This is a genomic window from Tabrizicola sp. T74, from assembly GCF_057219935.1.
Map to the genome: position 1 here is coordinate 1 of NZ_JBXVVT010000004.1, position 113,430 is coordinate 113,430.

At 62.6% G+C, this 113,430-nt stretch carries 102 protein-coding genes, 2 tRNA genes and 2 pseudogenes (1 of these 106 only partly in view); 51 read left to right on the forward strand and 55 right to left on the reverse strand.

The features are described from left to right. On the forward strand, positions 1-283 hold a 283-nt coding region (locus tag AC2EAL_RS12095; RefSeq protein ID WP_484724482.1), incomplete at its 5' end, for a Hint domain-containing protein. Positions 284-609: 326 nt separating this feature from the next. Here AC2EAL_RS12095 and AC2EAL_RS12100 read toward each other — a convergent pair. Continuing rightward, positions 610-3,849: a sensor domain-containing protein gene (locus AC2EAL_RS12100; protein ID WP_484724483.1), complete on the reverse strand. Its 3,240-nt coding sequence runs from the start codon at positions 3,847-3,849 to the stop codon at positions 610-612. Positions 3,850-4,163: 314 nt separating this feature from the next. Next, complete coding sequence (locus AC2EAL_RS12105) at positions 4,164-4,523, reverse strand: DDE-type integrase/transposase/recombinase (protein ID WP_484724484.1); 360 nt, start codon at positions 4,521-4,523, stop codon at positions 4,164-4,166. A gap of 860 nt (positions 4,524-5,383) precedes the next feature. Here AC2EAL_RS12105 and AC2EAL_RS12110 point away from each other — a divergent pair. The 5 genes from AC2EAL_RS12110 (at position 5,384) to AC2EAL_RS12130 (ending at position 11,646) form a co-directional block, all read left to right on the forward strand. Next, on the forward strand, positions 5,384-7,030 hold the full coding sequence (locus AC2EAL_RS12110) for an efflux RND transporter periplasmic adaptor subunit (protein ID WP_484724485.1): 1,647 nt from the start codon (positions 5,384-5,386) through the stop codon (positions 7,028-7,030). A 13-nt stretch (positions 7,031-7,043) separates the two neighbouring features. Then, positions 7,044-10,187 carry an efflux RND transporter permease subunit gene (locus tag AC2EAL_RS12115; RefSeq protein ID WP_484724486.1) on the forward strand — a complete coding sequence of 1,048 codons (3,144 nt, stop codon included), beginning with the start codon at positions 7,044-7,046 and terminating at the stop codon, positions 10,185-10,187. A 17-nt stretch (positions 10,188-10,204) separates the two neighbouring features. Continuing rightward, the gene (locus AC2EAL_RS12120; protein WP_484724487.1) at positions 10,205-10,564 is read left to right on the forward strand and encodes a hypothetical protein; all 360 of its coding nucleotides are present in this window, start codon (positions 10,205-10,207) and stop codon (positions 10,562-10,564) included. A 241-nt stretch (positions 10,565-10,805) separates the two neighbouring features. Beyond that, positions 10,806-11,243 carry a hypothetical protein gene (locus AC2EAL_RS12125; protein WP_484724488.1) on the forward strand — a complete coding sequence of 146 codons (438 nt, stop codon included), beginning with the start codon at positions 10,806-10,808 and terminating at the stop codon, positions 11,241-11,243. Positions 11,244-11,490: 247 nt separating this feature from the next. Next, positions 11,491-11,646 (forward strand): hypothetical protein, encoded by a 156-nt coding sequence (locus tag AC2EAL_RS12130; protein WP_484724489.1) that lies wholly within the window; start codon positions 11,491-11,493, stop codon positions 11,644-11,646. A gap of 84 nt (positions 11,647-11,730) precedes the next feature. Here AC2EAL_RS12130 and AC2EAL_RS12135 read toward each other — a convergent pair whose 3' ends face one another. From AC2EAL_RS12135 to AC2EAL_RS12150, 4 genes are all read right to left on the reverse strand, one after another. Next, complete coding sequence (locus tag AC2EAL_RS12135) at positions 11,731-12,012, reverse strand: hypothetical protein (protein ID WP_484724490.1); 282 nt, start codon at positions 12,010-12,012, stop codon at positions 11,731-11,733. 540 nt (positions 12,013-12,552) lie between these two features. Continuing rightward, positions 12,553-17,856 (reverse strand): Hint domain-containing protein, encoded by a 5,304-nt coding sequence (locus tag AC2EAL_RS12140; RefSeq protein WP_484724491.1) that lies wholly within the window; start codon positions 17,854-17,856, stop codon positions 12,553-12,555. A gap of 812 nt (positions 17,857-18,668) precedes the next feature. Further along, a complete protein-coding gene (locus AC2EAL_RS12145; RefSeq protein ID WP_484724492.1) occupies positions 18,669-19,733 on the reverse strand; it encodes a S8 family serine peptidase in 1,065 nt (354 codons plus the stop codon). An 8-nt stretch (positions 19,734-19,741) separates the two neighbouring features. Beyond that, on the reverse strand, positions 19,742-20,026 hold the full coding sequence (locus tag AC2EAL_RS12150; protein ID WP_484724493.1) for a hypothetical protein: 285 nt from the start codon (positions 20,024-20,026) through the stop codon (positions 19,742-19,744). Positions 20,027-20,252: 226 nt separating this feature from the next. On the opposite strand from AC2EAL_RS12150, the gene AC2EAL_RS12155 reads away from it, so the two are divergent. Together AC2EAL_RS12155 and AC2EAL_RS12160 are read left to right on the forward strand one after the other, a co-directional pair. After that, a complete protein-coding gene (locus AC2EAL_RS12155; RefSeq protein ID WP_484724494.1) occupies positions 20,253-20,744 on the forward strand; it encodes an RNA polymerase sigma factor in 492 nt (163 codons plus the stop codon). Positions 20,745-20,789: 45 nt separating this feature from the next. Beyond that, positions 20,790-21,539: a zf-HC2 domain-containing protein gene (locus tag AC2EAL_RS12160; RefSeq protein ID WP_484724495.1), complete on the forward strand. Its 750-nt coding sequence runs from the start codon at positions 20,790-20,792 to the stop codon at positions 21,537-21,539. A gap of 115 nt (positions 21,540-21,654) precedes the next feature. Here AC2EAL_RS12160 and AC2EAL_RS12165 read toward each other — a convergent pair whose 3' ends face one another. Continuing rightward, positions 21,655-22,044: a hypothetical protein gene (locus AC2EAL_RS12165; protein WP_484724496.1), complete on the reverse strand. Its 390-nt coding sequence runs from the start codon at positions 22,042-22,044 to the stop codon at positions 21,655-21,657. 86 nt (positions 22,045-22,130) lie between these two features. Further along, the gene (locus AC2EAL_RS12170) at positions 22,131-22,841 is read right to left on the reverse strand and encodes a DUF6065 family protein (RefSeq protein ID WP_484724497.1); all 711 of its coding nucleotides are present in this window, start codon (positions 22,839-22,841) and stop codon (positions 22,131-22,133) included. A gap of 216 nt (positions 22,842-23,057) precedes the next feature. On the opposite strand from AC2EAL_RS12170, the gene AC2EAL_RS12175 reads away from it, so the two are divergent. The 6 genes from AC2EAL_RS12175 (at position 23,058) to AC2EAL_RS12200 (ending at position 28,353) form a co-directional block, all read left to right on the forward strand. Beyond that, positions 23,058-23,630, forward strand: a complete 573-nt coding sequence (locus tag AC2EAL_RS12175; protein WP_484724498.1) for a DUF4956 domain-containing protein — start codon at positions 23,058-23,060, stop codon at positions 23,628-23,630. Between the two features lie 8 nt (positions 23,631-23,638). Next, positions 23,639-24,568 carry an esterase-like activity of phytase family protein gene (locus AC2EAL_RS12180; RefSeq protein WP_484724499.1) on the forward strand — a complete coding sequence of 310 codons (930 nt, stop codon included), beginning with the start codon at positions 23,639-23,641 and terminating at the stop codon, positions 24,566-24,568. 33 nt (positions 24,569-24,601) lie between these two features. After that, a complete protein-coding gene (locus AC2EAL_RS12185) occupies positions 24,602-25,420 on the forward strand; it encodes a polyphosphate polymerase domain-containing protein (protein ID WP_484724500.1) in 819 nt (272 codons plus the stop codon). Positions 25,421-25,637: 217 nt separating this feature from the next. Beyond that, a complete protein-coding gene (locus AC2EAL_RS12190; protein WP_484724501.1) occupies positions 25,638-27,224 on the forward strand; it encodes a sensor histidine kinase in 1,587 nt (528 codons plus the stop codon). Positions 27,225-27,341: 117 nt separating this feature from the next. Further along, entirely contained in the window at positions 27,342-28,013 is a 672-nt protein-coding gene (locus AC2EAL_RS12195; RefSeq protein WP_484724502.1) for a response regulator transcription factor, read from the forward strand. Positions 28,014-28,098: 85 nt separating this feature from the next. Next, entirely contained in the window at positions 28,099-28,353 is a 255-nt protein-coding gene (locus AC2EAL_RS12200) for a type ISP restriction/modification enzyme (protein ID WP_484724969.1), read from the forward strand. 772 nt (positions 28,354-29,125) lie between these two features. Here the strand turns inward: AC2EAL_RS12200 and AC2EAL_RS12205 are convergent. The 8 genes and pseudogenes from AC2EAL_RS12205 to AC2EAL_RS12240 all read right to left on the reverse strand — a co-directional run bounded on the left by AC2EAL_RS12205 (position 29,126) and on the right by AC2EAL_RS12240 (position 37,241). Beyond that, on the reverse strand, positions 29,126-30,220 hold the full coding sequence (locus AC2EAL_RS12205; RefSeq protein ID WP_484724503.1) for a protein-glutamate methylesterase/protein-glutamine glutaminase: 1,095 nt from the start codon (positions 30,218-30,220) through the stop codon (positions 29,126-29,128). 3 nt (positions 30,221-30,223) lie between these two features. Beyond that, positions 30,224-31,090, reverse strand: coding sequence for a CheR family methyltransferase (locus AC2EAL_RS12210; protein WP_484724504.1), 867 nt, complete (start codon positions 31,088-31,090; stop codon positions 30,224-30,226). Between the two features lie 7 nt (positions 31,091-31,097). Beyond that, positions 31,098-31,634, reverse strand: coding sequence for a chemotaxis protein CheW (locus AC2EAL_RS12215; protein ID WP_484724505.1), 537 nt, complete (start codon positions 31,632-31,634; stop codon positions 31,098-31,100). A gap of 471 nt (positions 31,635-32,105) precedes the next feature. Further along, positions 32,106-34,007, reverse strand: a pseudogene (locus AC2EAL_RS12220) (methyl-accepting chemotaxis protein); the annotation flags it as partial. Between the two features lie 12 nt (positions 34,008-34,019). Continuing rightward, complete coding sequence (locus AC2EAL_RS12225) at positions 34,020-34,529, reverse strand: chemotaxis protein CheW (protein WP_484724506.1); 510 nt, start codon at positions 34,527-34,529, stop codon at positions 34,020-34,022. Between the two features lie 13 nt (positions 34,530-34,542). Beyond that, a complete protein-coding gene (locus AC2EAL_RS12230) occupies positions 34,543-36,600 on the reverse strand; it encodes a chemotaxis protein CheA (RefSeq protein ID WP_484724507.1) in 2,058 nt (685 codons plus the stop codon). Positions 36,601-36,602: 2 nt separating this feature from the next. Continuing rightward, positions 36,603-36,968, reverse strand: coding sequence for a response regulator (locus AC2EAL_RS12235; protein ID WP_484724508.1), 366 nt, complete (start codon positions 36,966-36,968; stop codon positions 36,603-36,605). Between the two features lie 9 nt (positions 36,969-36,977). After that, positions 36,978-37,241 carry a hypothetical protein gene (locus tag AC2EAL_RS12240; RefSeq protein WP_484724509.1) on the reverse strand — a complete coding sequence of 88 codons (264 nt, stop codon included), beginning with the start codon at positions 37,239-37,241 and terminating at the stop codon, positions 36,978-36,980. A 175-nt stretch (positions 37,242-37,416) separates the two neighbouring features. Here AC2EAL_RS12240 and AC2EAL_RS12245 point away from each other — a divergent pair, with 175 nt between their 5' ends. Beyond that, positions 37,417-39,057, forward strand: coding sequence for a hypothetical protein (locus tag AC2EAL_RS12245; protein WP_484724510.1), 1,641 nt, complete (start codon positions 37,417-37,419; stop codon positions 39,055-39,057). Between the two features lie 19 nt (positions 39,058-39,076). Here AC2EAL_RS12245 and AC2EAL_RS12250 read toward each other — a convergent pair. From AC2EAL_RS12250 to AC2EAL_RS12260, 3 genes and pseudogenes are all read right to left on the reverse strand, one after another. Then, positions 39,077-39,160: pseudogene (locus AC2EAL_RS12250) on the reverse strand (IS6 family transposase); the annotation flags it as partial. A 595-nt stretch (positions 39,161-39,755) separates the two neighbouring features. Then, the gene (locus tag AC2EAL_RS12255; protein WP_484724511.1) at positions 39,756-42,134 is read right to left on the reverse strand and encodes a methyl-accepting chemotaxis protein; all 2,379 of its coding nucleotides are present in this window, start codon (positions 42,132-42,134) and stop codon (positions 39,756-39,758) included. 112 nt (positions 42,135-42,246) lie between these two features. Then, positions 42,247-42,651 carry a recombinase family protein gene (locus AC2EAL_RS12260; RefSeq protein ID WP_484724512.1) on the reverse strand — a complete coding sequence of 135 codons (405 nt, stop codon included), beginning with the start codon at positions 42,649-42,651 and terminating at the stop codon, positions 42,247-42,249. A 251-nt stretch (positions 42,652-42,902) separates the two neighbouring features. Here AC2EAL_RS12260 and AC2EAL_RS12265 point away from each other — a divergent pair, with 251 nt between their 5' ends. Continuing rightward, positions 42,903-44,879, forward strand: a complete 1,977-nt coding sequence (locus AC2EAL_RS12265) for a potassium transporter Kup (RefSeq protein ID WP_484724513.1) — start codon at positions 42,903-42,905, stop codon at positions 44,877-44,879. Between the two features lie 36 nt (positions 44,880-44,915). Here the strand turns inward: AC2EAL_RS12265 and AC2EAL_RS12270 are convergent, their stop codons facing one another. Continuing rightward, on the reverse strand, positions 44,916-45,200 hold the full coding sequence (locus AC2EAL_RS12270) for a recombinase family protein (RefSeq protein WP_484724514.1): 285 nt from the start codon (positions 45,198-45,200) through the stop codon (positions 44,916-44,918). 200 nt (positions 45,201-45,400) lie between these two features. On the opposite strand from AC2EAL_RS12270, the gene AC2EAL_RS12275 reads away from it, so the two are divergent. After that, positions 45,401-45,844, forward strand: a complete 444-nt coding sequence (locus AC2EAL_RS12275) for a hypothetical protein (RefSeq protein WP_484724515.1) — start codon at positions 45,401-45,403, stop codon at positions 45,842-45,844. A gap of 474 nt (positions 45,845-46,318) precedes the next feature. On the opposite strand, the gene AC2EAL_RS12280 is transcribed toward AC2EAL_RS12275, so the two are convergent. From AC2EAL_RS12280 to AC2EAL_RS12300, 5 genes are all read right to left on the reverse strand, one after another. Beyond that, entirely contained in the window at positions 46,319-46,996 is a 678-nt protein-coding gene (locus AC2EAL_RS12280) for a recombinase family protein (protein ID WP_484724516.1), read from the reverse strand. Positions 46,997-47,084: 88 nt separating this feature from the next. After that, complete coding sequence (locus tag AC2EAL_RS12285) at positions 47,085-47,672, reverse strand: phage terminase small subunit P27 family (RefSeq protein ID WP_484724517.1); 588 nt, start codon at positions 47,670-47,672, stop codon at positions 47,085-47,087. After that, positions 47,669-47,896, reverse strand: coding sequence for a DUF7220 family protein (locus AC2EAL_RS12290; protein WP_484724518.1), 228 nt, complete (start codon positions 47,894-47,896; stop codon positions 47,669-47,671). Before AC2EAL_RS12290 ends, AC2EAL_RS12285 begins: the two co-directional genes overlap by 4 nt. Beyond that, on the reverse strand, positions 47,874-48,323 hold the full coding sequence (locus AC2EAL_RS12295) for a hypothetical protein (RefSeq protein WP_484724519.1): 450 nt from the start codon (positions 48,321-48,323) through the stop codon (positions 47,874-47,876). The genes AC2EAL_RS12290 and AC2EAL_RS12295 overlap by 23 nt, the downstream gene beginning before the upstream one ends. After that, on the reverse strand, positions 48,320-49,570 hold the full coding sequence (locus AC2EAL_RS12300) for a site-specific DNA-methyltransferase (protein ID WP_484724520.1): 1,251 nt from the start codon (positions 49,568-49,570) through the stop codon (positions 48,320-48,322). The genes AC2EAL_RS12295 and AC2EAL_RS12300 overlap by 4 nt, the downstream gene beginning before the upstream one ends. Before the next feature lie 698 nt (positions 49,571-50,268). On the opposite strand from AC2EAL_RS12300, the gene AC2EAL_RS12305 reads away from it, so the two are divergent. From AC2EAL_RS12305 to AC2EAL_RS12335, 7 genes are all read left to right on the forward strand, one after another. After that, a complete protein-coding gene (locus AC2EAL_RS12305; RefSeq protein WP_484724521.1) occupies positions 50,269-50,994 on the forward strand; it encodes a hypothetical protein in 726 nt (241 codons plus the stop codon). After that, positions 50,991-52,856, forward strand: coding sequence for a 7-cyano-7-deazaguanine synthase (locus tag AC2EAL_RS12310; RefSeq protein ID WP_484724522.1), 1,866 nt, complete (start codon positions 50,991-50,993; stop codon positions 52,854-52,856). The genes AC2EAL_RS12305 and AC2EAL_RS12310 overlap by 4 nt, the downstream gene beginning before the upstream one ends. Positions 52,857-53,065: 209 nt before the next feature. Next, positions 53,066-53,266, forward strand: a complete 201-nt coding sequence (locus tag AC2EAL_RS12315; RefSeq protein WP_484724523.1) for a helix-turn-helix transcriptional regulator — start codon at positions 53,066-53,068, stop codon at positions 53,264-53,266. Continuing rightward, positions 53,266-55,569 carry a phage/plasmid primase, P4 family gene (locus AC2EAL_RS12320; protein ID WP_484724524.1) on the forward strand — a complete coding sequence of 768 codons (2,304 nt, stop codon included), beginning with the start codon at positions 53,266-53,268 and terminating at the stop codon, positions 55,567-55,569. The genes AC2EAL_RS12315 and AC2EAL_RS12320 overlap by 1 nt, the downstream gene beginning before the upstream one ends. Positions 55,570-55,756: 187 nt before the next feature. Then, positions 55,757-56,212: a DUF2924 domain-containing protein gene (locus AC2EAL_RS12325; RefSeq protein WP_484724525.1), complete on the forward strand. Its 456-nt coding sequence runs from the start codon at positions 55,757-55,759 to the stop codon at positions 56,210-56,212. After that, positions 56,209-57,528, forward strand: a complete 1,320-nt coding sequence (locus AC2EAL_RS12330; protein ID WP_484724526.1) for a recombinase family protein — start codon at positions 56,209-56,211, stop codon at positions 57,526-57,528. Before AC2EAL_RS12325 ends, AC2EAL_RS12330 begins: the two co-directional genes overlap by 4 nt. Positions 57,529-57,715: 187 nt before the next feature. Continuing rightward, the gene (locus tag AC2EAL_RS12335; protein ID WP_484724527.1) at positions 57,716-58,108 is read left to right on the forward strand and encodes a hypothetical protein; all 393 of its coding nucleotides are present in this window, start codon (positions 57,716-57,718) and stop codon (positions 58,106-58,108) included. A 195-nt stretch (positions 58,109-58,303) separates the two neighbouring features. Here AC2EAL_RS12335 and AC2EAL_RS12340 read toward each other — a convergent pair whose 3' ends face one another. Genes AC2EAL_RS12340 through AC2EAL_RS12350 form a run of 3 tightly spaced genes read right to left on the reverse strand, consistent with a single transcriptional unit; the run spans position 58,304 to position 61,775 of the window. Next, complete coding sequence (locus tag AC2EAL_RS12340; RefSeq protein ID WP_484724528.1) at positions 58,304-59,803, reverse strand: ABC transporter transmembrane domain-containing protein; 1,500 nt, start codon at positions 59,801-59,803, stop codon at positions 58,304-58,306. A gap of 44 nt (positions 59,804-59,847) precedes the next feature. Next, complete coding sequence (locus tag AC2EAL_RS12345) at positions 59,848-60,906, reverse strand: P-loop NTPase family protein (protein ID WP_484724529.1); 1,059 nt, start codon at positions 60,904-60,906, stop codon at positions 59,848-59,850. A 23-nt stretch (positions 60,907-60,929) separates the two neighbouring features. After that, positions 60,930-61,775, reverse strand: coding sequence for an alpha/beta fold hydrolase (locus AC2EAL_RS12350; RefSeq protein ID WP_484724530.1), 846 nt, complete (start codon positions 61,773-61,775; stop codon positions 60,930-60,932). A gap of 1,376 nt (positions 61,776-63,151) precedes the next feature. On the opposite strand from AC2EAL_RS12350, the gene AC2EAL_RS12355 reads away from it, so the two are divergent. Continuing rightward, positions 63,152-63,601, forward strand: a complete 450-nt coding sequence (locus tag AC2EAL_RS12355; protein WP_484724531.1) for a hypothetical protein — start codon at positions 63,152-63,154, stop codon at positions 63,599-63,601. A 65-nt stretch (positions 63,602-63,666) separates the two neighbouring features. Here AC2EAL_RS12355 and AC2EAL_RS12360 read toward each other — a convergent pair whose 3' ends face one another. Together AC2EAL_RS12360 and AC2EAL_RS12365 are read right to left on the reverse strand one after the other, a co-directional pair. Next, positions 63,667-63,948 carry an H-NS histone family protein gene (locus AC2EAL_RS12360; RefSeq protein ID WP_484724970.1) on the reverse strand — a complete coding sequence of 94 codons (282 nt, stop codon included), beginning with the start codon at positions 63,946-63,948 and terminating at the stop codon, positions 63,667-63,669. 403 nt (positions 63,949-64,351) lie between these two features. After that, positions 64,352-64,441: transfer RNA gene (locus AC2EAL_RS12365), tRNA-Ser, on the reverse strand. A 283-nt stretch (positions 64,442-64,724) separates the two neighbouring features. On the opposite strand from AC2EAL_RS12365, the gene AC2EAL_RS12370 reads away from it, so the two are divergent. From AC2EAL_RS12370 to AC2EAL_RS12400, 7 genes are all read left to right on the forward strand, one after another. Beyond that, entirely contained in the window at positions 64,725-65,942 is a 1,218-nt protein-coding gene (locus AC2EAL_RS12370) for an SPOR domain-containing protein (protein WP_484724532.1), read from the forward strand. 16 nt (positions 65,943-65,958) lie between these two features. Continuing rightward, on the forward strand, positions 65,959-67,113 hold the full coding sequence (locus AC2EAL_RS12375) for a D-alanyl-D-alanine carboxypeptidase family protein (protein WP_484724533.1): 1,155 nt from the start codon (positions 65,959-65,961) through the stop codon (positions 67,111-67,113). Continuing rightward, a complete protein-coding gene (tmk, locus tag AC2EAL_RS12380) occupies positions 67,114-67,737 on the forward strand; it encodes a dTMP kinase (protein WP_484724534.1) in 624 nt (207 codons plus the stop codon). It begins immediately after the preceding gene. Positions 67,738-67,878: 141 nt separating this feature from the next. Next, positions 67,879-69,270 (forward strand): circularly permuted type 2 ATP-grasp protein, encoded by a 1,392-nt coding sequence (locus AC2EAL_RS12385; RefSeq protein WP_484724971.1) that lies wholly within the window; start codon positions 67,879-67,881, stop codon positions 69,268-69,270. A gap of 79 nt (positions 69,271-69,349) precedes the next feature. Continuing rightward, on the forward strand, positions 69,350-70,300 hold the full coding sequence (locus tag AC2EAL_RS12390; protein WP_484724535.1) for an alpha-E domain-containing protein: 951 nt from the start codon (positions 69,350-69,352) through the stop codon (positions 70,298-70,300). Beyond that, on the forward strand, positions 70,300-71,106 hold the full coding sequence (locus AC2EAL_RS12395; protein ID WP_484724536.1) for a transglutaminase family protein: 807 nt from the start codon (positions 70,300-70,302) through the stop codon (positions 71,104-71,106). The genes AC2EAL_RS12390 and AC2EAL_RS12395 overlap by 1 nt, the downstream gene beginning before the upstream one ends. Positions 71,107-71,133: 27 nt before the next feature. Next, positions 71,134-71,856: a proteasome-type protease gene (locus tag AC2EAL_RS12400; RefSeq protein ID WP_484724537.1), complete on the forward strand. Its 723-nt coding sequence runs from the start codon at positions 71,134-71,136 to the stop codon at positions 71,854-71,856. Between the two features lie 3 nt (positions 71,857-71,859). Here AC2EAL_RS12400 and AC2EAL_RS12405 read toward each other — a convergent pair whose 3' ends face one another. Continuing rightward, entirely contained in the window at positions 71,860-73,035 is a 1,176-nt protein-coding gene (locus AC2EAL_RS12405) for a BaiN/RdsA family NAD(P)/FAD-dependent oxidoreductase (protein ID WP_484724538.1), read from the reverse strand. 112 nt (positions 73,036-73,147) lie between these two features. On the opposite strand from AC2EAL_RS12405, the gene AC2EAL_RS12410 reads away from it, so the two are divergent. Next, positions 73,148-73,222 (forward strand) — tRNA-Gln (locus AC2EAL_RS12410). 798 nt (positions 73,223-74,020) lie between these two features. Here AC2EAL_RS12410 and AC2EAL_RS12415 read toward each other — a convergent pair. After that, a complete protein-coding gene (locus AC2EAL_RS12415) occupies positions 74,021-75,787 on the reverse strand; it encodes an ATP-binding protein (RefSeq protein WP_484724539.1) in 1,767 nt (588 codons plus the stop codon). A 772-nt stretch (positions 75,788-76,559) separates the two neighbouring features. Here AC2EAL_RS12415 and AC2EAL_RS12420 point away from each other — a divergent pair. Next, on the forward strand, positions 76,560-78,011 hold the full coding sequence (locus AC2EAL_RS12420) for a primase-helicase family protein (RefSeq protein ID WP_484724540.1): 1,452 nt from the start codon (positions 76,560-76,562) through the stop codon (positions 78,009-78,011). 5 nt (positions 78,012-78,016) lie between these two features. Beyond that, entirely contained in the window at positions 78,017-78,385 is a 369-nt protein-coding gene (locus tag AC2EAL_RS12425) for an HNH endonuclease (protein WP_484724541.1), read from the forward strand. A gap of 184 nt (positions 78,386-78,569) precedes the next feature. Here AC2EAL_RS12425 and AC2EAL_RS12430 read toward each other — a convergent pair whose 3' ends face one another. From AC2EAL_RS12430 to AC2EAL_RS12460, 7 genes are all read right to left on the reverse strand, one after another. Beyond that, positions 78,570-78,764: a hypothetical protein gene (locus tag AC2EAL_RS12430; protein ID WP_484724542.1), complete on the reverse strand. Its 195-nt coding sequence runs from the start codon at positions 78,762-78,764 to the stop codon at positions 78,570-78,572. Then, the gene (locus AC2EAL_RS12435; protein WP_484724543.1) at positions 78,752-79,612 is read right to left on the reverse strand and encodes a tyrosine-type recombinase/integrase; all 861 of its coding nucleotides are present in this window, start codon (positions 79,610-79,612) and stop codon (positions 78,752-78,754) included. Before AC2EAL_RS12435 ends, AC2EAL_RS12430 begins: the two co-directional genes overlap by 13 nt. 45 nt (positions 79,613-79,657) lie before the next feature. Then, complete coding sequence (locus AC2EAL_RS12440) at positions 79,658-79,969, reverse strand: DUF6538 domain-containing protein (protein ID WP_484724544.1); 312 nt, start codon at positions 79,967-79,969, stop codon at positions 79,658-79,660. Between the two features lie 69 nt (positions 79,970-80,038). After that, positions 80,039-80,245, reverse strand: a complete 207-nt coding sequence (locus AC2EAL_RS12445; RefSeq protein ID WP_484724545.1) for a hypothetical protein — start codon at positions 80,243-80,245, stop codon at positions 80,039-80,041. Further along, entirely contained in the window at positions 80,232-80,399 is a 168-nt protein-coding gene (locus tag AC2EAL_RS12450; protein WP_484724546.1) for a hypothetical protein, read from the reverse strand. The genes AC2EAL_RS12445 and AC2EAL_RS12450 overlap by 14 nt, the downstream gene beginning before the upstream one ends. A 65-nt stretch (positions 80,400-80,464) precedes the next feature. Continuing rightward, positions 80,465-81,121, reverse strand: coding sequence for a DUF3226 domain-containing protein (locus AC2EAL_RS12455; RefSeq protein ID WP_484724547.1), 657 nt, complete (start codon positions 81,119-81,121; stop codon positions 80,465-80,467). Further along, on the reverse strand, positions 81,122-82,201 hold the full coding sequence (locus tag AC2EAL_RS12460; protein WP_484724548.1) for an AAA family ATPase: 1,080 nt from the start codon (positions 82,199-82,201) through the stop codon (positions 81,122-81,124). A gap of 400 nt (positions 82,202-82,601) precedes the next feature. Between AC2EAL_RS12460 and AC2EAL_RS12465 the strand changes: the two genes are divergently transcribed. The 5 genes from AC2EAL_RS12465 to AC2EAL_RS12485 are packed head-to-tail and all read left to right on the forward strand — an operon-like array spanning position 82,602 to position 88,627. Continuing rightward, entirely contained in the window at positions 82,602-83,600 is a 999-nt protein-coding gene (locus tag AC2EAL_RS12465; protein WP_484724549.1) for an efflux RND transporter periplasmic adaptor subunit, read from the forward strand. Next, the gene (locus tag AC2EAL_RS12470) at positions 83,593-86,793 is read left to right on the forward strand and encodes an efflux RND transporter permease subunit (protein ID WP_484724550.1); all 3,201 of its coding nucleotides are present in this window, start codon (positions 83,593-83,595) and stop codon (positions 86,791-86,793) included. The genes AC2EAL_RS12465 and AC2EAL_RS12470 overlap by 8 nt, the downstream gene beginning before the upstream one ends. Before the next feature lie 18 nt (positions 86,794-86,811). Further along, positions 86,812-88,095, forward strand: a complete 1,284-nt coding sequence (locus AC2EAL_RS12475; protein ID WP_484724551.1) for an NAD(P)/FAD-dependent oxidoreductase — start codon at positions 86,812-86,814, stop codon at positions 88,093-88,095. 4 nt (positions 88,096-88,099) lie between these two features. Next, positions 88,100-88,303 carry a YgaP family membrane protein gene (locus tag AC2EAL_RS12480; RefSeq protein ID WP_484724552.1) on the forward strand — a complete coding sequence of 68 codons (204 nt, stop codon included), beginning with the start codon at positions 88,100-88,102 and terminating at the stop codon, positions 88,301-88,303. A 9-nt stretch (positions 88,304-88,312) separates the two neighbouring features. After that, positions 88,313-88,627: an ArsR/SmtB family transcription factor gene (locus AC2EAL_RS12485; protein ID WP_484724553.1), complete on the forward strand. Its 315-nt coding sequence runs from the start codon at positions 88,313-88,315 to the stop codon at positions 88,625-88,627. Positions 88,628-88,778: 151 nt separating this feature from the next. Here the strand turns inward: AC2EAL_RS12485 and kdsA are convergent, their stop codons facing one another. The 4 genes from kdsA to AC2EAL_RS12505 form a co-directional block, all read right to left on the reverse strand. Beyond that, positions 88,779-89,609, reverse strand: a complete 831-nt coding sequence (gene kdsA, locus AC2EAL_RS12490) for a 3-deoxy-8-phosphooctulonate synthase (protein ID WP_484724554.1) — start codon at positions 89,607-89,609, stop codon at positions 88,779-88,781. Positions 89,610-89,618: 9 nt separating this feature from the next. Further along, a complete protein-coding gene (locus AC2EAL_RS12495; protein WP_484724555.1) occupies positions 89,619-91,400 on the reverse strand; it encodes a KpsE/RkpR family capsule polysaccharide export protein in 1,782 nt (593 codons plus the stop codon). Next, positions 91,384-92,037 carry an ABC transporter ATP-binding protein gene (locus AC2EAL_RS12500; protein WP_484724556.1) on the reverse strand — a complete coding sequence of 218 codons (654 nt, stop codon included), beginning with the start codon at positions 92,035-92,037 and terminating at the stop codon, positions 91,384-91,386. Before AC2EAL_RS12500 ends, AC2EAL_RS12495 begins: the two co-directional genes overlap by 17 nt. A 129-nt stretch (positions 92,038-92,166) precedes the next feature. After that, positions 92,167-93,387: a Na+/H+ antiporter NhaA gene (locus AC2EAL_RS12505; RefSeq protein ID WP_484724557.1), complete on the reverse strand. Its 1,221-nt coding sequence runs from the start codon at positions 93,385-93,387 to the stop codon at positions 92,167-92,169. A gap of 161 nt (positions 93,388-93,548) precedes the next feature. Here AC2EAL_RS12505 and AC2EAL_RS12510 point away from each other — a divergent pair, with 161 nt between their 5' ends. The 4 genes from AC2EAL_RS12510 to rpsI all read left to right on the forward strand — a co-directional run bounded on the left by AC2EAL_RS12510 (position 93,549) and on the right by rpsI (position 96,124). Beyond that, on the forward strand, positions 93,549-94,133 hold the full coding sequence (locus AC2EAL_RS12510; RefSeq protein WP_484724558.1) for a uracil-DNA glycosylase family protein: 585 nt from the start codon (positions 93,549-93,551) through the stop codon (positions 94,131-94,133). Then, complete coding sequence (locus AC2EAL_RS12515; protein WP_484724559.1) at positions 94,126-94,914, forward strand: SseB family protein; 789 nt, start codon at positions 94,126-94,128, stop codon at positions 94,912-94,914. The genes AC2EAL_RS12510 and AC2EAL_RS12515 overlap by 8 nt, the downstream gene beginning before the upstream one ends. 260 nt (positions 94,915-95,174) lie before the next feature. Next, positions 95,175-95,639 carry a 50S ribosomal protein L13 gene (gene rplM, locus AC2EAL_RS12520; protein WP_374375806.1) on the forward strand — a complete coding sequence of 155 codons (465 nt, stop codon included), beginning with the start codon at positions 95,175-95,177 and terminating at the stop codon, positions 95,637-95,639. Between the two features lie 2 nt (positions 95,640-95,641). Next, a complete protein-coding gene (rpsI, locus tag AC2EAL_RS12525) occupies positions 95,642-96,124 on the forward strand; it encodes a 30S ribosomal protein S9 (RefSeq protein ID WP_294978559.1) in 483 nt (160 codons plus the stop codon). Between the two features lie 130 nt (positions 96,125-96,254). Here the strand turns inward: rpsI and AC2EAL_RS12530 are convergent, their stop codons facing one another. Next, positions 96,255-96,455, reverse strand: coding sequence for a DUF1127 domain-containing protein (locus AC2EAL_RS12530; protein ID WP_484724560.1), 201 nt, complete (start codon positions 96,453-96,455; stop codon positions 96,255-96,257). 91 nt (positions 96,456-96,546) lie between these two features. On the opposite strand from AC2EAL_RS12530, the gene AC2EAL_RS12535 reads away from it, so the two are divergent. The 5 genes from AC2EAL_RS12535 to AC2EAL_RS12555 all read left to right on the forward strand — a co-directional run bounded on the left by AC2EAL_RS12535 (position 96,547) and on the right by AC2EAL_RS12555 (position 101,257). After that, positions 96,547-97,950 carry an aminotransferase-like domain-containing protein gene (locus AC2EAL_RS12535; protein WP_484724561.1) on the forward strand — a complete coding sequence of 468 codons (1,404 nt, stop codon included), beginning with the start codon at positions 96,547-96,549 and terminating at the stop codon, positions 97,948-97,950. 122 nt (positions 97,951-98,072) lie between these two features. Further along, entirely contained in the window at positions 98,073-98,333 is a 261-nt protein-coding gene (locus tag AC2EAL_RS12540) for a hypothetical protein (RefSeq protein WP_484724562.1), read from the forward strand. Between the two features lie 157 nt (positions 98,334-98,490). Then, entirely contained in the window at positions 98,491-99,354 is an 864-nt protein-coding gene (locus tag AC2EAL_RS12545; protein WP_484724563.1) for an ABC transporter permease, read from the forward strand. After that, complete coding sequence (locus tag AC2EAL_RS12550; RefSeq protein WP_484724564.1) at positions 99,351-100,160, forward strand: ABC transporter permease; 810 nt, start codon at positions 99,351-99,353, stop codon at positions 100,158-100,160. The genes AC2EAL_RS12545 and AC2EAL_RS12550 overlap by 4 nt, the downstream gene beginning before the upstream one ends. A gap of 23 nt (positions 100,161-100,183) precedes the next feature. Then, complete coding sequence (locus AC2EAL_RS12555; RefSeq protein ID WP_484724972.1) at positions 100,184-101,257, forward strand: ABC transporter ATP-binding protein; 1,074 nt, start codon at positions 100,184-100,186, stop codon at positions 101,255-101,257. Positions 101,258-101,432: 175 nt separating this feature from the next. Here the strand turns inward: AC2EAL_RS12555 and AC2EAL_RS12560 are convergent, their stop codons facing one another. The 10 genes from AC2EAL_RS12560 to AC2EAL_RS12605 form a co-directional block, all read right to left on the reverse strand. Continuing rightward, entirely contained in the window at positions 101,433-102,005 is a 573-nt protein-coding gene (locus tag AC2EAL_RS12560; protein ID WP_484724565.1) for an SH3 domain-containing protein, read from the reverse strand. Between the two features lie 254 nt (positions 102,006-102,259). Then, positions 102,260-102,871: a TetR/AcrR family transcriptional regulator gene (locus AC2EAL_RS12565; RefSeq protein WP_484724566.1), complete on the reverse strand. Its 612-nt coding sequence runs from the start codon at positions 102,869-102,871 to the stop codon at positions 102,260-102,262. Further along, positions 102,868-103,734, reverse strand: a complete 867-nt coding sequence (gene ppk2 / locus AC2EAL_RS12570) for a polyphosphate kinase 2 (RefSeq protein WP_484724567.1) — start codon at positions 103,732-103,734, stop codon at positions 102,868-102,870. Before ppk2 ends, AC2EAL_RS12565 begins: the two co-directional genes overlap by 4 nt. A gap of 43 nt (positions 103,735-103,777) precedes the next feature. Then, complete coding sequence (locus AC2EAL_RS12575; RefSeq protein ID WP_484724568.1) at positions 103,778-104,695, reverse strand: alpha/beta fold hydrolase; 918 nt, start codon at positions 104,693-104,695, stop codon at positions 103,778-103,780. Beyond that, positions 104,685-105,602, reverse strand: coding sequence for a homoserine O-acetyltransferase MetA (gene metA, locus AC2EAL_RS12580; protein ID WP_484724569.1), 918 nt, complete (start codon positions 105,600-105,602; stop codon positions 104,685-104,687). Before metA ends, AC2EAL_RS12575 begins: the two co-directional genes overlap by 11 nt. A 62-nt stretch (positions 105,603-105,664) precedes the next feature. Next, positions 105,665-106,522 (reverse strand): ATPase, encoded by an 858-nt coding sequence (locus AC2EAL_RS12585; RefSeq protein ID WP_484724570.1) that lies wholly within the window; start codon positions 106,520-106,522, stop codon positions 105,665-105,667. A gap of 101 nt (positions 106,523-106,623) precedes the next feature. Further along, a complete protein-coding gene (locus tag AC2EAL_RS12590; protein ID WP_484724571.1) occupies positions 106,624-107,712 on the reverse strand; it encodes an OmpP1/FadL family transporter in 1,089 nt (362 codons plus the stop codon). 96 nt (positions 107,713-107,808) lie between these two features. Further along, positions 107,809-108,702 (reverse strand): DMT family transporter, encoded by an 894-nt coding sequence (locus AC2EAL_RS12595; protein ID WP_484724572.1) that lies wholly within the window; start codon positions 108,700-108,702, stop codon positions 107,809-107,811. A 50-nt stretch (positions 108,703-108,752) separates the two neighbouring features. Then, a complete protein-coding gene (locus AC2EAL_RS12600; RefSeq protein ID WP_484724573.1) occupies positions 108,753-109,025 on the reverse strand; it encodes a putative quinol monooxygenase in 273 nt (90 codons plus the stop codon). After that, the gene (locus AC2EAL_RS12605) at positions 109,022-110,011 is read right to left on the reverse strand and encodes a zinc-dependent alcohol dehydrogenase family protein (protein ID WP_484724574.1); all 990 of its coding nucleotides are present in this window, start codon (positions 110,009-110,011) and stop codon (positions 109,022-109,024) included. Before AC2EAL_RS12605 ends, AC2EAL_RS12600 begins: the two co-directional genes overlap by 4 nt. A gap of 149 nt (positions 110,012-110,160) precedes the next feature. Between AC2EAL_RS12605 and AC2EAL_RS12610 the strand changes: the two genes are divergently transcribed. Beyond that, positions 110,161-110,754, forward strand: coding sequence for a nitroreductase family protein (locus AC2EAL_RS12610; protein WP_484724575.1), 594 nt, complete (start codon positions 110,161-110,163; stop codon positions 110,752-110,754). A gap of 93 nt (positions 110,755-110,847) precedes the next feature. Here the strand turns inward: AC2EAL_RS12610 and guaA are convergent, their stop codons facing one another. Continuing rightward, complete coding sequence (gene guaA, locus AC2EAL_RS12615; RefSeq protein WP_484724576.1) at positions 110,848-112,422, reverse strand: glutamine-hydrolyzing GMP synthase; 1,575 nt, start codon at positions 112,420-112,422, stop codon at positions 110,848-110,850. 154 nt (positions 112,423-112,576) lie between these two features. Between guaA and AC2EAL_RS12620 the strand changes: the two genes are divergently transcribed. Then, positions 112,577-113,430 carry the 5' portion of a trimethylamine methyltransferase family protein gene (locus tag AC2EAL_RS12620; protein ID WP_484724577.1) on the forward strand. 688 nt of this gene lie beyond the right edge of the window, so only the first 854 of its 1,542 coding nucleotides appear in the window; it begins with the start codon at positions 112,577-112,579; the stop codon falls past the right edge of the window.

A 113,430-nucleotide genomic window follows, 5' to 3' on the forward strand; every position in this document is an offset into this window, starting at 1 on the left:
GGTGCTGGTCCCCGCGATCCAGATGCTGGGGCGCCGCGGCTTCACCCAAGGGCCGCAGCCGGTGACCTATGTCCACATCATGTTCGACCGCCACCAGATCGTGCGGACCCATGGCATGTGGTCCGAAAGCTTCCAGCCCGGCCCGCGGGTCCTGGACGGCATGCCCGACCCCCAGCGCGACGAGTTGCTCCGCCTCTTCCCCGAACTTGCCGCCCCGGATGCCTACCCGGCCGCACGGATGACCCTGAAGGGCTACGAGACGCGGATGCTGCTTGGATGTTGAGAATGCTACCTGGCGCTGCCCGACGAATGCGAACCAGGCTCGGTTACCTCACCCCGCGTTCGGGTCCGTCAGCGAGAAAGCCGCACAACGCGGCGAGAGCAGCGGCGCGGGACGGCTTCCAGGTGCCGAGTTTCTGGAGATGGCGCCCGGTCGGAACGCGGCCGCCGCCCGAGGCATTCACGGAGGCGAGCTTCTGCAACGTCAGCATGCGGCGGACCCACAACGCCAGGCGCAATGTTCCGCGGCAACCAAAGGTCATCTGGCAACACAGTGCCGTCCCGCTCCGCTCATTCCCTCATAGCGCCTGCGATCAAGCCCATACTCGTTCAAGCAAGCCTCAAACCACCGTCGCGCCGCGAAAGCACCCACTGTTTCAGTTCCGATATCGGAAGCGGTTCTGACCACAGGAATCCTTGCCCCACATCGAAGCCAAGAGACTTCATCGCGATGCGTTGCGCTTCGGTCTCGATGCCCTCGGCAAGCAAGGTCGCGCTCAGACCTTTGGCCATGGCTGCAGTGGCCTTTAGGATTGTATCCATGTTGCCGGTCCCCGACATATGGACCAGGGAGCGGTCGATCTTGATCGCAGAGATTTCGGCGCGAGAGATCCTGGCCAAGGATGAGTATCCGACGCCGAAATCATCAATTGCCACGCCGAACCCAGCCCGACAAAGCTTCTGAAGGGTCTGAATTGCCGGATCAGTATCGCCTTGGATAAAGATGTTTTCCAGAATTTCGATGGTCACTTGCCCCGGGTCAATCATGTATCCGGCGGCGACATTGAACAGGAGGTCGCAGAAATCGGGGTTCCGAAGCGCCGGACCGCTCACATTGACCGAAAGTTTCCCAAGATCAACGCCTTCCACCTGGCTTTGCCGATAGTCCTGGAAGGCATGCAACATGATCTGACCGTCCAAAGCATCGACCAGATTACATTTCTCTGCCATGGCCATGAATTGGCCCGGACCGATCATGCCGCGCTCCGGGTGGTGCCAGCGTGCCAGCGCTTCGACACCGGTAAGCTGGCCGTCCTCAAGGCTGATCTGTGGTTGGAAGCAAACCTGAAATTCCATGCCTCTGATGCCGGACTTCAGTTCGGTGGTCATCTGGTGAATGCTTTCAGCTGTCTCTCGCATGCTTTGTCTGAAAGCTGTTGTGACGCCCTTTCCACGACGCTTGGACTCATAGAGCGCGATGTCCGCATTGCTGAGGAAGATGTCGATGTTGCCGTGGGTTCGTTCACTCAACGAATACCCAATGCTAACCCCGAGAACGCAGCGCTCCTGGCGACCGTCATCAAGGGTCACCATCATGGGGGCATCGACCTCTGCGATCAGAGCATCGCCAAGCTCAGCGCAAAAAGCCTCCATGTCTCCGGATGGCAAGTAGCCGCAAATCATGAATTCGTCGCCACCAAAACGGGCTACGACGTGGTCCTGCAGTCGCGTTTCGACCTGCAGTTTCGCCTTAATGCTATTGGCGACTGTCTTCAGGACCTGGTCCCCCACCGGATGTCCCAATGTGTCGTTCACCGCCTTGAAGCCGTCGAGATCGAGCGCCAGAACAACCAGCCGATTGGCCTTGATGGGGTCCTTGAGCATCTCGCTGAGATGGGTCACGAAACGGCTCCGGGTCGTAAGGCCTGTCAGAGGGTCGTGCCACGCCTCACGACGCAGACGTCGTTCTGCGTTCTTGCTGATGGTTATGTCCTGGTGGGTCCCATACATCCAGAGCGGCTTTCCATCCGCAGTCCACGACCCGACGCGCCCCCGGTCAAGAACCCAGACCCAATGCCCGTCGCGATGCCGCATTCGAACGGAAGTGTCGTAGAAGTCGACTTCGCCCCGCCAGTGCTGCTCCAGCGCCCGATTTGAGATCTCCAGATCCTCAGGATGGGCGAACCTCAGCCAGGTCTCGATAGTCGTCGGCTGCAGTTCTTCAAGCTTGTAACCAACAATTTCGGCCCAACGTTCGTTGAAGATGGTCTCGCCGGTTTGGACGTTCCATTCCCAAGTGCCGACGTTGGTGCCGCGAATGATCTCTGACAAGCGCCGCTCGCGATCCTTCAATTCAGAGATGTCGATGCGCAACCCGACCCGGCCTCCGCTTGGGGTCTTCTGCTCGACCACGCGCACCCATTTGTCGTTGCCCAGCTTCTGTTCTTGAACGATGCCCGCGTCGAGGTGAGCCTGAAGCCGCTGCGCGACCCAGTCCTCCTCGCATCCTGCGGCTTCCGGATACTGGCCCTGTGCCAAACCGTAACGCAGGATGTCCTCGAACTGCGCGCCCGGTACGATCGCCTTCGCGCTGAGATCGTAGGTTTTCAGGTACCGTTCGTTGAAAACCACAAGCTGATCGTTCTTGTCGTAGAGTGCGAAAGCATCCGGAAGAACCTCAACGGCACTGCGAAGGCTTTCCTCGGCGCGGCGGGCATCTTGGACGGCCAGATCACGCAGAGCTTCGGCCGTCTTTCTTTCGGTGATGTCGATGGCAATCGCCATGAACCCCGACAGATTGCCCTGCGCATCAAGCAGAGGCTGGATATTCAGGTAGACCCAGTAGTCGCATCCGTCATTCGAGCGGTTCAGGATATCGCCGTTGAACTCGCGTTGCGCATCGAGCGCATCGTTGATGGCCCGGATGGTGTCGCGTGAGGTCTTGTCGCATTGGACGACCGAACTGACTGTCTGACCGCGTGCTTCAGCAAGACTGTAGCCCGACAATTCCTCGAAGGCGGGGTTCACCCATTCGATGCGTCGGTCGGCTCCGCACATGATCACCGCGGTCCGCGCCTGTTGGACCACGTTGCTTAGCCGGAGCAGGTGCTCGCGCTGTGCCCTCTCTTCGGTGATGTCGCGGAAGGTGCCGAAGACCCGCACAATCTTCCCGCCGATGATCTCCGCAGACGCCGTCGAGCGGACCCAGATGCGTCGGCCTTTCGCAGTCACGAATGGCAGTTCAAGGTCGAAACGCGTGCCTGCAGTCATCAGCGCAGATACTGCGGCGCGGAGCTCTGCTTGCGCCTCTTCGGGGTAGAAACTCAGCCCGTCCTCGACCTTTGGTGTATAGGTGCCGGGGTCGAGTTCATGGATACGGAAGGTAACCTGCGACCAGTACAGGAACTGCGTGTCGAGGTCGATTTCCCAGGTTCCGACGTCGCTCATGATTTCGAGTTCGGCTGACAGCGCCCGAAGTCGCCGATCGTCGGTCACATTACGTACGGTTGCGCAGATGACGTCGTCGGAGGTTAGGGCGAAGGGCGACCACTTGAGCCAGCAGTATCCGCCACTCTTCCGGGCGAAACGTGCAGAGAAGGGCCGAGCGCCGGTGCCCTGTCCCCAACTGCCCGTAGCGGCCGTTGCTTCGTCTGCATTGTCGGGGTGGATGTACGAAAGGAACGGCTGCCCGATCAGATCCTCACTGTCAAACCCCGTCGCCTCGCACAAGACCGAGTTGGCATGGACGAACAATCCGTCGCGCGAGAATCTGCAAATGGTGTCCATTCCCGGTGAATCGAGGAAAAGCATCGCGCCTGCAGAATCGATGCTGGGAACGTGTTGGAACATGTGTCGACCTCTGGATCGAATGGGGGAAACCCATTTCCGATGGCCGAGGAACGTAGGCTTATTCCGTTAACGACCTCTTCCCGTACAGAGGCACTATCGGTCAAATGCGAAGCAGGTTCGTCTATCCTTGGCCCCACCTCTTGATTGGGTAGCTATAGGGCTGCGCCACCCGGCGAGTGCGGCGGCGCAAGTCTGCTTGTGGCGTTACGACTTGGACGGGAGGCTCCATCGGAAAGCAGTTGTGGATCAAGGTGTGGACTGAGGCAGAACGTCTGCAGCGTTTGCATCCACCGGAACGGCAACTTTGCGCGGTCTCATCGTTGGAGCGGCTGATGCGAAGCCTCGGACCGATGGTTGGGACGGCGCCCCATCTTCCGGTCGTCACCGCAGTCCGGGCCCTTCAAGGCGGGGCAGTAGGACCGAAGGCGATCCGTGACGATAGTTTCCGGACGGCCGCGCCACTTCGTGGATTTCCAAAAGAGCTTAAGGGCTGCCTTGCGGTCGCGGGTCTTGGGGACGACGCTTTCCAGCACCTCGCCCCCTTGATCGACAGCGCGCAAGAGGTATTGAGACACCTCGTTGATCTTCACGTAGACCGCGTCCAGGAGCAATCTCCAGTGGCGATGAGCGCGCTTGTCCTCGACGCGCTTGTTCCTGATCTCTGCAGCAAACATCGGGCCGGGGCGTGTTCTACCAGAACGCACCGTCCCGTGGCTGATCTCGATATCAACGTATGCTGGAGACCCTCGACGTTTCGCAGCGACAGCGGAAAGGGGAGCGTTTGGACATCCGCGAAGACTGGCCACGTGCCCCGCTCGGCTCAGGCGAAGTTCCTCTGACAACACCATGTTGATCAGTGTCGCAGGATTTCCAGGCGGCTGGAGCCGCAGAGCAGGGTTGCCGATCCTCACGCCAGGTAAACCGGGCGTCCAAGGATGACCGGGCGGGAAGGAGGGCCGACATGCTTCCTACGCACAATGGCGGGCACCAGTAGCGCGTCCGCGTCCATCCATCCTCACGATCTTGTGACAACCTTGCGTCAGCCGGTCCGCTATGTGCTGCCGTAGAACGCGCACGGACGCCTGATGACCTTCGACCGTCTTGCCACGACCGGCGACCCACAGCACAGCCGTTTCCATCGGCTGGGCACAATGCTGCGTTGCGTCCTGCTAGTTCTGGCGCTTGGCCTGCTTACCTTGCTCGTTGCGCCGGGCGCGGCAGAGGCTCATGGCTTCCACGCGGCAGAGAATGCCGCAGATCTTGCTGATGAAGCCCCAGCGACCGGGGATTACCTAGGTGTCACGGCGCAGTGCGAAACCACGTGCTGTTCTCCCGCAACATGTGCGACAGCACTTGTGTCGCTGCACGACGCATCGCCTCGGTTCGATGCCGGAAACGAGCGCTTTTCGCTTCCGTCCGACGCCCGTGTCGACGGATCGCAGCAGACCGCGCTGAGGCGACCACCCAGAGCCTGACGGAAAGAGAGCGCCACGGGCCAGTGGCATCAATTCCGTCAGTCTGATCGAGGTGTGTCGTGACCAATCTTCGCGTGGGTGTGCTTGCCACCCTTTTCTGCATCCTGCTTCCGTTTGCCGCCCCGGCGCATGAGGGCCATTCGCATGGGGACGAGGAACCTCCCACCACGGTCATAACCGCACCCCGCGCGACCGGGCTTTCCCCCTTGTTTCAGCTGGTTGCTGTGGCGAACGGTCCCGCCCTTACGCTTTACATCGACCGGTTCGAGACGAATGAGCCTGTCATCGGGGCCGAGGTGTCAGTCGAAACGCCGGCGGGCCCGGTCGCGGCGAAAGCCGACGGCGAGGTGTATCTGCTGGACGCGCCCTGGGCGACCAAGCCGGGCGACTACGAGCTGCTCTTCACTGTCGTTGCGGGGGTGGACATCGACTTTGTCACCGCGACCCTGACGATCCCGGAAGCCCTGCCGGTTGCAGAGCCCGCGCCCCCCACGGCCGCCCTGTGGCAGCTTCTGGACCGCCCCTCGCGGGTCGAGGCGCTTAAGCTGGCGGCGCTGGCCGGGGCGGGGTTCCTGCTGGGCTTGGCGGTCATGGCGGTGGGGCGGCGACGCGCAGTTGTGGCGGGGATCGCGACGGTCGTCGTTGCACTGGCGTTGGGCACGACCGTTGCGATGGCTGACACTCCGGCATCCGGCGAGCCCGTCGTCCGCGATGTGGCACAGCGGCTTCCCGACGGGCGGATCTTTGCCCCGAAGGCCGCGCAACGCATTCTTGCGATCCGTACCCTGATGACGGTGGAAACCGAACATCGCCGCAGCATCGAGATGGCGGGCCGCGTGGTGCCCGACCCGAACGCCAGCGGTTTCGTCCAGACCGCGATCGGTGGCCGCCTTGCCCCACCACCTGACGGATTCCCCGCTATCGGCAGCAAAGTGGAGGCCGGTCAGCTGATGGCCCTGGTCGAGCCCTCGCTCGCGGCGGCCGACCTTTCCTCGATCCGGCAGGCCAAGGCCGAACTCGACCAGGAGATCGCGCTGGAAGAAGGCCAGCTTGCCCGTTACCGGCCCCTTGCCGAGGCAGGGACAATCTCGCAGGCGCAGCTCGAAGAGGTCGAGCTTACCTTGCAGGGCCTGCGCGACCAGCGCGCAGCACTCGACTCCCAGCCGATGAACGCCGAGCCGCTGGTGGCGCCTGTGGCAGGGATCGTGTCGAAAGCGAACGCGGCACCGGGGCTGACTGCGGAAACCAATACCGAAGTGTTCCACATCATCGACCCGGCGAAGCTTTGGGTCGAGGCCTCGCTCTTTGCCGACGCCGCCGTCGCCGGCACGGCCTCGGTTGCGGACGAGGGCAGCGATGCCATCCCGCTGACCCTGATCGGCAAGGGCTTTGCCGAAGACGGTCAGGCCCGCCCGGTGCACTACCGCGTTGACGATCCGTCCGGTCGCCTGATGGTGGGGGAGCGGGTGACGGTCTACGCCGAAACCGCGGATGTCACGACGGGGATCGGCGTGCCGCGCGAGGCGGTGATCCGCGGGGCGAATGGCGAAAGCATCGTCTTCGTCCACGTCGGCCCCGAGCTTTTCGAGCCTCGCGCCGTGCGGACCGAGCCCCTTGACGGCGGCAGCGTCCTTATCGTCGCGGGTCTGGCCGAAGGTGACCGGGTCGTTACGCAGGGTGCCGAACTTCTGAACCAGCTGCGCTGAGGGGAGGGCAGACATGTTCACCTTCCTTGTCACGCAGTCGCTGCGCAACCGTGTGCTGGTGCTGGCCATCGCATTCATCATGATGGGCTATGGCGCCTTCACCGCACTGCGCCTGCCGGTCGATGTATTTCCCGACCTGAACCGCCCGACCGTCACCATCATGACCGAGGCCGAAGGGCTTGCGCCGCCCGAGGTCGAAAAGCTGGTCAGCTACCCGATCGAAACCCAGATGAACGGGCTTCCGGGGGTGGAACGGGTCCGGTCCGTCTCTGGCGTCGGCCTGTCGATCATCTATGTCGAGTTCGACTGGGGCACCGACATCTACCGCAACCGCCAGCAGATCGCCGAAAAGCTGACCCTTGTCGCCGCGCAACTGCCCGAGGGCGTAGTGCCGCAAATGGGGCCGATCAGTTCCATCATGGGGCAGATCATGCTGGTCGCCGTGACCGCGCCCGAGGGCGTCTCGCCGATGGAAATGCGCGAGGCGGCCGACTTCATCGTGCGGCCGCGCCTCCTGACCATCCCCGGCGTGGCGCAAGTCATCCCCATCGGGGGCGAGGTGCGCCAGTTCCGCATCGCGCCTGACACCAACGCCATGCGCGCGCTTGGCGTGACGCTGGAAGAGGTCGAGGCCGCAATCACCGCCTTTGGCGGCAACACGGGCGGCGGCTTCACCGACCAATACGCGCGCGAGTTCTTGATCCGTAACATCGGCAGCACACTCAGCCTTGAAGACCTGAAAAAGGTCGTCGTGAAAAGCGACGGGCGTCAGTCGATCCTCCTGCACCAGGTGGCCGACGTCGGCTATGGCGCACGGCTGAAACGGGGCGAGGCGGGCTATATGGGCAAGTCCGCGGTGATCGTCTCGGTCGAAAAGCAACCCGATGTCGACACGGTGAAGCTGACCCGCGAAGTCGAAGCCGCGCTGGCCGAGATCACCGCAGCCCTGCCGAACGGCATCCGGGCCGACGACATCCTGTTCCGCCAGTCGGACTTTATCGAAACCTCGGTCAAGAACATGCAGAAGGTGCTGGTCGAGGCGATCGTGGTCGTCGCGATCGTCCTCTTCGCCTTCCTCTTGAACACCCGAACGACCTTCATTTCGCTGACCGCGATCCCGGTGTCGATCCTTGTCACGGCCATTGTCTTCCAGATGCTGGGCCTGTCGATCAACACCATGACGCTGGGGGGCCTTGCCATCGCCATTGGCGAACTGGTCGACGATGCGGTGGTCGATGTCGAAAACATCTTCCGAAGGCTGCGCGAGAACCGGCAGGCCGGGAACCCGCGCTCGACCTTCCAGGTGGTGGTCTCCGCCTCGCAAGAGGTCCGCTCGGGCATCGTCTATGCGACGATAATCATCGTGCTGGTCTTCGTCCCACTTTTCGCCCTGTCGGGGATTGAAGGCCGCCTTTTTGCGCCCCTTGGGCAGGCCTACATCATCTCGATCCTGGTCAGTCTGCTGGTCTCGATCACGCTGACGCCGGTGATGGCCTATTACCTGCTGCCGGGCCTGAAGCGCCTGGACGAACACGAAAGCTGGCTGATCCGTGTGTTGAAGCGCGGCAACCGGGCAGCGCTTGGCTTCGTCTTCCGTTGGCAGCGGAGCCTCATGGCGCTGTCCGTCGCGGCCGTTCTGGCTGCAGCGGGGGCGGCGCTTCTCCTCCCCCGCGCCTTCCTGCCGCCCTTCAACGAAGGCACCTTCACCATCTCGATGCTCTTCAACCCCGGCATCTCGCTGGCGGAATCCCACCGCGTCGGGCTGATCGCCGAGAAGCTGATCCTCGACGTGCCCGAGGTCAGCGCCGTGGGCCGCCGCACCGGGCGAGCCGAACTTGATGAACATGCCGAGGGCGTCCATTCCTCGGAAATCGAGGTTGACCTCGAACCCTCGGATCGCTCGAAGAACGAGATCGTGGCCGATATCCGCAGCCGCCTGTCGCTTTTGCCGGTGGCGGTGAACGTGGGCCAGCCGATCTCGCACCGGCTTGACCACATGCTGTCAGGCGTGCGTGCGCAACTGGCGCTGAAGGTCTATGGCCCCGACCTCGACACGTTGCGGACCGTGGCCGAAGGCCTGCGCGCCGAGATGGCGGGGATCGAAGGCATCGTCGATTTGCAGGTGGAAAAGCAGGTCCGTATTCCGCAACTGGAAATCCGCGTCGATTACGACCGGGCGGCGCTTTACGGCATCCAGCCCGCCGCGATCACCGAGGCGCTGGAGCGGCTGTCGAACGGCCGCGTCGTGTCCCGCCTGGTCGATGGTGCGCGATCTTATGACGTGGTCATGCGCCTGCCCGACGAAAGCCGCACCACCCAGGCGCTTGGCGATCTTCTGATCGAGACGCCGGCGGGCTGGGTGCCAGTGCGCGAACTGGCCGAGGTGACGGAGACCGACGGGCCGAACCAGATCCTGCGCGAAAACGGCAGTCGGCGGATCATCGTGCTAGCCAATACCGACGGACAGGTCGACATGGCCGCCGTCGTCGCGCAGATCCGCGCCATTCTGGCAAAGGCCGACCTGCCCACCGGATACACCGCCTCGCTGGAGGGCACCTTCCAGGCCCAGGAAGAGGCCAGCCGGACCATCGCGCTTCTGTCGCTGATTTCGCTCGGGATGGTCTTCGCGATCCTATACAGCCGCTACAAATCGGCGGTCTGCGCGCTGATCATCATGGGTTCGGTCCCACTGGCCCTGATCGGGTCGGTCGCGGCGCTGTGGATCGCGGGGCAGCCCCTTTCCGTCGCTTCTATGATCGGCTTCATCACCCTGACCGGCATCGCGGCGCGCAACGGCATCCTGAAGATCAGCCATTACATCAACCTTGCCCTGCACGAGGGCATGCCCTTCGGGCCCGACCTCATCATTCGCGGTTCGCTGGAACGGTTGACGCCGGTCCTTATGACCGCGCTTTCCGCCGGGGTCGCGCTCATCCCGCTGATGATCGGGGCCGATGCGCCGGGCAAGGAAATCCTCAGCCCGGTGGCGATCACCATCTTCGGCGGGCTGATCTCCTCGACCCTGCTTGACACCTTCCTCACCCCCGTCCTTTTCCTCCGCTACGGCCGCAAGTCGGTGGAGCGGTTGGTCGAGGCCGAGAAAGCAAGACTGTCGGAGCCACAGCTGGCATTCGGCACTCCCCTCCAGACCTTCTAATCCGAAAGGACAAACCCATGCTTCGCAGCCTTCTCGCCCTGCTTTTCCTTGCTGGCCCCGTCGCCGCCCATGAGCCTGGTATCGGCCCGAACGGCGGCATGCGCGTCGACGCCGCCCCCTACCGCGTCGAACTTGTCCCCGCGGGCACGATGGTGAATGTCCACGTCACTCTGGACGCCGATGACAGCGTCGTGGACACGTCCAGCATGACCGGCACCGCCATTCTGCTGATCGACGGCAAGCCCGTCCGCGTGCCGCTTGCCCCCGCAGCGCCGGGCGTACTGTCCGCCGACACGGGTGTGACCGTACCGGTGGATGTGAAGGGCGCGGTCCAGCTTACCGGGCCGGATGGAACCACGGTCCAGGCCAAGTTCTGAAGTCGGCCGGCACCGGCCGCTGCAAGTTTCGGCGGAACTGTTCTTAGAGGTCGTTGCGCGCCAAAGCTGACCTTGAAGCCTTCTCTCCTCAGCATACTTGCATGGGGCGGGGTGCTGTGTTTTCAACCCGAGCGAGCGCTTCACGGCGCTCAGCAGGGACGGAACTCTCAGACCCAAGGTAGGTTGTAGTGACTAGCCGGTTTTTCGTCGGCCCCGATGCTAGCAGCAGAGGCATTGCCCGATGCACAAGTTGAAGCATTTCGAAGACTTCGGTCTGGTAGTTGTTACGTATGATGAACCGTTTTCTGTAGCCGATCTGATGGAAGTGGGTGAGACCCTTGGTAGTCCGGGATCCGGCAAGGGCCGACACCGCGCACTCCTGATCGATCTACGCAAGGTTGCTGTCGCCGGAATTTCTGGAGAGGACAGCCGCAAGTTCATAGCGCTGCGAAAGATGCGCATGCCCGGCATTCCGGCGGAGCCCGCTGCCTTTCTGATCCAGAGCGGCCACGACTTCGGCAACATCCGGATGCATAACTTGTGGTCTGAAGCGATGGGGCTTCGCAAGGAAGAAGACACTCTGATCACCGTGGATCTGGAACAGGCCCTGTCGTGGCTAGCCGCAAAGACGGCCCAGCCCGGGCTGCTGGACGCGATGCTTCGCCAACTGCCTCGATAGCCAAGCTGCTGCATCTGCGCGTCCGGCGGGTCGGCTGACACCTGGATGACAGGAAGCGGCACTGCTTCCAGGTAAAGAGCTGAAGCTGCGGGTATAATTCGTCTTCCACTTGGCAATCGAGCCAACGAGCAGCCGGGACGCCTTAGTTATTCTCCATCTGGATAACTTGTTAACGCTTTTGGCTTCGAGTATAACTTTTGCCGTCAAGTTGGGCGCACGGTGCGCATCGGACGTAAAGGACGATGTCATGGACGAGGGAGAACAGGGGCAGTCGCTCGCCAAGCTGGTTGCCCAGTTAAGGATGCGCATCGCAGCTCTCGAGAAAGAGTTGGCGGTGTACGGAAGCAAGTATGGCTTCACCGACAACGCCCGATCGTTGCTTGCCCGACCGCAGGATGGGTGAGCATTATCTGCCCGACAGCGTGACCTCGGTTCAAGCCCTCGGTCGCAATGCTTGAAATACGCCTGCTACCTCTGCAGCGGCGATCTACGCTCCCCACGCGCCGCTTCCTTCCACGCCGCGCCCGTACCCGCGCGTCGCAAGCTCGGCCGCAATGGCACCGAGCGACCTATGTCCCTCCGCCCGGATGTCTGCGAGTATCGGCGCCAAATCTGCCGCATGGGCCTCGGCAATTGCCGAGACAGCCGTTCTGAGCGCCGCCCCACCTTTACCGGCTCGCCCCCGGCTCTCCGCCTTGCGCCCGCTTTCGACCTCGGTGAACCGCGCCAGAACCTCGACACCGTGGGTCACCGCGAAGTCCTCGATCACCTTCCTCTCCGCTTATGGCCATCCTGCCGTCTGGCGTGAGCTTGGAATGGTCCCGGGGCTTGCCCGATGGATTTGCGGCTTCCGGGATGATCCGGTGGGTGGTGATGGGGCGCCGGTGCCCGTGCTTGGCCAGCGACGCAACCCCCATTGAAAGAAACGGAAAAGTCCGGTCGCAGCCAGAACGGGAGAGCACTTTCGCTGGGGCAGGTGGCCAAGGGGACGGGCCCGACATCCAACCTTTCTGTCCTGTAAGTTACGGATATTTATGGAATGGATCTGGACTTGCGTGATCCTGGCGGGTCTTGATGACCTGCTCGTGCAGCGGTCCTGAACCTAGGCGGCGGGAACCGGATGTAGAACATCACCGCCAGGCGGATAATCGTGGGTCTGGTCTGGAAATAGCGGCAGGACGAAGGTCTGGTCTTCAGAAAAGGCAAGGTGGCCTTCCTCGTCGGCCAAAGCTCATTTCTTTCGACTTTCGGTTTCCGCGAGATTTGGGTCCCGTGCACTGCCATCGGCGTTAGTCGGGACAGTTGCCACTTAATGAAAAACCGTCGTCAGTGTCCCAACCTCTATTCGTGGCGGGTGCGGCCACCCTGAAAAGCGTTTGCCAGCACAAGGTTTCGGAGGTGTCAGATTTCCGCAGGCGCGCATGGCGTCTTTGCGCCGCAGCAGGGGAAGACACCTCGGGCCGTAGATTTGTGAAAGATCCCGAAGATCGACAATCCCGGCGTCGGTCGACTTGCGGACACTGTAGATCGCTGCTGCGATGGCAATGCGCGCTGCAGGGTGAAAAGCGGCAAGGGCGACGCGGCCAGGATACATCGTCTCGACCATGGCACCTGCTGCCTGCACTAGCGAATGCTGTTCCAGAAGCAGGTGGTGATAGGATACGGATCGAACGCCGCGCGCAATGCGGACACCACGCAGTCCGGCTTCGGCGAGGTGCTTGGCGCGGACCAAAGCAGGCTTCCCGCCTACGCCCGTGGCTTGCACCGCATGTTGTGGCGACAGGCGCAAGGTCAGCGTGTTGCCGATGCTACCCGGCTCGAAGTGGATCGGAAGCTGGCCCGGGTCCGCCTCAAGCTCGGCCCGGCCAAGTGTGCGTGAGCCCGCCCAGATCACGGGGGCCGGACCTTCCGGCGTCACGACCAGGTCGCCCTTCTTGAATGTCTCGACGGGGCGTGCCCCGGAAGGGGTCAGGATCGGGGTTCCGGCAGCGAAGCAAGGGATGCCGATGGCGGTCAGTTCGCGCCATCCGTCCACCTGATCAGGTCGGACGTTCTGCAGCACCACCCGCTCACCGCCAGGAAAGCTCAGGATGGCATCGCCGGTGCCGTCACCGATGGTGTCGGTGACCACCACGTCCCGCCAGGTCAGGGAGGCACCCAAGGCATTGGTCAACTCTGACACATCGAGCTGGTCGATCGTTTTTCCGCCGACCAGCGTCATGTTGAAATCGGAGACCGTGTCGGTGGCGCCAGCGATGTCCAGGTAGACGATGTCGTTCCCGTCCCCGGTCGCGATCAGGTCGGAACCCGCGCCTCCGACGAGGGTGTCATTGCCGGTCCCACCAAAAAGCGTGTCATTGCCCGCATTCCCACGCAGCGTGTCGCTGCCGTCGCCGCCCGACAACCGGTTGTCATCAGCGCCGCCGGTTAGGCTGTCGCCAGATTGGGACCCGGTGACATTCTCGATCCCCGACAGGGTGTCTCCTGCCGCATCGCCGCCTGACCCCGCCCCGGTCGAGAGGTTGACCGTGACGCCCGCCGCAGAGGTGGAATAGTCGGCCGTGTCGATCCCAGCGCTGCCGCTCAAGGTGTCGGAACCGGCCCCGCCAATCAGCGTGTCGTTCCCGGCGTCCCCATCAAGCCGGTCATTGCCGGTACTGCCCTCGATGCGGTCGTCGCCATCCCCGCCCTGAAGGTCATCATCGCCCCCGTCACCAAGGAGGCTGTCATTGCCCACCTGGCCCAGGATCGTGTCGTTCCCGAGCCCGCCAGCGATCGTGTCATTCCCGGCCCCGCCTTGCAGCCGGTTGTTGCCGCCGTCGCCGATGATGCTGTCGTTGCCGCCGCCGGTGGTGACGTTCTCGATCCCGGTGTAAACCTGCGATCCATGTCGCAAGTCAGCGACATTGCCGACAGTCATATCAACGGTCAGGTTTCGATTGTCATCTGGCAGCAATTCCAGCGTGTCGGTGCCGTCGCCACCAGCGATCGTGTCTTCGCCGTTGAAGCTGCCGCCGACGCGGATCGTGTCGTTGCCCGCGCCACCATCTAGCAGGTTCTGCACGCTGAAATCGGTGCCGTCGCTGACCAGCAGGTCATTGCCGTCGCCGCCGAACAGGCTGTCCGCGCCAATCCCGCCATTCAGGGTGTCGGCATCATCGCCGCCATAGAGCGTGTCAACGCCGCCGTCGCCCAGCAGGAAATCCGCCCCGCCCTCACCGCTGACAAAGTCCGCCCCGTCGCCGCCATACAGCGTGTCGTTGCCTGACCCGCCGATGACCGAGTCATTGCCCGCATCGCCCGAGACGATGTCGTTGCCGCCATCGCCGTAAAGCACATCAGTGCCGGTGCCGCCGCTGACACTGTCGTTCCCGTGACCGGCCCAGACGGTGTCGTTCCCGTCGGCACCGTCAATCAGGTCATTTCCAGTAGCGCTGGTGCCCGCCACGTCATCGATGAAGTCACTGCCAGCGCCGCCGGATATCGTGTTGTTGCCAGTTCCAAAGTAGATCGCGTCATTGCCGGCACCGCCATCGATGGAGTCGTTTCCGTCCCCACCAAGGATCGTGTCATTGCCCGCACCAATGCTGTCGCCTTCGGCATCGACAAAACCGACGCCCATGACGTCGCCGGCAGCGGTCCCGTCGACGGCGCCTGAAAAGCGGATGTTCTCAATCTCGCTAAAGGTCAGCGTGCCGCCACCGCTGGCCGTCGTGAAGGTGACCGTCCCTGCCTCGTTGTTCCCACCGCCAAAGGTGATGGTCTGCACATCGGCAAAGTTCAGGACAAGCGTATCGGCGTCCAAGCCACCTTCGCCGCCTGCGACAGTGTCGCCCGCGTCGCCGTAGATCGTATCGGCATCATCCCCGCCGGACAGGCTGTCAGCGCCAGTGCCGCCGAAAATCAGGTCATTGCCAGCATCGCCCGCAACGGCATCAGAGTTCGAACCGCCATAGAGCCTGTCGTTGCCCGAGCCGCCCGCCAAAGTATCATTGCCATCGTCGCCAAACAGGCTGTCGTTGCCGAGGTCACCATACAGAAGGTCTTCGCCTTCGTTGCCTTGAAGGACGTCATTGCCCTCATTGCCGAGCAGCAAGTCATTGCCCGCTTGGCCGTACAACGTGTCATCGCCTTGTCCGCCATAGGCGTTGTCATCGCCGTCTTCGGCGAATACCAGGTCGTTTCCGCCATCGCCAAGGACCGTATCGTTCCCTGCGCCAGCAGAGACGTAGTCATCGTTTTCGCCAGCCGAAACGTAGTCGCCATCACCTTCGCCGAACAGGCTATCATTGCCATCTCCGCCGAAGAGCGAGTCATTACCTGCGCGCGCTTCGATCCTGTCGTTGCCGCTGCCACCGACCAGGCTGTCATTCCCATCGTCGCCGACAAGGGTATCGTTCCCCGCACCGCCATCGAGGCTATCATTGCCCGTGCCGCCAACCAGATAGTCGTCGCCGTCGCTTCCGTCGATCAGATCGTCGCCATCGCCACCATCAAGCGTGTCGCTGCCAAGTCCGCCATAGAGGCGATCGTTGCCAGCCCCACCGAACAGGCTGTCGCTCCCGACATCGCCGTAGATCTGGTCATCGCCAACCTGACCTGACAGCGAGTCGTTCCCGGCGTCACCGTAGGTCGTGTCGTTGCCATTGCCGGAAAAGACAGTGTCGTTGCCATCGCCGCCGTAGAACAGGTTCACGCCGTCAAGCTGACCCCCGGCGTGGTCGTCGATCAGGTCATCTCCCGCTCCGCCGTAGACAGTGGTATCGCCCGCACCGAACCACACAGTGTCGTTGCCGGCGCCGGCATAGAGCAGGTTGTTCCCGGTCAGGAACGTGCCGCCGACATCGTCCAGCACGTCATCGCCATCGCCGCCAAAGACTGTGTTGTTGCCCAGGCCGAACACGATCGTGTCATTGCCGACGCCGCCATCAAGGTTGTCACTGCCAGATCCGCCGGAGATGCTGTCAGCCCCGCTGTGAGCGAAGATGGTTACCCCGTCCGTATCCGCCGCGGCGTTCAGCGTGTCGGCAAAGTCGGTCCCGGAGACGCCCTCGACCCCGGTGAACGTGCCGGTGGCAAAGCCGCCCGAAAAGGCATAGCTGCCCTGATCCGTGCCGCTGAACGTGACGCTGACCCCGTTGGTGCTGGCCCAGTTGCCAAAGCCCAGCGCGTCGAAATCGCCCGTGTCTTCGCCCAGATCGTAGAAGTCGGCGTTGTGGTCGTCGGTGATGATCCCCCAGTCATTGCCCGCGCCGCCAAAGCTGCTGTCGTTGCCGGCACCGCCAAAAAGCGAGTCATTGCCGGTGCCGCCGTAAAGCTGGTCGTTGTCGTCACCCCCGATGATGCTGTCATCGCCCGCATCGCCATAGAAGGTGTCATTGCCACCTTCGTCGTTCCAGCTGCCGAAACTGTCGTTGCCGTCACCCCCAAAGCCCAGGTCGTTGCCGTTGCCGCCGTAGAAGGTGTCGTTTCCGGCGTCGCCGCGGAGCGTGTCGTTGGCGTCTCCGCCATACAGGAGATCGGCGCCGCCATTTCCGACCAGACTGTCCTGCCCGGCACCGCCCCGGATGACGTCGGCACCCGAGCCGCCGGTCAGGGTGTCATTGCCCGCCTCGCCATTCAGGTCGACGGCTACCGTCGCGTTCGACGCGTTCATCGTGTCGGCATTGTCCGTGCCCGAAACGGATTCGAAGCCGGAGAAACTGCCGGTCGTCTGCCCGCCGAAATGGCTGTAGGATCCTGATCCGTCGGGGCTGAACGTGACGTTTACACCCGAGGTGCTTTGCCAGTTCGTGAAGTCGAGCGTATCGGTACCGCTGCCGCCGAACAGGGTTTTTGTCCCGACGTTGTCCCAAAGCCGGACAAGGTCGTTACCGTCTTCGAGATAGAAGATGTCGGTGCCGGTGCTTGGATCAACCGTGTCGTTGCCAGACCCGGCATAGACGGTGTCGTTGCCGTTCCAGTCGTCGATCTGGTCATTGCCTGCACCGCCGTAGACCAGGTCCCCGCCGTCGCCCGCATTGATCGTGTCGTTGCCATCCCCGGCCCGGATCACGTCAGCGTTGTTGGTCACCGCGTCGCCGTTTGAATCGGTGTATCCGACGCCCATGTTGTCGGCACCGACCGTTCCATCGACGGGGCCCAGGAAGTCTCCGGCCAGTCGGTCCGCGGCCATGCCGGGCGTGGGCGGCTGGGCCGAGTTGAAGGTAATCGACAGGATTGGCTTGGCTTGCAGAAGCGCCTGGTTGGCTTCCTGTCCGGCCGTCTCTGTGGTCATGAACAGTTCGCCCGTGGTGGACTGGGCGATCTTGGCAACGACCGAAGCCGTCGTTCCGTCGGAATAGGTGACCGTGGCGTTATAAGCCCCCCCGCCGTCATAGCGGTAGGTCGTGCCGTTTACGGCGAATTGGTCGGGGTTGTTGTTGACGTCGTAGGTGTTGCCCGGGCTGCCGACCGGCGACCAGATCCCGACGTTGTCATAAAGCGGGTTGCCCGCCCCGCCGAAGGTCGAACCGACCAGCGCGCCCAGGTTCTCTGACGACGTGTTGCCTTCGGTCGGGTCGATGTCTACCGCAGACTTGCCGAGGTAGATAACTTCAAAAGTCGTAGGCATCCGCAGAACCTTGTTTCAAGCGGGAAGCCTTCGTTTCCGGTCCGACACCGCAACCCCGGAAGCCTGACAGCCAGCGATCCGGCCTTCAGCCTACGGTGTGCGGTGCTCGGATAAAGAACCGTCACCGTTGTTTCCCAGAGTCTCGCTGATCCGAAATTGGCGTATCAGGCTTAAGGACCGATGAATTCCGGCCTGGCTTGCGATGTGGAACGCAAGCAGGCCAACGCTCGAAAGTCGGTCCGGGGTTAGGATCGGTTCACCGGCCTGAGGCTGCCCAGTCTGCGTGATTCAGGCTTCCGAACTGACGGGGGGACTGTCAGAAGAATGCGAACCAGACTCCGTTACGCCGATCCCGCCTTTGGATCAGGCAGCGAGAAGGCCGTGCCTTGCTGCGACAGCGTAGGCGCGGGTCGTCTTGGAGGTGTCGCGATCTTGGAGGTGGCGCTCCGTCGCAAAGTGGTTGTGGACCGAGGCAAGCCTTGAGGCGAACTTCTGCAACGTTCGCAGGCGCGGGAACCGCAACTTCGGTCGCTCGCGTCGTTGGAATGGCATGAGCCAGTTCCCGGACCTATTGCGTAGCCCGCGCCCCAACTTGTGATCATCACCGCGACCGAAGTCTTTGATCTCGGGGCTCGTATCGTTTTGGCGGAAAGGGGAGCGTTCGGAAATCTTCCGAAGCTAGCTTGGCGCTCTGGCGCACAGCAAGCGAAGTTCTTTCGACAACATCGCTGTCAAACCATCATTCAACGGGCCAACAGCGCGTTGATCGGGCTTGGCCGGTCGTGGCGACAGGCCCCATTCGGGGTCCATGATCAGTTCCTGCAGGTCTGTTGTGCCTGTAAAAGGCCAAAGCCATAGACATCGTCCCGGCCCGGGTCGCCCAGATCACGCGCCGCGGAGGCAAGCTCGGCAGACAGTGTTGCGGCATCAAGATCGGGCTTCTGCTCCAGCGCAGCGGCGGCTGCTGCGGTCACGAAAGGCGCGGCAAAGGATGTTCCGGTCTTGGGTTTGGCCCCACTGACCGAGGCCGCCGTCCAGACCTCGACTCCAGGTGCCGCAAGATCGACATGCGGCCCCTGACCTGCCCGCCGATAGACAGTGTCATTGGCATCGACGGCAGTGACCGCAATCACCCCCGGATAGGCCGCGGGATAGCTGGGGGCGGACTTGGGGCCCCCATTGCCCACTGCAGCCACAACGATGACCGCGCGTTCCACCAAAGCCGCTGTCGCAGCCTCCAGCACGCTGTTTGGCGGTCCGGCCAGACTCATGTTGATCACGCGAACGCCGCGGTCGGCCAGAAAATCCATCCCGGCGGCAAGGGTGAAGACATCGGCGCGCTCATCGCCATCCTTGCTGTGGAAGGCATCGACGGCAACCACTTGGGCATCCGGCAAGAGCCCGGGAGAGCGGCTGTCCGGGCTGCCGATCAGCAACGAAAGAACCGCCGTGCCGTGGATGGCTCGCGAGGGGTCAAGGCTGTCGGGCGCAAGCCGGTGAACGTCCAGCCGGGCTGAGGCAAAGGCGGCATGGTCGGGGTTGATGCCAGTGTCGATCACGCCGATTACCACACTGGTCGTGCAGGCTGCGGACGGGACCTGTGCCTGCCAGCCTATCTGTTCCAGGGTAGCGCAGTGTTCGCCCTTGCAGATAGCCGGTTCGACCCGGGGGGATGACGATTCCTCTGTCCGGTAATAGTGGTTGAAATCCGCATCCCCGCCCGAGGCCAGTGCGCGGACCAGATCGCGGGCGGCTTCCAGTGTCAGGCCTTCCGGGATGGCCAGCCGCCGGGCGACGATGCCGATCTCGGGCACCGGGCGTTCTTCCAGCACGCGGAACCCCTGACCCAGAAGGGTGGCCAGGTCTGCATCGGTCAAAGCCAGCGTTACGATTTCCCCGGGGGCGAACTGAGAAAGCTCGCGCGGGGCCTGAGAGGCTGGGGCGCGCCGGGGTGGCTTGCCTGTCGTCCGCGACGGCGGATCTTCGTTATCAACGCGACCGCCCCCGGTGCCATCGTCATCGCCATTCGTGCCTGCACCAACACTGCCGCCTGTTCCCCCGCCAGAACCGCCCGTTCCACCACCACCGCCCCCGCCGCCACCGCCCCCGCCGCCACCGCCACCGCCGCCGTCATCATCGTCATCGTCGTCGTCACCGCCATCGTCGTCATCGCCGTCCTGCGCGAAAGACGCATCCTCGTGCCAAATGGCCGGAGCAAGTGTGACCATGCCCAGAAAGAGCATCACGGTCACAAGGTGGAGAAGGAGTTTGTCCTGCATGGGGGCGTCCGGTTTCCTGATTGGTGATCGGGGTAGCGATTTCCGTTCTTTCGCTTTACGGATGACCCGCGGGCGCTATTCCTTTGCGTCCAACATAATCCTGAGCAGAAAGAAGTCATGCCCGACAGGTTCAGTGACGAGCTGATTGCGCTTCTGCCCAATCTCAGGCGGTTCGCGCTTTCGCTGTGCCGGCGGGGGGATCTGGCCGACGACCTTGTGCAGATCACGGCGGAACGGGCCTTTGCGGCTCGCGACCGGTTCGATCCCTCGACTCGGCTGGACGCCTGGCTGTTCCGCATCCTGCGCAATGCCTGGATCGACCATGCGCGGCGCACCACCACACAAGGCGTGACGATCGAGATTTCCGATGCTCCGGATGCGGCGATCGTCGACGGTGTCCGCGACATCGAGGCCGTCCTGACCCTGCGCAAGGCGGAGGCCGCAATTGCGGACCTGCCGGAGGACCAGCGCGAGGTGATGATGCTGGTCTGCGTGGACGAGCTGAGTTACCGCGAGGCGGCCGAGGTGATCGGGGTTCCGATCGGCACGGTGATGAGCCGTCTGGCCCGGGCGCGTCTCGCGGTCGCAGCCAAGATGGGAATAAAGTGATGCGCCGTGCGTTAGACCCTGCACATGAGGAAAAGGGTGGCCCCGATGGCAATCGATGACGAACGGCTGATGGCCTATGCAGACGGCGCATTGTCGCCGGACGAAGCGGCCGAGGTAGAACGCGCAATTGCCGAAGACGAGGCTCTTGCCACAAAGGTCGCCGCATTCGCCGACAGCAGGACAATGGTCAAGCGAGCGCTGGGTGCGGCCCCGCCGGTTTCCGACAAGTTGGCAGCTACGATCCGCGCGATGGCGGAAGCCGATGCCACGCGGCGTCAGGGACCCGCAGGATCGGCGCAGGTCATCGATCTGGCGTCGCGTCGTCGGACAGTGCCATTCTGGCAGCTGCCGATTGCTGCATCGGTGGCGTTGGCCGTCGGTGTGTTCGGTGGCTGGGTTGGAAAACCTGCAACCGGGGACTCTGACAGGATTGCCGTCGCGGCCATCGAAGAGGGGGCTTTGGTCGAGGCTTTGGCCGCTGTGAAATCGGGCGAGCGGACAGATATTGGCAACGGTGCCACCTTCACCGCAATTGCCAGCTTTCGTGATGGCGATGGCCAGTTCTGCCGTGAGTTCGAACATGATCGTGCCGGGGGCGATACAGTGGTTGCCGTCGCCTGCCGCGCCGAAGAGGCTTGGTCGGTTCGCCTCGCGGTCGCATCGGCGGCAACAGACGAAACCGGCTATGCCCCTGCTTCATCGCTGGACACTCTGGACGCCTGGCTGTCGGCCACCGAGGCTGGCGCACCGATGTCCGCGGACGAGGAAGCCGCCGCACTGGCCGCCCTTCGCTAAGCCTGCGCTTTCCCGAAAGCCCCGCAAGCCCCCGCCACGTGCGGGGGTTTTCGTTTTGGACAAGAAAATCGAACTGCGACGCATATTTCTGCGGAATAGAAAGGGCTTCGGTCCGTTATCCTTGTGCAGTCACCGATGGCTGCTTCTTGAAAAGAAGGAAACCACCGATGAAGACTTTCGCCAAAGTCGCCACCGTTGCCTTTATGGCGACCTCGTTCCTGGCCGCCCCTGTGAAGGCCGACGACGACTCCTGCGACACCGAGACCGGTGTGCAGGCCGCCACGTCATGTGGTTCGGAAAGCAACTCGAACTCCAATTCGAGCTCGAACTCGAACAGCAACAGCAGCTCGAATTCCAGCAGCAACTCCAGCTCGAACAGCAGCTCGAACTCGAACTCGAACTCGAACTCGAACTCGGACTCTGACAGCGACGGCGACGACGACTGATCGAACGGCAACCCGTCTCTCTGTCGGACGCCGGCCCCCTTGGGGTCGGCGTTTCGCATTTCCAGGGTCCCATGATCACCGTGCCTACCAAAGCGAAAGGGCCAGAGCATGTGCCCTGGCCCTTCAGCGCTTGTGTGGGAGTCGTTTAGCGCTTGGCGCGCGCCTCGGTCCGGTACCAGCCTGTCGCGGCCTGCGTCAGGCGCAGGACCTTGGTCCGGGTGTCGGCTTCGGCCTTGGTTTCCGCCCGGATTTCGACCGGGACCTCTGCGGCATCCCGGCGGAACGGGATGACCTGCACGATGGGCGAGCCTTTTTCGATGACGTGCAGGCCGTCGGGTCCGGTTGCGAAGAACGGAAAATGGATCGGCGACCGGTAGGTGTCGGTGTCGACAATCCCGGCGACGATCTCGAAGATCCCGTTCGGGCGGTTCATCGGGTTGATGAACAGGCAACTCCAGCCCGGGGGTGTGGTGATCGTCCAGTAGTTGTGGAACTTGCGCGGCGGGCGGTTGCCCCAGGGGTTGCCCTTGACCTGGTGCATCCCGTGGTTCGAGATCATCGTGCGGTCAAAATCCCATCCGGCCTCCATGACGGCGCCGCGCTCCTTGATCTCCATCCGGACGGTGGCCGCAAGGGGAATGATCCAGCCGGTGGTCATCGCATCCAGAAAGGGCATGCAGCGCTTGACGGTCAGCCCGGTGTCGGTCTGCGACAGTTTGCTGTCATCGACGGCGGGCAGCTTGCGGAACCAGTCCGGCAGGTAAGCCTTGGCCGGAACCGGGGGGGCAATGACGCCCTCGTCTTTCGGTTCGCACAGGAACTGAAGGATCGGCGCCGGCTTTCGGAAAAGGCTCATCTGGTGTCTCCTGACTGACTGCGTCGATAACGCGGCAGGAGCGGAAGTATTCCTGCAGGGGCTCTGCCCTCTGGGCAATTCGGCAGCGCCCTTTGATGGGAAGACTTCATCTTTCTGTCATGAAACTGTAATGAACGGGCAAGCCCGCCCCCATTCTGGCTGCCTAGGTTTCTTGCATGCCCGGTCCAAACTCGGGCCGTTCATGCGAGGACCATCATGCTGACCGACCTACTGAACCCTGACCTGATCCTGCGATTTGCGATCAACATCGCTGCGATGACGCTGCTTGTCTTCGGCCTGTTCTACCCGCGCTATCGCGACAAGGAACTGGTCACCGCGGCGTCGCTGTTCAACATCTTTGCCTTCGGGGTCCTGTCGATCCTGGGAATGGTCGAATTCTCCTTGGCCGCAGGCTTTGGCCTCTTTGCGATCCTTGCGCTGTTCACCCTGCGGTCAGAACAGATTTCCAAGATCGAGATCACCTATTTCTTCGGTTCGATCTCCATCGCCGTCATCTGTTCGATCCAGGGCACCACGCTACCCTTCGTGGGCTTCGTGATCGGGCTGGTGCTTCTGGGCGCCTATGTCTTCGACCACCCGCGCATCCTGAAGTCGGTCGACGGGATCAAGGTCACGCTGGACAAGATCGACCCTGACGCGCTGTCCGACCCCGACAAGATGCGCAACGCCCTGTCGTCGCGGCTGGGGGTCAAGGTGATGAGCTATCAGATCGTCGCGCTGAACTACATCACCGACATGGCGCAGATCAGCGTGTTCTACCGCAAATGAGCGCGCCCATGTCCCCTCCTTACCGGCCTGTGCGGAACAGCCGCATCGCCCTGGCCAGCCTTGCCCTCGCGGCCCCCACCATGACCGGCCACGCGGCCCTTGGGCAGGACCTGCACCTTGTCGATGTCGTCGTGGTCGAGGATCTGAGGGTCGATGGCGAGAAGTTCGGCGAGTTCTCGGCCCTTGTCGCCGATCCTGCCGGAGGGGGCGTCATCGCCGTGTCCGACCGGGGCTACCTGGCCAGGATCGGCGTTACCACCGACGGCGGCCGTCTTTCCCTGACCCTTCCGGAGACGCTTCAGGTTCTGACCGGCCCCGAGGGCAATCCGGTTCGCGATGCGGATTTCAACCCCGAGGGCGCGGCGCTCCTGGCGGACGGGACGATCGCGATCGTCAGCGAGTCCGGCCCCGCCCTGGCTGTGTTCGACCAGTCCGGGGCGTGGCTGCGGCACGAAAAGCTTCCCGCCGGCTTGCAGGACGCCACGCGCCAGTCCAGTCCCAAGGACGGCATCGAGGCCCTGGCCTGGACCGAGGCGACCGGTTTCCTGGCCATGCTGGAGGAACCCGCGATGGGCGAGCTGCGCAACGACCACCGGCTTCACAGCACGCAGGCGGGTGTCATCGCCATGGACCTGCCGGGTACGGAATCCATCAGCATCAAGGGCATGGAGATCGTAGGCCACACGCTCTTGATCCTGGAGCGGACGCGCGACGATGCCTCCGACGCGCTTTACCCCTACCTGCGCCGCGCAGATCTTGCGGCCTGCCTGGCTGCTGCGTCCTGCACCGGAACGTCCACGCCGATTCCGGTGCCAGACATCAGCGACGCCGACTTCGAAGGTCTGGCCCTGCTACCGGACGGCCACCTTCTGATCGTCAGCGACGACAAGATCGACGGGCGCATCCGGTCGGTCTTCGCCCTGCTGCGCCTTGAATAGCCCCCCCGCACACTGGCCCCGAAAGGAAAGACCATGGATGAACGCATCGCAGAAAGCCTGTCCCGCTTCGGCACGATTTCGCTGGACGGCCTGAACAGCAAGGCCGCCATGCTGGAGCGGCTGGACAACAAGTATATCGTCCCGGCCGAGCGCCTGCTGCCCGCCTTTGCGGCCTTTGCCGGCCTTTTCGATGTGCTGGAGATCGGCGGCAAGCGCGCCTTCACCTACGCCACGGATTACTTCGACGACCCGCAGGCGCAAGGCTATTACGACCACCATCAAGGCCGCCGCAAGCGCTGCAAGGTGCGCATCCGGAACTATGTCGATGCCGGCTTCAGCTATCTTGAGGTGAAGCTGAAGGATGTGCGCGACGCCACCGTGAAGAAGCGGCTGAAACTGGCGCAGCCCTCGCACAACCTTTGCACGGAAAGCCTGGCCTTCATCGACGCCTGCCATTCCGAGCTTTATGGCACCCCGCTTGGTCGGCCGCTAATGCCGGTGATCGGCATGGAGTACGAACGCATCACTCTTGTCGCGCGCGAAGGCGGAGAGCGGATGACCATCGACACCCGGCTTGCCTTCCGCGCGGCCAACCGCGAACGCGAGGCCGGGCCGGACATGTTCATTCTTGAAACCAAGTCGGCCAAGGGCAACGGCATTGCCGACAAGATCCTGCGGTCCGAACATCTGCACCCGACCAAGAACTGCTCGAAATACTGTGTCGGCATGGCGGCCCTCGGCCTCGTTGACCGGCACAACCGTTTTCTTCCGGCGATGCGTCAGCTGCGGCTGGGTGAAGCGGTGGCCCTGGCACCGGCCCGGGCCGAACCCCTGCACCTCGCCGCGGCCTGAGGGTACTCGATCCCGCGCCGGGGCCCCGACTGGGGAGAGGGACCCATGGCAAAGGGTGTTGGCCGGTGGCGCACGGGATCGCCGCCGGTCAACATTGTTGTATTCCGGACGCCGTGTCGTCAGCCTGTCACCCTGCTGTCACGGTTCAGCTTTACGCACGAGGTTTGAAGTGGCTCTTTCTCTGTCCTCGCTTCAAGAGGACTTGGGTCCGTCGAAGATGCGCCTGTCCCTGCTCTTGTCGCTGGTCTCTGCCGTGCTTGTGGCCGGGGCTGTCGCCTGCGCTGGGCTTACATTCTGGGTCGTCCTGCGAAGTTCGGCGATCGAGGACCGGATCGCGCTGGCCCATGCGTCCTACGCCGAACATCAAGCACTGCAGTCGAACCTATACCAGCTTTTCAAGGAAAAGGCCGACGCGCTTCTGATCGGGGATCGTGACCGGTCGGCCCTGGAAACCGAGGTGAAGGGCAAGATCGAAGCGAACCTTTTGGAAATTCAGCGCATCATCGCCCGCGAGATCGAGTTCGATGGCGAAGAAGAGCTGGAAGAGCTGCAGCTTCTTTCAACGCTGGACCGTGGCATCAAGGATGTCGTGCAACGCTACGAAACGGTTCTGCAGGACCTTGCCAGCTCCGATACCTCGGGTCGGGAGAACCTGGTCCAACTGCTGGACCGCGACATCGACCGCACACTCTCCGACATGATCGACGTCGCCCTAGCAGGCGAGCGCGAAGAGGTAAGCGAGGCGCTGGAAGGCGCGGCCAGATTCCGACAGCTGGTGGCAGTGCTGGCCGCGGGTGTCCTGGGTGCGATGATGGTGACCACCTTGTCAGTCCTGCTGATCTATCGTCGCACAGTGGCCCGGCCTCTTGCTGATCTGGTCACGGGCGCAAGGGCCTACCGGCGCGGGGCTTATGAAACTCCGATCCCTGCCGTGGGGGCAACCGAGTTCCGGCATCTGGCCACGACGCTGAACGACATGGCGGCCGAGATCGCGGCGCGCGAACGCGACCTGCGCGGTGAGGCGCGGCAGCTGGAAAGCCGGGTGGGAGAGCGGACGGCCGAGTTGCAGACGATCCTGACGCGGTTCGAACAGGTTGAGGCCAGCCGCCGCCAGATGATGGCGGATGTCAGCCACGAACTGCGCACCCCCCTGACCATCATCCAGGGCGAGGCCGACATCGCACTGCGGGGTGGGCAGGTCGATCCGCAATCGGTGTCGGAATCCTTTTCGCGTATCCGCGATGCCGCGCGCCATTCCAACCGGATCGTTGAAGACCTCCTCCTGGTCGCGCGGGAAGAGGCGGGGCAGCTCCGCCTTGACCTGCGCAATGTCGATCTTGACGCGGCACTGGCCGATGCGGCCGGACTGGCCCTCGCGAAGGTCGAGGTCTTGCGGCTGGGTCGACCGGCCCCGGCCCGGGTCGATCCGGTCCGGTTGCGGCAATGCCTGCTGGCCGTGATGAACAATGCGCTGCGCTATGGCGGGCGAACGGTCAGGGCCTGGGTGGAACGCGGTTCGGACGGCTTCGACATCCTGGTCGAGGACGATGGGCCGGGGATGAGCGACGCCGAGAAAGACCAGGCCTTCGTCCGCTTCTTCCGAGGATCGGGCGCGCAAAGCAGCGGAGTCGAAGGCACCGGGCTGGGCCTGCCCATCGTGCGGTCGATCATGGCGGCGCATGGCGGCAGCGTCGATCTGTCGGATCGTGAAGGCGGCGGGCTGGTTGTCCGCCTGCGCTTTTCCACGGCCCTGCGCAGCGTGCAGTCGCCGACCGAAGAAATTCCTGCCCGACGGGCGGAATAGTCCGGCACGCCAGCCGTTTATGTCAGCAATATGACACCCCGGCAGGCGCGGTCCGCGTTTCATCATGTGATGATCGACGTCCAAAGCCTGCAGCCATAACGAGGGACCAGGTCGACCATGCAGATCCTGATGATCGAGGATGAGCCGCGCGTCGCAGATTTCGTTCGCCGCGGACTTCGGCCCGAAGGCTGGATGGTCGACATCGTGAACAGTGCAGAGGATGGTCTGGAACAGCTCAAAATGGAGAGCTATGACGTTGTGCTTCTCGACGTGATGCTGCCCGGCATGTCCGGGGACGAGATGTGCCGCCACTTGCGCAGCATTCGCAACGAAGTGCCGATCCTGATGCTCAGTGCCCTGGGTTCGACTGATGACCGCGTGAAGGGCCTTCGCACCGGTGCGGACGATTATCTTCCGAAACCGTTCGAGTTTGACGAGCTGGTGGCACGGATCGACGCATTGCACCGCCGCAGGGCCAAGGGAATGGTGTCGCAGGAAGGTGCCGTGACTGTCGGGCCGCTAAGCTACGACACGGGATCAATGCGGGTCTACTGCGACGGTGTCGAACTTGATCTGTCGACGAAAGAGCGCGAAGTGCTTGTGGTCCTGATGCGGAACCCCGGTCGCGTACTGGCCCGGGAACGCTTGTTGAATTCCGTCTGGGGGATGGAGGCCGACCCGCTGACCAATGTCGTGGATGTGACGATCAGTCGAATTCGGCGCAAGCTTCTGGACAAGGCAGGCATGATCGCGACGATCCGGAATTATGGATATCGGCTTGATGCTTAAAACTTCGATTGATCGATCCGGACTGATGAGTGCGAACAAGGTTCTGTAGCCGTTACCCTTTCTTTGGGTTCCAGCGATCAGTCGGCTGCGCTGCCCGGCCTACCGCGCCACCTGTGCCGAGTTCCTCAAGATCGACTTCCGTCGCATCCCCGGGCCCGGCACCGCGGATGGGATCTGGGTCGTCTCGGCCAAGGGGACCGGCTTGAACAAGCTGCACCTGATCGACCCTACCACCATCAGGCCCATCTCTGCGGTCAGCTGGACCTTCAACATCGTCGGCTACCATCCCGCCCAGGATGGCTTAAGGACCGGAAGGGCAGGGCACTCAGCTTCGACGTAGGCAAGCACTACAAGCGCATCCCGAAAATGCTGTCCGAAACCGACCGGTTCATGCAAGGGCTTTGCCTGCAAATCGGACGTTGATCAATGCGTGGAGGCCCACGACAGTATCGTCTTGGACTACAATGCGCTGCTGCAAGACCATGAGACCCTTCGACAAGCAGGCAAGAACCTTGCTGATGCCCACGACGCGCTGCAGGTTCACGTTGGAGACCTGGAGGGGAAATGTTCGCGACGTGGAAGGGGAAGTCAGCGATCTGAAAACGGCCCGCGACAATGCCGTGTCCTGCCTCTTCCTTGCCCAAAGCCCAGAAACAGCAAAGCGCTGCCTTGAGTGATAGACCCAAGGCAAGGGGTTTTGATTTGATGGGCTTCTTAGTGGGTAATGCGGGGAAACCGCAAAATCCTGTTTATCTTCAGGTGGTAATGGCGGAGGGGATGGGCCTGATATCCAACCTTCTCCACCTGTAAACCATTGATATTGCTTAGACTGAATGGGGCTTGCGCAGTAGTAGCGGTTCCAAACACCGCAGTGTTGCAGCTTGCACTCGCCTTTGCTCAGCGGAATCAGGACGCAGATGTAGGTGGTGAGCACCAAACAGTTGATCTCGTGTCGCCTCTTGAAGCAGCGGAATGGGGGACTATCCGTCACGCAAGAAGATTAACGAGCCACACCGGGTCGGCTCAAACCAAGTTCCTTTGACATCACCCATGCGCTTCATGATTCAGCAGGCGAAGTCTACAGTCCCGGCTTCCCCGTCGGCGGTCGCGGATCAGCCCAATGACGCAAGGCGCAGAACCGCCGCAGGAATCATGTCAAGATCAAGCTCCTCTTCAACGCCACCAAGCCGCATTGCCTCCTTGGGCATACCGTAGACGACGGAGGATGCCTCGTTCTGACCGAGGGTGCGGGCACCCGCATCTCGCATTTCCTTCAAACCTCGGGCACCGTCGTCCCCCATGCCGGTCATGATGACGCCTACTGCATTGCGTCCTGCAGCGCGCGCGACCGAACGGAACAGCACATCGACCGAAGGGCGGTGGCGCGCCACCAATGGTCCGTCACGTACTTCGACCTTGTAGTAGGCGCCCGATCGCACGACGATGCAATGACGGTTGCCCGGCGCGATCAGGGCGTGCCCCCGCAAGAGGCGATCTCCGTCGGCGGCTTCACGCACCGAGATGCGGGCCAGACTGTCCATCCGTCGGGCAAAGGCTGCGGTAAAGTGTTCGGGCATGTGCTGCACGATCACGATGGCCGGGCAATCCTCGGGCATCGCGCACAGCAGGTCGCGCAGCGCCTCGGTTCCACCGGTCGATGCGCCGACGGCGATGATACGCTCTGTCGTGCGCGCCATCGGGGAATTGACGGAAACCGGTGGCAACACGGCGTCCGCAGTCAGGCGGCCTGAAACGGCCCGAGTGGGCGACGCGGCCCTGGCCCGACCTACCCGAGCCGCCGCAGCCGACTTGACCACCAGCCGCAGTCGCTCATGGCTTTCCTGCAAGAACTGGCCGACGCCGATCTCGGGCTTGCAGATGATTTCGACTGCCCCAGCCTCGAGTGCTTGAATCATGGTTTCACTGCGGTCGCCGACCAGCGAAGAACAGACGACTACCGGTATCGGATCCTGCGCCATGATCTTGCGCAGGAAGGTGATGCCATCCATCCGTGGCATCTCGACGTCTAGTGTGATTACATCGGGGCGGTCCTCGCGCATCCGGCGCACCGCCAGATAAGGATCGGCGGCCGTGCCGATGACCTCGATCTCGGGGTCGGCGGACAGGACCTGCGTCATCACTTGCCGTACGGCGGCGCTGTCGTCGACGACAAGAACGCGGACGGGGCGGCGGAGGGCGGCGTTCATGGCTCAGGCTTTCCTGTAGATCGACGGCGCGACCTGGGTAAGGCCGGGCGGCACCGGGTTAAGACTTTCGGTATGACCTGTCAGAAGAAAGCCGCCCGGCAGAATCTGTGACGTTACATTGCTCACTGCAGCGGCGCGACCGGGCTCGTCAAAGTAGATCAGCACGTTACGCAGCATTGCTACATCAACGGGCGCATCAAGGGCAGGCGCTGCCTGAACAAGGTTGGCGACATAGAGACGCGCCTTGCTGCGCAGATCAGGTACGACGCGGTAGAGATGGCCATTGCCACGCTGCTGGCGCGAGCGCATTAGGTAGGCCCGACGGTAATCCTCAGGCAGCCCATCAATGTCAGCATCGCTGTAGATTGCATGGCGTGCGCGTTCCAGGATCGCCACCGAGATGTCGCTACCGATGACGCGCCAGCGGAGCGCCCGTCCTCCGGCAAGCGAAAGCCGGTCAAGTATCATTGCCGCAGTCCACATCTCGGCTCCGGTTGAACAGGCGGCACTCCACACCGTTATCGGCCATTCGCGACCGGCGCCCTCGTCAAGCCGTCGCGGCAGCCCGGTCTGAAGCAACCAATCGAACTGTGCGGATTCGCGGAAGAACCCTGTGGTGTGGGTCGTCAGTGCCTCGATTAACGCTTGTACCTCTGCCGCTGCGCCAGGACGCAGAAGATCGGCGATGTATTGTCCGAAGTCAGAATACCCCGTTGCCCGCAGACGACGTTGAAGACGCTGCTCCAGCAGTGGACGCTTCTCAGGCGAGATGGCCAGCCCGCCATGCTCCCGCGCGAGGCGGCAGACAAGGGCCGCCTGGTCGGCTGTCAGCGAGCCGCTTGGCGCGCCTAGAGCGGCCATCAGTGTCATGGCGTCGTCACCGGTCGAAGTCGAAGACGTCGTCGTCTCCTCCGCCAAGAAGCGCCACGTGGTCGAGAACCAGCACCATGTTGCCTCCCAGCCGGGCAATGCCTTGAAGCAACCGCGGTGCCCTACTAGCGTCTGGTGAGCGCGGCGCGTCTTCGATGTCGGCTGCGGCGATCTCGACCACGCTCAGGACCTGGTCTGCCAGAACTCCCACCGGTCTCCCGAAATCACCCGGGCGTTCAAGGACAACGATCCTGCGGTTATGGTCCGCCTCGGGAACCACACCCAAGCGTCGCGACACATCCATCACCATTACGCTTTCACCCCGTACGTCGATCAGGCCGATCACATCGGATGATGCTTCGGGCAGGGTTGCCAACGGCTGCTCATCGAGGATTTCTCGCACAGGTGCCACGGACAGCGCGAAGTGCTGCCCTCCAAGCCGCAGGGTCAGAAAGGTTTTCGGTTCCTCCACATCTGGACCGGGTTGGCTGGAGGCAAAATCGGGCGGGCTAGCCTTTAGAGTATTGGGTCCGGGCAGATCCATGACTTTCGGGTTCCTCTTGGTGGCAGAAAGAGACAGGCACCGGGTCCGGGGTCGGCGCGGCCTTCGGTCAACGGGCGGATTGGCGCCCGTTGACGTGGTTGTGGCAAGGCGCCGGTTGTCGGCGGCCGGGCAGGCCAGCGCCTAGTAACGTTCGAAGTCGGCGTCGGTCATCCCGTCACTGCCAAGGTCAATATGCACGCCGTTCGAATATCCGTTTCCATGGCCGTTCGTCGCGTGGCGCCGCGCGCTTTCGGACTGCGCTTCGGCAGAGGCAGTCGTGCCGCCACCCGCCGAATGAGACACACGTACCCCAGAACGGCCACGGCGGAGGCTTGTGGCGGGCCGGGAATGCGCGGCGGAAAGTCGGTCGGTCGTCCCAAGTGTGAAGAACGAGATCACCCCGCGCAGCTGGTCGGACTGGGCCGCGAGCGATTCCGAAACCGAGGCGGCTTCGGTCGAGGCAGAGGCGTTCTGCTGGATCACGGCGTCCAGTTCACGGATCGCACCGTTGATCTGGTCAGCGCCGATCGTCTGTTCCGCGGTCGCTGCGCTGATCTCCTGCACGAGGTCCGACGTCTTTTGGATCGCCGGAACCAGGGAGGTCAGCATCTCGCCCGCCTTCTGGCTGACTTCCAGCGTGGTGCCCGACAGCTGGCTGATCTCTGCCGCAGCCTGCTGGCTGCGTTCGGCCAGCTTGCGCACCTCCGAGGCAACGACGGCAAAGCCCTTGCCGTGCTGGCCGGCCCGTGCAGCCTCCACTGCCGCGTTCAGGGCCAAAAGATCCGTCTGGCGCGCGATCTCCTGGATGATGTTGATCTTCTCGGCGATCGTCTTCATCGCCTTGACGGCATCGTCCACCGCCTTGCCGCTTTCGGCGGCCTCGCGCGCGGCCTGCATGGCGATCTTTTCGGTCTGGGCTGCATTGTCAGCCGACTGGCGGATGTTTGCGGTCATCTCCTCCATCGCCGACGAAGCCTTTTCCGCCGCAGCCGCCTGTTCGGTTGCGCCTTGGCTGAGCTGCTCGGCGGTGGCACTCATCGCCTGGGCACCTTCGGCCACGCCGCCCGAGCTGACGTTTGCATTCGAGATCACGTCGCGCAACTTGGCCAACATCTTCTCGAAGGCGATGCCCAGCGTGTCGGCATCGGACCGGCGCTTGGCCTCGGTCGTCAGGTCGCCCCCGGCAATCTTCTCGGCAACGCTTGCCATCACCTTGAGCGATCCGTTCATGTCGCCCATCGCGCCCATCAGATCACCGATCTCGTCGCGGCTGGTGGCATGGGTGTCAACGGTCAGGTCGCCCTTGGCAACGGCCTGCGCCACGGTTACCGCACGCGACAACCCGCGGCTGATCGACAACGAAATCCAGATGCCTGCAGTCAGGGCTACTGCTGCCGCGAGGGCCGCTGCAGCAAGCAGGGTGTTCCGCGCAGCGGCGCCCTCTTCCAGTGCGCTGACCTTTGCCGCTTGCATGCCGGTTGCGGTCAGTTCCAGCAGTTCGTTCGCGCGATCCATAACAGCGGCGACCACAGGTGCGACGTTCGCTTCAAGCATCTGGGTAGCGACGGCCTCGGTGTTCTGCGTGCCAAGGTCGGCGATTTCGTCCGACAGCGCAAAGTATTCGGCAACGCCCTGTTGCAACTGGACCTGTTCGTCCCGCAGGCCCGGGCCGGCCAGGTTTGCAAGCTGCGCGACCAAGGTGTCGAGCCTGTCACGCGCGGCGATCCGGCGTTCGCCCTGCTTGGCAATCTCGTCCGCATCCGTCATCAGAATGACGTTGCGTTCAGCCAGCGTCATCTCGTTCAGGGCAGCCTCGATCTGCAAGAGAATGTCTTCAAGGCGGTCGTCCATGATCGCTGTGCCATCCGCGCTGTGCGCATTTTCAAGCATCAGTGCGAGAACGCGCCGGATCTCCGTCGTGATCTCGCGCGCTTCCCCAAAGCTCAGCTTCGCGGCTCTTGTGTTGGTCATCGCCCGCGAAACGGGGATGATCTCAGCCGTCTTCTGATCAAGCTGCTCGACCAGCTCGGCCAAGTTGGAAATGATCGGACCTGTTTCGCTGTCGGCCATGGTCGTAAGCTTGGCAACGATCCCGTCAAGCCGCTGCTGTTCCTCGGCGATCGTGGCTTCGATGGCTGCAAATGCCGCATCGTCTGACGAAATGATGTGGGCGTTGATCAAGTTGGAATAGCTGAGGACTTCAGTAGAGAGATGGTTGGCAAGCGTGGACTCTTCGAACTCGAATTCGATTAGAGTGGTCAGGCGGTCGTTCGCATGCGTCAGGCTTCTGATCGCCACCCAGGCGACGATCCCCAACAAGACAAGCACGGCGGCAAAGGCCGACAGCAGTTTGAATTTCAAGGTTATGCGCATCGGAACTCTCCGTCAGATGGGGGCAGCCGGACGGTCGGCGTCCGGGGCAAACAGGGTTTCGGGTTCAAGAAGGACTACGAGCGTGCCGTCATGGCGCGCGACGCCGCGGACAAACTGGGCGGGCCAGCGGGCGCCAAGGTCGGGAAGGAGTTCCAGTTGCGATGATCGCACTTCAATCACCTCCTGCACCACATCGGCCCGGATCGCGACCCGGGTCATTGCGCCGCCGACGGGCAATTCCAGCACGATGATGCGCCCCGGGCGCCGGGTTCCCGTGCGAGAGGGTTGGGGAATGTGCAGCCGCAAGCGAACGTCGACGAGCGGCGTCACGATCCCGCGCACATTGATCAGGCCTGGCGCATGCGGTGGGGCATTCGGCACCCTAGTCACCGGAAGCGGATCGATCACTTCATGAATGGCCGAAACCGGAAGGGCAAAGGACTCGCCCGACAGGACAAAGATCAGAAGTGTCTGTTCGGTGGCGTCATCGGCAAGGGCGGCTGTGGATTGGACACTGGACATGGGCGATCCTCCTTCAGGCCGCATCTGCGCGGGGACGGCTGCCGGCCAGCGCGCTGCGGGCCAGCGAGGGGACATCGATGATCAGCGCAACCGTGCCATCGCCCAGGATCGTCGCGCCGGACAGGCCACGGACAGACCGGTGATAGGCTGAGAAGGTCTTGATGACGGTTTGGTGCTGTCCGATGATGTCATCGACAACGAGGCCCAACCGCAGGCCTTCGGACCGCACGACGACCAGTCGGCGCCGTTCCACCGCACTGGGCTGGAGGTTGAAGACATGGTCAAGGTCAAGCCAGGGCACCAGGCTTTCGCGGATTTGCAGCATGGTGCGGCCGCTTTCGCGTCGACGTTCGACATCGGCCAGTTCCACGCATTCTTCGACTGACGAAAGCGGCAGGACGAAGGTATCGCTGCCCAGCCGCACGAGAAGGCCGTCGATGATGGCCAGCGACACTGGCAGGCGCAAGGTGATGGCGGTGCCTTCGCCGGGGCGGCTGCTTACCTCGATTGTACCCCTCAAGGCGCTGATCGCGGATTTGACGGCATCCATGCCGACGCCGCGGCCTGAAACCTTGGACACTGTCTGCGCGGTCGAGAAGCCGGGCTCGAAGATTAGTTGCTGCAGGTCGTTGTCACTGATTTGCGCATCCTCGGCGAGCAGGCCACGGGCTGTGGCCTTTGCGCGGATGGCGGCAAGGTTCAGCCCCCCGCCGTCGTCTGAGACCCGGATCAGCACCTCGCCCCCTTCCTGGCTGGCGGCAAGGCGGACGATGCCCTTGTCGGGCTTGCCCGCGGCGCGGCGGCGATCGAGGGACTCGATGCCGTGATCGACCGAATTGCGGATCATGTGCACAAGCGGCTCGGTCAGTCGGTCGATGACGTTCTTGTCGATCTCGGTCTCGCCGCCCTCGGTGACCAGAGTCACGTCCTTGTCCAACTCGGCCGAGAGGTCGCGAACAACCCGGCGGAACTTGGCGAAGACCGACTCGATCGGCAGCATCCGGATCGCCAAGGTGGCATCTCGCAGGCTGCTGACCAGTCGCCCCATTTCCTCGGACAGGGCGTCCAGATCGGAATCTCCGATCCGGTCGGAAAGGCGGTTCAGACGGGCATGTGCAATGACCAGTTCGCCAAGCTGATCCACGATCTCGTCCAGGCGCCCGGCAGGGACGCGGATCGTCTCACCAACTGGCTCGACCGTCCTTGGCAGGTTCTCTGGACGCGGTGCCGCAGTCGCGGCCGACGCTGCCGCGTGCGGCGCGGGACCGACCTCTAACTTGTCCGGGTCGCTCTGCGCGTCCGGATCAGAAGCCATGCCGTCCGTCAACTCCGCGGTCGCCGCGCCCTCATCCGCGATGGCAATCTCGGCATCGTCGGCGAAGATGAACACGGCGTCGATGGCCGCCCGCGGTTCCGCCGTGGCAATCCGCATGGTCCAGCCAAGGTAAGAGGCAATCGGGTCGAGCTCTTCAAGGTCGGGCACGGCAGAGACATCAACCGTTTCGGTAAGGACCCGACCGAGACCGGCAAGTTCGGCCATCAGCAGATCAGGGCGCATCCCGTTGCGTAGGGCACCCGAGTCAGGACGGAACGCCACGCGCCACACCCGCTCGGACGAGGTCGGCGCTGGCGTCAGACCGGCCGCCTGCGCGTCACCGGTCGTGACCTTCGCGGCTGCGGCACCGACGACGGCCTCAAGTTCAGCAATCAGCGCAACAGCCCCGGCGCCTGCGGCCAGTTTCACCGACTCTGGCCCGTCGCCACCAAGTTCTAGAAGGGCGCGCATGTGATCGCGCGCCCGCAGCGACAGGCTGACAAGGCGCGGTTCTACACCGATAAGCCCGTCGCGTACGCGGTCGAAGGCCTCCTCGAAGTGATGGGTGAACCGGGCCAGCTCGGTGAAGCCGAACATGGATCCCGATCCCTTGACCGTGTGCAGCACCCGGAAAACCGAGTCCACAGCCTCGGCCGTGGCGCCTTGTTCCAGGTCGAGAAGCAACGCTTCCAGCCCTTCGATCTGTTCGCGTGCTTCTTCGACAAAGGTGGCAATTGCAGGGTTGATCTCGGCCATGGTCAACCCGCCAGCTTGCGAGCAACCGCGACCAGCATCGCGCTGTCGAACGGCTTGTTGATCCAGCCCGTCGCACCCGCGGCCTTGCCCGCCTCCCTCATCTCGGGCTTGGTCTCGGTCGTCAGCATGATGATCGGCACGCACGAACCGCGTGACGATTTGCGCACTTCACGAATGAAGTCGATCCCGTTCATGACCGGCATGTTCAGGTCGGTGATAACCAGGCTGACGGGTTCGGACTGGAACTTCTTCAGCCCCTCGGCCCCGTTTTCGGCTCCGATCACCCGGTAACCAAGCGGAGCAAGAGTGAAGTCGATCATGTCGCGGATCGACTTGCTGTCATCAACGGAAAGGATGGTCTTCGACATGGCGGCTCCTCAGCGGTCGGTCTCGGGAGAAAGGATTTGCGCGGCCGTCTCGCCGTAGCCGGCAAAGGCTTCCTTGCGGACCAGCGAACGCGCAGCCGACGCTGCAATCTGCAGGGCGATGGCGGTGGGGCGTCCTTCGGTCAGGTCGAGTGCAAGCGGAGTCTCTCGCGATGCTGCTTCGACTTGCTGTCTGATCGCGGCAAGAAGATCGTCTGCGCCAATATGGTCGCAGTCGGAGCGCACCATGAACATTCTGTCGGGCGTCGATACCATTGGAGAGCTGTTCCCTTCCGTGTCAGGGCCACCACGATGACCGCAGTGCTAACCGGAAGGGTTTTCCAATCGGTTAACTCGTACCTGATTCGTTTTCCCGTCGCTGGGTTACCGAATCTAAAGAAGTTGCAGCACAACTGTGCCTGTCACGATACGGCAAGGGGGCGGCACGACCATGACTGTGCATGCGGCGCTCGATGCGTCGGCGATCCAGATGGAGACGGGCTTCGCCGGAGTGGTGGACGTACTGTCGGCTTCGCGCGCGGGTTTGCTTGACCTGATCGCCCGTCTGGGAAAGCTCGACCGCGTCCTGAACGAACAACGGGCTCAAGACCGGGTGATTGATGGCGTTGAGGAAGCCACGCAAGGCGTAAAGGCTGCCTTGGGCGCAGCTTGCGCCGAAGCAACTCCCCCGCGCATCCAGTCGGCCTATTCTGCGGCGCTGAATGCTGTCGACGCGATGGAGGCACAGACCCGGACGCTCAATGCAGTCGCCAGTCTTTCGCTCATCACCACAAGATCGCTTGGGGTAAGCGGCTTTGAAGATTACGTCCGCGACCTTCGGTTGCTCAGCGACGCACTGTTTCAGGATGCATCATTCGTCGGCAATGCCGTAGCGGCCCTGCGTAGGCGCCGAGAACGGGCATGCGAACTCTTTGCGCAAGCAGATGCCGCGCTTTCAGATGTCGGGGTGGCCCTGCGCAACCATGCAAGCAAGCGGGCGGAAAAGGACCGTGTGTTTATGGCCACGATCGACGGTGTCGGTGCAGTTTCAGAGCGGCTTCCTTCGATGCTGGCGGCGGAAATGGACAACCTCGTAAAGGCCATGCAGTTTTCGGACGCTGCAGCGCAGAGGCTTGACCATATTCGGCGAATTCTCTCGCGCGGGGGGGAGGCAGAGTCTGCATTAGCCGCCGCGCAGATCGATGCTCTTGTTGCTGCCACGCGCGATACGCTGTTGGAGGCTCGGGCAAGCCTTTCCCGGATCAAGGACATGGCTGCAAAGTCAGGTCGCGCCCTATCGGCGGACCGTAACACGACCGAAAATCAGGCTTTTGGTGTGGTCGAACTCAATCGATCGCTACTCAGTTCCCTGGCCGAGGCGTCAGAAAGCGCATTGCAGGCAACTGAAGGTGCGGCCGGCGAAAGCGCCGCACTTCGGGAACTCGCTGAAGAGGGGGCTCGCCGCTTCGCGTCCCTTGCCAAGTCAACAAGCGCAATTCACATCGCGGCCCTCAACGCAGCGCTTCTGGCACGGTCTGCCATCAGGCACCGGAAAGCCATCAATGTCCTGTCTGTAGACGTTCAGCAACAAGCCGCAGTTTGCGCTCGAGTTGCTGCTGCCTGCGAAGCTGCCATGGCCGAACTGACCAAGGCCGAGGATCTTGCCGTCTTTAGTTCCGTTTCCAGCAAGGTGAAATTGTTCCAGCAGGCAATGGCAGAAACAGAAGAGGCGATTTCCGCTGCCGGTGCAGCCCTCGCCGAGCTGGACGACTTGCGACTGTCGGCGAGCAATAGCTTGCGGACGCTCAATCCGGCCCTCCTCCAGGCGGAAGATGCCCTTGACCGGATCGCGGCGACAGCCGACGAGCTGAGCCGCCTGGCAGAAGATTTGCCGCGCCTAGTGCCTGCAGGATCGGGCCCTCTCACCCATTGCTTCGACCTTTACACGATGGAGGCGGAAAGGGTCGTACACCGCCGCCTGCTTGGCTTGCCGGAAGAGACAAACCCTGAGGTCGAACCGTTGCAGGCGGCCCAAGGGACGCCAGTCAGTGCCGATCCTGATGCCGATCTACTCGCATCAGTCCTGTTTTGATTGCGCGTGACGCTTGACCTGGAAACCGGATGTAGAGGATTACCGCCGGACGGATGATCTCGGGGCTAGTCTTGTAGTACCTAAAAGGGGAGATTCCGGTCATGCAAAACGCTAGCCGGGCGCCCGGCTCGTCTCAAGGGAAGTTCTTCTGACAACACCCGGCCAGACGCAAAGCAACACCGCCTCCAGTGTACGCCGCAGGCCCTCAGCCCCGTTCGGGTTCCCCAGCTTGACCCCACGCGCCTTCGCCACGGCCAACGCCTCCTTCGTCCGCCGCGAGATCGCCTCGCGGCTCGGCCTGGGCGACCAATGCCATGATCCCCGCGGTCAGGTCGCTCGCCTCCGGCATGTGCACGGCCACGAACCGCACCCCGCGGTCGCGCAGGGCCAGCAAGAAAACCGCGTTCCTCTTTTACCCATCTAGCTTTGCGATCACAGGGGCGGCCCCCAAAATTGTCCTCGCCCGTCAGCTTACGGCGCGTCCGCCGCAAGCCTGCGAAGATGAAAGAGATTAGTGCGCGAGTAGAGGCCCGAGGCAAGACCACCTGAAATGGTCCTGTCTATGCCGACGTCTCGTCCAATCAACGTACGATAGCGAGAACTGGGTGTCGCTAAGCACCGCAACAAGCTCAACAAACGCAGCCGATCCCAGATCCACCAATCTCATCCGAGACTGAAACGGTCGTACTATCGTCCCATTATGCAATGGAACGGCGTCCAAGCGGGACAACATTCTGCTGAGGCAGTGTCTGGAAGCGCATCATGGACTTTCTAAGTGCATCAGCTTCACTTGCGAGCAGTCCGCTCGAAGCTGTGACTTCCTCAAAGGACGCAGCCTGCCGCAATGTGTTTTGATCAATCTGGCCAATCGCGCTCGCAATCTTCTTTATGCCTGTTGCTTGCTCAGAGATGGCGGACAAGACGTTGGCAAATCGATGTGAGATCGTAAAGGTCTTCTTTGAGATCTGATCAAGAGACTCTCTCGCAGCTGAAACCTTTGCGACACCTTCCGAAACCGCGGCATCACTTAGCGCAATTACATCCGCAATTTCCTTAGATGAAACGCTTGCGCGCTGAGCAAGCGCCCTAACTTCAGAAGCGACGACTGAAAATCCTCGACCTGCCTCACCTGCGCGAGCAGCCTCAACACCGGCATTGAGTGCCAATAGATTAATCTGGAACGCAATTTCATCAATGAGTCCTAAAACTCGCGAAATCTCCTTGCTGGATTCTGCAATCCGATCCATTGAGAATGCAGCCTCAGATGCAATCTTCTCGCTCAACTGAGCAGTATCCCGAGCGTCGTTCGCATCTCCGCTTGCTCTAGAAACATCTCCCTGAACTTGCTCAATGCTCTCGGTCACTGCCCGGAGTGCTGTATAGGTCTCGGTGACGGAAACGGCATTCTGTTCTGCCTGTTGCGACAGGATAGCTGATGTACTGCGAAGTTCATCTGAGGAGGATGACAGTGTCGCAGTGTTGCTCGATATTTCCAGAACCATAGATCTCAGAGACCTGATCATGTCGCCAACATTGGACTGCAGTCGCCCAAACTCTCCGATAAAGTCGCCCTCCATTTCTTTTGTAAGATCGCCCTTGGCTAGGCTTGCAATGACATCTACCGTTGCCTGAATTCCCTTTTCGATTTCAGACATTAGTCGATTGGTGTTAGCGGATAAAGCAACCAAATCCGCGTCCTCGAACGAGTCAGTAATGCGCCCGTCAAAATGCCCCGCAACTGCTCGGTCCACAACAAGACCAAAGCTGGTAGCAAAGCGGTCAACCATCGCCGCCCGACGTCTTGAGGTCTCGCGTTCGCTTTCAGCGGCTTCGCGAGCTAAGTCCGCGCGAACCTGCCTATCTTCCGCGAGTTCTCGTTGATGTTCTGCCCTCTCATTTTCTTGCTTTGCTTGCCGTTCAAACTCAACCCGCCTTAGGAGTGCGTCGCGCAGCTGATCGACGCTGTCTCGGAGGATTCCGACTTCATCGGAGCTGCGCCACGCTGGCGCTTCTACATCAAGTTCGCCGGCCAGGAGCTTGCGCATTACGTGAGAAAGTTCAGTCAGCCGCTTTCCGATGCTTCTGTCAAGCCAGAGGAACGCGACCACAATAGTTGCCAGTAGTATTGTGCCTGTTGCTGCAGAGGCTTCGATGGCCAGGGTGCGACTGGATTTCACGTTCGCAACACCTTCATTCATCTCACTCTGAACTAGGCTTTCGATTTCATCGGCGATCTTTACAAACTGTGTAAAGGATGCGTCAAAGGTGACGTCAGAGCTCTCCATCAATTCTGCTTGTTTAGACGATGTATCATAGCGAGACTGGGCAAGTTCCGAGAATCGCCGTATGTTCTTGATTATGACCTGTAACTGTTCTGCATTCTGCGGTCTTGCTAGCTGTACTTCCTCAAGTGACACTATAGCGGTCGCGAAGGCCTCGATTGCCTCAGAGAAATCCTCACCTGCGTCACCGCTTAGCGCTTCTTCGACCAGTAGATGTCCGTGAGAAAGCTGATACCGGATTTCGCCAGCGCTCCGTTGGACTAGAAGGTCGCTGGGGAACTTCGAAGCAAGAGCGGCTGCCTGCAAGGTAAGCTGTTCATAAAGCTCATCGAACTCTATGTCCGCGGCACTTCCGGCGCCTTGGCGACCTTCAAGCAACTCATATCTGTCCGAAACGGCTGCTCGAAAGCCATTTATGTCGATCAAAATTCGACCTATCGCCTCACGCACTTTGGGAGACTCCGAAGGGTAGACTTGCCCCTCAGAGCTGGTTCCTCCGTTCAAGATTGAGTCCGCATAGAACTCCGCCTCGTCAATCATCCTATAGACTTCATCAATGGTTTCGGCGGGATCGCCCGCCATGATCTCTTCCATACGGAGGTGCGCATTCGTTGCAGACAGCTTGATCTCCATCGCTGCGTCCACAAGGGGAGCCAAACGTTCACCAACTCTGATGCCTTGGTTCGCGACGTGCAGCGTAGACCATAGAATCACTGCTGATCCGACCAGGATGACGACCGCGAATGAAGCGAAGGCTGCGAGGATCTTCCCGCCTGCAGTGAGGTTGGAAAGCATGACTTACCCCCAAAAGTGTTCGAGCATGCTCACTGAGGTGGGTTGAGATTTGGTTAAGCACCTGGACTGATGAATGGGAGCCGCCATGCGTCTAGGTTTTGTCGGGGCAACCTCAATGAAAGAAGAACGGTGGATCACTTGTCCAACTTAGTTTGGCGGTGGAAGTGAACCAATAGACTTCGGGCATTCCCCACCCTCCACCGACCTCGCCCCGCGTCCTGATCCCGCGCACAGTAAGTTCGTCAGCAATCGCCCGCAGTGAGGTGTTCCCCGCCGCCTGGATACCCTCAAGGACCGGCGCCAAGTCAGCCGCAAAGGCCGCAGCATTCGCCGACACCACCTCCCGTAGCGCCGAGCCACCTTTCCCAGCCCGCCTCAGGCTCTCGGCCCCGTTAGGGTTCCCCAGCTTCACCCCTCGCGCTTTCGCAACCGCCAGCGCCTCTTTCGTCCGTCGGGAGATCGCCTCGCGCTCGGCCTGGGCCACCAGCGCCATGATCCCAACGGTCAGGTCGTTCACCACTGACATGTCTTCCGCGACGAAGGGCGCCTAGCCGCGAGTTCGCAGTTGCAGCATTGTCCCGCCTGCACATTTGGCGTAACCTTTGGATAGGCTGATCGTTGAGTCGGCCGTGGCAGCGGAGCCAAAATGCACCCCTCCTGCCAGGAGGGAACCGAACCAAAGGTGCGTATTCGCGTCCCTTGTTTGGTGTAGGCCAAGCATCAGCCTTTCCCAGCAGTACATCCTCAACCAACACCCACGGGTGATCCATGATTCACGACCCCATTCCCCGGGCCGACGAGCCCGTCTTGCCGCTTTTTGACGAGGAGGCGCTGGATATCGCCGACTATCTTCGCGAGGAAGGCGGCGACCAGGACATCCACTTGGACGAGACCCGCAAGCACGGTGTAGCAGCGCTGACGCTGGGGGCAATTGGCGTCGTCTACGGCGACATCGGCACCTCTCCGATCTACGCCTTCCGCGAGGCCCTTAAGGCCACCGGCGCGGCCAATCCAGCTGAGGCAGAGGTGCTAGGCATCCTGTCCCTGCTGATCTGGACGCTGATCCTGATCGTTACAGTCAAATACGTGTTTGTCCTTCTACGCGCCGATAACCGGGGCGAGGGAGGCATTCTGTCGCTCTACACGCTGGTGCGACTGGCGGCAGGAAAGCGGTCTGTGCCGGTCCTTCTTCTGGCACTTGCGGGCGCAGCGCTTTTTGCTGGTGATGCGGCGATCACGCCCGCTATCTCGGTCCTGTCCGCGGTAGAGGGGAGCGCGCTGATCCTGCCTTCGCTAGCGACCTACGTGCTGCCAGTGACCATCGGCATCCTGATCGCTCTCTTCGCCGTGCAACGTAGCGGGACAGCAAGGGTGGCAAGCCTTTTTGGGCCGATCTGTGTACTTTGGTTCCTGGCGCTGGCGGGTCTGGGCCTATGGCATATTGCTGAGAACCCAGTAGTTATCTGGGCCTTTAACCCGGTCTGGGGCGCGGCGTTTCTGGTTGGTAATCCAGGAGTGGCTTTTGCGGTTCTGGGCGCGGTCTTCCTGGCCGTAACGGGAGGTGAGGCGCTCTATGCCGACCTTGGGCATTTCGGGCGGAAACCGATCATGCTCGCGTGGTTCGCGCTGGTCCTTCCAGCGCTACTGCTGAACTACCTTGGCCAGGGGGCGATGGTGCTGGCCCATCCTGACCGACTGGAGGAAAGCTTCTTCGGCATGGCCTCCGAGGGGCTTCTGCCGGTGCTAGTGGTCCTGGCCACGGCGGCGACGGTGATCGCAAGTCAGGCGGTGATCACCGGGGCCTTCTCAATGGCGCGAGGCGCAATCCAGCTGGGCTTCCTGCCGCGATTGCGCATCCTGCACACCGCGGAAGGGCAAAGCGGCCAGATCTACATCGGTGCGGTGAACTGGCTGCTCCTTGGCGGCGTCTTGTGGCTGGTCTGGGCCTTCGGCTCTTCTGGAGCGCTCGCCTCAGCCTACGGGATCGCGGTCACGGGGACGATGGTGCTGACCACGGTCCTGGGCGGGCTTTACCTCGTCCGGTCCGGGCGGATGCGAGCGCCGGTCGCGGCGCTGGCGGTGGCGCCGATCCTGGGGGTGGAGGGGGTGTTCCTCGCCTCGAACCTGGCGAAAATCCATGACGGCGGCTATGTGCCAGTTGCAGTTGCGGTCGTCGTGGGCCTGGTGATGTGGGCCTGGTGGCGGGGCACACAGCTGGTGCGGACGCGCGTGGGCAAGCTTGCGGTTTCGGTGCCGAATTTCGTCCGGATGATGCGAGGGTCAAGCGTCAACGTGATCCCAGGGACGGCCTTCTTTCTGACGGGGGACCCGGACGTGGTGCCCTCGGCGCTTCTGCACAACATCAAGCACAACCGGGTGCTGCACGAGCAGACGGTGCTACTAACGGTGGAAACACTGCGCGTGCCCTATGCCACGGCCGAGGAACGGGCGACTGTAGAGCCGCTGGGCGGCTACTTCGTTCGGCTTGTCTTGCGGTTCGGCTTCATGGAGACGCCGAATGTCAGCCGGGCGATGGCCCATGCTCGGGCGGCGGGGTTGAAGTTCGACGTCATGGCTTCAACCTTCTTCCTGGGACGCAGGCGGGCGGTGGCGACAGGTCGCGGGCTGGAGCTGGTGATGGACAAGCTTTACGTGGCGCTAAGCCGAATGGCGGCGGATCCGACGGACTTTTACCACCTGCCGCGCGACCGGGTGGTGGAACTGGGTGAGCGAGTGGCAATCTGACATGCTTCGCCCACAGCATCTCGGCGAAGCAAATCGCTAACGCTGTGGAGACCTGTTGGCATTCATGAGACTACGCTCAAGTAGCGCCATGACATTTCCCACCCTCCAGCTTCCACCACGTCGCGTCCTGATCCCTCGCGCCGTCAGCTCCGCAGCAATCGCCCTTAGCGATGTGTGCCCCGCTGCCCGAATGTCCGCGAGCACCGGCGCCAGGTCCGCAGCAAACGCCGCGGCATAGGCGGACACCGCCGCCCTGAGCGCCACGCCACATATGCCAGCTCGCTGGAGGCTCGCGGCCCCGTCCGGGTCCCAAGGCTTCACTCCACAATCAGTCAGACTTAAAGCTCATTTAGTCATGACCCCCGTCACTTCGGGCGCTTGCGTCATGCGGTCCAAAAAGCATCAAACGGATCGATCGGTCGGATCCCGGTTCTGATGGATTTCAAGGCAGAAATGCAATATCGTGAATATCTGTCGCCTTGTTGCAAGCTGAATGGTCTGCGGAAGGGGAAGATGCCACTATGTACGAAATCAAGCAGTTCGCTGACTGGGGCCTTGTAGTCGTAACTTATGGCGAGCCGTTCTCCGTGTCTGACCTTATGCGGGTGGCTGAAGCCCTCGGAGTTCCCGGTGTGGGTAAGGACCAGCACCGTGCTCTCCTCATTGATCTTCGAAAGGTGGAAGTCACCGGAGTTTCTGGAAGTGACAGCCGCAAGTTCATTGAGGTTCGGAAAGCGCGTGCGCCTGGAATCCCAGCAGAGCCTGCCGCTTTTCTGATCCGCAGTGATCATGACTTCGGCAGCATCCGAATGCACAATCTTTGGTCGGAGGCACTTGGTCTCCGCAAAGAGGAAGACACACAGATCACGACGGACTTGGATGCGGCTCTCTCGTGGCTGGCTGGAATGACAAAGCAGCCCGGGCTAAAGGAAGCCATGCGAAAGAACATGCGAAGAGAGCAATAGCTGTTGTTCGTCCAGCACGGCGAATGAATAGCCCCGCGCTCCCAAGAATTGGTGACGATTCGCCATTAAGCGTATGACCTGGCGTCAAGAAATCGATCAGGGGTTGCGGCGGAAGCGCAGATGTTCATCTTCAAGTTGGCGCAACTGTCCGCACGAAAGAATTTTTCTTCACAGGAGCGATCAAACGGTCAACTGTCCGTTCGTCGATGTCTAGGGAGAGCCAGCGGTGGAGAAGGATAACCTCAAAAAGGACGGTCGCGAGGACGGACAGTCTCTCCGTGAGTTGCTTGTGCGACTCAGATTGCACATTGCCGCACTGGAAAAAGAACTTGCTGCCTACGGCACCAAGTATGGCTTCACCGAGACTGCTAGAGCGTTGCTCACTCGACCTCAGGACAGTTGAGCCTTCTACTGAACTCGCCGGAAGACGACTTAGCTTCTGGGTGCTCCTCGTAGCCCAGGAAGTGCTCTGTGTTAGCGCCCGAGCAAGCGTCCCACATTCCCCACGCCCCACCGCCCGCCGCGCCGGGTCCTTATCCCCCTTACTGTCAGCTCCGCAGCAATCGCCCGCAGTGAGGAGTGCCCAGTAGCCCGGATGTCAGCCAGCACTGGCGCCAAGTCTGCTGCAAATGCTGCGGCATTCGCTGACACCGTCGCCCGCAAGGCCGCACCGCCCTTACCAGCCCGCCGCAGGCTCTCTGCACCGTTCGGGTTCCCGAGCTTCACTCCACGCGCCTTCGCGACCGCCAGCGCTTCCTTAGTCCTCCGCGAGATCGCTTCGCGCTCAGCCTGGGCGACCAGGGCCATGATCCCCACGGTCAGGTCATTCGCCTCCGGCATGTCGACCGCCACGAACCGCACCCCACTGTCGCGTAGCGCCAACAGGAACGCCGCGTTTCGGCTAAGTCGGTCGAGCTTGGCGATCACCAAAGTCGCCCCTGTGACCTTCGCCAGATGCAGCGCCTTGGCCAGCTCTGGCCGGTCCGCCTTCCGCCCGCTCTCGACCTCGGTGAACCGCGCCAGCACCTCAGCGCCGCGGGAGACGGCAAAGTCCTCAATCACCTTGCGCTGTGCCTCAAGTCCGAGCCCGCTCGCCCCCTGCCGCGCCGTCGAGACCCGCTCATAGGCCACCAGCCGCTGCAGTCCCGCCATCTCCGCCCCCTGTACACAACTGCCTAACGTTCGTTGCGCAGTTCTGTACACGTCGCTCAAGGGCGGGATTACATCAAGTCATTGATCCTCAGAGGTTTCCGTCGATCTCATACCTGCGCACACCACCCTCTGACTGCGAGGGATGCTCCAGCGCATTGACGGGCGTCGGGTCGTGTAGCGACCGTTCCTTCCGGTTACCGTTCGCATCCTCATACACGATCACGAACTCGATCTTGTCCACGGTTTCGTGCTGGTCCGCGGAGCGGGCAATGGCGATCCTCGACCGGGAGGCAGGGGTCAGCCCGATCTCCGCCATGTAGCGGCCCATGAGCTCCATCTGCCGGTTGGCGATGTTGAGCCAGGGTGATTGCTGCACGTAGCCCGAAGGTGTCTTGAAGAGGACGGGCGTCTCCTGCAGCTTCCGCTCTGCCTCAACCCAGCGCCCATAGGCCTGGCAATAGGCCGCGAGCACAGCGCGGTCGACGATGGTGATGACGCCCATGCCAACAAGGGTATCCACCAGCCGGTGCCACTCGGCCCTGGCCTCCTCGCTCAGGTGATCCGGACAGTCCGGCGCACCCTCGGGCGGCTTCGGCTCGGCATGGTTCCAGGCCCGCTTGCCGCGATTGCCTTCCGCCCGGCGCCAGGCCGTGGGCTTCTTCGGGGGTCCGCTCATGGCATCTGATCCCCGAGCGCATTGAACACCCGCCGCACCGTGTAGCCGCGCAGGATCGAGACGGCGGTGAAGACGGAGGCCACGACCATGTTCTCGGCATAGCCGAAGTCGTGACCCATGGCCGGGAAAAGGAGCCGCTGCACTGCCACTGAGAGCACAAACCCCAAGAGCGTGCTGGTGAGGGTCTCAAAGAAGGAAGCGCTACGCGACTGACCAGCGGCCACCGGGCTTCTCCTTCCTGGCGTCGAGGATGGACTTCTTCGCGTTCTCCAGCATCTTCCCGTATTCCGCGAGGGCGTTCAGTTCCTCGTCGCTCAACTGGCTGAGGTCGATCTCGTCGATGGGGTCCTGCTTCACGGCAAGGTCGACGCTCTCTCGCCAGCCGCCCTGCGTCTTCAGGAAGAAGATCATCGCGGTCACGTTGCCTGCACGCGCCTTGGTGACGAGGCTCTGGGCCACTGCCCCGATCGCGCGGGCCTTCCCGCGTTTATAGCGTTCAGATAGGTCCTCGTCGCGGTTGAGGATGGCGAAGAAGGTCGTGCGCCCGATCCCGAGGAAGTCGGCGATCTGCTCGGCCGTCAGCACCGCGGACAGGGTCTCGACCTCCGCCCGCTGGGCATCGGTGAGGGTGGTGAGCGGACGGCCGGTCATGCTGCTGCCTCCGGAACGCGCGCAGCCCGCACGGCAGCAAAGGTCTCGCCAGTTGCCTCCTGCACCGCCTCCCGTCCGGTGAAGGCCTGCCAGCGCTCGACGGCTACGTCGACGTAGGCCGGATCGAGTTCCACGGCATGGCACTGCCGCCCGCAGGTCTCCGCAGCGATGATGGAGGACCCCGATCCCGAGAACGGCTCATAGACCGCCTGGCCGGGGCTGGAGTTGTTCAGCATCGGGCGGCGCATGCACTCCACCGGCTTCTGCGTGCCATGAACTGTGGCTGCGTCCTGGTCCCGGCTGGGGATGCTCCACAGCGTCGTCTGCTTCCGATCCCCCGACCAGTGTCCCGTCGCTTTCTGCCGGACCGCATACCAGCAGGGCTCGTGCTGCCAGTGGTAGTCCCCGCGGGACAGGACCAGCCGTTCCTTGGCCCAGATGATCTGGCTGCGGATCGCGAAGCCGCAGGCCACAAGGCTCGCGGCCACTGTCGTGGCATGCAGGGCTCCGTGCCAAACATAGGCCACGTCGCCGGGGAAGAGCGCCCAGGCTTCGCGCCAGTCAGCCCGGTGGTCGTTCAGGACCTTGCCCACACGCTTCGTCTTCGCCGCCCCCACCTCGTTGCGCCAGGCAGGGTCATAGTCCACGCCATAGGGCGGATCGCTGACCATGAGATGCGGCCGCACGCCGTTCAGCACCCGACCCACCGTCGCAGCATCCGTCGCATCGCCGCAGATCAGCCGATGGTTCCCCAGGACCCAGAGGTCGCCCGGCTGCGAGACCGGCAGGGCAGGGACCGGCGGAATGTCGTCCTCCCGCTCGTCGACCTCGCCGGACCGCAGGAGCGCATCCAGTTCCCCGGCATCGAAGCCGAGGCTCATGAGGTCCACCGCCATGTCCTGCAGATCGCCCAGCTCCAGCGCGAGGAGTTCCCGGTCCCATCCCGCCTGCTCGGCAAGCTTGTTGTCCGCGAGGATGTAGGCCCGCTTCTGCGCCTCGGTCAGATGCGCGAGTTTGATCACCGGCACCTGCGTGAGCCCGAGCTTCCGCGCGGCCATTACCCGGCCATGTCCCGCGATGATGCCATTCGCGCCGTCGACCAGCACCGGGTTCGTGAAGCCATACTCGCGGATCGAGCTTGCAATGAGCGCAACCTGCGCGTCCGAATGCGTCCGGGCGTTCCGGGCATAGGGGATCAGATCGCCGATCGGGCGGTAGTCGATTGCCAGGTCCCGCGTGCCGTCCATCCGCACCTCCCCCCCCGGTCCGCAACAAGCGGTGTCTCTCGGGCTGTCAGGGGCAGTATAGCGGATGGCTAAAGCATTGTAATTATGTAATTAAATGACGTTTCGTGACGATTGGCGTCATGCTGCGACATTCGCCGCCTCTGCGGGGTAGGCAGATGCTCAGCTTAACCGACAGGTAACCATGGAGAGGCTACTGTCTCCAGACTGAAACGAGGCCCATTTCCATGATCTCTCCATCCAGAAACGACTGGGTCGTCCCAACGCTGAATGAAATCGCCGCGTGCTTATCCTCTTCGGGGATGCACGAAAGTGCACTCGCCGTCATCAACGCCGCAGCCGTCGTCCATCAGAACAGCGGGGTACCTGCGATGTTCGGACCGCCGGCCCCGTTGACCTCTGCGCCGATGGTCGAAGGCAATATCGTCCGGTTCTGTGTCTACTCGCGAAACCGACGGTAGACTCCGCTCGGGGGACAGATGGGACACATTGGACAGACCAAATAGAAACCTCCTTCACGTGCGCGCGTGTGAAGGAAGTTTGTAAATCCTCTGTCCAATCTGTCCCATGTGTCCCGTCCAACTGCATTGACAGACTATTCCCGCCAAGGTTGAACTGCCACTTAGGGGTTCCAATGGCGGTGTTTCGTGGGCCATACCCATCTTGTTCGGTTACCTGGAACGCGCAAATGGCGTGAAGTTGTGGCGCTTCTGACCGAGGGCGCGGAGGCAGAGGAAGTGGTCTCTGCGGCCGCGGTCGCCTCCGAAGAGGATTTGGCGGAAGCGGCCCGAAACCCTGTATTCGTCGAAGCAATTCGACTGCTCTGTCAGATTCCACTCGCGGCACAGGCCGACAACTTCGCAGCCGCCTTGACACTTGGCGGCCTGGATGCTGGCCCGGCGCCTTCAATCATCGATGTCGTGCTGGCCGCATCAATGAGGCTGGACGAGGTCCAAGCCAAATCTCGATCGGCAGACGATTTCTCCGAGCTTTCGGCACGAGCTATGGCTTCAACCTTAGGCGAAGCGTTCACTGAGGCATTGCCCGGTCTGTTGGATCCGAGTCCCGAGAACGTTCAAACTGAAATCAGGAAGTTTTCCAGTCCGGACGGCTTTGAAAAACTGTCGCGTCTCTTCTTCAGAAAGCTGCTGGACGGGACACTCAGATACTGGTTGGACCGCGTCCTTCCGGTTCACACCGGCCCCGACAATCGGTTCCGTTCGTTAGGCGACCGTGCTGCATTCGACGCGGCGATGACCCAGTATGTCTTCGAGTCCACGCGCATCATCAAGGAGTTCTCGCGAGGCTGGTATGGAAAGGTGATAGCCGGCACTGGAACAGTTCCTGCCGATCGGGTTGCCGCATTTGGCCACGTTGCGTTCAAGAAGATCGGCGAGGAACTTCGCAGGAAGCGAGACGCCGAATGATTGAGGCAGAAATCACCTGCATCGCCGATCGCACCAACAAACGCCTAAACCTAATCTTTGGCGGGTCTAGCCAAACATTCCGCCTCGAAGCTGGTGATGTGTTTGTCCGCAACCTGATGCCTCTGCCGGAGACCTGTAACGACCTCATGCGGATTGCCTGTGCGGTCTTCCACGCAGACTGTTCAGTGAGTCGAGGAGGCGACGCTCGATCAGACATGGGCGCGGCGTGGCGCCGGAGGTTCTCGGCGCAGGTCAAGGTCTCAGACCCTCAACTCTGGGGACGGCAGGACGTTCGGGAAGCGCTGGTCGACGCCGCCGAGTTTCTTACAGAGGACAGTTTCGAGTTCGAGTTTGACGACCTTCCTCGTGGCAAGCCCACTCAGCAGTACTTCAATTTCGCCTCCCGCGAGGACGAGCGCACCTTCGACGAAGTCATATTGTTCAGTGGGGGATTGGATAGCTTTGCCGGCGCATTGCAGTCTCTCGCCAATGGAACCGGAAACGTCGTCCTGCTGACCCATCGCTCTTCACAGAAAGCAATCACACGCCAAACCAAGTTGGCGAACTACTTGAAAGGACGTTTTCCGAAACGGGTCCTTCACGTGCAGATTACCGCCCGACGGAAGCAAACCGTCGCGACAGAACGGACGCAGCGATCAAGATCTCTACTCTTCACGAGTCTGGCTTACGCGGTCGCGCGCGCCCTGCAGATTTCGACGATCAGCTTCTACGAGAATGGCGTGATCAGTCAGAACTTGCCGATCTCCGGGTCGGTGATAGGGACGTCGGCTACGCGCACGACGCATCCTCTAAGCCTCGTTCTTCTTGAACGGCTCCTTGGTGCCCTGGGCGGGAGCAGAGTTGCGATACGCAATCCCTTCATCTGGAAAACCAAGGCGGATGTCCTGGAAGTCATCCGAGCCCACAGTGCCGAAGATCAGATCAAGCACACTGTCAGCTGCACGAACCTGCACACCCAGAGCGCTGTGGAAAGCCACTGTGGTGACTGCACGCAGTGTGTTGACCGAAGATTTGCTGTTTTCGCGACTGGCATGGAGGCGTTCGAGCAGGACGTGAGTTATTCCACCGATGTTTTCGTTGGCCCACGCGGGAAAGACCGCTCCAGGCAAGTCGCTATCGAGTGGACACGCCATGCGCGCCGCATGGCCCAGATGACGCCTGACAAGCTGATGAATGAGTTCGGCCTTCAGGTGTCTCGCCTGATCCGCGGGCATCCTGACCTTGCCAGAGACGAGGCGAGGTCTCGAATAGCAGAGCTGCAGACCAGGCATGGCAAGACGGCTCTCATCGCGATCGAGAATGCGCTCAGATATCATGCTGGCGCGTTTGCAAGAGGCGAAGTGCCGGTGTCAGCCTTGCTTGCCACGCTCAGCGTTGACGACGCTGGTGATCCTGCAACCGAACCGACCCCTTCGGTCGAGGTCGGCTTGGAACAAGACCCAGTGGCCTCGACCTATGGTCCCAGTGTTCGCTTTCCCTTACAGGTACGCTTTTTCCAGACCGAAGGAAAACGGCGCTCCGTTGATAATCTGGATGTCAAGGACCTCGGCACGGTCAGCGGAGAACCTGCGTCCGTCGCGCATGCCCTAAAGCCCGTCTTCGATGCGGATCGGAACTCAGGTCGTCCGATTGATGAGTGCAGGTACACTTTGGCCAAGAACATAACGACCACGAAGGAGATGAGTGTCTCGGCCGTTACAAAGAACATTCAGCGATGTCGCGAGGAACTGGCCGAGTTCTATGTTGCGGTGGAAGGTATTCCTCCAGCCGAGCCGCTGCTTATCCAGAGCCGCGGTCCGAAGGGCTATCGTCTCGATCCTACGATTCGGGTCATCACGTAGGAAGGCCCGGCCGCCGTCGAAGTCATTTCCCGTAAAATGTCATGATGCCAAAGCCGAAATGTCATGATGCGAGTTGCTGTCTACGCTTTTCCGGAAGGAAACCGCGCGAAGAATGTCATGAAGTCGTCCAGACCATGTCATCCCGTCGCTCCTGACTAAACGGCTGTTTTCGTGGGATTATCTCGCCAGTCTTGTGGTGGAGATTGTCCATGCGCCTTGATGAAGATCGGCAGTTTGTCGCGGAGGCTGATCTGGCTTCCAGGTACGGCAAGGCCGTCCGCACGCTCCAGCGCTGGCGGGCGAAGGGCTACGGGCCGACCTTCATGCGGATCGGCGGATCGATATTCTATCGGTTGGAAGACATCGAAGCGTTCGAAGCCCGCATGCGCCAAGGCGGGGGAGCGCAGTGATGGACGAGCTTCCCCAGATCGACCTCGAGGCCATCAAGACCTACAGCAACGTCGTGTTCGGGTATCTTGATGGCTACGTTCCTCTCCGCCTGATCGGTGAGAAGGGGACAGCCAATACCAAGGTGACGCAGGAGTTCCACTCACCCACCGTTCTCGCCGACAAGATTGCAAGGATGGCACCGCAGGCCGCGGCAAGGCGAGAAGCTGTCTATGTCGTGCCGTGCACGGTTGCCCAGCCAGGGCGCGCGAAAGAGGAGGACATTGTCGCCACGGGCGTTCTGGTGATCGACATCGACACAGGCGACACGGATGCGAAACGCGATCACCTGATCCGCTATCTCGGTACGCCCACGATGATCGTTGCATCGGGCGGGATCACCGACGAAGGGAATACCAAGTATCACCTCTACTGGCGCTTGAGCGAAGCGGCGGAAGGCGGCGACCTGAAAAGCGCCGTCCACCTTCGGTCCCTGATGGCCAGCAAGGTCGGGGGAGATGACAGCTTCGACAATGTGACCCAGCCGATCCGAGTGGCGGGCACAATCCATGGCAAGCATGGCGTTCTCGCGTCAGTTCGTCTGCTGAGCCACGTGCAGGTCGAGTATCACCTCGCTGATCTGGCTGCTGCCGTTGAAGCGATGCCGCCAATGGCAACGGCGAGTGCCAAGCACGACTACAACGATGCGAAGCCGCAGAGCAGGTCAGCGGAAGAATTGATGACCGCCTTCATTCGGGAAGGCGGGAAGGACGGCGAGACGCGGTACGCGGCATTGTCCAAGATCATTGGGCACTGGCTCCGGATGGTCCGTTGGGGTCGCGCAACGCTCGAAGAGGCCTGGATTGCCGTCCAGCAGCAGAACGCTGCGACGATCCAGCCCCCATGGCCCGAAGAACGCTTGCTGCGCGAGTTCCAGGCACTGTTGCGCGTCGATTGCGAAAACCACGGCCCGATGCCTGGTTACGGGGCCGAAGACGGAGAGGATGCGGCACCGGAGTTCAGTGACGACGCGCTCGTTCAGCTGTTCGTGCGCGAGTGCGGCCGGGACTGGATCTACGTTGCGATCTGGGGGCAATGGTTCCGCTGGACAAAGAACGTCTGGAAGCGCGACACCGTCGGGGCAGTAGTCCAGGCCGTTCGGCTCGCCTGTCGGGCCGTGGCGAACAAGAATAACAAATCCGCAGATCAGCGCCGCCTTGCCAGCACGAAGACGATCCTGGCCGTCGCGAAGCTTGCTGGTTCTGACCCTTCCATCGCGACTGACGTCGATCAGCTCGATCAGCATGTCATGCTTCTGAACACCCCCGACGGTGTTGTCGATCTCGAAACCGGCGCAATGGTTCCGCACGAACGCCGTCTCCTACTGACGCAGATCACAAGCGCCAGCCCGGGCGTCGGATGCCCCAACTGGATGAGCTTCCTTCAGACCATCACCGGGAGCGATGAGGGGTTGATGGCGTACCTGGCGCGGGTCGCTGGCTATTGCCTGACGGGCCAGACTAACGAGCAGGCCTTCTTCCTGCTTCACGGGTTGGGAGCAAACGGCAAGTCGGTCTTCCTGCAGACCCTTGCGCATGTCCTTCGTGACTACGCGGCGACCGCCGCCAGCGACACGTTCATCAGCCGCGGCGGGACCCGTCATCTGTCGGAAATTGCCGGGCTGCGTGGCGCCCGTATGGTGCTGATGTCCGAAACCGAGGCTGACGCGCAATGGGCGGAAGCGCGGATCAAGATGGTGACCGGCGGCGAAAAGCTTCGCGCGAACTTCATGTACAAGGACCACTTCGAGTTCACCCCACAGTTCAAGCTGCTAGTGGGAACGAACCACCGACCGGCGCTCGGCGAGGTTGGCGAGGCTATGCGGCGGCGTCTCCACCTCATCCCCTTCAATGTGACCATCCCGGAAGATCAGCGCGACCCGGACCTGGCCGAGAAGCTCAAGCTCGAAGCCAACGGCATCCTCGGGTGGATGCTCGCGGGCTGCCACGATCTGCAGCGGCTCGGTGGGTTGCGGCCGCCGCCCTGCGTCAGCTCGGCTGTGGAAGAGTACTTCTCCACCGAGGATCGCTTCGGACAGTGGATCGAAGAGTGCTGCGATGTTGGCACGACTTGCCGGGGGACGTCGAAGGCTCTGTTCGCATCCTGGTCGAGCTGGGCGCAGGACGCCGGGATTGATCCGAAGTCTGGCAGGTATCTTGGAGAGCAACTCCGCTCCCGCGGCTTCAGCGACGGAAAGGTCGGTCGCGACCGGGGATGGCACGGCATTGGGCTTCGCTCGGCCAGCCGAACGGAGGAGGACGAATGAACCCGCTCTCCCCCTTCCACATGACCCCCGCCGAGCGCCGCGCCGAGTTGTGCCGTATCCTCGCCCTCGGCCTGGTCCGCCTCCTGCAGCGCCAGTCAAGCGAACTATCCGACCGCACCGGAGAAAGTTCGCTACACTTCCCGCCCGACCGGAGCGGTCATGCAACCCGTGACAAACGGAGACCCGCATGACCACACATGATCCCATCCCGGCACGCCTCGCTGCGCTGAAGACCGCCACGACAGCTGATCTGAAGCAGCAATGGCGCGACCTCTTTGACAGGGAGCCACCGCCGTTCAACCGGCGCTACCTGGAAAGCCGCTTGGCCTACCGGATCCAGGAACTGGCCTATGGCGGACTGAAGCCGGAGACCATCCGGCGGCTGGAGCAGCTGGGCGAGGAACTCGACGGTGGCGACAGGAAGAAGCGCAGCATGCGCCTTGATCGCGATCGCCCGATCACCGGCACGCGGCTCCTGCGCGAGTGGCAGGGTGTGGAGCAGGTGGTCACGGTGACGAAGGACGGCTTCGAATGGCAGGGAAGGCCTTACAAGTCGCTCTCGGCCATCGCTCGCGCCATCACCGGCACCCGCTGGAACGGCTGGACCTTCTTCGGGCTGAAGAACCATCGGGGGCGGTCATGAACGCACAGACCAAACCCCTCGTCCGCAAGCTCCGCTGCGGTGTCTACACCCGGAAGTCCTCCGAAGAAGGTCTGGAGCAGGAGTTCAACAGCCTGCATGCCCAAAGGGAAGCCTGCGAGGCCTACATCGCCAGTCAGCGCTCCGAAGGCTGGGTGCTGGTCCGCGATCAGTACGACGACGGCGGGATCTCCGGCGGAACGCTGGAACGCCCGGGCCTGAAGCGGCTGATGGCGGATATCGACGACGGGCTGGTCGATGTGGTGGTGGTCTACAAGATCGACCGGCTCAGTCGCTCGCTGGCGGACTTCGCCAAGCTGGTCGAGGTGTTCGACCGGAACGGCGTGACATTCGTTTCGGTCACGCAATCCTTCAACACCACGACGTCCATGGGACGACTGACGCTGAACATCCTCCTCTCGTTCGCCCAGTTCGAGCGCGAAGTCACGGCCGAGCGCATCCGCGACAAGGTCGCTGCCTCCCGGCGCAAGGGCATGTGGATGGGCGGGGTGCCGCCCTACGGCTACCGGGTGGAGAACCGTAAGCTGCTGGTGGATCAGAAAGCGGCAGAACATGTGCGCTGGATCTTCGCCCGCTTCATCGAGATCGGCTCCTGCACGATCCTGGCGCGCGAGGTCGAGGCCAGGGGTCTGCGCACGTCCCGTGGCAACCGGATCGACAAGAAGTACCTCTACCGGATGCTGTCGAACCGCGCCTACATCGGCGAGGCGGTCCACAAGGGCGCGAGCTATCCCGGTGAACACGATGCGATCATCGACCGTGCACTCTGGGACAAGATTCACCTGATCCTGAAGGAGAGCCCTCGTGCAAGGGGAACTCGCACGAGGGCCCAGACGCCTGCACTTCTCAAGGGCCTCGTCTTTGACCCTGATGGTGCTGCCTTCTCCCCAACACACACTCGAAAACTCGGGAGGCTCTACCGGTACTACGTTAGTCAGACAGTCTTGAAGTTCGGTAAAGGCGCGTGCCCGATCGGGCGGGTACCCGCGGGGGATCTGGAAGCTGCAGTCATCAACCAACTGCGGGCAGTGTTCCGACAGCCGGAGACCATCGCTGGGACGTGGAAGGCCGCGCGGGCGCATGACACCACCATCACCGAGGCGGATGCGACGGCCGCACTGCAGCGGCTCGACCCGTTGTGGGACGAGTTGTTTCCCGCCGAGCAGGCACGGATCGTTGGGCTGCTGGTCGAGAGGGTGGATATCGGCATTGACGGCTTGAACGTCCGGCTGCGTGTGGAGGGCCTTGGCGGCCTCGCGCGTGAGCTGCTGGCAGGTGGTCAAGGCAAGGCGGCTTGAATATGGGAAACGTTCACCATCAGCTAACCATTCTGAGGTCTACTCAACCGTGGCGCGAGTCGCCCAATAATGACATCAACTTACTTCCGAACTCCCCACCGCTCACGTCTCGCTCAAAGAATACGACCAACAGAAAAGCACAAACAGGCATCTGCAAGCATTCATTTAGTACCGAACGGTGGCCAGCATGAAGGTCACCAGAAGGCACACAGCGAATCCCGACACCATCTCCATCCGGATCCCATTCCGCCTTGCCAAACGCGGTGGTCGGAAGGAAATGCAGCTGCCCGAGGACGCACCTAGGCCGCACCGGACTGACAGCACGCTCATCAAGGCACTTATGCGCGCCTTTCGATGGAAGCGCATGCTGGACTCGGGCGAATATGCCTCCATCGCAGAACTGGCCGAGCATGAAGGGATCGCGCCTTCCTACATGCTCCGAGTTCTCCGTCTTACCCTGCTCGCGCCAGACATTGTCGAGGCCATTCTGGACGGGAAGCAGGGGCCTGAGGTGACGCTGGCCAAACTGCTGGAGGCAACGCCTACGGATTGGTCCCTCAATGCTTGGACGGCCCGCTAACGGCCCGTAGCCGCCCTTCGGAAGGCCAGCAGGCCAGATCACGGCTCCCCCAAAATCTAGACGCTCAATCTTGCCGAAGCAAATTACTTGCCGAGAATCTCGCAAGCGGGAAGTTTTTCTGGTAGCTTGGTGTCGACGAAACCATTACACGGCACGCCTGCCAAGGTTTACGAGTGCATCACCTAGATGGTGCCGTCAAAGAGAACAGCTGGCGGGATCACGCGCGTCTGCAAAGACCACCGTAGCTGGTTGGTTTCTAAGCCAGCGGGTGGCGTCAGCACATAGGAACCGCCGCTCGGCGACGAGCAAAAGACCCGGTCGCCCCAATGCAGCGCGCAAAACACAGATCGCTACGCGCGCCTCTGGCGGCAAAGTCCGTGCCCCTTCGGTGAGGCGGTCGTGCAATCCACCCGCCCGGTCGAGCAAAGCCAAGAGGCCTGAATTGTCCAGTCGGGCGAGGATCGCTTCATCACTCGGTCTGTCGGACAAGCCGAGCGTGAGGGCCCGCCGCATACTGCCTTTCAGGACGATGGGATGGGTATCGATCCGAAAGACGCTGCGGCGCAGGCTGCCCGGCGTCAGGTCCTGAACGGGCGTGTCATTCAGCCTGATCTCGCCAGAGATGACCTGCCCCAGGCCAGTGATCGCCCGAAACAAGCTGTCGGCATTTGTCCCAGCGGGCAGCTCGGCCGTGTCGCCTGGAGCAATAAACAGCGAAACGACCGTGCCACCGCCGGTATCGACATCGCGCAATTCAAGCCCAAGCGCGCCTGAAGACAGCTTCATGCTGCTGGCACCATCTGTTGCAGCCGGTTTCCCAGTTGGACGTGCCAATGCGGATACCAACTTGGCGTGCGCCGCGCGAAACGCCCCTGCCCGGTCGGTCACACCCATCAGATCGCGCAAGGGACGCGCAGTCAGGGCAAGAATAGCAAGGCCCGCAGCGATGTTGCCCGTCGGCAGGCCCGTTGCCGCACCCGACCAGATCAAGACGGCAGCGGCCAGGCCGGACAGCGCATCCGGCAACGCATGCATCGCCTCGCCCCGTGTGACCCGCACCTGCGAGGCCCGCATCAGCTGCGCCGCCCGGAGCCGGATCAACCGAAGTTCCAGGCCCCGGCGGCCAAGCGCGGCCAGTTCGGGCGCAATCGGCAGCCTTTCGGCCATGTCTGCGGCCAACAGCGCCCGCCGCGCCCGCACTCCTCGATGGGCCCGCATCAACCCCGACGCACCGACAAGCAGAGCCGTTAGGGACAGCAAAGCCAAAACCAAGCCGATCAGCCCGAAGGTCGGATCCAGCACGAAGAGTATGATCACCATCGCTGGTGCCATCACCGCGCCCTCGACCAGCATGGGTAGACCACGCGCTGGCCAGTCCTTCAGTGCCGTCAGGTCACCCACAAAGCGCAGCGTCAGATATCCGACGCGGCGTGCAGCCAAATCGGCAGGGGCCATCCGGCTGGCGTGATCGAAGAGTGCAAGGCGCACATTGCAGGCGTAGTCTTGCCCAAGTTGTTCCCCAAGGCGGCGGAACAAAACCCGGACTATCGCGATGAACAGGCCCGATCCCGCCAATGCGCCCAACGCCAGAACCGGCAGGGCGCTACCCTCATCCATCGCGATGAACAGCCACCGTGTGGCAAAGGCAGCCAGTGCGGCGGCCGATGCCTGCGATACTGCGATCACGATCAGCATGGCGATAAGTCGGCCTCGCTCTCGTGTTGCGATTTTTGGCGGTGTCATGCCGCGACCGCTTTGCGGGCCGGGACGCCGACCAGCGTTGCAATCCGGTTTGCCTCTGCCGGGTCCTGAAGCTGGCCGCGGCGCAGGACTTCGACCGCGGTGGCGGCCTGTGCCTCAAGCGCGGCCATGGGCGAGCAGCTGACGATCCCGGTCAGGGCAACCGGGCTCAGGCCGTGGCGGGCAAGTTCGGCCACGCCGCCTGCGGCGGCCAGGGCGTCACCGCAAGCGAAGATAACCCCGGCGAGGCCGCTGCGAAACTCCGGGTCGGCGATCAGGGCGGCGGTCTCACGCTGGAAGAGGCCGTCGGCCACCTCCATCACCACGACCTCGGCCCCGGCCTGTTCAGCCTGCCACAGCAGATCGGCGATCCCGGCCTTGATGCGCGTCAAGGGTTCCAGGAAGGTCGTCACCATCCCCGCATCCGTGAAGTCGGCGACGATATGTGCGCCGGTATCGATATATTCGTTGTAGTCCCCGAACGAGCCGGTGCCGGTCGCCTTGATCGTGGACACGCGCCAGCCGGCCGTGGTCAGCCCCAGCGACAGGGCTACCGTCGCCGTGGTCTTGCCCGAGTTCATCGACGCACCCAGCACTGCAATGACCGGCAGGCTGCTTCTGCCAGAAGCCTTCGGGATTGCAAACTCGCCCACATTAATCACCGCACCTTTCGTGTTGGTGATCCGGCCCAAGGGCTGCACGCGGGTGGGCGGCTTAATGCGGTCATTCCGGCTGACCATCTGGCCAAGGCAGCCGCCTCCGGCCAGCATGTCGCAGCCTTCAGGGTCAATCTTGGCCACGCCCTCGAACTGGTCGGGGGCATAGCGGGCACCGCAAGGCATCACGATCAGATCCCCTGGATATAGGGTGGACGGACGCCCTGCAGGAAGCTGGATGCGCGGATGTTGGCTGACCGTGATGATCCGTCCAAGGATAAGGTCACCGGGGCGGGCGGCAACAAAGTTCGAGTCAAGGCCATGAGCCAGGCTTTGATCAACCCGCCGGGTCGAGAAGGCCCATTTGGCGGCCTGAAGCATTTGCGGCGTGATGGGCGACATGAGGATTCTCCGTTGTGTTTGGGTCAGGACAAGACGAGATGGGCAAGATCGGCCTTTTCCGCGCATTGCGAAAAGTCGTGGCCACAGCCGGCAAGAAGGGTCAGTTGTGCATCAGCCGTCCCTTGAAGCCGGGCGGCACGGCCAAAATGTTCGACGTAGCTGGCTGCCCGGGCCAGTCGATGGACCCCCTGGATGGCGTCCAGATCGGGTGCCTTGCGCATGGCGGCGTCACGCTGGGTATCCTCGGTTCCGACGTAGACGCGCAAGGGAATGCGCAGGAACTGTTCCAGCTGCGCCACTTTGGCGCTGCGAAAGTTCGGGTCATCGCTAGGCAGCCTTGCGGGTTCGCGCAAACCGGCCGGATAGGCCAACGACGTGTCGGGCAGGCAGTACCAGCCCGCCGCACCCAAGTGCAGCCGCGAGACTTGCTGCGGGTAAAGCATGGCAAAGCGGTGGGCCAGTTGTGCGCCGCCCGAATACCCGAAAAGCTCGATCTTGGGCGCGGTGCAGATGCCGCTGTCGCGCAGAACCTGTTTGAGCGCCAGTAGGGATCTGTCGGGCCGGGCGACCCCGATCCGCTGAAAGATCTTCCAGTCCCGCTCGTGGAAATGCGGAACGATCAGGATGCGTCCCGCGTGCATCGCAGGGCGCTCGAATGCCTTGAACAGTGCATCCACATCGCGCGAAATGCCATGCAGCGCCAAGAGCGGCGGCTGATCAGCTTCGGCCCCTTCCGGAACCATGATTTGGGCAGAAAGCTTGCCCTCCGGCGTTTTCAGCACGATCTTGGTGACAGATCGCTTCGAGTCGGTGCGCGTTTGCCCGTGAAAAGGCATCTCTCTGAAATCCGCGGCACATGCCTTGTTCATTTGGATGGTTCCCTCTGCGATCTGGCCAGTTGACATAGGAATAACGGGTGCAGTCGGCAGTTATTCCGTCAGCGTGGCAAAATCTCTCAGCTCGGACGTCGTGGATCTGCCCGCGAAGAACCGTTTGCACCTTGGCGGATCAAAATGCGAAGTCAGCAAGATGGTTACCTCCGACCCGCCTTAGCCTGCGCACAGCAGTTTGTAAGAGTGTCGCGGCTGTCAGTAAGGATGAGTGAAAGCTAACTTTCACCCTTATTATGCGGCAGAATTCACTCTGGCATTGACGTCCTTCGGGGCCGGACAAAGGATGTCTCAGCGTCGGCGTGGAACGACCGCTTCCCGCCGAAAGCAGTCACGCGCCTACTTCGGCCTGAGTAGGGAAGTGGCGTGCCACAGCAGAGGGGGGAAGACCGTGGCACGCCAAGAGTAGGTCGACAGCAATCCTACACTCCCGGTGTCACCTTGCCGCGCCGTTCAGTCGAGTTCATGTCGCGCCAGTGGCAGCTTCGTGGTCTGGAGACGGTTTCCCCAGACAATTCGTTTGCAACTGCCACCATAATCGAAGCGCCAGCAGTTCCCAGGCCTAAGTACTGTTTATTGGACGGCCGCAATCGGATTTCAGGGTGGAGTGATTCGCCAGAGCACAACCATAGGTTACTTGCGCTCGGCCGGCTGCCCTTTCAGCATGATGATATAGCGCCGTACCTCACCACAATATGCGGTGTTTGTGCCATTTTGTTCTCATGCGAGGCTCGGGTCGACGTGGTTAACTGAATGTGGATTGTTGCCTCGTTTGACGCGCTTAACGCTCTGTTAAGGGGCAGGGCATAACGTTGTCGAAAGTTCATCGAATCTGAGGTCCAACATGCATCCCAATGAGATGAAGAACTCCGCCCTCGTCGCCGCAGCCAAGGCTGAGCAGAATGGCTTTGTAGAGACGGCAAAAGCGTTCCTGCTGCTCGCTGATGTCTGCTCCGGGGACGCTCGAGAACTCGCGCATGACGTCCTTGGAGGTCGCACGGCTGAAGCTCAGAGAACTCCCACAGGTAGAGTACGGCTATCTTTGGTATCGCATTAAGGGTGCGTTAACCAACCTTTGCTCTTCTCTGGGACATTGAGTTCCCGGAGTTGAAGCAAGATGAGTACCTGGCAGCAAGACGCCAATGACCTGTTTCGCGAAGCAAGAGCCCGAGCGACAGAAACCTCCAACATCGCACTGCACCAGGCCTGCGGCCGTGCCATTGAAGCGATGGTTGCTGAAGGTGGGTCCGTACCAGAGGACCTAAGGATCTATGCGCGCACGGTCCGTATCCTTCATGGAATCCCGACATCACGCGCCGTTTCAACGGTTGCCGATGCTTATGTGGGGCAATGAGATGCTCGAAGCTTTTCACATCCTTAATCACCTGTACTTTCTCACCCTTGTGGGCTCGCTGCTCTCGATGCTCACACTGCGGATTCTGACTGGATCTTCCACCCAGCAGATCAATCTGAGCGCCGAGTACCGGACTGCTGCCGAGCGCGCGGCCCGGAACTGTCTCAATGCCCGGGCTGTGGCTTTGTCTCTGGAGAGCACCATCGCGAGGCGGCCTCAGACCGCCCACGGCGGAAACATCGTCCCGATCCATGATCCGAGCCTACTGATCCGGCCGACGGTCGAAGAAGCCGATCAACTCATGCGGACCCTTTCGGCCCTTCCGAAGCGCTGCTCGGAAATGCGGGCTTTCCAACTCCGCCGCAACCTTCGGAAACTCAAGCAGGTCGAGCGCGAGAGCGTGAAGCTGCTCGCCAGACTTGAAACTGCCAATCGGTGGTGCGCGACTTGAGCAAAGAAGCCTGGCGTCATTGACCTTCAGATCAGTATCAAGGATGGCGGCAGCTTCGATTGACGTCAGATCGCCATTGACTCCGGCGCTTTGCCTGCCTCGATTGCAGCCGTAAACCAGCCGGGTTTCCGGCCACGACCAGACCACGTAACTTCCGGATTCTCCGGGTGGCGGTACTTCGCCGCACCGGATCCTGCTCGGGCTTTACGGGTCTTTACACCAGTCAGTTCTGCCAGGCTGTACCCAAGTGCCTTGGCATGCTCTTCCAGAGCGCTTAGCGCCTCCACCTTCTTCCTGTTGCCGAAGTCAGCGATTGCCTTGGCAACATCCTTTTGCAGGGATTTCAGCTCGGAGAGAGAGAGAGCTTTTTGAGATTGACTACAGCCATCTTCGGTACCTCTTTCTTGGGTGGCGGGACGCTAGATCGGAGAACTCCCAATCGCAAGACGCAAATGGATCGACTTCAGGACAACAAGTCGTACTAGAGGTTTTGATACCGGTTCCATTCGCTGTCTCGGCCCTCTCATCGAAGTCATTCGGCCGCGATCATCAAAATCAATAAATTTCAATATGGTAGAAGCTGAACACCAATTCGGCGCAGTCATGAGGTCCGGAGAATATTGACCCTTAGAGACCGTTTCCGAGCCGCTTGGCGACGAGGCTAGTGCTCAGCCCCTCCCGCATAACCCTTGAAAACAACGCAAAAATCCGACCGTGGCGAGATCAAGAGAACGCTTTCGCTAGGGCAAGTGGCGGAAGCGGTGGGATTCGAACCCACGGTGGGGTTCCCCCCACGCTGGTTTTCAAGACCAGAGCCTTAAACCACTCGGCCACACTTCCACGCTTTCCCGGCGTTCGTCCGGGTCGGCGAGATGGGCATATCCGGCACGCTACGATTCTGAAAGGCCATCACATGCGCATCTGGTGGCGATTTCCGCTGATCGTGAGTGGGCAGACACGCCTCTGCCCTTCCCACCGCTTGCGCAAGTCGGTATGCTGACCACCAGATTGAGGCGTACCATGTGGCAAGACAGCGAAATATGCTGTGGGCAGCAAGGCCCGGACCACATGGAGATCATGTGACAAGCGCAGCGAACAGACTGCGCGATATCGAGGGCGGAAGATGGCACGAGCGGGGCTTCGTTTCACGATTGTCGGTCTGGCGGCGGCCGGCCTCTTGATGGGCTGCGTCGAAGGCGGCGGCACCAACGGGGCAGGGGATGGCAGCGGGATCGCGTCTGCCCCGGCCTCGACGAAGAAGGGCGCCGCCCGCGACGTCGAGGCGCCCGAGGTCTTCCAGGCGACCGACAGTGCGCTGTGGGACGGGCGGCCGTCGCTCGGCGGTATCTGGGTTGCGGCCCCCGAAGTGACCAACCCCGAACGCGTGCTGATCTTCAACCCGGCGACCGGCAAGTCCGTCACCGGCGCGCTGTTCAAGCGGGAACGGGAAAACCCTGGGCCGCGGCTGCAGCTGTCGTCGGATGCGGCCGAGGCGCTGGGCATTCTTGCCGGGCAGCCGACCGAGATCCAGGTGACCGCGCTCCGCAAGGTCGAGGAAGAGGCCCCGGCCGAACCTGCTGCCAATGGGGCCGCGACCGCAGATGCCGCTGCGGCAGCCCCTGCTGATCCCGCCAAGGCGGGCGAGGGTGAGGCAGCAGCGATTGCTTCCGCGGCGCTGGCCGCAGTGGACGCCGAGAAACCAGCCGCCGATCCCGCAGCGGCAGAAGCAAATCCGGGTGATGCGGTGGCCGAGGGTGCGGACGTGGCCGCTGCCGCCGCTGCTGCTGGAACGGCTGCCGTCGTTGACGAAAAGCCCAAGCGCAAGACCTGGAAGGAGCGCCGCGCCGAGGCCAAGGCCGCGCGGGAGGCGAAGAAACGCGCCGCCGAAGAAGCCAAGGCCGCTGCCGCCGCCGCCGAGGCAGGCGCAGCCATTGTTCCCGAAGGCGAGGCTCCGACCGCGACCGCCGAAACGGTTGCCGTGGCACCGATCGAATCCGCCCCGCTTGACGCGCGCGACCCCGCCGCCGTGGCAGCCAAGCCCAGCAAGCGCAAGACCGTGGGCCAGGACCCGGCCCCGGCAGCAGCCGCCGAAGCCCCTGCCGAAGGTGCCGCCGCTGCGGTCGCGGCCGGACCGGTGCGTCCGATCCAGGTTGCCTCGTTCTCGAAGGAGGACAACGCCAAGCGCGCCGCCGAAGCCTTGGCCAAGATCGGCGTGACGGCGACACCGCAGAAATCCGAAAAGGGTGGCAAGGCCGTCTGGGGCGTCATCGTCCGGGGCGACGAGGCCATGCTGAAGAAGATCAAGGACGCCGGGTTCGCCGACGCCTTTTTCCTGAAATGACCGTGGGAAGGCCCCGATGCTGAAGCTGTTCCGTCCTGTCCTGATCGCGCTGGCGATGGTGCTGGCCGCCCTTCCGGCCCGCGCCTTCGAGACGGAAGCTACCGCGGCCTGGGTCTACGACATGACAACGGGCACCGTCCTGATGGACAAGAACGCCGACGAGCCCTTGCCCCCGGCCTCGATGTCCAAGCTGATGACGATCAACATGCTGTTCGAGGCGCTGAAGGACGGACGGGTGACGATGGAGACGCAGTTCTCGGTTTCGGCCCGGGCGAAGGCGATGGGCGGCTCGACCATGTTCCTGCAGGAAACCGACCGGCCGACCGTCAACGAACTGATCCACGGCATGATCGTCAACTCGGGCAACGATGCCTGCGTTGTGGTCGCCGAAGGCCTTGCCGGAACCGAGGAAGCCTTTTCGGCCCAGATGACCGAACGCGCCAAGGCGCTGGGAATGACGAATTCGGTCTTCATGAATTCCAGCGGGTGGCCCGATCCTGAACATCGCATGTCGATGCGCGACCTTGGCATCCTGGCGCAGCACCTGATTGTCGATTTCCCGGAATACTACCCGATCTTCGCCGAGACCGAGTTCAACTACAAGGACCGCGCCCCCGCCAACGCGCGCAACCGCAACCCGCTTCTGGAGCTTGGTGTCGGCGCCGACGGCCTGAAGACCGGCCACACCTCCGAGGCGGGCTATGGCCTGGTCGGGTCAGCCAAGCAGGGCGACCGGCGGGTGATCTTCGTCATCACCGGCCTGCCCTCGGACGAAGCGCGCGCCGAAGAGGCCGAGCGCATCGTCTCCTGGGCGTTCCGGCAGTTTTCGGAAAAGACGGTGGCGAAGGCTGGCGTTCGGGTGGCGGAGGCTGAGGTCCATCTCGGCGCGGCTGAGACTGTCGGCCTAGTTCCTGCGGAGGACGTGCGGCTTCTGGTGCCCGCGCTGGTGCAGGACAGCGTGACCGCGGAAGTGGTCTACCACGGCCCGCTGATCGCCCCGGTGGTCAAAGGCGCGGCGGTGGCCGAACTGATCGTCCATGCGCCCGATCTGCCGGATCGCCGGGTGCCTCTGGTTGCCGAAGCCGACGTCGGCAAGGCCGGTTTCGTCAAGCGGCTTACCACGGCGGCCTCGGCGCTTTATGACCGCTATCTCGGGGCTCCGGCCAGCTGAATGGCCGGACTTTTCGTTTCCCTGGAAGGCATTGACGGTTCCGGAAAGTCCACCCAGGGCCGCCGTCTGGCCGAAACCCTGCGGTCCCGCGGTCACACCGTCACCCTCACGCGCGAACCCGGCGGCAGTCCGGGGGCCGAGGAGATCCGCCGCCTGGTCCTGGAAGGCGATGTCGACCGCTGGTCGGCGGAAACCGAGATCCTCCTGTTCACCGCAGCCCGCCGCGATCATCTGGAAAAGACCATCCGCCCGGCGCTGGACCGGGGAGAGATCGTCATTTCCGACCGCTTCGCCGATTCGACCCGCATCTTCCAGGGCATCACCCGGGGCGACCTCTCCGACACGGTTGACCGGCTGCATGCCCTGATGATCGGCATCGAACCCGACGTGACGCTGCTTTTCGACCTTGACCCCGCGGTCGGCCTGTCGCGCGCACACGCCCGCGCCGGGTCCGAACTGCGGTTCGAGGACATGGGCCTCGCCTTCCAGGCAAAGGCCCGCGCCGGGTTCCTGGCGCTCGCCGCCCGTCATCCCCGCTTTCGGGTGATCGACGCCGATGGTGACGCCGATACGGTCGCCGCACGTGTCCTCGCGACACTCGAGCCGCAACTGCCACTGGTCTGACCCAGGCGCCCTCTGCCCAAAAGTTGTGCAACTGTTCACCTGTCGGGCGCATTCCCGTGGCGAGGGGCTTTTCCAGCCGCGCGGGCTCTGCTCTAGTCGGGACAGGACCAGCAGGGGGAATGGGTGGGCCAATTCAACGAGATGTACCAGGGGACCCAGGTCCGCACGCCCTATGCGCGGCTGCAGGATTGGGTCGCCACCATGCCCGAGGAACTGCGCAGCCTGAAGCAGGCCGAGGCCGAGGCCCTGTTCCGCCGCATCGGCATCACCTTCGCGGTCTATGGCGAGGGCGGCGACCCTGACCGGCTGATCCCCTTCGACATGTTTCCCCGCGTCTTCTCCGGGTCGGAGTGGGCGAAACTGGAACGCGGCATCAAGCAGCGCGCCCGCGCCTTGAACGCCTTCCTGGTCGACGTCTACGGCCGGGGCGAGATCATCCGCGCAGGCCGCATCCCGGCACGCCTCGTCTATCAGAACGAGGCCTACGAGAAGGCCGTCACCGGCTTCGTCCCGCCGAAAGGCGTCTACTCTCACATCGTCGGCGTCGACATCGTCCGCACCGGGCCCGATGAATTCTACGTCCTGGAAGACAACTGCCGCACGCCCTCAGGGGTCAGCTACATGCTGGAATCCCGCGAGATCATGATGCGGATGTTCCCCGACCTCTTCCGCGAAAACCGGATCGAGCCGGTCGACACCTACTCCGAAAAACTCCGCCGCACCCTGTCCAGCGTGGCCCCCGCCAAGTGCAAGGGCGAGCCCACGGTGGTCATCCTGACCCCCGGTCACTTCAACAGCGCATACTACGAACACTCGCTGCTGGCCGACCTGATGGGGGTGGAGCTGGTGGAAGGGCAGGACCTCTTCGTCGACGGCGAATACGTCTACATGCGCACCACTGAAGGCCCCCAGCGGGTAGATGTCATCTACCGCCGCATCGACGATGCCTATCTCGACCCCCTCTGCTTCCGGCCCGACTCCATGCTGGGCATCCCCGGCCTGATGGACGTCTACCGCTCGGGCGGCGTGTCGATCTGCTCGGCGCCCGGGGCAGGGGTGGCCGACGACAAGGCGGTCTACACCTATGTCCCGGACATGGTCCGCTTCTATCTGGGAGAGGAGCCGATCCTGCAGAATGTTCCCACCTGGCAATGCGGTCGGGAGGATGACCTGAAACACGTCCTGGCAAACCTGCCCGACTTGGTGGTGAAAGAGGTCCACGGGTCGGGCGGCTATGGCATGCTCGTCGGCCCCAAATCCTCCAAGGACGAGATCGAACGCTTCCGGGCGAAGCTAACCGAGGACCCCGGAAACTACATAGCCCAGCCGACGCTGGCCCTGTCCACCGTGCCGACCTTTGTCGAGGAAGGCGTCGCCCCACGCCACGTCGACCTGCGGCCCTATTGCCTGGTGGGCGAGCGGATCGAACTTGTCCCCGGCGGGTTGACCCGGGTCGCGCTGAAGGAGGGCTCACTGGTGGTGAACTCGTCGCAGGGCGGCGGGGTCAAGGATACCTGGGTGCTGGCGGAATGACAGGGGTCCCACAATTCTTCTGCGAAGAATTGCGATTTTTCGCAGAAAAATCGTCCACTTCCGGGCGAAAGTTCATGCAATGCTAAGCCGCACCGCCGACAACCTCTACTGGATCGCCCGCTATATGGAGCGTGCTGACACTGTCGCGCGTCTTCTGGAAGTCGGGTCCCGTATCAGTCTTCTCCCTTCGGCGCAGGGCTACCGCAGCGAATGGGACAGCCTGTTGCAGGCGACCGGCATGGCCCATGCCTTTGCGGCAAAGTACGGCGACCCGGTGCAGCGCAACATCGAAAGCTTCCTGTTCTTCGACCGCGACAACCCGTCCTCCATCGCCTCCTGCATCACCGCCGCGCGGGAAAACGGTCGCATCGTCCGCACCGCGCTGACGACGCAGGTCTGGGATGCGCTGAACACCGCCTTCCAGGAACTGAAGCAGCTGGAACGCGAAGAGCGGTCAAAGCTGGAACTGTCGCGCCTGACCGACTGGACCATGCGGCATGCGGCCATGCTGCGGGGCGCGATCGATGCGACGCTTCTGCGCGACGACGGGTTCAACTTCCTGAACATCGGCTACTACTTGGAACGCGGCGACAACACCGCCCGCCTGATGGACGTGAAGTACTACGTTCTTCTGCCCCGGATCGATTTCGTGGGCTCGGGCCTCGACAACTACCAGTGGACCACGCTTCTGCGCGCGATGGGGGCGCAGCGGGCGTTCCACTGGGCCTATGGCGGCGATGTCACCGCGATGAAGATCGCCGACTTCCTGATCCGCAACCCGCAGTCGCCGCGATCGCTCGCGACCTGCACAGCGGGGCTTCTGAACCACCTGACTCGGGTCGCCAAGGCCTATGGCCGCGAGACCGAGGCTCAGGACAAGGCCCGAAGCCTGGCCGGCGGGATCGAGGCGGCCACGGTCGAGGCGATCTTCGACGAAGGCCTGCACGAATTCCTGACCCGCTACATCGCCGATGCGGCCCAGCTCGCCAATGCGATCCACGATGCCTATCTCAGCGGAGAGATGCGCTGATGCGCCTGACTGTCGATCACGTGACCCGCTACCGCTATGACGCGCCCGTCCGGTCCGTCGTGCAAAGCCATCGCCTGGCGCCTTCGGCGTTCGCCGGGCAGAAGGTGATCGACTGGGACGTGACGGTCGAGGGCGGCGTGAAGGGCGCGCGGCACCGCGACGGGGCAGGGGACCTGATCCAGGGCTGGACCATCGCCGGGCCGGTGTCGGATGTCACCGTCCAGGTCCGCGGCACGGTGGAGACCGAGGACCTGGCGGGCGTCCTGCGCGGCCACCGCGAAACCGTCGCGCCGGACTGCTACCTGCGGGAAACCTTGCCCACGCGGATCGACGTCGCCTTGTCCGAACTGGCCGCGGCGGCCTCGGGCGCGGATACCCTGGCGCTCGCTCACGCCCTGTCTGCCAGCGTGTCGGATGCCATCGCCTACCGCCCGGGCGTCACCCATGCGCATACCACGGCGGCCGAGGCGCTGGCCTTGGGCGAAGGTGTCTGCCAAGACCATGCCCATGCCCTGATTGCCATTGCGCGCCAGCGCGGCATCCCGGCCCGCTATGTCTCGGGCTATCTCTTTGCCACCGAGGACGGCACCCCGCACGAAGCCGCTCACGCCTGGGCGGAGCTTCATGTCCCCGGCCTTGGCTGGGTCGGCTTCGACGCCGCGAACCGTTGCTGCCCCGATGCCCGCTACATCCGCCTCGGCTCCGGTTTTGACGCGCAGGACGCCGCCCCGATCCGCGGCATCGCGCGCGGTGGGGCGGGCGAGGCGATGGATGTGACGGTTGCGGTCCAGCAGACGGCCCAATAGGCTCCACTGCGGAATCGGGGACAAAGAATGACGTACTGCGTGGGCCTCCTCTTGAACGAAGGCATGGTGCTGCTGTCGGACACGCGCACCAATGCCGGGCTCGACAACATCTCGACCTACCGCAAGATGTTCACCTTCGAGGACCCGGGCGAACGCGTCATCGTCATCATGACCGCCGGAAGCCTGTCGGTGACCCAGACCACCATCGCCCAGCTGCGTGAAGCGATCGAGGACCCCGAGGCCGCGCCAGAAACCAGTATCATGCTGGCGCCGACACTGCTCAAGGTGGCCGAGATCGTCGGCAACAAGCTGGCCCAGGTCCGGGGCGAGATCGACCACAAGCTTTCCGCCGCGCAAGGGGCAAGCGCCAGCATGATCGTGGCAGGCCAGCGCAAGGGCGGGGCGATGCGGATGTTCCTCATCTATCCCGAGGGCAACTTCATCGAGGCGACCGAGGACGCCCCCTTCCTCCAGATCGGCGAGCACAAGTACGGCAAGCCGATTCTCGACCGGGTCGTGAAGCCTTCGACCAGCCTGGCCGACGCGCAAAAGGCCGTGCTTTTGTCGATGGACTCGACGCTGCGGTCGAACCTGTCGGTGGGCATGCCGCTAGACCTGGCGGTGATCGAACGCGACGCCTGCAAGGTGACCTTGCGCCGCCGGATCGAGGCCGGGGACCCCCAGTTCCGCGCCATGTCCGAAGCCTGGTCGAACGCGCTGCGCGACGGGTTCGCGAAGATCACGATCTGACGGCTACAGCGCCTGTCCGGCGGCCCAGCCGCTCGACCAGGCCCATTGGAAGTTGTAGCCGCCCAGCCAGCCGGTGACGTCGACGACCTCGCCGATGAAGTAGAGGCCCGGCACGCCCTTCGCCTCCATCGTCCGCCCGTCCAGCGCCCGCGTGTCGACGCCGCCCAGCGTGACCTCGGCGGTCCGATAGCCTTCGGACCCCACCGGGACCAGTCGCCAGCCGTTGATGTTGGCGGCAACCCGGTCCAGCACCGCGCCGGGCAGCTCGGCCATCACGCCAGTCGCCCCCGCCGCCTCCTCCAGATGCCGCGCCAATCGTTCCGGCAGCCAGCGCCCAAGTGCCGTCCGCAGAGCCGACTTCCCTTGCGCCGCCTTTGCCGCCCGCAGGCCTGCCGCCATGTCCTGACCGGGCACGAGGTCCACCAGGATCGGATCGCCCTCGCGCCAATAGGACGACACCTGCAGGATCGCCGGTCCCGACAGCCCGCGATGAGTGAACAGGATCGCCTCGTCGACCCCCGTTTTCCCCGCGCTGACCCGAGCATTGACCGACACGCCGGCCAGGGGTCGCATCCAGGCCAGCTCCTGTTCCGCAAAGGTCAGCGGCACCAGGGCAGGGCGCGTTTCCACCACCGGCAGGCCGAACTCCTCGGCCAGCCGGTAGCCGAACCCCGTCGCCCCCATCTTCGGGATCGACTTGCCACCCGTCGCCACCACCACCGCCTTGGTCCGCTCCGGCCCCCGCGCGGTCTCGACCGTGAACCCCGACGCCTCACGCCGCACCGCGCCCACCGCACAGTCAAGCCACAGCGTTACCCCCGCCTGCTCCATGTCGCGGACCAGCATCGCCACGACCTGCGTCGCCGACCCGTCGCAGAACAGCTGCCCCAGCGTCTTTTCGTGCCAGGCGATCCCCGCCGCATCGATCCGCGCAATGAAATCCCACTGCGTGAACCGCTTCAGCGCCGACAGGGCAAAGCGCGGGTTCTGCGACAGGAACCGCTCTGGCGCTATGCCGAGGTTGGTGAAGTTGCACCGCCCGCCGCCCGAGATGCGGATCTTCTCGCCCGGGGCCTTGGCGTGATCGATGACCAGCACGCGGCGGCCCCGCCGCCCCGCCTCGATCGCCGCCATCATGCCGGCGGCGCCTGCGCCCAGAATGATCGCGTCCCATGCCATGCCCTGTCCTAGCCGCGCCGCCCTCACCCGGCAAGCCGCGAAACGCGACGGAAATTTTCGGCACTGGGGCCTTGCACGCCCCCATCCCCTTCGCTAAACACCCCGGCACGGTTGGGGCGTCGCCAAGTGGTAAGGCAGCGGTTTTTGGTACCGCCATACCTAGGTTCGAATCCTAGCGCCCCAGCCAACCACTCTCTTCGTTCGTGGCGTCAACCTTTCCTGCAACGAGATTGCTGGCGAGGCAGAGCGGCTGCCCCAGGGGATGCCCCTCTGTGCTTTGGCAAAGGATTCCGGTTGGCTTCGCCGTAGTCCCGGGGGGATCTGCCATCTGACTTACCGCTAAAGGGAGTCTTAGCTTCGAGCGACGCGTTTACCTTTGCGTAACATAATTGAACCCATCATGAACGGCGAGTTTTCTGCCTGTTCATGTTCGATTTTGCATAGTTAAGACAGTGGTGGCTTGCATCACGTCATGAGGAACCAACATTAGGGGAATATCAATTGCATCAGTCGAGTTTGGTGGTCTGGCTCGGAAACTCCGAAAAGACCAAAGAGCGTGGTTCGCCGAGTATGCACCTTGCTAAGGGTCGCCCAGGCCTGGATCGGCAGGAAGGTGCAAATGCTAGGCGCACGGACCAAGACGCCTACCAAGCGATTTTTGATACGATCTTACTCTTTGATGCTGCCCTTGAGCAGTTCGACAGCGAGCGTGACCATCACGTTCGGAAGATCATAGAGCACCTAGCACTGGACGTTCTGAGTCGCTTCCGCCAGCACACCATGACGGTTGCTACTGATCATTCTCGTGCCGTGTCGAGGAAGGCGCTGCCGTAGGAAGCCGTGAGCAGGTAAGCGTACTTGTGCTGGCTGATCTGCTGGGCAGCTGCTCTAGAATGCTCGAGACGCTTCAAGCTAGCTCGCGAACCTCTTGAGCCAGCGGGAATACTCTAGAAGTGAAGAAGGCTGGATTCTTGGCCCTTCCCCCTCACGGAGGATCGTTAACACCCAAAGAAGGCGGTGCACTCTCCTCACTTACTTCGCTCTTGGATGACGACAATACCTCCTTAGCCATATTTGACAGCCGAGAGAGGCTGAAGGGCTTCTGGAGAAATGTGAACTCTCCGAAACCGCTCGCTTCATACTCAAGTTGCCGCTCATCATATCCTGACATTATTATGATCTTCGCGGACGGGTTAACCGATCTGACCCGAGCGACAAGATCTTCCATCGACAGGCTTCCCGGCATAATTGCGTCAGTTATAAGCAGCTCCGGATGAAGTCCTGAGTCAACTAGAGCGATTGCCTCATCTGCTGTAGACGCGCTATGGACAAGGAAGCCGCCTGAGCCAAGTACTCGACTTATCATCTTCAAGAGTTCGAGTTGATCCTCCACAACTAAAACAGTCCCTGTTGCTGAATCAGGTTGACCTAAACCGATAGGCGCGGTTTGAAGTTGATCTGACGCAGTTCCAGAAGGTAGCGCCATGTAGACGGTTGTTCCAGCATTGGGAATAGACGCAATATGAATCCCGCCACCAGATTGCTGGGCAAAACCTTGAACCATCGAAAGTCCCAAACCTGAGCCAAATCCTACTGGCTTTGTAGTGAAGAAGGGCTCTGTGACCCTGTCAATGAGTTCAGAGGACATTCCATGACCGGAATCCTTGACTATAAACAGAACGAAACTTGCATACTCCTTGTCGTATGTCATTCCCGCAGGAAGCTCCTTGGGTGGAACGACTGTCACCGAGAGCTGTATTGTCCCACTACCCGATATCGCATCGCGAGCATTCAGTAGAAGGTTCAAGAGGGCGGTTGTGAGCGACACTGGATCGGCAAGAACGAAAAGGCCGGACTTGTTGTGCCCAAAGTCAACTACGATGCTTGAGGGAATAACGCGACGTGCCATCTCGCCTAGTTCACTTAGCGTCGTGTCAACAGAAACACTTCTACTCTCCAGCCTAGCCTTTCTTGCAAACGCAAGTAGCTGATGAACCAAGTTTCCACCACGTGTAGCTGCTTTGAGCGCGCCCTGAATGGCCGTGTCTCGGCCTGTTTCACTGGATTCTGAGAGTGCGACCTCCAGATAACCAGAAATCACGTTCAGGAGGTTGTTAAAGTCGTGCGCTATCCCGCCAGTAAGCCGGCCAATAACTTCAGTCTTCTGTGATTGAAGTAGTTGATCTCGTGTGTGCTCATGTTTGACGTGCATTCTATGCATTTCCACCACAGCAACAAGAAAGTACAAGAGTACTGCTGATGCTATGACGACGAGAGCTACAACTTCTCCAGTAGGGAGTCCTTGGCCTGAAATGAATGTAGCGATCAGCAAGAGTGCGCCAGCGTTGGGGGCGACGAAACACACCGCCTGATACCAAAGAGTGGAGCGAATCAGAAAAGTGTTCAACGTTGAACCGACGAGAAGCGCCATTGCCGCAAAGTAGAAGCTCGGCTGTCCTTGCATCCATAGAAATACAGGTAACCATGCAAATGTTATGCCGACGGCTAAGTTAAGGCTGATAATCGTGTAGAAGGCCAAAGGGGTGCCGAGCTTCGCAAAACGTGCTGCAAGTACTCGCTCTAGAAATACCAAGGAGTAGTGAAGTGCAAACCAAATGAAAAGAACCCACAGACCTGTAGTTGCGACGGCGGTCGCCACGCAAACCAAAACAGCAGTGAACTGAACGCGAAACTCTAGACTGTTAAGTGTCTCTACCTTTGCTAGGCTCTCTAACTCCTTCGCGTAGTTCATTTCTCATCCAATTTGCACGTGCGAGTGGTCTGGAGAAGGAGATGGCCAAGCCAATTCAACATTGGAAGAGTGAGAGTTTTCTTGTTTGCCAAGAGGTGCACTGCTGCTTTCACCTTGTGTTCCCGCTTGCGCAATCACTTGGAAGCGATGGCAAGTTGATGACCGGCTTGATCGCTTTCGCCGCCATGATCCCATCTGAGTGATGGAGGTGGACCAAGTGGCTTCGGACACTGGAAGATACTCACTGGTCACAATGGTAGGAGCAGGTTCTGCTTGGATCCCCTATGCAGCGCTTGTCCAAACTCGAAGTTGTTATCGGTCCTTGCTGTGTAAAAAGTCAATCTACAGTACTGAACTCGGCAGTTCGCAGACGGTGTATAGCTGCGGCGTGTTCTCTGAGGAACATGACTTGCGGAGTGGCAGGGTGCCCAAGACCCTCTCCATGCAAACGACTTCGGTGCATTCTGCCGAGAGATCTGCTCACCGCGGAGAGGCGTGTTTCACGGGCCCGGTCGCGCACCCGAAGCACCCGAGCTCTGCAACGGGAGCCATGGGAGCCGGAAGTACACATCCGCAGCGTCCGTAGCCACGGCCTTGACAATCCGGCAGAGCACACATAGGTGCGAGGTCGCAGCTTTTAGGTTGCCGCCTTCTCGCAGGAGAGGGCCTCAAGTCATCAAGTCATAAAACCAGAAATAGATGCCAGCCGTTCAACGGCTTGGCTACTTCAGCACCCGGCCACGTTATCAGGCCACTAACCTATGGAAAACAAATGCCAACACCAGAACTATCTTCAGCCGAACCAGCACCAACTGAGCCTGCCCTAGCGGCGAACGTAATCAACCTAACCGACATCGCAGCGACCCGCTCTACAGCCCAGTCCATCGACGACGGACTAGCCGAGCGACTGATCCGGCATCTTGCAACCAACTACGTACGCAAAGAGAATCGCTTTTATCACGTCGATCGGCCTTCAGAAGCATTGTCTCAGAACGACTTACAGCGGTCCTTCCTCACCCCAGCCCAATCCCTCAATAACGGGCAATCGGTCCCGAAGCTCGTGATGAAGCAGGTGTACGATACCGCTATCGTTCAGATGAACCCGAATCCCTTCCGGTCAATCCCGGTGTGGACTGGTGGAGTTGTCCCGTACCCCGGAAACCCAGAGCGACGGATTCTGTTAGAGAGCGGGCAGGTCGTCCTCAACTCTTGGAGAGAGCCAGCATACAGACGTCTAGGACTGATGGAACCGTGGGGCGGTCCCTTCATCGTCCTCTTCCAAATGATGTTCCAGCGGGAGGCCGAGCTCAATCGGGTCTTGGACTGGCTAGCCTGGTGCCTACAGAACGAAAGCAAGAAACCGAACTGGGCAATCATGCTCTACTCCCAGGCCAAGGGAACGGGCAAGTCGACCCTCTGCAACATCGCCACGCGTCTCTTCGGAGAGGAGAACACTGCGCGCCAGAACAACCTCGAAAAGGTAGCGGGCAAGTTCAACGGCCCGATGCTAACCAGCAAGCTGATCATCAGCGAAGAGGTTGAGCTTCGGCCCGGTTCAGATGCTGGCAACAAGCTCAAGACGCTGATCACTGAGGCCACCACCACAACAGAGCATAAAGGTCGCGACGTCGAACGTATTCGGCTTCACTCGTGCTTCCTCTTGACCTCCAACCACCTGCCTTCCTGGATCGAAGCCGGTGAACGGCGGTTCTATGTGGTGGACGTGGACCACGAGGGTCATGCTTCAGGGCCCAATTCTGAACGCTTCACAATGATCGTGCGGGCAGTCGAGAAAGCCCTCCAGGACGATGAGAAGGTCGCCGCGTTCTACAGCTTCCTGATGCGCCGGGAACTCGCACCGGACTTCGATGCCATGACCCTCAACACTGCCCTCCATGGCACTGAACTGATGCGGCGGCTTCAGGCGAACCAGATACCTGCAACTACTCAGCAGCTAGCGGAATATCTTGGCCGCGAAGAGGCTATCGCGATCACCGAGCAAGATCTCCGCATCTACGTCAGCAAGGAAATGCGCCTGAGTACCAACTCCATACAGTACATGATGACGGACCTCGGATGGGTCCGATATCAGGCAAAATACGGTGGGAAGGACTACGCCCGCGCCATCTGGGTTAGGTCCCCTTATGCGCTGGACCGAGGGCAGATCGTCGGACCAGACGGTTCGAAGCAGGCCGTCTGCGATGTGCTCTGGGCCTCGGAGTAATAGTCATGGAAGACTTCGTCTACCTAGACCCATCGCTTGAGCGGTGGACAGAAACCCATACCAATCACAAGGAGGAGGCCCGGCAGCGGGCCCTCTCCCTAATCGCGTCCGGCAACCTTACGGAAACCGGCTGTATAGAAACGCCGACGCACGCAATACGAAAGGTCCGCTTCAGGGGTGAGCAGTACGCGGCTTATCGCTTCATCTACTGCGTCCTCAACGATGTCACGCCGAGCTTCGAAGAGGTCGTCCGCCACCGCTGCCATAATCGACGATGCATAAACCCATCGCACTTGGAGTTGGGTAGCAGGGCGGACAACAAGCGCGACGATTGGGACTACTGGGCGAACGGTGTGGACTTTGATTTCTTGTAGCCTGTGGCTAAGTCCTCCGGCGTCTCGCGTAGCGATACCCATACAACCCGAAGTGGGCCGTCTGGCCCTCTTCGCTAAACCTAGACTCCCAGATTTCTTCAGTCCTTCATGTCCCTTTCGAAACGACAAAAAAAGGGAAGTGATCCCCCCGGCAGCCGAAGCCACCGGGAGGGTCTTGATTGGGTCAGCCCAACTTCTTGCTCACCACGTAGTCGGCCAGAACCTGCCAGTAGTGGTCTGCGTCCCTGAAGCCCTGTGCCTGAGCGGCGAGTTCCTCGGCCCTGGAACGAGAAAGACCACCATCATACTGGATGATAGCGGCCCTCTCTTCGAACGCATCGATGTCAGGTACGGGTGTCACGGGTTTCAGTGGCGGCACGGCAGCCCCACCTTCTCTACGATCTCCCGCTTCTGCTCGTCGCTGATCCCGGCAGAGTATATGCCGTAGGTCATACGGTTCTCTGATCGGGCCGACTGGTGGCCGACGATGGACGCCGTAAAGTGTTCCAGCACGCCCGCCCTCTCGCACTCGGTAACGAACCACTTCCGGCTAGAGTGGAACACCACACCCGGCCGGTTGATCCCCGCCTCTTCCCTCAGCACGCTGAAGCGCTTGGTGACCATGTTGACCGAGAGGCCTGGAAATAGCCTCCCAGTGGACGGTAGTGCCGCTAGGAGGGGTGTAAGGCTGGAGTGCAAGGGAACGATACGCTCCGCTGCTTCCGTCTTGAGGGATCGAACCTCGTTGGGTCTGATCCAGGCAAACCACCCTAGATTGCCCTTCCAGATCAGATCCTCCCTGACCAGCCCCACCGCCTCACCAGCCCTCATTCCGGAAAGCAAGCAAAACCGCAGCGCCACCCCGATACGTGGATCGTCGAGACTGAGAAGGCGAAGCACTTCCGCGTCGGTCAGGGCCTCGTAGTGCTGTGGCTTTGCCTTCCCTTCCACTCGGACCGTCTTGAAGGGATTGCTTGCTAGCTGACCCTCGTAGACTGTCCAGTCCAGGAAGTGACCGACCTGACTGACGATCCTCCGCTGCGTCTGCGGGCTGATCCTCTCGCCGTCACTCAGCGCCAGCAGCCGCTCTAGGGGGTAGCCCTTGGTCCTGTAGGACTTCCCCACGTGCTTTCCGAGCTGAGCCACCTTGCGGGTGAAGGCCAGCGCATCCTCTCGTGTGACTGTTCCGATCGGCCTCTTGCCGAAGACTGAGACGAACAGCCCCACCGAGAACCGGACCGACTTGAAGCCACCGTGCTGTAACTCGTTAGATCAGCGGTTCAGGTACTGCTTTGCCAGTTCTGCCACGCTGACCCTGCCCACGATCGTCACCTGAGTGAAGGCCGGAGCAACGATCTTCACAGGCTGCGGCTTCTCTACCACCTGCCCAGACCTGGCCTTGGTGATGATCTCTTCGTACTTGGCGTTGACCTCTGCTGCCCTAGCCTTGGCAATCCGAGCGTCCCCGGTCTTGAGCGACTGCTTGTAGGCCTGACCCAGCAGCGGCTGCAGCTCCTTCGGATAGTTCCTCCGGTAAAGCCACGTCTGCTGCTTGAGATATGCGTACTGGATACGTACAGACATGCGTCCTCCATCTGGGGCCTTCGCCCCACTTCCTGGTTGCTTCCGATTTTTCCGATTAGTTTCTGAGGTCTACTGGGATTCTGAGGTTCCCAGCGCCACCTCTGCGGGGTCTAGGACCCTGATAACCATCGAGAGTTCCGGCTCCCCGTACTCCCCCTGGAGAGGCCCCGTGAGGGCCTGACCTGTGATGCAGTCCTCGTAGACCTCTTCCACGCGGAACAAGTGCTCCGGGATGTCGTCGAAGGCTCTGATCAGCACGACATCACCGGGTTCCATTGAACCACCCAGCCTTCAGCGCTTCCTTGAACAGCGCCATCGCAAGGTCCTGACTGACCTTCTTGGCCACGAGCAGAAGAAGGAAGAGGCCGAACGACCCCCGTGCAGCAATGAAAAGACCCCCGGCTGAGCCGAGGGCCAAGATCGTCTTCATGGTATAAGCTCCTGTATCTACTACCTAATTAGATACCGGAAACTCCTCGATCTTTCTTGGTGCCGTCAGGCACCGCTGTCAAGGAAGGCATCGATAAACTGAAAGATATCGGCGAGTGTAGCGGGGTCGACTGACAAAAGACCGTCGTAGAAGGCCCAGCCGACAGAGTTCCGTATCTTGACTGACGAAGATGCCAAGTATGCCTGAATCCGCCGCTTCGAGAGCTGATCTAGGGCTGCAGTTGCGGCTTGTACCTCACCAAGAAACTTCTCCGTCAAGGAGTTTGTAGGCGGATTCGACAGCCGCCAGGCGAGTTCCTCGAGGTCTCCTGACTGACTAGGTCCGGGTAGTGTAAACACCCCAACGCTAACCGGGCTACCCGGAACCACTGATCCGTTGCCTGCTGCAACTAGTCCTGCCGATCGTAGCGCGCTTTCAATTGCGCGATAGGACGCATCAGGATCCGAGTCGGAGTCAAATATCACTGCGACGGAGCTAACGACACCGTCCAAATATGCTGTAGACTTTGTAAGCAAAGAAAGCGTTTCAGGAAGACGTTGCTTCCCTCCGCAAATGTTTATCCGAACCTTGCGTGGATCTACGGACCTCTTCTTTAGAACTTCGTCGAGGAACATGCCATCGTCTCTACCCTCAACGAAAATCAAGTGGCTAAAGTTATAGTCCTGGGTGCCCTCGCCAAAATACGTACCCTGAAAGTACATTTAGCGTATCTCCACCCCAAACTCAAATGCTGACATCAGATCAGAGAACGCGTAGTTTGTTGACCGCGTGGCTGCACCATATCTACTTAGTCGTATGTATTGAAAGTCTCTCTCTCTTTGCTGCCTCTTGATTCCCTCGACAGCCAGGGTCATGGCCTCTTTGCTATGCGTAACCGCGAATACTTGGACATTCTCCCGGTTAGCAATTGTAGCTATTAATGACCATAGATCAGATATGATTGAGTAATGAAGCGATGACTCGAGCTCATCAAAAAATACTGCTCCACCTGCAGTAGTCATGGCAACAGAGGCGACCTCAAAGAGTACTCGCATCCCGCCACCCAACAGTGGAAGTGGGAGCAATCCTCGTGCTGTAGTCAGGTAAACCTGGGTGATTGTGCCCTCTTGCAACAGCGTCAAGTCCTCAACCGATGGATCAATCAAATGCAAATAGTTGATTAGATCCTTTTTCCTACCACTTTTGATGACCTTGCTGACCCGCTCAGACATTTCTGCAGGAGTAGATTGGACACCGTGCGATACTAGCGTGGCTGTCACCCCGAGCTCTTGCCCCTCAGTCCTAAACGTTGAACTAAACGTGTTGCCTGTCACAAATAGGAACATCTGTCTACGCCCAGTGATGTTGCCTTTGAAATGGGCATCTAGTGTAATTCCTTGAATATTTGGCGCGCTAATCTGGGAGAGCAGACCTGAAGCTTGAATCGAAGCCTCTTTCTCAGCGTTCAGGACAAACTCTCGTCCTGGCTTCCCGTATTCAATGCTTACATCAATTCGTCCGGTTCTACTTTCAACTCTTATAGAGCTTGGCTGCTTCGTGCTTGGAAAGATGCGCTCCAAGTCCGCAGAGGAGTGTGCAGCGCCACGCCATTGAAGCGGTTTGATTACACATAAGGGGTTGTTGAGGTCCAGTGTCAGAAACAATGACTCCAGTAGCGCTGATTTTCCAACCCCGTTGAATCCAGATATGAGATTTATTCTCTTGAATTTTTCGACTGTCAGATCGTTGAACGCTCTGAAGTTTCGTATCTTGATTGACTTAAAAAAGAAGGCAGCGGTCATGGGCTTTTCCATACTTGATCTTGCGAGGATACTGTAGCCCTTGAGCATATCAAGAGGACAGTGAGGTCGTTGATCCCCAAGCGTCGGGCTCCTAGGAGCCCTATGGGAACTGGACGTAGGACAGGCACTCAGGGGTCTCCGGGTGCCATGCGAGACACGCCCCACCCGTTGCCCCACCTCGCCAGGCTCCCTGCAGAGACCCTTTGGAGACCTCCATCGGTCATCGAATCCTAGCGCCCCAGCCAACCTTTCCCAACCGATGTGACCCCAAGGGCGTCTGGTCGCGGACCAGATTGGCGCAGCCTAGCCTGCGGCACAATGTGCCACGGGCATGAGGGTACTTGTAATTCATAGCTAGAAACCTTTATAGCTATGAAGTGTTAATTGGAGTCCGACTCGCATGTCCCATCCTGCCCTTCCGCTGCTGGTCTTCGCCCTGCTCGCTGGCCCGCTTGCCGCCGAACCCCTTGTCCTCAAGCCGGCCACCGTCACCGAGTGGAAGGCGGTCTACGGGACGGTCGAGGCGCGGGACCGGGTTCCGGCCCGGGCGCGGATCGGCGGGGTGCTGGTCGACCTGACGGTGGCCGAAGGCGACACAGTCACCGCGGGGCAGGAGCTGGCGCGGATCGTCGATGACAAGCTCGACTTTCAGCGCGCCGCGATTGCCGCGCAGCGCGAGGCCCTTACCGCGCAGCTTGCCAATGCCGAAGCCGATCTGCAGCGGGGCGAGGACCTGTTGAAGAACGGGGTCACGACGATCCAGCGCGTCGATGCCTTGCGCACGCAAGCCGACGTGCTGAAGGGCCAGATCGCCGCGCTGGACGCGCAGGCTGATGTCATCGCGCAGCAGGCGAAGGAAGGCGTGGTGCTGGCCCCGGTCGCGGGTCGCGTGCTGGACGTGCCGCTGACCAAGGGAGCGGTGCTGATGCCGGGTGAAGTCATCGCCGTGATCGGCGGCGGCGGGACTTATCTGCGCATCGCGGTGCCGGAACGCCATGCCACGGCGCTGGACGAAGGCGATGTGATCCGGCTTTCGGACGCGACAGGCGACCGCGAAGGAACGCTTGCCCGGGTCTATCCGCTGATCGAAGGCGGCCGGGTCATCGCAGACGTGGAACTCGCCGACCTGCCCGACAGCTTTGTCGGCGCACGGATGCTGGTGCGGCTGCCGGTGGGGGAGCGCCAGGCCTTGCTGCTGCCCGCCGCAGACGTTGTGACGCGGTCGGGCCTGGACTTCGTGGGCCTGCAGGGCGCTGAAACCGTGGGCCTGCGCAGTGTCGTGCTCGGGGAACGCCATGTGATCGACGGCGTCGAGATGGTCGAGGTGCTCAGCGGCCTTGGTGTGGGCGATGTCGTCGTTCCGGCAGCGGAAGTCTCGATTGGGGCAAGCCATGAGTAAGCATCCGCTGGGCATCGCCGGGGGGCTGACGAAGGCCTTCATCAACTCGGCCCTGACGCCGCTGTTCATTCTCGCCGCGCTGGCTGCGGGGGTGGTGGCGCTGGTTTCCCTCCCGCGCGAGGAGGAACCCCAGATCTCGGTTCCTCTGGTCGACATCCATGTCCAGGCCCAGGGCCTGAAGGCCGAGGATGCCGTCAAGCTGGTGACCGAACCCTTGGAGGTCATCGTCAAGGGGATCAATGACGTCGAACACGTCTATTCCTCGACCCGCGACGATGCCGCGATGGTCACCGCGCGGTTCGAGGTCGGCACGCGGTCCGAAGACGCTATCCTGCGGGTGCATGACAAGGTCCGCGCGAACATTGGGGCGATCCCGGTGGGCATCCCTGAACCGCTGATCGTGGGGCGGGGCATCGACGACGTGGCGATCCTGACGCTGACCCTTTCGGCCGATGACCTGACTGCGAACGACCTTACGCGGATCGCGCGCACCCTGCAGACCGAGGTGGCGAAGACCGAGGACGTGGGGCTGACCTACCTTGTCGGTGACGCCCAGGACGCGATCCGGATCGAGCCCGACCCGGACCGGCTGGCGCTCTATGGCGTGACGCTGCAGCAGCTTGCAGGGAAGGTGGCGCAGGCGAACCGGACACTGAACACCGGGAAACTGCGCGACCAGGGCCAGATGGTGGACCTGGTGGCGGGCGAGACGCTGACGGCCCCTGCCGAGGTGGCGCAGTTGCTGCTGACCACGCGGGACGGGCGGCCGGTCTATGTGTCGGACGTGGCGACGGTGGCCTATGTCGAGAACACGAAGGACGCCATCGTCTCTCATCTTGCGAAGGACGGGGTGTCGGGCCCGGCTGTCACGCTGGCGATTGCCAAGCGGGCCGGGGCCAATGCCGTGGTGGTGGCCGAAGAGGTCCTGCACCGGGTGCATTCTCTGGAGTCGAAGCTGATCCCCGAAGGCGTGACGGTGACGATCACCCGCGACTACGGCGAAACCGCGAACGAAAAGGCCAACGAGCTCCTGTTCCATCTGGGACTGGCGACGGTGTCGATCATCGCGCTGGTTTGGCTCGCCATCGGCTGGCGCGAGGCTGGGGTAGTGGCCATCGTGATCCCGGTCACGATCCTCTTGACCCTCTTCGCGGCCTGGGTCATGGGCTTTACGCTGAACCGGGTGAGCCTCTTCGCGCTGATCTTCTCCATCGGCATCCTGGTCGACGACGCCATCGTGGTGATTGAAAACATCGACCGCCACTGGGGCATGGACCGCCGCAAGCCCCGCATCCAGGCGGCCATCGAGGCGGTGGCCGAGGTCGGCAACCCCACTATCGTCGCGACGCTGACCGTGGTGGTGGCGCTGCTGCCCATGCTGTTCGTCAGCGGCCTCATGGGCCCCTACATGTCGCCGATCCCGGCCAATGCCTCGGCTGCCATGGTCTTTTCCTTCTTCGTCGCGGTCATCATCACCCCCTGGCTGATGGTCAAGATCGCGGGCCGGGCGGACATGCGCGAACACGCGGGCGATGACGAATACGGCGGTCATCACGGCGGCTGGCTGGAGCGGTCCTATACGGCGGTGGCAAAGCCCGTCCTGAAGACCAAGGGCCGCAGCCTCGGGTTCCTGCTGGTCACGGCGGTGCTGTCCTTTGGCTCGCTCGCGGCGCTCTATACCCGTGACGTGACGGTCAAGCTTCTGCCCTTCGACAACAAGTCGGAGCTGTCGGTGGTCATCGACCTGCCCGAGGGGTCATCAGTGGAAGCCACCGACCGTGTGGCGCGCGACGTGGCCGATGTGGTGATGGGCCTGCCCGAGGTGACTTCCGTCCAGACCTACGCTGGCACCCCCGCGCCCTTCAATTTCAACGGTCTGGTCCGGCACTACTACCTGCGCTCTGAACCCCAGTTGGGCGAAGTGGCGATCAACCTTGCCGCGAAGACCGACCGCGACCGGGCGAGCCACGACATCGCGCTGGACCTGCGCGAGCGTCTGGCCGCGCTGGCGGTGCCCGAGGGGACGAGCCTCAAGGTCGTCGAACCCCCGCCGGGACCGCCCGTGATCTCGACCCTCCTGGCCGAGGTCTATGGACCCGATGCCGAAACGCGGCGCAAGGCGGCGACCTTGATCCGGCAAGCGTTCGAGGCGGTGCCGTTCATCGTGGACGTCGACGACAGCTTTGGCACCCAGGCCCGCAGGCTGCGGGCGACGATCTCCTCCGACGACCTCGACTTCTACGCAGTGCAGGAGCAGGACGTGTTCGACACGCTGGCCCTCCTGAACGGCGGGCAGACGGTCGGCTATTCGCACCGGGGCGAAGGCCGCCTGCCGATCCCGCTGGTGGTGGGGCGCGACAAGTCGGACCGGGTGCTGGACGAACGTTTCCTGACGACCCCGATCCCCGCCAACGCCCTTCCCGGCGCGCGCGGCGTGGTGGAACTGGGCGACGTGGTCCAGGTCAGCGAAGAGGCCGCCAGCTTCCCGATCTTCCGCCACAACGGCCGCGATGCCGAGATGGTAACGGCGGAACTGGCCGGGGACTTCGAGGCCCCGCTTTACGGGATGCTGGCCGTGGCCGAGCAGATCGAGAAGATGGACTGGCCCGAAGGCACCAAGCCCGAGATCGCGCTGCATGGCCAGCCCGAAGATGAAGGCAAGGTCACGCTCCTCTGGGACGGCGAGTGGGAAGTGACCTTCGTCACCTTCCGCGACATGGGGGCGGCCTTCGGGGTGGCACTGCTGGGCATCTACATCCTGGTCGTGGCGCAGTTCGGGTCGTTCAAGCTGCCCCTGGTGATCCTGACGCCGATCCCGCTGACTTTCCTGGGGATCATGTTCGGCCACTGGTTGTTCGGCGCGCCGTTCTCGGCCACGTCGATGATCGGCTTCATCGCGCTGGCGGGAATCATCGTCCGCAACTCGATCCTCTTGGTGGACTTCATCCGCCATGGCGCGACGGACCGCATCACCGTCGATCTCCTGATCGAGGCGGGCGCGATCCGGTTCAAGCCGATCCTCCTGACCGCCATCGCCGCCATGATCGGCGCCGTGGTGATCCTCGCCGACCCGATCTTCCAGGGTCTCGCGATCTCGCTCTTGTTCGGTCTGCTGACATCTACCCTGCTGACCGTGCTTGTCATCCCGGCGATCTACCGCGTGTTCCGGACCGGGTCGGACACCCTCGCCTGATCAGAAGAGGAGACTGAAATGGCACATGTCGTTGTTCTTGGGGCCGGATTGGGCGGCGCCATCATGGCTTACGAGGTGAAGGACCAGTTGCGGCCCGAGGACAAGGTGACGGTGGTCACCAAGGACCCGAAGTATCACTTCGTCCCCTCGAACCCCTGGATCGCGGTGGGCTGGCGCGACCGCGAGGACATCACGGTGGACCTGGCGCCCACGATGCAGAAGAAGGGGATCGATTTCATCCCGGTGGCGGCCGAGACGTTGGTGCCGGAGGAAAACCGCATCCAGCTGGTCGACGGGAAGTCTGTCACCTACGACTACCTGGTGATCGCGACGGGGCCGGAGCTTGCCTTCGACGAAGTGCCGGGTCTCGGGCCACAGGGCTTTACCCAGTCGATCTGCCACATCGACCATGCCGAAGCGGCAAAGTCGGTGTTCGAGAAGCTGGTGGCAAACCCCGGTCCGGTCGTGATCGGGGCCGCACAGGGGGCAAGCTGCTTCGGCCCGGCCTATGAGTTCCTGTTCATTCTGGAAACCGCGCTGCGCCGGGCCAAGATCCGTGACCGGGTGCCGATGACCTTTGTCACGCCCGAGCCCTATATCGGTCACCTGGGCCTCGACGGGGTGGGGGATACCAAGGGCCTCCTCGAAAGCCAGATGCGCGAGAAGCACATCAAGTGGATGACCAACACCCGTATCAAGCGGGTGGAGGAGGGCCACATGATCGTCGAGGAAGTCGGCGAAGACGGTGTGGCGAAACCTGAAAAGGACCTGCCGTTCGCCTTTTCCATGATGCTGCCCGCCTTCCGGGGGATCAAGCCGGTCTCGGGGATCGAGGGGCTGAGCAATCCGCGCGGCTTCACCATCGTCGACAAGCACCAGCAGAACCCGAAGTACCCCAACATCTTCGCGGTGGGCGTCTGCGTCGCGATCCCGCCGATGGGGCCGACGCTGGTGCCCTGCGGGGTGCCGAAGACTGGGTTCATGATTGAAAGCATGGTCACCGCGACTGCGCACAACATCGGCAACCTCGTCCGCGGGAAACAGCCCGACAGCGTCGGCACCTGGAACGCGGTCTGCCTGGCCGATTTCGGCGACGGGGGGATCGCCTTCGTGGCCCAACCCCAGATCCCGCCGCGCAACGTCAACTGGTCGTCCAGCGGCAAATGGGTCCACCTCGCGAAGGCGGGGTTCGAGAAATACTTCCTCCGCAAGCTGCGGAAGGGGACGTCCGAGCCGTTCTACGAAAGCCTGGCGCTGAAGGTGCTGGGGATCGACAAACTCAAGGAAACCACGAAAGGATAACGATATGTCACTTGATGCTGCAGTCCTGCGTTTTGCCGGGGTCATGGTGCTTCTCAGCGTCGTGCTGACCGCCTATGTTTCGCCCCTGTTCGTCTGGTTCACCGTCTTCATCGGGCTGAACCTTCTGCAATCGTCGTTTACCGGCTTCTGTCCGGCGGCGATGGTGTTCCGGGCGCTGGGCGTGAAGAAGGGTTGCGCCTTCGAATAGGGGTTGGGAATGGCAGAGATCCTGGAAGGCTTTGGCGGGACGGCCGAGCAGGCCGCAAAGGCGGTGTCACTGCTCAAGTCGCTGTCGCATGAGGGGCGCCTGCAGATGCTGTGCTGCCTTGTCGATGGCGACCTGAACGTCACCCAGCTGGCCGAGGCGCTTGGCACCAGCCCGGTCAGCGTCTCGCAGCAGCTGATGCGGCTGCGCGCCGAAGGCATCGTCACCACGCGGCGCGAAGGGAAAAGCGTCTACTATCACCTGGCGAAAAGCGAGGTGGCCGCGATCGTGACCGTCCTCCGCGACACCTTCTGTCGGGCAAGCTAGGCGAGGGCGGACAGTCGCCGTCGGGCGCGGGGTGGCACGCCGGCCGGTCGCAGTCGGCAGGCTGCCCCGTTCGCGCGGGTGATGTCCCCCAGGCCGGCAAATGGGCCGCGATCCGGCGACGCTTGCCCTTGTCCGTGCTGCCTAGCCTTTGTCAGACCCGCAGCGGGTTTGCCTTGGCCAGCCGGTCAAAGCCCATCAGGCTGTCGATCAGGGCGGGCATCTGATCCAGCGGGATCATGTTTGGCCCGTCCGACGGCGCGCGGTCGGGGTCCTCATGCGTCTCGATGAAGACGCCCGCGATGCCCAGCGACACAGCTGCACGGGCCATCACGGGCGCGAATTCGCGCTGTCCGCCCGAGGAATTGCCCTGGCCGCCGGGCTGCTGCACCGAATGGGTCGCGTCCATGACGACCGGCCAGCCGGTCCGCGCCATGATCGGCAGCGACCGCATGTCGGCGACGAGCGTGTTGTAGCCGAAGCTGACCCCGCGCTCGGTCAGAAGGATGCGCTCGTTCCCGGTCGAGGCGACCTTGGCTGCGACATTGGCCATGTCCCAGGGCGCCAGGAACTGGCCCTTCTTCACGTTGACCACAGACCCGGTTTCGCCCGCAGCGAGCAGCAGGTCCGTCTGGCGGCAGAGGAAGGCCGGGATCTGGATCACGTCCACGATCTTCGCCGCCTCACGCGCCTGGCCTGCGTCATGGACATCCGTCAGGACCGGCATCCCCATAGCGCGGACGGCTTCCAGCACCTTCAGCCCCGCCTCCATCCCAAGGCCGCGCTTGCCCGTCAGCGAGGTGCGGTTGGCCTTGTCGTAGCTCGCCTTGAACACGTACTGCGCGCCCGCGGCCCGGCAGGCCTCGGCCATCCGGCCCGCGATCATCTGGGCGTGGTCCAGGCTTTCCAGCTGGCAGGGTCCGGCAATGACCAGAAGCGGCCGGTCATTGCCAACGGTCAGCCCGCCAATCGTGACGTCCTTCATGTACTGCCCTTACGACGAGACCTGTTCCCGCAGGATCGCGGCGGTCATCGAGACCATGAGGTAAATCCCCAGAAGGATCAACATGGTGACCAGCGTGTTCTCGAATGCGCGCGGGTAGGAGGGTTCGTCGGGCGGGATCGGGCTCACCGACAGCGACAGATAGCGGACCTGGCGGTTGGCCTCGACGCGCGAGGTTTCCATCGACTGCAACGCCTGGGCCAGGAGCATCTGGCGGGTCTGCATGTCGGCCTGGGCGATCAACAGCTCGCCCTGGATCTCTGCCAGGCTCGAGGCCTCCCCCGAATCCTCGGTCAGGCGGGCGCGCAACGTGGCAACTTCCGCCTCCAGAGTGGCGATCCGGCGCTTGATCGGCTCCATCCGGGCCTGGTTCGGCTCGGGGTTCGATTCCATCTGGGCCAGTGACAGGCGTTCCTGGGTGATCTGGTTTTCCAGCCCGCTGATCTGGCCCACGACCAGCCCGACTTCGGTTTCGGAGGAGATGATCTTGAACTTCTCCTGCAGCGCGATCAGCTGGCGTTGCGCGGTCATCAGGGCTGCCTGTGCGGCCTCATAACCCTCTTGCGCATCGCGCATCTGATCCTCGCGCAGCCGCTGCGTCAGATGATCGACCTGCTCTTCGGCATAGGTGATCAGCTGGCGCGACCATTCCGCCGCAATCTGCGGATCGGCGGCCATCACGTCCATCCGGATCAGGCCTTCGGTCGTGTCGAACGAGATCTTCAGGTACTTCTTGTAGACCTTGTAGGCAGCCTCCTTCGAAGCATCCGGCGCAAGCCGCTGCAGCGGGTCGATCCGTTCGTCCTGGAAATGCTTGCGGAAGCCCAGGTCATCATCCAGACGCCCCATCGCCTCCCGCGATTGCAGGTAGCCCTGCACGGCAATCGAATCCTGCGAGGTCGCAAAGGCCGTGCCCGAGAAGAGCCCGCCCAGTGAGCCGCCCGACGATTTCGGGCCGGCCTGCTGGATCACGAATTCCGACCGCACCGAATAGATCGGCGTCGCGACAAGATAGAAGTACCAGCCCGCAATGAAGGTCGGCAACAGGACGAAGGCGAACATCCGGGCACAGAGCAGCGCCAGCCGCCGCCGCCGTCGCCGCGCGATGTCCTGCTGCATCCGCAGGATTTCGGCCGCCTGGTTGACCTCGGCCCGCTCTTCGGTCGAGGGCAGCGCGACCGGCTTGGCCCGATTGGGCAACTGCACCGTATCGCCCGGCAGACGGGTCAGCGCGCGGCCGGGCTCGCGCATGGTGACCGGGGCCGCCGGGGCAGGCTCGGGCTCGGGGGTCACGATCCGCAGCATCGAAGCGCGCGAGAACGGGTCGATCCCGGCCTCGCGCAACAGGCGGACGGCGTCGAACTCGGACTTCGGTGAAATCTGGTGCTTTTGCGCGATCAGCAGCGCCCGGCGCAGCTGGCGGCTGGTAAGCCCTTCCGCCGCAATCGCGGCCAGGGCCGCCTCGATCTGTTCGGGCGTCTCGGCCTTGGCAACCGGTCGCTGCCCCGCGGTCTTGGCGGGATCGGCGGCACCATCCGGCGCACCTGCGGTGGCAGCAAGCCTGTCATCGGCAGCGCGCTCAGCTTCGGGGGCAGCGGTTGCACTGTCCTCGGGCGGCTTCGTCGGTGCGGGTCGATCCTCTTCGCGCCGGAAATCGAAATTGCCGAACCCATCCTCGTGATTGTCGAACAGCCCCGCGCCCGTTTCCTCTGGCGGAGCCGGCCGTTCGACCCGGCGGATGTTGTAGCGCGCTGCCTTAGGATTGGTAGTCATAAAGACGTCTCGCTTCTTCAAGGGTCTCGAACTGGTACAATTTGCCGTCCTTCAGCACCGCCGCCGAGCGGCAGAACTTTTCCAGCGTCTTGGGTGAGTGCGAGACAATGACGACCGTGGAATTCTTCAGCCGTTCCTGCAGGATGTTGCCGGCTTTGCGGTTGAATTCGACATCCGCCGTTGCGGGCATGCCTTCATCGATCAGGTAGATGTCAAACTCGATCGACAAGAGCAGCGAGAACGAGAACCGGCCGCGCATGCCCGAGGAAAAGGTCGAGATCGGCATCTCGAAATATTCGCCAAGCCCACAGACCCAGCGGCAGAAACTTTCCACATAGTCGGGATCAAGGCCATAGAGCCGCGCGATGTAACGGCAGTTTTCCTTGGCCGAGTGCTTCGGGTTCACGCCCCCCATGAAGCCAAGCGGGAACGAGACCCGCGAGGTCTTCTTGATGATGCCTTCATCGGGTTTTTCCAGACCTGCCATCATGTTGATGATCGTGGTCTTGCCCGCGCCGTTACCGGCAAGAATGCCAAGCGAATTGCCCAGATCGACACGGAAAGAGGCACGGTCAAGGATGACCTTGCGACGCGTTCCCGTCCAGAACGATTTGGACACATTTCGAAACTCGATCATTCTATGCCTCGGCGCCCGACGGTCAGGCGTCTGCGTCCTGACTACGATGACATCGTTAACATTCGGTTTGTGGCCTTTAAAGGGACGCGAAGGTTTCAGACCCCCGACGCGCGGGGAAAGGCGCATCCTTCACCGATCCGTGTTGCCCCCTTTTGGCCGGGTAAACAGTGCCAGGACCCCGGCCAAGAGGCTGATCGCCAGTCCCAGCCGCGCCGCTTCCTGCATTGCGCCGCCGGGAAGGGCGCTGTCCAGCGTCAAGACCGGCGCGGTAAAGCCCATCCCCAGGACCAGCGTGACCCGCAGGACGTCGCGCAGACTGACCCCCGGCGGCAGCCGCAGGCGCAGGGCCGCGATCAGCCCCAGGCCGAAGATCAGCATGCCCAGCGGGCGACCGAGCCAAAGCGAGGCGAGCGTGGTCAGCGTCGTCGGGGCAAAGGCCGACAGGTCGATGCCGCCTCTGGTCAGGCCGAACAGGAACAGGATCCCGGTCAGCGGCCAGGCCAGGGCCCGAACCAGCCGGTTCAGTGGATCATGCAGGAACTCCTCGACCTCGGCGAAGAGGCCAAAGCTGCGGTCGGCATGGGCAATGGCCGGGATCACCGGCAGAAGGCCAAGGGCAGGCGGCAGGCCCGAGGCCGCTACGCCGATCCAGGACAGAAGGCCCGCAAGCACATAGGGCAGCAGCCGGTCGCGCGCCCGGCGTTGCCGTTCCGGCGCGTCCGGCGGCGGCGGTTTGCCGTACAGAAGCCATACCCCCAGGGCAGCGCCTGCCGGCAGGATCAGCCAGGCCAGCCGTAACGAGACATCTGGATGGGTCAGCCCGGTGACCAGCAGGGCCAGGATGTCCGTGGCGATGGCCAGCAGAAGCAGAAGGTGCAGCGCCAGGTGGCCGCGCGGAAAGATCGCCCGACCTACCAGATAGCACAGCACCACATCGGACCCGAGCGGCACCTGCCAGCCGGTGGCGAAACCGGCCTCCTCGGCCGTCTCGATCAGGCTGCCGACCAGGACCCAGACCAGCGCCGCCCCAATCATCCCGCCCAGCGTCATGCCGACCGGCAGCACCGCCTGCCGCCCCTGCAAGGCGCCATGTTCCAGCGTCAGCGCCTCCCATAGTTCCTTGCCGATCACGAACAGGAACAGCGCCATCAGCCCGTCCGAAACCAGGTTCATCGGCGTCAGGCTGAAGGGCAGGGGGGCGATCCAGGCCGGAAGCTGCAGGTCGAACAGGCGCCATTCGATGCTGTCGTAATAGCTGGCGGGCGCAAGGTTGACCCATGCCGTCGCCAGAAGCGCGCCGCCAAGCAGCGCCTTGGCAAAGCGGGGCACAAAGGAAGAAACGCGGTACATGTGGCAAGGTCCGGCAGGGCTTGCCGCCCATTTGACCCGGAATCTTCCGGCCCGCAATGGTGGGCGCGGATCACTGGCGGGGATTGCCGCTGATCCGGGTCCTGCCATGGGTCGTGCCTTCAGGCTTGCGCCCCCTGCCACGACGGGCCAGCTTGCACGGCATGGGACTGGCTGAAGACATCCTGGCGTGCCGAATTTGCACTGATCGCTTCGCAGTCACGGCGACAGCGCACCAGCCGCGCCCGGTGGTCTGGTTCCGCCCCGGTGCGCGGCTTCTGATTGCCGGGCAGGCCCCCGGGGCGCGGGTGCATGCCAGCGGGCGGCCCTTCACCGACCGCTCGGGCGACCGCCTGCGCGACTGGATGGGGGTGACCGAGGCCGAATTCTATGACCTTGCCCGCGTAGCGATCGTGCCGATGGCCTTCTGCTTTCCGGGCTATGACGCAAAGGGCGCCGACCTGCCCCCGCCGCCGGTCTGCGCCGCGACATGGCGCGCGCGGGTCCGGGCGGAACTGGGCGAAATGTCCCTGACCCTCCTCGTCGGCGGCGCGGCAATCCGCTGGCACCTGGGCCTTCGCGACGTCACGCAAGCCGTGGCCGATTGGCGCGCCTCGGCTGCGCGCGGCGTCTTTCCCTTGCCGCATCCGTCCTGGCGGAATACGGGGTGGCTGAAACGCCATCCCTGGTTTCAGGCCGAGCTCCTCCCGGCCCTGCGCGCCCGGGTGCGGGAGGTTCTTGATGTCTGACGTCGTCACCCTGCTCGATGCCGCCCATGCCGCCGTCTCGGCCGACCCCGAGAACGAGGCGCTGCGCCTGCGCTTCTTCGAACGCCTTGCCGATGGCGAGCTTGTCGTCCTTCTGGAACGCGAAGCGGTGGGCGACAGCTTCGAGCCCAAGGTCTTTGACCTTGAGGACGGCCCCGTCATCCTCGTCTTCGACCGCGAGGAACGGCTGGCGTCCTTCACCGGCGGCATCGCGCCCTATGCCGCCCTTCCGGGCCGGGTCATCGCGGGTCTTCTGAAAGGGCAGGGGATCGGGATGGGGGTGAACCTCGGCGTCGCACCCTCGTCCATGCTGCTGCCACCCGAAGCGATGGACTGGCTGGCCGAGACGCTGGACGAAGGCCCCGAAGAGGTTCAGGCGCAGCCGCAGGAATTCCTGCCCCCCGCTGTCCCCGAAGCGGTGATCGCCGCGCTGGATGCGAAGCTTGCCCGCGCCGGAGGCCTTGCCGTTGCGGCGCTTCTGGCGGGTGTCGTCTATGCAGGTGGCCGCCGCGGGCACATCCTTGCCCTGATCGACACCGCCGACGGGGCCGAGGCGGCACTCGCCCGCGCGATGAACGAGGCGCTGGTCTTCTCCGGCATCGAGGCGGGTGAGCTCGACGTCGTTTTCCTGCGCGCGGGCGATGCGGCGGCCAAGGCCATGGGACGCGTCGCCCTCCGCTTCGACCTGCCCGCCCCCGAACCGCAGAACCTTGCGCCCGCTGCCCCCGGCATGGACCCCTCGCGCCCGCCGAAGCTGCGGTAGACAGATTGAGCGCCTTCCGGCGCAAGCCTCATGTCTCGCCTCTGGCGCAAGCGCCAACCGGCTCGGGCGCACCTCTGGCGGGAGTATTTCGAAAAAGGGCAAGACATAGAAATGGGGTAAAATGATACCGTTCTTGCAAGCCATTGTTTTAGATGAATTAAATGTTGGTATCGGCGCTTGACGCTGCACCGGCCTTCGGCGATAAGCCCGCATCGAAGAATTCCGGGGGCAGTTACGCCCCCTTTTCGTTGGGAACCACGATGAAAACCTTCACCGCTACTCCGGCGGACATCGAGAAGAAGTGGATCCTGATCGACGCCGAGGGCGTCGTTCTGGGCCGCCTCGCCACGATCGTCGCCAACATCCTGCGCGGCAAGAACAAGCCGACTTTCACCCCCCACATGGACATGGGTGACAACGTCATCGTCATCAACGCCGACAAGGTGCAGATGACCGGCAAGAAGCGCGACGACAAAGTCTACTACTGGCACACCGGCCATCCGGGCGGGATCAAGCAGCGGACCGCGCGCCAGGTGCTGGAAGGCGCCCACCCCGAGCGTGTGGTGGTCAAGGCTGTCGAGCGCATGATTACCCGCAACCGCCTGGGCCGCCAGCAGATGACGAACCTGCGTGTCTACGCGGGCGCGGCGCATCCGCATGAAGCACAGCAGCCCACCGTTCTGGACGTCAAGGTCCTGAACCCGAAGAACACCCGGAGCGCGTGATCATGGCCGATATCAAATCTCTCGATGACCTGAAGTCGGCCGTGGGTTCCGCGCCTGCCGCCGTCGAAGCTGCGCCCCGTCTGCCCGTCCGCGACAAGCTCGGCCGCTCTTACGCGACCGGCAAGCGCAAGGACGCGGTCGCCCGCGTCTGGGTCAAGCCCGGTTCGGGCAAGGTCGTGGTCAACGGCAAGGAAATGGCGGTCTACTTCGCCCGTCCCGTGCTGCAGATGATCCTGAAGCAGCCCTTCACCGTGGCGAACGTGGAAGGCCAGTTCGACGTCTACGCGACCGTCGCCGGTGGTGGCCTTTCGGGCCAGGCCGGTGCGGTGAAGCACGGCATCTCCAAAGCGCTGCAGCTTTACGAGCCCGCCCTGCGCGGCGCGCTCAAGGCCGCTGGCTTCCTGACCCGCGACAGCCGCGTCGTCGAACGGAAGAAGTACGGCAAGCCGAAGGCCCGCCGCTCGTTCCAGTTCTCGAAGCGCTGATCCGCTTCCATCCGATCCGAAAGGCCCGCCCCTCAGGCGGGCCTTTTCCTTTGCGGGTCAAAAAAGAAGGGCCGGGTAAACCCGGCCCAGTCAGGGGTAAGAGCGAACAGTCGCTCGGGGAATTCCGGTTTCAGTCCTTCCAGAACGGCTTGGTGCATTCGGCCTCGGCCTCTTGGGCATCAAGGCCGATGTCACGCAACAGGTGCGGATCAAGCCGGGCAAGCTGCTGGCGTTCCCGCCGGCGCAGCAAGGCGATCTTCAGGGCATCGATCAGGCGCGCGACACTGCCGCCTTTGCGGCGAAGGGGTATGACAATCTGGCTCTGGGGCATTTGTGCCTCCTTTGATTTGTGTTGATACAATATGCTCGTTTCGGTAAGAACAATGTAACGCCACGCCGCAATGAGTCGCCAGAGGATTATTGTGACTGATACAACTTGGGCGCCCGACCTGACTCAATTCCCCGGTCCGAAGTATCTGGGCCTGTCGCGCGCCTTGCGCGATGCGATCCGTAGTGGTGAATTACCCGCGAATTCTCAATTGCCTACGGTGCGTGACCTGGCCTGGCGGCTGCAGCTGACCCCGGGTACGGTGGCGCGCGCCTACCAACTTGCAACGCAGGAAGGGCTTCTCGCGGCCACTGTCGGGCGCGGAACCTTTGTAGCGGCACAATCGCCGCGGCTTGGGCCGACCCAGGCATTGTATACCGAACGGGTGACGGGCGGGGCCACGGGTCTGGTCGATTTTCGCCCGCCGCAGGTGCCCGAGGTTGGCCAGGCCGAGGCATTTCGGGCGGCGCTTCTGGACATGGCCGGGACGACGGGGCAGGGGTGGCTCGACTATACCAGCCAGCTTGGCGAGGCCGCTCTTCGGGGCGAGATCGTGGGCTGGATGGGCGACCGCATCCTTGGCCCCATCGGCCCCGAGGACGTGGCCCTGACCCACGGCGGGCAGAATGCCATCTCCCTCATCTTCGACTGCTGCCTGCGCGGCGAACGCCCGGTGGTCCTGATCGAGGAACTGGCCTATCCCGGTTTCCGCTATGCCGCCCGCGCCGCACGGGCCGAGGTCGTGCCGGTCGAGATCGACGAACACGGTATCGTGCCCGCAGCGCTGGAGGCCGCCTGTCGCCGCCACGGCGCGCAGGTCCTGTGCCTGACAACCGAGGCACAGAACCCCACGACGGGCCGGATGCCGGTGAAGCGCCGCCAGGAGATTGCCGAGATCGCCCGCCGTTATGACCTGCAGGTGCTGGAGGATGACTGCTATTCGGTCGCCGAAAGCGACATCCCGTCCTTGCGCGCGCTGGCACCGGAACGGGTCTGGTTGGTGGGCTCGGTGTCAAAGACCATCTCGGCCGCGCTGCGCTTTGGCTATGTCATCTGCCCGGCGGGCATGGGCGAGGCTGGCCGGCTGACGGCGCAGCACGGGTTCTTTGCCCTGTCGCGTCCGGTAGCCGACCTGATGCTGCACCTCTTCCGCTCGGGCGAAGCCCATCGCATCCGCAGCGCCGTGCAGGCCGAATTCGCCACCCGGCTGCAGATCCTGATCAACCGCCTCGGCGCCTATGACCTGGGCTGGCAGCCCGGCGTGCCCTTCGTCTGGCTGCGGCTTCCGATCGGCTGGCGCGCCTCGGCCTTCGTGCGTGCGGCCGAAGCCCGGGGCGTCCTGGTCCGCTCGGCCGACGAATATGCGCTGGTCCACGGCCGCGCCCCGAACGCGGTCCGCCTTGCCATCGCCGCCAACCTCCCGCGTGAGGCCTTCGAGGCCGCCGTGCAAAAGCTCTCCGACCTCTTGGCCCGCCCGCCTGCCGACCTGTCGGTGTAGGGAAACCCGCACCTGTTGCATTTGGGACTCGCTCACGCGGATTTGGGTAAAGCGTGAATTGACCGAAGCGCGCGCGCTGTCCCACAGTCCGCGCACGAGCAGAAAAAAAGCGAGCCCGAAAAATGGGACTTCAACATACCTTCCACGCGCCGCACGGCGGCGCGGATTTTCTTGGTTGGCGCAAGAACCGCCAAGGCAGCACCGAAATCGTCTACGACGACGGCGTGGCGCGTCGCATGATCTGGCGCGTTGCCAGCGACGACCCGTCCGAGGCCCGCATCGCCGAGGCGCTGCGTGTTGCGGTCGGCTCGATCCGCGTGGTGCCGACGCTTTACGATGAGCTGAAGAAACGGGCGATCGCCATCGAGCGCGTCGCCTTCTGATCCTTCAACACCCCGGGGCCGTTTTCTCGGTCCCGGGGCCGCGCCTGGCAGGGTTGATTTTGCCGCGGATTGATGGCCCTCTTGCCTAAACGTGATCGTCTGGTCTAGATTTGATCAAATCACAAGGCTGCCGAAGCGTAGCCGGACAGGGGGAATGATGGCTGCAACGCCAGGATCCGAGGCCAGGGCCGGCCTCAAGCTGATCAGTCCGACCGCAATCTATGTGATTCTGCTACTGGCAGTCCCGCTCGCAACGGTTCTCATCTACTCGGTCATGACTGGCGGGCGCGGCAATGTCTCGCTGCCCCTGACGGTCGAGAACTACACCGAACTCGCCTCCAAGACGGTCTACGGCTACATCCTGCTGAAATCGCTGCTGGTCGCGCTGACCGTGACCGCGATCACCGTCATTCTGGCCTATCCGGTCGCCTATTTCGTCAGCTTCCACGTCAAGCCGGAACGGAAAAGCCTGTGGCTGTTCCTGATCACCATCCCGTTCTGGACCAGCTACATCATCCGTGTCAGCCTCTGGTTCGTGATCCTCGGCTTCGGCGGTGTCCTCGACTCGACCCTGACCGCCATCGGCCTGCCGCCGCTGAACGTCGCCAGCTACTCGATCCTGTCGATCATCATCGTGCTCGCACACGCCTACGCCCCCTTCGCGGTCCTGCCGATCTTCGTGAGCCTCGAAAAGGTGGACCGCTCGCTCCTTGAAGCCGGCCAGGACCTCGGCGAAAGCCGCTGGGTCACTTTCCTGCGTGTCACGCTGCCCCTGTCGATGCCCGGAGTGATCGCCGCCGCGCTGATCGTCTTCATCCCCACTGTGGGCGACTACGTGACCCCGGAACTCGTCGGCGACGGCAAGGAACCGATGATCGCCAACCTGATCGAGACGCAACTCCTCAAGCTGCAGAACTTCCCACAAGGCTCTGCCTTTGCCGTGGTCTCGATGCTGATGGTCGCCATTGTCTCGGTCGTCTTTGTCCTGTGGAACCGCCGCTACATCGGAGGCCCGAAATGAAGAAGGCCCCGATCCTGCGCAGCTACACGCTGTTCTACCTCTTGTTCCTGTATGGCCCGATCCTGCTCCTGCCGATCTTTGCCTTCAACGACGGTCGGGTCGTGGCCTTCCCGCTGCAGGGCTTCACCACGGCCTGGTTCGCCGAAATGTTCGCCGACCAGAACCTGCGCATCGCTGCGAAGAACAGCCTCATCATCGCGCTGTCGGTTGCCACCATCTCGACCATCCTTGGCATCTTCGCCGCCCGTGCCAGCGTGCGCTACCGCTTCCCCGGCAAGGCGCCGCTGATGGGTCTCATCATGCTGCCCCTGGTCCTGCCCGAGATGATCGTGGCCATGGCGCTGCTGGTCGTGCTCTTGTCGATTGGCATCCCGCTTTCGCTCTTCACCGTCATCGTTGGTCAGGTCCTGATCTGCACCCCCTTCGCCGTGGCGATCCTCACCTCGGCCTTCCAATCCTTGGACAAGTCGCTCGAAGAGGCCGCGCTGGACCTTGGTGAAACCCCTTGGTCCACCTTCCGGCTGATCATCCTGCCGCTGGTGATGCCGGGGATCATGGCCAGTTTTCTCATCTGCTTCACCATCTCGTTCGACGAGTTCATCATCTCGAACTTCCTCGGCTCGGGCCAGCCGATCCTGTCGGTCTACATCTTCGGCCAGTTCCGCTTCCCCGCCAAAGTGCCATCCATGCTGGCCCTGGGAACGTTGCTCGTCTGTTTTTCGATCATCCTGCTCGGTTTCGCCGAGTACATGCGCCGCCGTGGCATCGCCAAGGCGGGTGGCCAAGCTTCCGGAGGCATCCTGTGACCTTTTCCGACGACCGCCCGACGATGATCGAGTTCAAGGACGTCCACAAATACTACGGCGACTACCACGCGCTGCGGGGCATCAACGGCACGATCAAGGCCGGTGAGTTCTTCTCGCTCCTCGGCCCCTCGGGCTGCGGCAAGACCACGCTCCTGCGCACCATCGCGGGGTTCGAGGACATCTCTTCGGGCGTGATCATGATCGACGGCAAGGACATGGCGAATGTCGCCGCCAACGTCCGCCCGACGAACATGGTGTTCCAAAGCTACGCGATCTTCCCGCACATGAGCGTGGCCGAAAACGTAGGCTTCGGCCTGCGGAAAGACCCGCGCTCCAAGGAAGAAAAGGCCAAGGCGGTGGCTGAGGCGCTGGAGATGGTCGGCCTGAAGGGCTATGGCGGTCGCGCTGCGCATGCCTTGTCGGGCGGCCAGCGCCAGCGGGTGGCGCTTGCCCGCGCGCTGATCCTGAAGCCTAAGGTCCTGCTGCTGGACGAACCGCTCTCAGCGCTCGACAAGAAGATGCGCGAACACATGCAGGTCGAACTCATCAAGCTCCAGCGTCAGGTCGGCATTACCTTCATCCTGGTGACGCATGACCAGGAAGAGGCGCTGGTCATGTCCGACCGCATCGCTGTGATGTTCGAAGGCGAAATTGCCCAACTGGCTGATCCGGAGACGCTTTATCGCCGCCCGGCGACGCGGAAGGTCGCAGACTTCATCGGCACGATGAACTTTGTCCCGGCCGAGATCGTTGCGGAAACCGGCAATGCGGTCGAGGTCGATGCCAAAGGGCTTGGCCGGGTGACGCTCGACGCTGCGCAGGCGCCTCAGAAGACCGGCGAAGGCCCGGTCGTCGGCCTGCGCCCCGAGACGCTGACGCTGCTTTACGACGACCAGAAGGCGCCCGAACGTGAGACAGAGGGCGTGATCGACGAGGTGATCTACTTCGGCGACATGACCTATTACGACGTCTACCTCGGCGGCACTGATGTTGAAGTGCGGCTCTCGATGCGCAACGTCCCCGGCCGCCCGGTCCTTGACGTCGGCACCAAGGTCCGCGTCGCCTGGAGCCCCTCGGCGCTGGTCCTCTTCCGCTGACGGCTCCTCGTTCGCCTTCGGCTTCTCGTCGCTTGGCGCTGCACTAGCGAGGAGGGACGAAGTCGCCGACGAGTCCTCCTGGGCGCAACCGTCATGTCTTCGCCGATTTCTTCAAGGAAATCGCACCGGAGCCTTCAAAGGCTCCGTCGCGGAGTTTTCGAAAACTCCGCCCGTCTCAGTGGGTCTCGTCCTCGGCGCAAGCCATGTAGGCGTCGAAGACCCAGCCGACGGCATTGTCGCCCGACCATTTCTCGACATAGAGCCAGGGCTTGCCCTCATGCATCCGCTGCGCCAGCGCCCGGACCACGGTGCCATCACGCAGCGTCGCGAAGATCTCGCCCCCGGGGTCCATGCGGGCATTCAAGGGCGTGTCGGTCGGATCGGCAACGGTGCAAGACACGGGTTCAGCATCCGTCGAAAAAGGTTCTTCGGGCAGGGCGGCCGTCGCGCCCGTACAGTCCAGATAGTCGCCGAAGACCCAGGCCCCGTCGAAATCCGTGACCATCTCGCCGTCGTGGAACCGTTCGACCAGCGCCCAGAGCTGCCCGTCCACCTCGCGGTGTTCGACGAACATCAGCTCGGTCCCGTTCTTCGCCGTGCCGACCACTGGCCCGTTCGGCGACAGCCGGATGTTCAATGGCGTCCCGGTCGGGTCCGCCACCGTGCAGATCGGCGCACCGCCGCAGGCCAGCGCGATGCCCGCACTCGCCAAAAGCGCGATGGAAGCAGCAATTGCACGACGTGGCATGATCCGGTCAGTCCCTTGTGAAGCCTGTCTTGCTTACAGTGTCGCCGACCCCCGCCCTTATGTCACCGGACGAATTCCTGACCTGGGAAACGAAGCGGAACAGCGTCACCCCGCGTCCCCTCCCCCTGCCAGGGGGAGGGTCAGGGAGGGGGTCGCCGCCCCATGTCATCATGGTTGCCGGATTCCTAACGTCCGCGACCAAATCATTGACAGAAAAGACAAAACCCGCATCTGTCCACCGTGGACACTTCCGCTCACTGGTCCGGCGACAACAGCCCCAGCCCCCGCAGGTAGATCCCGATCCCGGTCTCCAGCAGGTCCTCTGGCGGCCAGGGCTGCGGCCCCCCATTCCCCCGAAGGAACAGCTCCACCACCCCGTGAGAGACCGCCCAGACATGGGCCGAGACCATCGACGCCGGCGGCCGCCGCCCCTCGGGCAGACCCCGAACGAGGCCCTCCGCCGCCCGGTCCATCGTCGCCCTTGCCTTCCCCGCGACGGACGCGAGGTCCGGATGCTTCCCCGGCTGCAGCCCGCTCTCGAACATCGCCTGGTAATGACCGGGATACTTCCGGGCAAAGGCCAGGTAAGCCCGCCCCGTCGCCTCGAAGGCCGCCAGCGGGGTGGGCCGCCCCTCGTCGTAGGCGTATACCAGAAGCGCCGCGAAGATGTCGAACCCCTGCCGCGCCACCTCGGCCAACAGGTCATCCCGCCCCGCAAAGTGCCGGTAGACGGCGGCAGGCGTCACATCCGCCGCCTTCGCCGCCTCGGACAGGGTGAACCCCTGCGGCCCCTTCTCGGCGATCAGCTCCAGCGCCGCCTCGACCAGCGCCTGCCGCAGGTTGCCGTGGTGGTACCCCCGCTTCATCCCCGCAGCTTCGGCCCACCGCAGATCTTGCCGTCGACCTTGCCGATGGCTGCCGCATCCTTGCCCTGATAGTCCACCGCCGACAGGATCGTCTGGATCGCCGCGATCCGGGCGCGCTTCTTGTCGTCGGACAGGATCACCGTCCAGGGCGCGCCTTTGAAATGGGTCCGCTCCATCGTCTCATCGATCGCCGCGCAGTACTCGTCCCACTTGCCCAATCCGTCGACGTCGATCTGGGACAGCTTCCACTGCTTCAGCAGGTCGCCTTCCCGGTCAAGGAAGCGCTTCAACTGCTCGGCCCGCCCGACCTCCAGCCAGATCTTCAGGAAGATGATCCCCTCATCGACGATCATCTGCTCGAACTCGGGCAGCTGCTTGAAGAACTTCTCCCGCTGGTCCGGTTTGCAGAAGCCGAACACATGCTCGATCATCGCGCGATTGTACCAGCTGCGGTCATAGAGCGCGACCTCGCCCTTGGCCGGGAACCAGTCGACATAGCGCTGGAAATACCATTGCTGGCTTTCCCGCTCGGAGGGTTTCGACAGCGCCACGACATAGGCCTGCCGGGGGTTCATGTTTTCCGTCACCGCCTTGATCGTGCCACCCTTGCCGGCAGCATCGCGGCCCTCAAAGACGACGATGAGCCGCTGACCGCTGGCCTTGATCCCGGCCTGCATCTTGGCAAGCTCGATCTGCAGGGCCTCCATGTGTTTGTCGTAGTCCTTGCCCTTCAACTCCTCCCGGTAGGGGTAGGAGGTGGTCATGATCTCGTCCTTGCCCGCCTTCTCGATGGCCTTGCGCACCTCTTTCGGAGCGCCCTCGCGGAAGTAGCGGCTGATCGCGCCGTCGAAGGGTAGAGTCATCTGAATCCTCCTTACATTGCGGCCAGTATGGCGATTGCCAGCCTCAGCGCAATGCGGCGCGGTCGATTGCGGCGAGGACCAGGCCCGGGTGGCTGTGATGCGGCATGTGTCCCGCGCCGTCGATCACCGTGAGCCGTGCATTGGGCAGCAGGAGAGATATGGGCTGCGAATGGATATCCAGCGGCACTATGGTGTCGGCGGTGCCGTGGATCAGCTCTACCGGCAGGGTCAGGCCGGGATAGCGTGGCTCCATTGTCACAAGGTCGGCACGCAAGGCGTTGATCTGGCTGGTATTCGCGCGCAGCGTCTGTCGCCGCAGGGTCAGCGCAGCCCCCAGATGCGCCTCATAGCCGTCCGGCACCGGGTCCGGGGCGAAGACCGCCGCAGTGGCCGAGGACACGTAGGACTGCGGCACGAAGGCCGAGGCAAGCGGGATTGCCAGCTGCTTGCCGGGCCAGGTCGCGGTCAGCCGATACCAGGGGTCGAGCGTCCCGGGCCAGGGCAGCGAGGGCGATCCAACCAGCACCAGTGCGCGGGGCCCGCCGTCCAGCGCCCAGGCGAGCGCGACCGACCCTCCGTAGCTTTGGCCAAGGACGATGGGCTCCGTCGCCCCAAGCTGCGCCACGCCCGCCTTGATGAAGCGGGCCTGCGCCCGAAGGCTCGTCTCGTCGAGCGGGTCGGAATGGCCAAGCCCGGGGCGATCCACCACGATCACGCGGTAGCGGTCGGTCAGCCGGTCGCGCAAACTGAAGGTCAGATCGCGCAAGGACCCCGAGGCCCCGTGGATCATCACGAGATCCGGGCCTTCGCCCATCATCTCGTAATGCAGCCGCTTGCCGTCCACCGTCACGAACTGGCCCGACGGCGGGAAGGCCGCTTCTGCCGCAGCTTCACGCGCCGAGGCCCGCCAGTGCGTGACACCGGCAAGACCAAGGGCGGCGATGAGGATACTAGTTGCCAATCTCGTCAATGTCATACGGCGTCGACTGATAGATCTCGTTGATCCAGTTGCCATATAGAAGGTGCGCGTGACTTCTCCACCGGTTCAGCGGCGGCCGCGCGGGATTGTCATCCGGGTAGTAGTTCATCGGCACGTTGATCGGCGTGCCGTTGGCCACGTCGCGGTCGTATTCCTGCTTCAGCGTATCGCTGTCGTATTCGAAGTGGTTGAAGATATAGAGCGCGCGGTGCCCCGCATCCTCGACCAGACAGGGGCCGACTTCGTCACTGCCAAGCAGCGTCCGCAGGCCCGGAGCCGCGTCGATCTCGGCCTGTTTCATCTCGGTCCAGCGGCTGACCGGGATGACGAAATCATCCGAAAATCCGCGCAGGTAGGGCGAGGTTGGGGCCAGGTTCTGGTGGCGGAAGCAGCCAAAAGCTTTGTGGTCCAGCATGTGCTTCTGCACGCCGTGGAAGTGGTTGATCATCGCCATGCCGCCCCAGCAGACACCGAAGGTGGATTGCACGTGGGTCTGGGTCCAGTCCATCACCTCGCAGAGTTCGTCCCAATAGGTCACCTCCTCGAAGGGCAGATGCTCGATCGGCGCGCCGGTGATTATGAGGCCGTCGAACTTCTCGCCCTTGACCTCCTGGAACGGACGATAGAACGCGGCCATGTGTTCGGCGGCGGTGTTCTTGGTCTGGTGTTCCGACATGCGGATCAGCTGCAGGTCGATCTGCAACGGCGTCGCGCCGATCAGCCGGGCGAACTGGTTTTCCGTCTGGATCTTCTTCGGCATCAGGTTCAGGAGGCCAATCCGCAAGGGGCGGATGTCCTGATGCGCGGCGCGGTCAGGGGACATGACCATGACGCCTTCGGACCGCAGCACGTCATAGGCGGGCAGGGTTTCGGGAAGCGTGATGGGCATGGTCGGGGTCCTTGGGCCTTCGGAAGCGGAAGAGCTAGGGGTTTCCTGTCAGTGTTGCAAGGTCACGCGCGGTCGATGGCGCTGGCCATCAGGGCGTTGAAATCGGCGGTGGAGCGGACCTCGGACACCTCCTCGGCGGTCACCGTCACGCCCCATCGCGCCATCGCGGCATAGCGCGGCTGGCGGTGGGCGAGGGCCCGGGCATAGGTCCAGCGGACGAAGTGATCGGGATCGCAGGTTTCCTCGGTTACGGAATGGGTTGCGCGGTATTCTTCCCACGCCGCATGAAGAAAGTGGGGCTGGTAGTACATCGGCTTCGGCGCGCGGTCGAAGCGCCGGACAAGCTCGGCCGTATGCGCTTCGGACCCTTTGATCCAGACCATCAGCAGCGTCTCCGACAGCTGCTTCATCACCGGATCGGTCGGGTCCTCTGCCTCCACCACCTCGCAGATGGAACCGGAGGTGTCGCAGACGAAGTTCGGGTAGCCGTAGATTTCCTCGGCCCGCTCCATGAACCGTGCGGTGTCCAGCGTCGCGGCGACCTCTGCCGCCCGGTGCTGTTCCTGGCGCTTCATGTATTCCGCGAAGGGGACGCCGCCCTTGGCCGGATCGCCGGGCTTGCCGAGGTAAGTGGACAGGGGTGCCAGGTTGTCGAAGGTGATGTTCGACGCGATATAGACGCTGTCGGTCATCAAGAGTTCGCGCAGGAGGGGGACCTTCATCGCCTCGCGCTTGAAGTTGTCGGCGATGAATTCGCCCATGTAGCGGGTGCCGATCCGGTAATCGACCGAGTAGTGGAACCAGTCGCCGTGGTCGCGCAAGAGGGTAGAGAGGTAGGTCTTGCCCAGGCCTGACATGCCGAACAGCATGACCCGCTTGCGGGGGGCCTTCAGATAGTCAGCGCCAGAGCGGTAGATCATCGCATCACCTCTTCGCGGCCCCTGTTACCGGTGCCGTGGGCGTTCCACAACGAAAAACCCCGCCCGAAGGCGGGGTTCGAGACCGTTGCAGGGCCGGAAGGTCAGAACGACCAGCCGACCTTGACGCCGACCCCGATGACCGAGCTGTCGGTCATCGACGCACGTGCGATGTCGGGTGTTCCGGTTTCCGGGCGGGCATCGCCCGGCTGGGTATAGTTGATGCCGGCGGTGATCTTCATGTTGTCCATCGTGTAGATCGCGCCGATGGTCGCCCCGATCCGGCCGTTGGTCGGCGCAAGCGGCGAGACCAGGTCGTCGGTGCCTTCGCCTTCGTAGTTCAGCGAGAAAGTCCCGACCCAGTTCTCGTTGAACCGGCGGGCCACGCCCAGCGTGTAGGTGATGGTGTCTTCAAGTTCCACCAGGCCGTTCCCGGGGAAGTTCGTCGGGTCGATCAGGAACGACGACCAGTCGGCCCAGCGGACCTGACCGAAGACCAGCGTGTCCTTGGCAACGCCGGTCTGGAAGTCCAGGTTGATCGACTGCGGCGTCTCGACTTCGGTGGACGAGCCGGTTGTCGGAGGAATGGTCTGGGTGGTGTCAAAGTCGTGCTTGATCGCCGAGTTGTAGGTCAGCGCGACGCGCAGGGCGATGTCGGGCTTTTCATAGGCGACGCCCACCAGGTAGCCCGGGGCCCAATCTCGATCCAGGTTGACGGTGTAGCCGGACAACGGCCCATATGCCGCCCCCTGCAGGCGGATGTTGCCACCCGCATTCTGCATGCGCAGACCACCGTGGACCGAGAAAGTCTCGTTGAACTTGTAGCGCAGGATGCCGGTCACCGCATAGGAACTTGCTTCTGCAAGAGTGCGACCGAGGACCGGAGAGGTCGTGCCGTAAAGGATTTCAGCGCCGAAGGGCTGATCCACGTTCAGCGCCATCGAAAGCTTGTCGTTGATGTCGTACTTGTAGCTGAAGGCAAGCTGCGAATAGGTCCCGGCCACATCGCCCGTCGGCTGGGCAGCCACATCGACGCCCTCGACGGTGGGCGAGGCAAGGCCGAAGGACAGTTCGACATAGCGGCCCTTTTCGAACAGGGCACCCAGCCCCTGACCCGACCGGTCAATCCCGCCCGCCTGTGCGATCGAAGCCATTGCCAAGGTGGCGGCTGTCGCCATCAGAATGCGTTTCATTGTGCTCATCCCTCAACACGAATTCCCATCCCCGGGAATTCCCCCTGCGGGAAAGGCTAAGCCCTGCGACATCTTGGGTCAATCAATGACGCCGCGTCACGGTTTCGTGACCGCTACGTCCTGTGGCGCGGGTGCGCCACTGCGCAAGGTGATCCAGATTCCCAGGAAGATCAGCCCGGCGCCAACAAACAACGAAAACTCAACGGGTTCGTCGTAGAAGACCGCGCCAACCAGGGCGATGATCGGCAGGCGGGCAAAGTCGACGGGCACCACGGTGCTTGCTGGCGCCAGCGACAACGCGGTGGTCAGCGAGAAATGCGCGGTGATTCCCGAAATCCCGATCAGCACCAGCCAGGGCAGCGTAGCCAGCGAGGGCAGGGTGATGGTGCCGAAGAGGCTCATCGCCACCGTACCGAACACCGCTTGCATCAGCGTCAGCCAAAACAGGATCGACAGGATCGGTTCGCCCTTCGTCAGTACCTTGGTCATCACGGTGGTCGTGGCGAAGAAGAAGGCGGCGCCGGCGGCGGCCAGGACGCCGGGCTCGATCTTTCCAAAGTCTGGATTGGCGACGATCAGCACACCGGCAAAGCCAAGTGCCGCAGCCAGAAGCTTGCGCCGGGTCAGCCGTTCGCCGAGGAACAGCGGGGCCAGCAGGATCACCCAGATTGGCGAGGTGAACTCCAGCGCGAAGACCTGGGCCAGGGGGATCAGCGTGATCGCCCAGAACCACAGCGACTGCCCGGTGAAATGAAAGATGTTGCGCAGGACGTGACTGCCAAGCCGTTCGGTGCGGACATCGCCCAGCCGTCCAAGGGCAGCGGCAATGGCCACGATGATCACCCAGCCGAACATCGACCGATAGGCCAGGATCTCGAACGTGTCATGCGCGCCGTTGATCTGGCGGGTGGCGATCGCCATGGCCGTGAAGGCGGCGATGGCTCCGGTCATCCAGGCAGCGGCGGCAAGCTGGCGTTGGGGGTGGCTCATGCGGCCAACTTGCGTGTCACGCGGCAAATGTCCAGTCCACGCGAACCGGGTCAGTCTTCGCTTGTCTGGTACTCGCGCCGGATATGCTGGGTCGCGGTGAACCACCGGCTCGTCCGGGTCCGGGACTGGTGGTGTTCGAAAGCGGCTTGCGAGACGAAGCTTTCTTCGACCCGCCAGATCAGCGGGTCCTCGGTCCGTGTGACGGCAAAGGACAGGCAGCCGGGCTCGGCGCGGCTTGCCCGGATGTGGTCTGGAAGATGGCTGGCGACGAGCGCCGCTTCGTCCGCGTTCCGGCAGATCAACCGCCCGAAAAGCCGCATCATCCCGGCACGACCAGCACCTTGACCTCTCCTGCTGCCGCGGGATTGGCGATGACCGCTGCCGCTTCGGCCAGCGGGATGGTCCGCGAGATCAGGGGGGCGACATCGATCCGGCCTGCACCAAGCAGGGCTACTGCGCGGGTCTGGGTGAAAGGGTTGATGAAGCTGTGCAAGAGCTGGACCTCGCGGAAGAGAAGGTCGAAGGGCTCGATCCGCACCTTTTCGCCCTGAGGCATGACGCCCAGGATGACGACGCGCCCGCCGGAGCGGGTCAGGCGGGGCGCCATTTCCACGGTGTCCGCCACGCCTGCGCATTCCAGCACCAGGTCGGCCCCCTTGGGCAAAAGCGCGCGCGCCTCGGTCTCGTTCGCAGCCGTCTGGGAAGCCCCAATGGCCAGGGCAAGCGCGCGCTTGGTGGGGTGCCGGGTGACAAGGGTGACGTCCGCCCCCGCAAGGCGGGCCAGCTGCACGGCCAGAAGCCCGATGACCCCGCCGCCGAGGACGATCACACGCTCGCCCGGGATCGGCGCACCCATGTCAACGCCGTGCAGCGTGCAGGCCAGGGGCTCGGCAAAGGCGGCATGGTGCGGGTGCAGGTCCTGAACCGGAACCGCACGGTGGGCCGGGATCACGGCCAGCTCGGCAAAGCCGCCATCGCGGTGGATGCCGATGGCCACGTTGCGGATGCACAGGTTGGTCCGCCCGCGCAGGCACTGGTCGCAGGCGCCGCAGGCGATGTTCGGATCGCAGGCGACACGCGTGCCGAGGGGCAGGGTGACCCCGTCCCCGGCGGCGATCACCTCGCCTGCGAATTCGTGACCCAGGGTAACGGGCGGTTTGCAGGGAAACTCGCCCTTGTACAGGTGCCGGTCGGTGCCGCAGATGCCGGCGGCCTCGACCCGGACCAGAACCTCGCCGGGGCCGGGCGTCGGCTCGGGAACCGCCACTGCCTCGATTTGACCCACTGCCTGTAGCCGGACTGCCTGCATCCTGATCCTCCCTCTTCGCCGGATCATGGCATGGCATGGCGCGCCTGTCGCGGGGGTCTGTGCACCGGCAAACAGCCTCTGGCCGCCAGGGGTGGTTGCCGCGGCGGGTGATGCGGCCTATCTCATCGCGAAAGCAACAGGATGCACGCATGAGCCTGGACCAAACCGCCAGTCGTCAGCCCGACCACCCGGTCGCCCCGCAGTTCACCGACCGCTGGTCGCCGAGGTCCTTTACCGATCGTGCGCTCAGCGAAGCTGAGGTGATGTTGCTGCTGGAGGCTGCCCGATGGGCGCCTTCCGCCTCCAACCACCAGCCCTGGCGATTCGTCTGGGCCAGACGGGGAGAGGAGGCCTTTGCGACACTGCACGGCTGCCTGACCGGCAACAACCTGGTCTGGGCCGGGAAGGCCGCCGTGCTGGTGGTGGTCGCATCAAGGGACACGGTCACCAACCGTGAGGGCGCTGAGGTGCCGAACCGCACGGCGGGTTTTGATACCGGCGCGGCCTGGATGAGCCTCGCCCTGCAGGCGCAGGCGATGGGGCTGGTCGCGCATGCCATGGGCGGCTTTGACCGCGAAAAGCTGGCGGCGGCTGTGCATCTGCCTGACGGGCACACGCTGCACTGCGTGGTCGCGGTGGGCGAGCAGGGGCCGGCAGAAGCACTGCCCGACGACCTTGCAGCGCGGGAAAAACCCAGCCAGCGCAAGCCCTTGGCCGAGACGGCGCATCACGGTCGGTTCTAACGCGGGCCGGATCCGTTTCACAGGCCAACGCCAGACTGCCGTCACGGGCAAGACCGTAAAGGTTGCCCGCGAATCGGGCACGACCGTGGCTGGTTACTCCAGCTCGATCGTGCCCGGCGGCTTCGAGGTGCAGTCGTAGAAGACGCGGTTCACGCCCTTGACCTCGTTGATGATCCGCGTGGCGGTTTCGCCCAGGAACTCATGCGTGAAGGGATAGTAGTCGGCGGTCATGCCGTCCACGCTCGTCACCGCCCGCAGCGCCAGCGCATAGTCGTAGGTCCGCCCGTCGCCCATCACGCCCACGGTGCGCATCGGCAGGATCGCGGCGAAGGCCTGCCAGATCTCGTCGTAGAGGCCATGCTTGCGGATCTGGTCGATGTAGACCGCATCGGCCTTCCGCAGGATGTCCAGCTTTTCCTTCGTGATCTCGCCCGGGCAGCGGATGGCGAGGCCGGGGCCGGGGAAGGGGTGGCGGCCGATGAAGCTTTGCGGCAGGCCAAGCTCGCGGCCAAGGGCGCGGACCTCGTCCTTGAACAGCTCGCGCAGCGGTTCGACGAGCTTGAGGCCCATCTTCTCGGGCAGGCCGCCAACATTGTGGTGGCTCTTGATCGTGACCGAGGGGCCGCCCGAGAAGCTGACGCTTTCGATCACGTCAGGGTAAAGCGTCCCCTGCGCCAGAAACTCCGCGCCCTCGATCTGGGCTGCGTATTTCTGGAAGACGTCGATGAACAGCTTGCCAATCGTCTTGCGCTTGACCTCTGGGTCCGAGACCCCCTCCAGCGCGCCGAGGAAAAGGTCGCTTTCATCGGCGTGGATCAGGTTGAGGTTGTAGTTTTCGCGGAACATCTGGACGACCTGCTCGGCTTCGCCCAAGCGCAGTAGGCCGTGGTCTACAAAAACGCAGGTCAGCTGGTCGCCGATAGCTTCATGCAACAGGAGTCCGGTGACCGAACTGTCGACCCCGCCGGACAGCGCGCAGATGACCTTCTTGTCGCCGACCTGAGCGCGAATCTTCTCGATCATCTCGGCGCGATAAGCGCCCATCGTCCAGTCGCCCTTGAACCCGGCCAGCTTCACGAAGTTCTCGTACAGCTGCGCGCCCTTGGGGGTGTGGTGCACCTCGGGGTGGAACTGGACGGCGTAGAAATGCCGCTGCGGGTCGGCGGTGATCGCAAAGGGCGCGTTGGGCGAGGTGCCGTAGACCTGGAACCCCGGCGCGATCTTCGAGACGTGGTCGCCGTGGCTCATCCACACCTGTTCCTGCGCCTGGGGGCCGGCATCGGTTTCGAACCACCCGGCCAGGAAGGGATGCGTCAAGGCGGTGGGCGTGACGAAGGCCTTGCCGAACTCTGCCGTGCCGTGGCCGCCTTCGACATGTCCGCCGAGGCAGTGCATCATCACCTGCTGGCCGTAGCAGATCCCCAGGATCGGCACGCCCATCTCGAACACCCCTTTCGGGGGCATCGGGGCGTTCTCCCAGTAGACTGAGGCCGGGCCACCCGAGAAGATCACCGCCTTCGGCGCAAAGGCCTTCAGGAAGCCTTCGTCGATGCGGTTGTAGGGGTGGATTTCGCAATAGACGTTCAGCTCACGCAGGCGGCGCGCGATCAGCTGCGTCACCTGGGACCCGAAGTCGATGATGAGAAGGCGGTCGTGTGTCTGGCTCATGCGTCCGATTAGGCTGGCGCGACCGCAAGCGCAAGACGGGCGATGTCGTTTGCGACCCCGGGCGATGTCGGTTTTGGAAAGGATAGGACGGTTTCAGGGGGCGGTCGCCCCGGGTTTGGCGGCATAAGGGCGGCAAACCGGATCGGAGGCAAAGATGAACGAAGTTGCAGGGCGCAGGGCGCGCAGTGGTGGGGGCGCCAGCCGCCGGGCGGAACGCACCGCGATCAGCTTCGAGACCGCGCGCTACATCCAGCGCAACATCCCGAACTTCGAGATCCTGAACGAGGAAGCGCTCCAGATCATCGAGCACAACGCCGAGACGGTGCTGGAAGAGATCGGGGTGAACTTCGTCGAGAACCCCGCCGCGCTGGCCCGCTGGCGCGATGCGGGGGCCGATGTGAAGGGCGAGCGGGTGCATATCCCCCGCGGTCTTGCCCGCAAGCTGATCTCCACCGCGCCGAAGACCTATACCCAGCATGCCCGGAACCCGGAGCGGAACGTGGAAGTCGGTGGCCGGAATCTGGTCTTGGCCCCGGTCTACGGCCCGCCCTTCGTCCGCGACATGGAAGGCGGCCGCCGCTATGCGACGCTGGAGGATTTCCAGAACTTCGTGAAGCTCGGCTACATGTCGAAGTGGCTGCACCATTCCGGTGGCACGGTCTGCGAGCCGACCGACATCCCGGTCAACAAGCGCCACCTCGACATGCTGCTTGCCCACATGACGCTGTCGGACAAGCCGTTCATGGGGTCTGTGACGGAACCCAGCCGCGCGCAGGATTCGGTCGACATGGCGAAGATCCTGTTCGGGTCTGACTTCGTCGACCAGAACACGGTGATGACCAGCCTGATCAACATCAACTCGCCGATGGTTTTCGACGGGATCATGATGGGCGCCCTGGAAGTCTATGCAGCCAACAACCAGGCCTCCATCGTCTCGCCCTTCATCGTCGGCGGCGCGATGGCCCCGGTGACAGTGGCAGGCACGCTGACCCAGGTGCTGGCGGAAAT

Bases quoted from the DNA above. Each gene is read 5' to 3' on its own strand.
- AC2EAL_RS12400 (WP_484724537.1), top strand. From the start codon at position 71,134: ATGACGTACTGCGTGGGCCTCCTCTTGAACGAAGGCATGGTGCTGCTG.
- AC2EAL_RS12545 (WP_484724563.1), top strand. From the start codon at position 98,491: ATGGCTGCAACGCCAGGATCCGAGGCCAGGGCCGGCCTCAAGCTGATC.
- AC2EAL_RS12595 (WP_484724572.1), bottom strand. From the start codon at position 108,702: ATGAGCCACCCCCAACGCCAGCTTGCCGCCGCTGCCTGGATGACCGGA.
- AC2EAL_RS12585 (WP_484724570.1), bottom strand. From the start codon at position 106,522: ATGATCTACCGCTCTGGCGCTGACTATCTGAAGGCCCCCCGCAAGCGG.
- AC2EAL_RS12115 (WP_484724486.1), top strand. From the start codon at position 7,044: ATGTTCACCTTCCTTGTCACGCAGTCGCTGCGCAACCGTGTGCTGGTG.
- AC2EAL_RS12480 (WP_484724552.1), top strand. From the start codon at position 88,100: ATGTCACTTGATGCTGCAGTCCTGCGTTTTGCCGGGGTCATGGTGCTT.
- AC2EAL_RS12320 (WP_484724524.1), top strand. From the start codon at position 53,266: ATGGACGAGCTTCCCCAGATCGACCTCGAGGCCATCAAGACCTACAGC.
- AC2EAL_RS12415 (WP_484724539.1), bottom strand. From the start codon at position 75,787: ATGAACTACGCGAAGGAGTTAGAGAGCCTAGCAAAGGTAGAGACACTT.
- AC2EAL_RS12425 (WP_484724541.1), top strand. From the start codon at position 78,017: ATGGAAGACTTCGTCTACCTAGACCCATCGCTTGAGCGGTGGACAGAA.
- AC2EAL_RS12160 (WP_484724495.1), top strand. From the start codon at position 20,790: ATGGCAATCGATGACGAACGGCTGATGGCCTATGCAGACGGCGCATTG.
- tmk (WP_484724534.1), top strand. From the start codon at position 67,114: ATGGCCGGACTTTTCGTTTCCCTGGAAGGCATTGACGGTTCCGGAAAG.
- AC2EAL_RS12300 (WP_484724520.1), bottom strand. From the start codon at position 49,570: ATGGACGGCACGCGGGACCTGGCAATCGACTACCGCCCGATCGGCGAT.
- AC2EAL_RS12195 (WP_484724502.1), top strand. From the start codon at position 27,342: ATGCAGATCCTGATGATCGAGGATGAGCCGCGCGTCGCAGATTTCGTT.
- AC2EAL_RS12150 (WP_484724493.1), bottom strand. From the start codon at position 20,026: ATGACGACGATGGCGGTGACGACGACGATGACGATGATGACGGCGGCG.
- AC2EAL_RS12550 (WP_484724564.1), top strand. From the start codon at position 99,351: ATGAAGAAGGCCCCGATCCTGCGCAGCTACACGCTGTTCTACCTCTTG.
- AC2EAL_RS12505 (WP_484724557.1), bottom strand. From the start codon at position 93,387: ATGTACCGCGTTTCTTCCTTTGTGCCCCGCTTTGCCAAGGCGCTGCTT.
- AC2EAL_RS12445 (WP_484724545.1), bottom strand. From the start codon at position 80,245: ATGGAACCCGGTGATGTCGTGCTGATCAGAGCCTTCGACGACATCCCG.
- AC2EAL_RS12245 (WP_484724510.1), top strand. From the start codon at position 37,417: ATGACTGTGCATGCGGCGCTCGATGCGTCGGCGATCCAGATGGAGACG.
- AC2EAL_RS12605 (WP_484724574.1), bottom strand. From the start codon at position 110,011: ATGCAGGCAGTCCGGCTACAGGCAGTGGGTCAAATCGAGGCAGTGGCG.
- AC2EAL_RS12190 (WP_484724501.1), top strand. From the start codon at position 25,638: ATGCGCCTGTCCCTGCTCTTGTCGCTGGTCTCTGCCGTGCTTGTGGCC.
- AC2EAL_RS12170 (WP_484724497.1), bottom strand. From the start codon at position 22,841: ATGAGCCTTTTCCGAAAGCCGGCGCCGATCCTTCAGTTCCTGTGCGAA.
- AC2EAL_RS12230 (WP_484724507.1), bottom strand. From the start codon at position 36,600: ATGGCCGAGATCAACCCTGCAATTGCCACCTTTGTCGAAGAAGCACGC.
- ppk2 (WP_484724567.1), bottom strand. From the start codon at position 103,734: ATGACTCTACCCTTCGACGGCGCGATCAGCCGCTACTTCCGCGAGGGC.
- AC2EAL_RS12495 (WP_484724555.1), bottom strand. From the start codon at position 91,400: ATGACTACCAATCCTAAGGCAGCGCGCTACAACATCCGCCGGGTCGAA.
- AC2EAL_RS12375 (WP_484724533.1), top strand. From the start codon at position 65,959: ATGCTGAAGCTGTTCCGTCCTGTCCTGATCGCGCTGGCGATGGTGCTG.
- AC2EAL_RS12500 (WP_484724556.1), bottom strand. From the start codon at position 92,037: ATGATCGAGTTTCGAAATGTGTCCAAATCGTTCTGGACGGGAACGCGT.
- AC2EAL_RS12530 (WP_484724560.1), bottom strand. From the start codon at position 96,455: ATGCCCCAGAGCCAGATTGTCATACCCCTTCGCCGCAAAGGCGGCAGT.
- AC2EAL_RS12225 (WP_484724506.1), bottom strand. From the start codon at position 34,529: ATGTCCAGTGTCCAATCCACAGCCGCCCTTGCCGATGACGCCACCGAA.
- AC2EAL_RS12385 (WP_484724971.1), top strand. From the start codon at position 67,879: ATGTACCAGGGGACCCAGGTCCGCACGCCCTATGCGCGGCTGCAGGAT.
- AC2EAL_RS12600 (WP_484724573.1), bottom strand. From the start codon at position 109,025: ATGATGCGGCTTTTCGGGCGGTTGATCTGCCGGAACGCGGACGAAGCG.
- AC2EAL_RS12295 (WP_484724519.1), bottom strand. From the start codon at position 48,323: ATGACCGGCCGTCCGCTCACCACCCTCACCGATGCCCAGCGGGCGGAG.
- AC2EAL_RS12315 (WP_484724523.1), top strand. From the start codon at position 53,066: ATGCGCCTTGATGAAGATCGGCAGTTTGTCGCGGAGGCTGATCTGGCT.
- AC2EAL_RS12175 (WP_484724498.1), top strand. From the start codon at position 23,058: ATGCTGACCGACCTACTGAACCCTGACCTGATCCTGCGATTTGCGATC.
- AC2EAL_RS12350 (WP_484724530.1), bottom strand. From the start codon at position 61,775: ATGAACAAGGCATGTGCCGCGGATTTCAGAGAGATGCCTTTTCACGGG.
- metA (WP_484724569.1), bottom strand. From the start codon at position 105,602: ATGCCCATCACGCTTCCCGAAACCCTGCCCGCCTATGACGTGCTGCGG.
- AC2EAL_RS12440 (WP_484724544.1), bottom strand. From the start codon at position 79,969: ATGTCTGTACGTATCCAGTACGCATATCTCAAGCAGCAGACGTGGCTT.
- AC2EAL_RS12395 (WP_484724536.1), top strand. From the start codon at position 70,300: ATGCGCCTGACTGTCGATCACGTGACCCGCTACCGCTATGACGCGCCC.
- AC2EAL_RS12280 (WP_484724516.1), bottom strand. From the start codon at position 46,996: ATGGCGGGACTGCAGCGGCTGGTGGCCTATGAGCGGGTCTCGACGGCG.
- rpsI (WP_294978559.1), top strand. From the start codon at position 95,642: ATGGCCGATATCAAATCTCTCGATGACCTGAAGTCGGCCGTGGGTTCC.
- AC2EAL_RS12470 (WP_484724550.1), top strand. From the start codon at position 83,593: ATGAGTAAGCATCCGCTGGGCATCGCCGGGGGGCTGACGAAGGCCTTC.
- kdsA (WP_484724554.1), bottom strand. From the start codon at position 89,609: ATGAAGGACGTCACGATTGGCGGGCTGACCGTTGGCAATGACCGGCCG.
- AC2EAL_RS12235 (WP_484724508.1), bottom strand. From the start codon at position 36,968: ATGTCGAAGACCATCCTTTCCGTTGATGACAGCAAGTCGATCCGCGAC.
- AC2EAL_RS12515 (WP_484724559.1), top strand. From the start codon at position 94,126: ATGTCTGACGTCGTCACCCTGCTCGATGCCGCCCATGCCGCCGTCTCG.
- AC2EAL_RS12155 (WP_484724494.1), top strand. From the start codon at position 20,253: ATGCCCGACAGGTTCAGTGACGAGCTGATTGCGCTTCTGCCCAATCTC.
- AC2EAL_RS12345 (WP_484724529.1), bottom strand. From the start codon at position 60,906: ATGTCGCCCATCACGCCGCAAATGCTTCAGGCCGCCAAATGGGCCTTC.
- AC2EAL_RS12405 (WP_484724538.1), bottom strand. From the start codon at position 73,035: ATGGCATGGGACGCGATCATTCTGGGCGCAGGCGCCGCCGGCATGATG.
- AC2EAL_RS12120 (WP_484724487.1), top strand. From the start codon at position 10,205: ATGCTTCGCAGCCTTCTCGCCCTGCTTTTCCTTGCTGGCCCCGTCGCC.
- AC2EAL_RS12185 (WP_484724500.1), top strand. From the start codon at position 24,602: ATGGATGAACGCATCGCAGAAAGCCTGTCCCGCTTCGGCACGATTTCG.
- AC2EAL_RS12265 (WP_484724513.1), top strand. From the start codon at position 42,903: ATGATTCACGACCCCATTCCCCGGGCCGACGAGCCCGTCTTGCCGCTT.
- AC2EAL_RS12465 (WP_484724549.1), top strand. From the start codon at position 82,602: ATGTCCCATCCTGCCCTTCCGCTGCTGGTCTTCGCCCTGCTCGCTGGC.
- AC2EAL_RS12180 (WP_484724499.1), top strand. From the start codon at position 23,639: ATGTCCCCTCCTTACCGGCCTGTGCGGAACAGCCGCATCGCCCTGGCC.
- AC2EAL_RS12510 (WP_484724558.1), top strand. From the start codon at position 93,549: ATGGGACTGGCTGAAGACATCCTGGCGTGCCGAATTTGCACTGATCGC.
- AC2EAL_RS12390 (WP_484724535.1), top strand. From the start codon at position 69,350: ATGCTAAGCCGCACCGCCGACAACCTCTACTGGATCGCCCGCTATATG.
- guaA (WP_484724576.1), bottom strand. From the start codon at position 112,422: ATGAGCCAGACACACGACCGCCTTCTCATCATCGACTTCGGGTCCCAG.
- AC2EAL_RS12285 (WP_484724517.1), bottom strand. From the start codon at position 47,672: ATGAGCGGACCCCCGAAGAAGCCCACGGCCTGGCGCCGGGCGGAAGGC.
- AC2EAL_RS12485 (WP_484724553.1), top strand. From the start codon at position 88,313: ATGGCAGAGATCCTGGAAGGCTTTGGCGGGACGGCCGAGCAGGCCGCA.
- AC2EAL_RS12125 (WP_484724488.1), top strand. From the start codon at position 10,806: ATGCACAAGTTGAAGCATTTCGAAGACTTCGGTCTGGTAGTTGTTACG.
- AC2EAL_RS12370 (WP_484724532.1), top strand. From the start codon at position 64,725: ATGGCACGAGCGGGGCTTCGTTTCACGATTGTCGGTCTGGCGGCGGCC.
- AC2EAL_RS12610 (WP_484724575.1), top strand. From the start codon at position 110,161: ATGAGCCTGGACCAAACCGCCAGTCGTCAGCCCGACCACCCGGTCGCC.
- AC2EAL_RS12475 (WP_484724551.1), top strand. From the start codon at position 86,812: ATGGCACATGTCGTTGTTCTTGGGGCCGGATTGGGCGGCGCCATCATG.
- AC2EAL_RS12555 (WP_484724972.1), top strand. From the start codon at position 100,184: ATGATCGAGTTCAAGGACGTCCACAAATACTACGGCGACTACCACGCG.
- AC2EAL_RS12165 (WP_484724496.1), bottom strand. From the start codon at position 22,044: ATGCGAAACGCCGACCCCAAGGGGGCCGGCGTCCGACAGAGAGACGGG.
- AC2EAL_RS12355 (WP_484724531.1), top strand. From the start codon at position 63,152: ATGCTCGAAGCTTTTCACATCCTTAATCACCTGTACTTTCTCACCCTT.
- AC2EAL_RS12420 (WP_484724540.1), top strand. From the start codon at position 76,560: ATGCCAACACCAGAACTATCTTCAGCCGAACCAGCACCAACTGAGCCT.
- AC2EAL_RS12540 (WP_484724562.1), top strand. From the start codon at position 98,073: ATGGGACTTCAACATACCTTCCACGCGCCGCACGGCGGCGCGGATTTT.
- AC2EAL_RS12100 (WP_484724483.1), bottom strand. From the start codon at position 3,849: ATGTTCCAACACGTTCCCAGCATCGATTCTGCAGGCGCGATGCTTTTC.
- AC2EAL_RS12215 (WP_484724505.1), bottom strand. From the start codon at position 31,634: ATGGATCTGCCCGGACCCAATACTCTAAAGGCTAGCCCGCCCGATTTT.
- AC2EAL_RS12105 (WP_484724484.1), bottom strand. From the start codon at position 4,523: ATGTTTGCTGCAGAGATCAGGAACAAGCGCGTCGAGGACAAGCGCGCT.
- AC2EAL_RS12205 (WP_484724503.1), bottom strand. From the start codon at position 30,220: ATGAACGCCGCCCTCCGCCGCCCCGTCCGCGTTCTTGTCGTCGACGAC.
- rplM (WP_374375806.1), top strand. From the start codon at position 95,175: ATGAAAACCTTCACCGCTACTCCGGCGGACATCGAGAAGAAGTGGATC.
- AC2EAL_RS12210 (WP_484724504.1), bottom strand. From the start codon at position 31,090: ATGACACTGATGGCCGCTCTAGGCGCGCCAAGCGGCTCGCTGACAGCC.
- AC2EAL_RS12140 (WP_484724491.1), bottom strand. From the start codon at position 17,856: ATGCCTACGACTTTTGAAGTTATCTACCTCGGCAAGTCTGCGGTAGAC.
- AC2EAL_RS12460 (WP_484724548.1), bottom strand. From the start codon at position 82,201: ATGACCGCTGCCTTCTTTTTTAAGTCAATCAAGATACGAAACTTCAGA.
- AC2EAL_RS12330 (WP_484724526.1), top strand. From the start codon at position 56,209: ATGAACGCACAGACCAAACCCCTCGTCCGCAAGCTCCGCTGCGGTGTC.
- AC2EAL_RS12325 (WP_484724525.1), top strand. From the start codon at position 55,757: ATGACCACACATGATCCCATCCCGGCACGCCTCGCTGCGCTGAAGACC.
- AC2EAL_RS12560 (WP_484724565.1), bottom strand. From the start codon at position 102,005: ATGCCACGTCGTGCAATTGCTGCTTCCATCGCGCTTTTGGCGAGTGCG.
- AC2EAL_RS12130 (WP_484724489.1), top strand. From the start codon at position 11,491: ATGGACGAGGGAGAACAGGGGCAGTCGCTCGCCAAGCTGGTTGCCCAG.
- AC2EAL_RS12240 (WP_484724509.1), bottom strand. From the start codon at position 37,241: ATGGTATCGACGCCCGACAGAATGTTCATGGTGCGCTCCGACTGCGAC.
- AC2EAL_RS12275 (WP_484724515.1), top strand. From the start codon at position 45,401: ATGTACGAAATCAAGCAGTTCGCTGACTGGGGCCTTGTAGTCGTAACT.
- AC2EAL_RS12565 (WP_484724566.1), bottom strand. From the start codon at position 102,871: ATGAAGCGGGGGTACCACCACGGCAACCTGCGGCAGGCGCTGGTCGAG.
- AC2EAL_RS12450 (WP_484724546.1), bottom strand. From the start codon at position 80,399: ATGAAGACGATCTTGGCCCTCGGCTCAGCCGGGGGTCTTTTCATTGCT.
- AC2EAL_RS12310 (WP_484724522.1), top strand. From the start codon at position 50,991: ATGATTGAGGCAGAAATCACCTGCATCGCCGATCGCACCAACAAACGC.
- AC2EAL_RS12335 (WP_484724527.1), top strand. From the start codon at position 57,716: ATGAAGGTCACCAGAAGGCACACAGCGAATCCCGACACCATCTCCATC.
- AC2EAL_RS12455 (WP_484724547.1), bottom strand. From the start codon at position 81,121: ATGTACTTTCAGGGTACGTATTTTGGCGAGGGCACCCAGGACTATAAC.
- AC2EAL_RS12255 (WP_484724511.1), bottom strand. From the start codon at position 42,134: ATGCTTTCCAACCTCACTGCAGGCGGGAAGATCCTCGCAGCCTTCGCT.
- AC2EAL_RS12590 (WP_484724571.1), bottom strand. From the start codon at position 107,712: ATGAAACGCATTCTGATGGCGACAGCCGCCACCTTGGCAATGGCTTCG.
- AC2EAL_RS12340 (WP_484724528.1), bottom strand. From the start codon at position 59,803: ATGCTGATCGTGATCGCAGTATCGCAGGCATCGGCCGCCGCACTGGCT.